The 115,343-nt window shown below is 61.1% G+C and carries 91 protein-coding genes (2 of these 91 running past the window's edge); 42 read left to right on the forward strand and 49 right to left on the reverse strand.

The genetic code is table 11. The features are described 5' to 3' along the window. A protein-coding gene (gene glnT, locus C0V73_RS04305; protein WP_102018723.1) for a type III glutamate--ammonia ligase crosses the window boundary here: on the forward strand, window positions 1-993 show its 3' portion. Its footprint begins 315 nt before the window's first position; the window shows 993 of its 1,308 coding nt (coding positions 316-1,308); its start codon lies off the left edge, out of view; its stop codon occupies window positions 991-993. 15 nt (window positions 994-1,008) lie between these two features. Here glnT and ugpC (C0V73_RS04310) read toward each other — a convergent pair whose 3' ends face one another. The 6 genes from ugpC (C0V73_RS04310) to C0V73_RS04335 all read right to left on the reverse strand — a co-directional run bounded on the left by ugpC (C0V73_RS04310) (window position 1,009) and on the right by C0V73_RS04335 (window position 7,201). Beyond that, window positions 1,009-2,088 (reverse strand): sn-glycerol-3-phosphate ABC transporter ATP-binding protein UgpC, encoded by a 1,080-nt coding sequence (gene ugpC, locus C0V73_RS04310; RefSeq protein WP_102018724.1) that lies wholly within the window; start codon window positions 2,086-2,088, stop codon window positions 1,009-1,011. Further along, the gene (locus C0V73_RS04315; protein ID WP_102018725.1) at window positions 2,085-2,912 is read right to left on the reverse strand and encodes a carbohydrate ABC transporter permease; all 828 of its coding nucleotides are present in this window, start codon (window positions 2,910-2,912) and stop codon (window positions 2,085-2,087) included. Before C0V73_RS04315 ends, ugpC (C0V73_RS04310) begins: the two co-directional genes overlap by 4 nt. After that, window positions 2,909-3,811: a sugar ABC transporter permease gene (locus C0V73_RS04320; protein ID WP_102018726.1), complete on the reverse strand. Its 903-nt coding sequence runs from the start codon at window positions 3,809-3,811 to the stop codon at window positions 2,909-2,911. Before C0V73_RS04320 ends, C0V73_RS04315 begins: the two co-directional genes overlap by 4 nt. Before the next feature lie 141 nt (window positions 3,812-3,952). Further along, window positions 3,953-5,188, reverse strand: coding sequence for a sugar ABC transporter substrate-binding protein (locus C0V73_RS04325; RefSeq protein ID WP_102018727.1), 1,236 nt, complete (start codon window positions 5,186-5,188; stop codon window positions 3,953-3,955). 62 nt (window positions 5,189-5,250) lie between these two features. Next, window positions 5,251-6,153: a sugar phosphate isomerase/epimerase gene (locus tag C0V73_RS04330; protein WP_102018728.1), complete on the reverse strand. Its 903-nt coding sequence runs from the start codon at window positions 6,151-6,153 to the stop codon at window positions 5,251-5,253. 4 nt (window positions 6,154-6,157) lie between these two features. Continuing rightward, window positions 6,158-7,201, reverse strand: a complete 1,044-nt coding sequence (locus C0V73_RS04335; protein ID WP_102018729.1) for a Gfo/Idh/MocA family oxidoreductase — start codon at window positions 7,199-7,201, stop codon at window positions 6,158-6,160. A gap of 136 nt (window positions 7,202-7,337) precedes the next feature. On the opposite strand from C0V73_RS04335, the gene C0V73_RS04340 reads away from it, so the two are divergent. Further along, window positions 7,338-8,354, forward strand: a complete 1,017-nt coding sequence (locus tag C0V73_RS04340) for a LacI family DNA-binding transcriptional regulator (RefSeq protein ID WP_102018730.1) — start codon at window positions 7,338-7,340, stop codon at window positions 8,352-8,354. A 21-nt stretch (window positions 8,355-8,375) separates the two neighbouring features. On the opposite strand, the gene C0V73_RS04345 is transcribed toward C0V73_RS04340, so the two are convergent. The 3 genes from C0V73_RS04345 to C0V73_RS04355 are packed head-to-tail and all read right to left on the reverse strand — an operon-like array spanning window position 8,376 to window position 11,203. Continuing rightward, a complete protein-coding gene (locus tag C0V73_RS04345; protein WP_102018731.1) occupies window positions 8,376-9,359 on the reverse strand; it encodes a PDR/VanB family oxidoreductase in 984 nt (327 codons plus the stop codon). A gap of 32 nt (window positions 9,360-9,391) precedes the next feature. Next, window positions 9,392-10,135 (reverse strand): GntR family transcriptional regulator, encoded by a 744-nt coding sequence (locus tag C0V73_RS04350; RefSeq protein ID WP_102018732.1) that lies wholly within the window; start codon window positions 10,133-10,135, stop codon window positions 9,392-9,394. A 6-nt stretch (window positions 10,136-10,141) separates the two neighbouring features. After that, entirely contained in the window at window positions 10,142-11,203 is a 1,062-nt protein-coding gene (locus C0V73_RS04355) for an aromatic ring-hydroxylating dioxygenase subunit alpha (RefSeq protein WP_102018733.1), read from the reverse strand. A gap of 242 nt (window positions 11,204-11,445) precedes the next feature. Here C0V73_RS04355 and C0V73_RS04360 point away from each other — a divergent pair, with 242 nt between their 5' ends. The 6 genes from C0V73_RS04360 to C0V73_RS04385 all read left to right on the forward strand — a co-directional run bounded on the left by C0V73_RS04360 (window position 11,446) and on the right by C0V73_RS04385 (window position 18,232). Continuing rightward, window positions 11,446-12,366, forward strand: a complete 921-nt coding sequence (locus C0V73_RS04360; protein WP_102018734.1) for a metalloregulator ArsR/SmtB family transcription factor — start codon at window positions 11,446-11,448, stop codon at window positions 12,364-12,366. A gap of 114 nt (window positions 12,367-12,480) precedes the next feature. Beyond that, window positions 12,481-13,989 carry an alpha-N-arabinofuranosidase gene (locus tag C0V73_RS04365; RefSeq protein ID WP_102018735.1) on the forward strand — a complete coding sequence of 503 codons (1,509 nt, stop codon included), beginning with the start codon at window positions 12,481-12,483 and terminating at the stop codon, window positions 13,987-13,989. Between the two features lie 27 nt (window positions 13,990-14,016). Beyond that, window positions 14,017-15,114 (forward strand): sn-glycerol-3-phosphate ABC transporter ATP-binding protein UgpC, encoded by a 1,098-nt coding sequence (ugpC, locus tag C0V73_RS04370; RefSeq protein ID WP_102018736.1) that lies wholly within the window; start codon window positions 14,017-14,019, stop codon window positions 15,112-15,114. A 1-nt stretch (window position 15,115) separates the two neighbouring features. Continuing rightward, complete coding sequence (locus tag C0V73_RS04375; RefSeq protein ID WP_102018737.1) at window positions 15,116-15,997, forward strand: sugar ABC transporter permease; 882 nt, start codon at window positions 15,116-15,118, stop codon at window positions 15,995-15,997. Then, window positions 15,994-16,845, forward strand: a complete 852-nt coding sequence (locus C0V73_RS04380; protein ID WP_102018738.1) for a carbohydrate ABC transporter permease — start codon at window positions 15,994-15,996, stop codon at window positions 16,843-16,845. The genes C0V73_RS04375 and C0V73_RS04380 overlap by 4 nt, the downstream gene beginning before the upstream one ends. Before the next feature lie 76 nt (window positions 16,846-16,921). Next, complete coding sequence (locus C0V73_RS04385) at window positions 16,922-18,232, forward strand: extracellular solute-binding protein (protein ID WP_102018739.1); 1,311 nt, start codon at window positions 16,922-16,924, stop codon at window positions 18,230-18,232. Window positions 18,233-18,349: 117 nt separating this feature from the next. On the opposite strand, the gene C0V73_RS04390 is transcribed toward C0V73_RS04385, so the two are convergent. Then, window positions 18,350-19,327 carry a LysR family transcriptional regulator gene (locus tag C0V73_RS04390; protein WP_102018740.1) on the reverse strand — a complete coding sequence of 326 codons (978 nt, stop codon included), beginning with the start codon at window positions 19,325-19,327 and terminating at the stop codon, window positions 18,350-18,352. Between the two features lie 186 nt (window positions 19,328-19,513). Here C0V73_RS04390 and C0V73_RS04395 point away from each other — a divergent pair, with 186 nt between their 5' ends. Genes C0V73_RS04395 through C0V73_RS04405 form a run of 3 tightly spaced genes read left to right on the forward strand, consistent with a single transcriptional unit; the run spans window position 19,514 to window position 22,448 of the window. Next, window positions 19,514-20,470 carry a VOC family protein gene (locus C0V73_RS04395; protein WP_102018741.1) on the forward strand — a complete coding sequence of 319 codons (957 nt, stop codon included), beginning with the start codon at window positions 19,514-19,516 and terminating at the stop codon, window positions 20,468-20,470. 13 nt (window positions 20,471-20,483) lie between these two features. Further along, the gene (locus C0V73_RS04400; protein WP_172450005.1) at window positions 20,484-21,146 is read left to right on the forward strand and encodes a phospholipase; all 663 of its coding nucleotides are present in this window, start codon (window positions 20,484-20,486) and stop codon (window positions 21,144-21,146) included. A 27-nt stretch (window positions 21,147-21,173) separates the two neighbouring features. After that, window positions 21,174-22,448 (forward strand): ABC transporter substrate-binding protein, encoded by a 1,275-nt coding sequence (locus tag C0V73_RS04405; protein ID WP_102018742.1) that lies wholly within the window; start codon window positions 21,174-21,176, stop codon window positions 22,446-22,448. Window positions 22,449-22,484: 36 nt separating this feature from the next. Here C0V73_RS04405 and C0V73_RS04410 read toward each other — a convergent pair whose 3' ends face one another. Further along, on the reverse strand, window positions 22,485-23,435 hold the full coding sequence (locus C0V73_RS04410) for a LysR family transcriptional regulator (RefSeq protein ID WP_102018743.1): 951 nt from the start codon (window positions 23,433-23,435) through the stop codon (window positions 22,485-22,487). Window positions 23,436-23,533: 98 nt separating this feature from the next. Here C0V73_RS04410 and C0V73_RS04415 point away from each other — a divergent pair, with 98 nt between their 5' ends. From C0V73_RS04415 to C0V73_RS04460, 10 genes are all read left to right on the forward strand, one after another. After that, entirely contained in the window at window positions 23,534-24,397 is an 864-nt protein-coding gene (locus C0V73_RS04415; protein ID WP_102018744.1) for a dioxygenase, read from the forward strand. After that, a complete protein-coding gene (locus C0V73_RS04420) occupies window positions 24,394-25,449 on the forward strand; it encodes a maleylacetate reductase (protein WP_102018745.1) in 1,056 nt (351 codons plus the stop codon). Before C0V73_RS04415 ends, C0V73_RS04420 begins: the two co-directional genes overlap by 4 nt. A gap of 61 nt (window positions 25,450-25,510) precedes the next feature. Further along, on the forward strand, window positions 25,511-26,791 hold the full coding sequence (locus tag C0V73_RS04425; RefSeq protein ID WP_102018746.1) for an ABC transporter substrate-binding protein: 1,281 nt from the start codon (window positions 25,511-25,513) through the stop codon (window positions 26,789-26,791). Window positions 26,792-26,859: 68 nt separating this feature from the next. Then, window positions 26,860-27,579, forward strand: coding sequence for an ABC transporter ATP-binding protein (locus C0V73_RS04430; protein ID WP_102018747.1), 720 nt, complete (start codon window positions 26,860-26,862; stop codon window positions 27,577-27,579). Between the two features lie 3 nt (window positions 27,580-27,582). Beyond that, a complete protein-coding gene (locus C0V73_RS04435; protein ID WP_102018748.1) occupies window positions 27,583-28,302 on the forward strand; it encodes an ABC transporter ATP-binding protein in 720 nt (239 codons plus the stop codon). Further along, window positions 28,289-29,152, forward strand: a complete 864-nt coding sequence (locus tag C0V73_RS04440) for a branched-chain amino acid ABC transporter permease (protein WP_102018749.1) — start codon at window positions 28,289-28,291, stop codon at window positions 29,150-29,152. The genes C0V73_RS04435 and C0V73_RS04440 overlap by 14 nt, the downstream gene beginning before the upstream one ends. A gap of 7 nt (window positions 29,153-29,159) precedes the next feature. Continuing rightward, window positions 29,160-30,275: a branched-chain amino acid ABC transporter permease gene (locus C0V73_RS04445; RefSeq protein WP_245407864.1), complete on the forward strand. Its 1,116-nt coding sequence runs from the start codon at window positions 29,160-29,162 to the stop codon at window positions 30,273-30,275. After that, window positions 30,268-32,022: an FAD-dependent monooxygenase gene (locus C0V73_RS04450; RefSeq protein WP_102018750.1), complete on the forward strand. Its 1,755-nt coding sequence runs from the start codon at window positions 30,268-30,270 to the stop codon at window positions 32,020-32,022. The genes C0V73_RS04445 and C0V73_RS04450 overlap by 8 nt, the downstream gene beginning before the upstream one ends. A 9-nt stretch (window positions 32,023-32,031) precedes the next feature. Then, window positions 32,032-32,910 carry an intradiol ring-cleavage dioxygenase gene (locus C0V73_RS04455; RefSeq protein ID WP_102018751.1) on the forward strand — a complete coding sequence of 293 codons (879 nt, stop codon included), beginning with the start codon at window positions 32,032-32,034 and terminating at the stop codon, window positions 32,908-32,910. 461 nt (window positions 32,911-33,371) lie between these two features. Then, a complete protein-coding gene (locus C0V73_RS04460) occupies window positions 33,372-34,028 on the forward strand; it encodes a response regulator transcription factor (RefSeq protein WP_102018752.1) in 657 nt (218 codons plus the stop codon). An 8-nt stretch (window positions 34,029-34,036) separates the two neighbouring features. On the opposite strand, the gene C0V73_RS04465 is transcribed toward C0V73_RS04460, so the two are convergent. Further along, complete coding sequence (locus tag C0V73_RS04465; protein WP_245407865.1) at window positions 34,037-35,386, reverse strand: histidine kinase; 1,350 nt, start codon at window positions 35,384-35,386, stop codon at window positions 34,037-34,039. 399 nt (window positions 35,387-35,785) lie between these two features. Here C0V73_RS04465 and C0V73_RS04470 point away from each other — a divergent pair, with 399 nt between their 5' ends. The 4 genes from C0V73_RS04470 to C0V73_RS04485 all read left to right on the forward strand — a co-directional run bounded on the left by C0V73_RS04470 (window position 35,786) and on the right by C0V73_RS04485 (window position 50,482). Further along, window positions 35,786-45,229 carry a peroxidase family protein gene (locus C0V73_RS04470; protein WP_102018754.1) on the forward strand — a complete coding sequence of 3,148 codons (9,444 nt, stop codon included), beginning with the start codon at window positions 35,786-35,788 and terminating at the stop codon, window positions 45,227-45,229. 65 nt (window positions 45,230-45,294) lie between these two features. Continuing rightward, window positions 45,295-47,016, forward strand: a complete 1,722-nt coding sequence (locus tag C0V73_RS04475) for a type I secretion system permease/ATPase (RefSeq protein ID WP_102018755.1) — start codon at window positions 45,295-45,297, stop codon at window positions 47,014-47,016. Between the two features lie 5 nt (window positions 47,017-47,021). Next, a complete protein-coding gene (locus C0V73_RS04480) occupies window positions 47,022-49,115 on the forward strand; it encodes a cadherin-like domain-containing protein (RefSeq protein ID WP_102018756.1) in 2,094 nt (697 codons plus the stop codon). A gap of 62 nt (window positions 49,116-49,177) precedes the next feature. Further along, complete coding sequence (locus tag C0V73_RS04485; protein WP_102018757.1) at window positions 49,178-50,482, forward strand: HlyD family type I secretion periplasmic adaptor subunit; 1,305 nt, start codon at window positions 49,178-49,180, stop codon at window positions 50,480-50,482. Between the two features lie 240 nt (window positions 50,483-50,722). Here the strand turns inward: C0V73_RS04485 and C0V73_RS04490 are convergent, their stop codons facing one another. The 4 genes from C0V73_RS04490 to C0V73_RS04505 all read right to left on the reverse strand — a co-directional run bounded on the left by C0V73_RS04490 (window position 50,723) and on the right by C0V73_RS04505 (window position 53,586). Continuing rightward, complete coding sequence (locus tag C0V73_RS04490; protein ID WP_102018758.1) at window positions 50,723-51,238, reverse strand: hypothetical protein; 516 nt, start codon at window positions 51,236-51,238, stop codon at window positions 50,723-50,725. Window positions 51,239-51,432: 194 nt separating this feature from the next. Continuing rightward, window positions 51,433-52,518 (reverse strand): PHB depolymerase family esterase, encoded by a 1,086-nt coding sequence (locus C0V73_RS04495; protein WP_102018759.1) that lies wholly within the window; start codon window positions 52,516-52,518, stop codon window positions 51,433-51,435. Between the two features lie 107 nt (window positions 52,519-52,625). Continuing rightward, window positions 52,626-53,237 (reverse strand): general stress protein, encoded by a 612-nt coding sequence (locus tag C0V73_RS04500; protein WP_102018760.1) that lies wholly within the window; start codon window positions 53,235-53,237, stop codon window positions 52,626-52,628. Window positions 53,238-53,268: 31 nt separating this feature from the next. Further along, window positions 53,269-53,586 (reverse strand): PepSY domain-containing protein, encoded by a 318-nt coding sequence (locus tag C0V73_RS04505; RefSeq protein WP_102018761.1) that lies wholly within the window; start codon window positions 53,584-53,586, stop codon window positions 53,269-53,271. A gap of 386 nt (window positions 53,587-53,972) precedes the next feature. Between C0V73_RS04505 and C0V73_RS04510 the strand changes: the two genes are divergently transcribed. Next, entirely contained in the window at window positions 53,973-55,025 is a 1,053-nt protein-coding gene (locus tag C0V73_RS04510) for a PAS domain-containing sensor histidine kinase (protein ID WP_102018762.1), read from the forward strand. A gap of 67 nt (window positions 55,026-55,092) precedes the next feature. Beyond that, entirely contained in the window at window positions 55,093-55,485 is a 393-nt protein-coding gene (locus C0V73_RS04515; protein WP_102018763.1) for a response regulator, read from the forward strand. 45 nt (window positions 55,486-55,530) lie between these two features. Here the strand turns inward: C0V73_RS04515 and catE are convergent, their stop codons facing one another. From catE to bcsA (C0V73_RS04545), 6 genes are all read right to left on the reverse strand, one after another. Continuing rightward, window positions 55,531-57,675, reverse strand: a complete 2,145-nt coding sequence (gene catE / locus C0V73_RS04520) for a catalase C (RefSeq protein ID WP_102018940.1) — start codon at window positions 57,673-57,675, stop codon at window positions 55,531-55,533. A gap of 98 nt (window positions 57,676-57,773) precedes the next feature. Beyond that, the gene (locus C0V73_RS04525) at window positions 57,774-58,277 is read right to left on the reverse strand and encodes a ferritin-like domain-containing protein (protein WP_102018764.1); all 504 of its coding nucleotides are present in this window, start codon (window positions 58,275-58,277) and stop codon (window positions 57,774-57,776) included. Between the two features lie 207 nt (window positions 58,278-58,484). Continuing rightward, the gene (locus tag C0V73_RS04530; RefSeq protein ID WP_102018765.1) at window positions 58,485-60,410 is read right to left on the reverse strand and encodes a hypothetical protein; all 1,926 of its coding nucleotides are present in this window, start codon (window positions 60,408-60,410) and stop codon (window positions 58,485-58,487) included. Next, window positions 60,389-61,477, reverse strand: a complete 1,089-nt coding sequence (locus tag C0V73_RS04535) for a glycosyl hydrolase family 8 (protein ID WP_172450007.1) — start codon at window positions 61,475-61,477, stop codon at window positions 60,389-60,391. Before C0V73_RS04535 ends, C0V73_RS04530 begins: the two co-directional genes overlap by 22 nt. Further along, window positions 61,474-63,792, reverse strand: coding sequence for a cellulose biosynthesis cyclic di-GMP-binding regulatory protein BcsB (locus C0V73_RS04540; protein WP_102018767.1), 2,319 nt, complete (start codon window positions 63,790-63,792; stop codon window positions 61,474-61,476). The genes C0V73_RS04535 and C0V73_RS04540 overlap by 4 nt, the downstream gene beginning before the upstream one ends. Continuing rightward, complete coding sequence (bcsA, locus tag C0V73_RS04545; protein WP_245407866.1) at window positions 63,789-66,020, reverse strand: UDP-forming cellulose synthase catalytic subunit; 2,232 nt, start codon at window positions 66,018-66,020, stop codon at window positions 63,789-63,791. The genes C0V73_RS04540 and bcsA (C0V73_RS04545) overlap by 4 nt, the downstream gene beginning before the upstream one ends. A gap of 470 nt (window positions 66,021-66,490) precedes the next feature. Between bcsA (C0V73_RS04545) and C0V73_RS04550 the strand changes: the two genes are divergently transcribed. After that, window positions 66,491-67,519, forward strand: a complete 1,029-nt coding sequence (locus tag C0V73_RS04550) for a helix-turn-helix domain-containing protein (RefSeq protein ID WP_143708302.1) — start codon at window positions 66,491-66,493, stop codon at window positions 67,517-67,519. Window positions 67,520-67,674: 155 nt separating this feature from the next. On the opposite strand, the gene C0V73_RS04555 is transcribed toward C0V73_RS04550, so the two are convergent. The 5 genes from C0V73_RS04555 to C0V73_RS04575 all read right to left on the reverse strand — a co-directional run bounded on the left by C0V73_RS04555 (window position 67,675) and on the right by C0V73_RS04575 (window position 73,082). Next, on the reverse strand, window positions 67,675-68,700 hold the full coding sequence (locus C0V73_RS04555; RefSeq protein WP_172450009.1) for a glycoside hydrolase family 5 protein: 1,026 nt from the start codon (window positions 68,698-68,700) through the stop codon (window positions 67,675-67,677). Window positions 68,701-68,934: 234 nt separating this feature from the next. Next, on the reverse strand, window positions 68,935-69,363 hold the full coding sequence (locus C0V73_RS04560; protein ID WP_102018770.1) for a heme-binding protein: 429 nt from the start codon (window positions 69,361-69,363) through the stop codon (window positions 68,935-68,937). Between the two features lie 77 nt (window positions 69,364-69,440). Continuing rightward, window positions 69,441-70,529: a substrate-binding domain-containing protein gene (locus tag C0V73_RS04565; protein ID WP_102018771.1), complete on the reverse strand. Its 1,089-nt coding sequence runs from the start codon at window positions 70,527-70,529 to the stop codon at window positions 69,441-69,443. A gap of 28 nt (window positions 70,530-70,557) precedes the next feature. Then, window positions 70,558-71,580 carry an ABC transporter permease gene (locus tag C0V73_RS04570; RefSeq protein ID WP_102018772.1) on the reverse strand — a complete coding sequence of 341 codons (1,023 nt, stop codon included), beginning with the start codon at window positions 71,578-71,580 and terminating at the stop codon, window positions 70,558-70,560. Window positions 71,581-71,588: 8 nt separating this feature from the next. Continuing rightward, complete coding sequence (locus C0V73_RS04575; RefSeq protein ID WP_102018773.1) at window positions 71,589-73,082, reverse strand: sugar ABC transporter ATP-binding protein; 1,494 nt, start codon at window positions 73,080-73,082, stop codon at window positions 71,589-71,591. A gap of 150 nt (window positions 73,083-73,232) precedes the next feature. On the opposite strand from C0V73_RS04575, the gene C0V73_RS04580 reads away from it, so the two are divergent. Then, complete coding sequence (locus C0V73_RS04580; RefSeq protein WP_102018774.1) at window positions 73,233-74,228, forward strand: LacI family DNA-binding transcriptional regulator; 996 nt, start codon at window positions 73,233-73,235, stop codon at window positions 74,226-74,228. Between the two features lie 15 nt (window positions 74,229-74,243). On the opposite strand, the gene C0V73_RS04585 is transcribed toward C0V73_RS04580, so the two are convergent. The 3 genes from C0V73_RS04585 to C0V73_RS04595 are packed head-to-tail and all read right to left on the reverse strand — an operon-like array spanning window position 74,244 to window position 77,148. Then, entirely contained in the window at window positions 74,244-75,134 is an 891-nt protein-coding gene (locus tag C0V73_RS04585) for an SMP-30/gluconolactonase/LRE family protein (protein ID WP_102018775.1), read from the reverse strand. Window positions 75,135-75,166: 32 nt separating this feature from the next. Further along, a complete protein-coding gene (locus tag C0V73_RS04590; protein ID WP_102018776.1) occupies window positions 75,167-76,201 on the reverse strand; it encodes an L-idonate 5-dehydrogenase in 1,035 nt (344 codons plus the stop codon). Continuing rightward, on the reverse strand, window positions 76,201-77,148 hold the full coding sequence (locus C0V73_RS04595; RefSeq protein ID WP_102018777.1) for a 2-hydroxyacid dehydrogenase: 948 nt from the start codon (window positions 77,146-77,148) through the stop codon (window positions 76,201-76,203). Before C0V73_RS04595 ends, C0V73_RS04590 begins: the two co-directional genes overlap by 1 nt. A gap of 97 nt (window positions 77,149-77,245) precedes the next feature. On the opposite strand from C0V73_RS04595, the gene C0V73_RS04600 reads away from it, so the two are divergent. Genes C0V73_RS04600 through C0V73_RS04620 form a run of 5 tightly spaced genes read left to right on the forward strand, consistent with a single transcriptional unit; the run spans window position 77,246 to window position 80,780 of the window. Continuing rightward, window positions 77,246-78,001 carry an SDR family oxidoreductase gene (locus C0V73_RS04600; RefSeq protein WP_102018778.1) on the forward strand — a complete coding sequence of 252 codons (756 nt, stop codon included), beginning with the start codon at window positions 77,246-77,248 and terminating at the stop codon, window positions 77,999-78,001. After that, the gene (locus C0V73_RS04605; RefSeq protein ID WP_102018779.1) at window positions 77,998-78,495 is read left to right on the forward strand and encodes a gluconokinase; all 498 of its coding nucleotides are present in this window, start codon (window positions 77,998-78,000) and stop codon (window positions 78,493-78,495) included. The genes C0V73_RS04600 and C0V73_RS04605 overlap by 4 nt, the downstream gene beginning before the upstream one ends. Next, a complete protein-coding gene (locus tag C0V73_RS04610; protein WP_102018780.1) occupies window positions 78,492-79,379 on the forward strand; it encodes an NAD(P)-dependent oxidoreductase in 888 nt (295 codons plus the stop codon). The genes C0V73_RS04605 and C0V73_RS04610 overlap by 4 nt, the downstream gene beginning before the upstream one ends. After that, window positions 79,376-79,711: a hypothetical protein gene (locus C0V73_RS04615; RefSeq protein ID WP_062284603.1), complete on the forward strand. Its 336-nt coding sequence runs from the start codon at window positions 79,376-79,378 to the stop codon at window positions 79,709-79,711. Before C0V73_RS04610 ends, C0V73_RS04615 begins: the two co-directional genes overlap by 4 nt. A 52-nt stretch (window positions 79,712-79,763) precedes the next feature. Further along, window positions 79,764-80,780: a LacI family DNA-binding transcriptional regulator gene (locus C0V73_RS04620; RefSeq protein WP_102018781.1), complete on the forward strand. Its 1,017-nt coding sequence runs from the start codon at window positions 79,764-79,766 to the stop codon at window positions 80,778-80,780. Window positions 80,781-80,837: 57 nt separating this feature from the next. On the opposite strand, the gene C0V73_RS04625 is transcribed toward C0V73_RS04620, so the two are convergent. The 3 genes from C0V73_RS04625 to C0V73_RS04635 are packed head-to-tail and all read right to left on the reverse strand — an operon-like array spanning window position 80,838 to window position 83,607. Then, on the reverse strand, window positions 80,838-81,812 hold the full coding sequence (locus tag C0V73_RS04625; RefSeq protein WP_102018782.1) for a DctP family TRAP transporter solute-binding subunit: 975 nt from the start codon (window positions 81,810-81,812) through the stop codon (window positions 80,838-80,840). 26 nt (window positions 81,813-81,838) lie between these two features. Beyond that, entirely contained in the window at window positions 81,839-83,119 is a 1,281-nt protein-coding gene (locus C0V73_RS04630) for a TRAP transporter large permease subunit (RefSeq protein WP_102018783.1), read from the reverse strand. Beyond that, on the reverse strand, window positions 83,116-83,607 hold the full coding sequence (locus C0V73_RS04635; RefSeq protein WP_102018784.1) for a TRAP transporter small permease: 492 nt from the start codon (window positions 83,605-83,607) through the stop codon (window positions 83,116-83,118). The genes C0V73_RS04630 and C0V73_RS04635 overlap by 4 nt, the downstream gene beginning before the upstream one ends. Here C0V73_RS04635 and C0V73_RS04640 point away from each other — a divergent pair. From C0V73_RS04640 to bcsN, 5 genes are all read left to right on the forward strand, one after another. Beyond that, window positions 83,606-84,733, forward strand: a complete 1,128-nt coding sequence (locus tag C0V73_RS04640) for a LacI family DNA-binding transcriptional regulator (protein ID WP_102018785.1) — start codon at window positions 83,606-83,608, stop codon at window positions 84,731-84,733. The two genes, C0V73_RS04635 and C0V73_RS04640, sit on opposite strands and share 2 nt — an antisense overlap. A 688-nt stretch (window positions 84,734-85,421) precedes the next feature. Continuing rightward, window positions 85,422-87,668, forward strand: coding sequence for a UDP-forming cellulose synthase catalytic subunit (bcsA, locus tag C0V73_RS04650; protein WP_280950978.1), 2,247 nt, complete (start codon window positions 85,422-85,424; stop codon window positions 87,666-87,668). Beyond that, on the forward strand, window positions 87,661-89,964 hold the full coding sequence (locus tag C0V73_RS04655) for a cellulose biosynthesis cyclic di-GMP-binding regulatory protein BcsB (RefSeq protein WP_102018788.1): 2,304 nt from the start codon (window positions 87,661-87,663) through the stop codon (window positions 89,962-89,964). The genes bcsA (C0V73_RS04650) and C0V73_RS04655 overlap by 8 nt, the downstream gene beginning before the upstream one ends. Continuing rightward, window positions 89,961-92,009 carry a hypothetical protein gene (locus C0V73_RS04660; protein WP_102018789.1) on the forward strand — a complete coding sequence of 683 codons (2,049 nt, stop codon included), beginning with the start codon at window positions 89,961-89,963 and terminating at the stop codon, window positions 92,007-92,009. The genes C0V73_RS04655 and C0V73_RS04660 overlap by 4 nt, the downstream gene beginning before the upstream one ends. Beyond that, window positions 92,006-92,782, forward strand: coding sequence for a cellulose biosynthesis protein BcsN (bcsN, locus tag C0V73_RS04665; RefSeq protein ID WP_102018790.1), 777 nt, complete (start codon window positions 92,006-92,008; stop codon window positions 92,780-92,782). The genes C0V73_RS04660 and bcsN overlap by 4 nt, the downstream gene beginning before the upstream one ends. 107 nt (window positions 92,783-92,889) lie before the next feature. Here the strand turns inward: bcsN and C0V73_RS04670 are convergent, their stop codons facing one another. Together C0V73_RS04670 and C0V73_RS04675 are read right to left on the reverse strand one after the other, a co-directional pair. Next, window positions 92,890-93,393, reverse strand: a complete 504-nt coding sequence (locus C0V73_RS04670) for an MgtC/SapB family protein (protein ID WP_102018791.1) — start codon at window positions 93,391-93,393, stop codon at window positions 92,890-92,892. Between the two features lie 132 nt (window positions 93,394-93,525). Next, window positions 93,526-94,989 (reverse strand): alanine/glycine:cation symporter family protein, encoded by a 1,464-nt coding sequence (locus C0V73_RS04675; RefSeq protein WP_102018792.1) that lies wholly within the window; start codon window positions 94,987-94,989, stop codon window positions 93,526-93,528. A gap of 307 nt (window positions 94,990-95,296) precedes the next feature. On the opposite strand from C0V73_RS04675, the gene C0V73_RS04680 reads away from it, so the two are divergent. The 3 genes from C0V73_RS04680 to C0V73_RS04690 all read left to right on the forward strand — a co-directional run bounded on the left by C0V73_RS04680 (window position 95,297) and on the right by C0V73_RS04690 (window position 99,311). Further along, on the forward strand, window positions 95,297-96,391 hold the full coding sequence (locus tag C0V73_RS04680; protein WP_102018942.1) for an ABC transporter ATP-binding protein: 1,095 nt from the start codon (window positions 95,297-95,299) through the stop codon (window positions 96,389-96,391). 249 nt (window positions 96,392-96,640) lie between these two features. Continuing rightward, window positions 96,641-97,618, forward strand: a complete 978-nt coding sequence (locus tag C0V73_RS04685; RefSeq protein WP_102018793.1) for an ABC transporter substrate-binding protein — start codon at window positions 96,641-96,643, stop codon at window positions 97,616-97,618. A 40-nt stretch (window positions 97,619-97,658) separates the two neighbouring features. Further along, complete coding sequence (locus C0V73_RS04690; protein ID WP_172450011.1) at window positions 97,659-99,311, forward strand: iron ABC transporter permease; 1,653 nt, start codon at window positions 97,659-97,661, stop codon at window positions 99,309-99,311. 34 nt (window positions 99,312-99,345) lie between these two features. Here C0V73_RS04690 and C0V73_RS04695 read toward each other — a convergent pair whose 3' ends face one another. From C0V73_RS04695 to C0V73_RS04760, 14 genes are all read right to left on the reverse strand, one after another. Further along, window positions 99,346-101,091 carry an ABC transporter ATP-binding protein gene (locus C0V73_RS04695; protein WP_102018795.1) on the reverse strand — a complete coding sequence of 582 codons (1,746 nt, stop codon included), beginning with the start codon at window positions 101,089-101,091 and terminating at the stop codon, window positions 99,346-99,348. Between the two features lie 73 nt (window positions 101,092-101,164). Continuing rightward, the gene (locus C0V73_RS04700) at window positions 101,165-101,965 is read right to left on the reverse strand and encodes an ABC transporter ATP-binding protein (protein ID WP_102018943.1); all 801 of its coding nucleotides are present in this window, start codon (window positions 101,963-101,965) and stop codon (window positions 101,165-101,167) included. A gap of 20 nt (window positions 101,966-101,985) precedes the next feature. Continuing rightward, entirely contained in the window at window positions 101,986-103,062 is a 1,077-nt protein-coding gene (locus C0V73_RS04705) for an iron chelate uptake ABC transporter family permease subunit (RefSeq protein ID WP_102018796.1), read from the reverse strand. Continuing rightward, window positions 103,059-104,066, reverse strand: a complete 1,008-nt coding sequence (locus C0V73_RS04710) for an iron chelate uptake ABC transporter family permease subunit (RefSeq protein WP_245407868.1) — start codon at window positions 104,064-104,066, stop codon at window positions 103,059-103,061. The genes C0V73_RS04705 and C0V73_RS04710 overlap by 4 nt, the downstream gene beginning before the upstream one ends. 41 nt (window positions 104,067-104,107) lie before the next feature. Then, window positions 104,108-104,950: a siderophore-interacting protein gene (locus C0V73_RS04715; RefSeq protein WP_102018798.1), complete on the reverse strand. Its 843-nt coding sequence runs from the start codon at window positions 104,948-104,950 to the stop codon at window positions 104,108-104,110. 2 nt (window positions 104,951-104,952) lie between these two features. After that, window positions 104,953-105,927, reverse strand: a complete 975-nt coding sequence (locus tag C0V73_RS04720) for an ABC transporter substrate-binding protein (RefSeq protein ID WP_102018799.1) — start codon at window positions 105,925-105,927, stop codon at window positions 104,953-104,955. A gap of 2 nt (window positions 105,928-105,929) precedes the next feature. Next, window positions 105,930-108,452, reverse strand: a complete 2,523-nt coding sequence (locus tag C0V73_RS04725; protein WP_102018800.1) for a TonB-dependent receptor — start codon at window positions 108,450-108,452, stop codon at window positions 105,930-105,932. 113 nt (window positions 108,453-108,565) lie between these two features. After that, the gene (locus C0V73_RS04730) at window positions 108,566-109,525 is read right to left on the reverse strand and encodes a FecR family protein (protein ID WP_172450014.1); all 960 of its coding nucleotides are present in this window, start codon (window positions 109,523-109,525) and stop codon (window positions 108,566-108,568) included. A gap of 188 nt (window positions 109,526-109,713) precedes the next feature. Further along, window positions 109,714-110,247 (reverse strand): RNA polymerase sigma factor, encoded by a 534-nt coding sequence (locus C0V73_RS04735; protein ID WP_172450017.1) that lies wholly within the window; start codon window positions 110,245-110,247, stop codon window positions 109,714-109,716. A 392-nt stretch (window positions 110,248-110,639) separates the two neighbouring features. Next, window positions 110,640-111,620 carry an ABC transporter ATP-binding protein gene (locus C0V73_RS04740; RefSeq protein WP_102018802.1) on the reverse strand — a complete coding sequence of 327 codons (981 nt, stop codon included), beginning with the start codon at window positions 111,618-111,620 and terminating at the stop codon, window positions 110,640-110,642. Between the two features lie 4 nt (window positions 111,621-111,624). Next, entirely contained in the window at window positions 111,625-112,449 is an 825-nt protein-coding gene (locus C0V73_RS04745; protein ID WP_102018803.1) for a carbohydrate ABC transporter permease, read from the reverse strand. Beyond that, window positions 112,446-113,309 (reverse strand): sugar ABC transporter permease, encoded by an 864-nt coding sequence (locus tag C0V73_RS04750; protein WP_102018804.1) that lies wholly within the window; start codon window positions 113,307-113,309, stop codon window positions 112,446-112,448. The genes C0V73_RS04745 and C0V73_RS04750 overlap by 4 nt, the downstream gene beginning before the upstream one ends. 65 nt (window positions 113,310-113,374) lie before the next feature. Then, window positions 113,375-114,649 carry an ABC transporter substrate-binding protein gene (locus C0V73_RS04755; protein WP_102018805.1) on the reverse strand — a complete coding sequence of 425 codons (1,275 nt, stop codon included), beginning with the start codon at window positions 114,647-114,649 and terminating at the stop codon, window positions 113,375-113,377. Between the two features lie 64 nt (window positions 114,650-114,713). After that, window positions 114,714-115,343, reverse strand: partial view of an alpha-L-rhamnosidase gene (locus C0V73_RS04760; RefSeq protein ID WP_102018945.1) — the 3' portion only. Its footprint extends 1,629 nt past the window's final position; the window shows 630 of its 2,259 coding nt (coding positions 1,630-2,259); the start codon falls outside the window, past its right edge — the gene reads right to left on this strand; it ends in the stop codon at window positions 114,714-114,716.

A 115,343-nucleotide genomic window follows, 5' to 3' on the forward strand; every position in this document is an offset into this window, starting at 1 on the left:
AAGCTGGTCGCAGAAGCTGCGGATATGGGGCTTCGCGTCAAGACCGGGGTCGAGGCAGAATTCTTCCTGATCTCGGCTGACGGCGACACAATCTCTGATCAGTACGATACCGCCGAGAAGCCATGCTACGACCAGCAGGCGCTGATGCGCCGCTACGACGTCATCGCTGAGATCTGCGACCACATGCTGGCGCTTGGCTGGAAGCCTTACCAGAACGACCATGAGGACGCGAACGGCCAGTTCGAGATGAACTGGGAATACGACGACGCCCTGAAGACAGCCGACAAGCATTCCTTCTTCAAGTTCATGGTCAAGTCAGTCGCCGAAAAGCATGGCCTTCGCGCCACCTTCATGCCGAAACCCTTCAAGGGCCTGACCGGCAATGGCTGCCATGCGCATATCTCGGTCTGGGATCGCGACGGCAAGGTCAACGCTTTCGCCGACAAGGACATGCCCTTCGGCCTCTCGGCCAAGGGGAAGACCTTCCTCGGCGGCATCATGAAACATGCATCCGCACTCGCCGCGATCACCAATCCGACGGTCAATTCCTACAAGCGCATCAACGCACCGCGCACTGTCTCCGGCGCCACCTGGGCGCCGAACACCGTCACCTGGACCGGCAATAACCGCACGCATATGGTCCGCGTCCCCGGTCCCGGACGCTTCGAACTCCGCCTGCCCGATGGCGCCGTGAACCCCTACCTTCTGCAGTCTATCATCATCGCGGCAGGGTTGAGCGGCCTGAAGAGCAATGCCGATCCCGGCCCGCATTACGATATCGACATGTACCGCGACGGCCACACAGTGAAGGATGCGCCCAGACTGCCGCTCAACCTTCTCGACGCGCTGCGCGCCTTGGAGCAGGATGACGTGCTGAAATCAGCGCTTGGGTCTGAATTCTCAGACGCCTATCTCAAGCTCAAGCATGACGAGTGGAACAGCTATTGCGGGCATTTCACCGCCTGGGAGCGGCAGACGACTCTGGACATCTGAAGGACCGCGCCAGCATCACGCCACGATCTCGATCCGCCTTTCGCTGTCTGCGTCGAACAGGTGCAGATGAGCCGGATCGAAGCCAAGCGACATCATGTCCCCATGCTTCAGTGACTGGCGCTCGGAGACCACGACGTTGATCTCCGGCTTGCTGGCGGAACTGATATAGGTCATCGAGCCCGTGCTCTCGACAATGCCGACAGGAAGCCGGAGCTGCGCCTCGGCATCGGGCACCAGCCGCAGATGTTCGGGTCTGAGGCCAACGGTCAGGTTCGAAGCCGTGGGAACGGGGCGATCGAGAGCGATCACCTGCGGCGTACCCAGATCGAGCACCAGCGACTTGCCGTCAGCACCCACCGTTGCCGGGATAAAGTTCATTGCCGGCGAGCCGATGAAGCCGGCGACGAATTTGTTGACCGGACGGTCATAGAGCTCCAGCGGTGCGCCCTGCTGCTCGATAACACCTTGCCGCATGACCACGACACGATCCGCCATGGTCATCGCCTCGATCTGGTCATGAGTGACATAGACGGAAGTCGCACCGAGCCGGTCATGCAGCGAGCGGATCTCCTTGCGCATATGCACACGAAGCGCAGCGTCGAGATTGGAGAGCGGTTCGTCGAACAGGAAGGCCTTGGGATGCCGAATGATCGCCCGGCTCATCGCAACCCGCTGGCGCTGGCCACCGGAGAGTTCGCGCGGATAACGATGCAGGAGATTGGACAAGCCCGTCGTTGCTGCAACTTCTTCCGCCGCCTTCTTCGCCTCTGCCTTCTTCACACCGCGAATGCGCAGCGAATAGGTGAGGTTTTCTTCCACCGTCATGTGCGGATAGAGCGCATAGGACTGGAAGACCATGGCAAGGTCACGCTTGCGCGGCGGGACGCCGTTCATTCGCTCGCCGGCGATCACCAGGTCACCGGCCGAAATGCTTTCGAGACCGGCAAGCGACCGCAGAAGCGTGGACTTGCCACAGCCGGACGGACCGACCAGGGCCACGAACGACCCCTTCTTGATCTTCAGGTCGATGTCGCGAAGCGCATGATAGGCACCGTAGTGTTTGTTGACGCCGGATAGTTCGATCTGATGGGTCATTTGAGAGCTCCAGACGTGAGCCCGGAGACGATCCGGCGCTGCAGAAGAACGAAGGCCGCGAGGATTGGCGTCACATAGATCGAGGCAAACGCCATGATGTTGTTCCACTCGTTGGTATTCGGCCCCATGAAGGAATTGAGCCCGACGCTGGCCGGCTGGAACTCGGCATCCTGAATGATCGACTTCGAATAGACGAACTCGCCAAAGGCCTGCATGAAGATCAGGATGGCCGCCACCAGGATGCCGTTGCGGGCAAGCGGCAGCACGATGTGAAAGAAAGCGCCGACCCGCGAATTGCCATCGACAAGGGCTGCCTCCTCAAGCTCGATCGGCACGCTCATGAAAGTGGCGCGCACCAGCACGACGAAGAACGGCATGCTTTTCGCCGCAATCGCGATGATGACGGCAAGCCGCGGATATTCCAGCATGCCGAATTGCGAGAAGCCAACGAAGATCGGCGTGATCATCAGCGAGGCTGGCAGAACCTGCAGCATAAGGATGAGGAAAAGCCCAACATCGATCCAGCCATTGCGATAACGGGCAAGCACATAGGCGCAGCCCGTGCCGAGCACCGTGATCAGCGCCACGGCGCCGAAGGCGATGATCAGCGAATTCCACATATAGCGGGCGAGGTTTCGGCTCTCCCAGACATACACGTAAGTGCCCCATTGCGGATCGCTCGGCCAAAAGCTCGGCGGCGTCGCAAACATCGCCGAACCGGTCTTCAGCGCCGTGACGTACATCCAGTAGAGCGGGAAAAGATAGATGGCTGCGAGCGCAATCGCGATCGTCAGCATCAGCCGGTTGCGCCAGGTCTCGGTCATCCTCGCACCTCCTGCCGGGTCGAGCGTACATAGACGACGGACGCCAGCATCACGAAGACGATCATGATGACGGAGATGGTCGCACCTCGGGCGAAATCATATTGTCGGAAGGACTGGTCCCAGGCCCAGTACTGCGCGACATTCGACGCATTGTTCGGCCCACCGGAGGTAATGGCGGCAAAGAGGTCGAACTGCTGCAGGGTGAAGATCAGACCGAGCGAGATGATCGCGCCGATCGTGGAGCGCATCATCGGCAGCGTAATCGTCCAGAAGCGCTGCCAGACATTGGCACCGTCGAGTTCAGCCGCCTCGTAAAGATCTTTTGGAATGCCGGAGAGACCGACCGAGAGCAGGATCATGTTGAAGGACGTCCCGAGCCAGATATTGGCGATGATCACGGCCCAGAGCGAATAATTCGGATCCGAGCGCCAGAAGATGTTCTCCGAGATGAAGCCCGTTTCCCGGAGGAAGAAGTTCAGGACCCCGAAATCGCCCGACAGCACCAGGTTCCAGATCGCACCGACGACAAGCCCTGGCATGACCCAGGAGACGAGGAAGAGCCCGCGCAGCCAGGAAGCGCCGGGAAAATTCGTCCAGAAGAATAGCGCGAGGGAAAACCCGATCAAAAACTGGCCGGCAATCGAGGCGCCAACAAAGATGGCGGTATTGATGAAGATCGGCCAGGTTTCCCGCTGGGCAAACAGCGAGACATAGTTCTTGAAGCCGACAAAGGGGCGAAAGAAGGTGCCCAGAGAGAACATATCGACTTCCTGGAAGCTCATCAGCACGTTGTAGAGCAGCGGCAGGCCAGACAGGACGAAGAGGAAGGCGAGCGGCAGTCCGACCAGGCCGATGTCGAAACCACGGCCATCAGTCAGGCTGGACAGGATCTTGCGCATGAGGGTCTCCGCATCGCGATGGAAATCTCCGGTCGGGCCGCCCCCGCGACTAGGGGAACGAGGACGGCCCTCCGGGAGGTTGACGAGGTAAGGCGATCCTCTTCCCACATGGGGCGTGGGCAGAGTATCCCTACCGATTGGTCAGCCGGTGACTGCAGCGATGGTTTCAGCTGCCTGATCAAGCGCTTCCTTCGGCGTCATCTGGCCGGTGAGAGCACTCTGGATGGCATCCTGGATCGCCTTGGAGATCTTCGGCCATTCCGGATGTGGACCACGGGCCTTGGCGAACTGCAGCTGCTCCTGGAAGACCTTCAGCGCTGCGTCCTTCCTTTCGTTGCCGGTTGCCGGCAGCGTGATGTCGGAGCGGGCCGGCAACTGGCCGTATTTCTCGAACATCACATTGTCCTGCGAGGCAAAGTATTCGAGGGCCTTGAAGGCTTCCTCGGGATGTTTGCTGTTCGAGAAGATCGCATAGTTGAAATCGCCCATGGCGGACGAGCGCTCGGCACCGGCTTCCGGCACCGGCAGAAGCGTCACACGCCAGTCGAACTTTGCTTCATCCGACATGCGGTTCAGCTCCCAGGGACCGGAGATCGCCATGGCTGCATTGCCGGAATTGAAGGTGCCGGTCGAATCCCACTGTCCGCGCGTCAGGCTGTCAGGCGAGGCGAGCTTCTCGTCCATGATCGTCTTCCAGGCTTCGAGTGCCTTCACCGCACCATCGGCATTGATCTTCTCGTAGCCACCGCCGCCCATCTGCGCCCAGGGCAGGAACTGGAATGTACCTTCTTCGCTGGCCTTGGCAGAGAAGGCGAGGCCGTAAACATTCTTCGCGGGATCTGTCAGCTTGCGCGCAGCATCGATGAGTTCTGCCCAGGTCTGCGGCGGCTTGTCGGGATCCAGCCCCTTCTCCTTGAACATGTCGGCATTGTAGTAGAGCGCAATCGTATTGGTCGCCTTCGGCACGCCGAACAGCTTGCCGTCCCAGGTGACGGAATTGAGCGGGCCCGGGAAATAGTTGGCCGGCTTGATGACCTCGGACTTGGCGATGCGGTCCGTCAGGTCGAGGAAGGCGCCGCGCGAGGCAAAGAGCGCATGCTCCGGATTGTCGACGGCGATAATGTCGGGCGCCTGACCGGTCGAATAGGCGCGCATCGCTTCGCTGACGACATCGTCGAACTGCACGAGACGATACTCGACCTTGATGCCCGGCTCCTTCTCGTCGAATTCGCGGGCCAGATTCCAGGCCGGCTGCTCTGGCTTGTCGAGGCTCCAGATGGTGATGGTGACCTCTTCCTGTGCATGGGCTGCCACAGCGAGCCCGGACACGGAGGCCAGCGCCAGCGCGCCGGCCATCAGGCAATTCTTGATAGACATGCTCTCCTCCTTAGGGTTTGACCTTGTCGTCTCGCCGGCTTCCTCCAAGCCGACGGGCAGTCTCATTGCGGATCGGTGACGAAATCCCCGCCCCGGCAATTCTTCAGATAGTTGAGGCCATGCACCTGGCCGGTCATTTCCAGCGCGTCGCGATAGACGGGATCGTGCCAGCCCTCGATATCGATCGAGCCGGACCAGCCCGCGAGCCGAAGCTCCGAGATGACATCGGTCCAGTTGGTATCGCCGAAGCCAGGCGTGCGCATGAAGACGAAGGGGTGTTTTCCGAAAACCCCATGCTCCCGGATCACGTCCCAGCGGATAGTCGCGTCCTTGCCATGCACGTGGAAAAACTTGTGCGCCCATTTGCGAATCTGCGGGATCGGGTCGATCAGATAGACCATCTGATGGCACGGTTCCCACTCAAGCCCCATGTGATCGTCCGGCGTCTCGTTGAAGATCAGCTCCCAGGCGTCAGGATTGTGGGCGATGTTCCAGTCACCGGTCTGCCAGTTGCCGTCCATGGCGCAGTTTTCGAAGGCGATCTTGACGCCCTTGTCCGCCGCCCGCTTGGCAAGCTCGCTCCAGATTTCGCGATAGCGCGGCAGGCTCTCCGTCAGTGGACGGTTACGAATGCGCCCCGTGAACCCAGCGACGCAGGTCGCGCCGAAATGATGCGCGTTGTCGATACAGTCCTTCCAGCCCTGAAGGGTCTGCATATCCATGTCGGTCTCTTCCAGCGGATTGCCGAACATGCCGAGTGTCGAGATGGTAATGTCGCGATCACCGATCGCCTCGACGCAACGCTTGCCGAGATCGGCGAGATTTTGACCGTTGGTGGTCTGCCAGAAGAAGGGCTCGAAGCTCTCGAAGCCCATATCGGCGATCTGTCCGATCCGCTCGGCCGCCTTGCCGCTGCTGGCGCTGACCATGGTGCCGATACGAATGGATTTTGCAGGATTGCTCACGGGCTCAATGTCCTTCGACTGAAATGCTGACGGGAAGTCCGGTTCGAGCGCTTTCGATTGCGCCGAACACCATGGACAGGCTCTTGATATTGTCGTCGCTCACAGTCTCGGGCTTCCGCCCGGACTTCACCGCGTCGATGAATTCGGCGAGCACGCTCCGATGTCCGTGCGTCTCGTCCTCGTCAGGCGCCAACGGCACGGGCAAGATTTGCTGACCGCGCAGCAGGCCCGGCTCATTGCCGGCGACCGTCGCCTCGAAAGTCTCCTCGCCGTCCCAGGTGATCATGCCCTTCGAGCCGACCAGCCTCCAGGCGCTCTCCCAACTGGTGCGACGCCCTTCGGCGCACCACGAGCCGCGATAGGTGAAGACGGCATCACCCGACAGCTTGAAAATGGCATTCGCCGACGCGCCATGGGCATACCAGGAGCCGGACGGATTGCTCTCGACGCAATAGACCGAAAGCGGCTGCTTGCCGGACACGAAGCGAGCGGCGTCAAAGGTATGGATCGCCATGTCGAGCAGCAGGACATTGTCCATGGCTTCACGAAACCCGCCGAAATGCGGGGCGATGAAGAAGTCGCAGTGGATGCCCGAGACGTCGCCGATCAGTCCGTCATCCACGGCGCGGCGCAAGCGCCGGATGCCCGCAATGAAGCGGCGGTTCTGGACGACGGCATGCACCCGTCCCGTTTCTGCCGAGAGCGTAAGCAATGCCTTCGCCTCATCCATGGAGGTGGCAAGCGGCTTTTCGGAGAGGACATGGCAGCCAAGCTTGAGCGCGGTCGAAACGACAGCGAAGCGCGCCGCAGGCACGACCACGTCGAACAGCATGTCGGCCTGCGTTGCCTCGATGACGGATCCGAGATCCGTATCGATCACCACGCTCTCGAGACCAAATTCGGCTGCAAGCGCTTTCGCCACCGAAAGATCGAGGTCGACGAGACCTACGATCTCGACATCGCGGCTGAGGTCAGAAGCAGACTGAAGCGCTCGGAGCCAGCCTTTGGCCATAGCTCCGCACCCGCACAAAACGGCCCTTGAAGTCACTGATATCCTCCCAAAGAATGAGCGGAACTCCTCTCCCGCACATCCCGTAAACGTTTACGACACTATGAACGAGGCGGCCCATGTGTCAATAGAGATTTCGTAAACGATTACGGCGTGCGTTTCAGCGGAGGGGTTGATGAAGGGCATCCGGCAACTGGCCGAACATCTCGACATATCGATCGGGACGGTGTCTCGCGCGCTGAACGGCAAGCCCGATGTCAACGAAGAGACGCGCAGGCGCGTGCTCGAAGCTGCTGAACAACTGGGCTATGTGGCAAACCAGGCGGGCCGCTCCCTGCGCAAGGGAGCAACCGGCATCATCGGCTTCATGATGCAGACGGGCCACGACATCACCGGCCAAGGGGACACCTTCTTCATGCGCGTCTTCGATGGCGTTCAGACCGTGCTCGCGCGCCATCAGCTTGACCTCGTCGCGCTGCTCTGTTCATCGGAAGAAGATCCGGACGCCTATCTGAAGCGCATCGTCGCCCGGGGCTTTGTCGACGGCATCATCCTGTCTGCGACGCGCTTCCAGGATCCTCGCTTCGAGCTTCTACACAAGACAAAGATCCCCTTTATCACACTCGGGCGAAGCCAGACCGATGTCGGCCAACCCTGGTACGATTTGGACTTCGAAGGCATGGCCGAGGATGCGCTGGAACGCCTGATCGCCAAGGGGCATCGTCGGATTGCGATCAGCAGGCCGCATGGCGACATCAACCTTGGCCACGTCTTCGAAAACCATTGCCGGGTGGTTCTTGCCCGGCACGGGCTCGAGCTCGATGCCGCCCATATCTATCGCTCTGGGCCAAACGAACCGGGCGGCTATCATGTCGCCCAGCAGGTGATGAAATCACGCGAACGTCCCTCCGCGATTATTCTGTTGAACGAGGCGACCGTGGTCGGCTTCTATCGCGGCTTGCAGGAGGTGGGCTTGAAGCCGGGCAAGGACATTGCCGTCATCGGCCAATACAGTCCCCAGGCGCAGTTTCTGAACCCGGTCCTCACCTGCTTCCGCCCGGATCTGAGGGCACTCGGCGTTGCCTTGGCAGAAAGCCTGCTGGCGACCATGCCGGATCTTGCCCAGCATTATCCCGAGGCCGTTCGCCGTCGGCTTTGGCCGATGACCCTTATCGAAGGGGAAAGCGGTTGAGGAGCGGCGCGGGCTGAACACTCAGGCCCGCAGCGCTTCCTGACGGTAACCCGTATCGATCGTGACCGTTCCGCCCACCGCGCGCGAAACGCAGGCGCACATCTTCTCGCCTTCATGCCGCTCTTCGGGGGAGAAGAACACATCGCGATGATCGATCGGCGTCGAGGCGTTTACGATGTTGACGGCGCAGAGACCGCATTCGCCACGACGACAGTCGTAGACCATGTCGATCCCCGCCTCCATCAGCGCATCCAGCATCGTCTGGTCGGCGCGGACATCGACGGTCCGGCCATATTGCGGCACAGTGACCGAGAACGGCTGCTCGGCAAACCGGCCGCTATCGCCGAAGACTTCGAAGCGCAAGCGGCTCATCGAGCGGCCGCTTTCCCGCCAGGTATTGCGCGCAGCCTCCAGAAGCCCATGAGGACCGCAGATATAGGCCTCGCCATCGACAGGCAGGGCGGCAAATTCGGCTTCGAGATCGAAGGCCTGCCCCTCATCCTGGACGAAGCTTGCGAGGCCCTCGCCCAGCAGGGACTGCAACTCCTCAGCAAAAGCCATCTGCGCCCGACTTTTGGCCCCATAGATCAGCCGCACGGACTGACCGCGCGCGACAAGCGCCTTCGCCATCCCGTAGATCGGCGTGATCCCGATGCCGCCGGCGATCAGCAGATAGCGCGACGCCCGCCAGGAGAGCTCGAAGCGGTTTTCCGGCTCTGTCATTTCCGTCTCGTCGCCGATGGCGAGGCTCCAGACAAAGGCCGAACCACCCCGGCTGTTCGGGTGCAGCTTGACGGCGATCTTCAGTGTGCCGGGAGCACTCGGCAGAACCGTATAGGTACGGATCGCCGGCTCACCACGGATGACGACCTTGATATTGGTGTGCGACCCGGGATCGAAGGCAGAGCGGAGACCCTCAACCGCAAAGGTCACGGCCCGGACATCCTCCGCCGGGTTTTCGATCGATATGACGCGCGCTGCACGCCATTCCAGCTTGGAACGCATGAAGTCCTCCCAGTCTATGTTTGGTGACCCGATCAGCCCGCCATGAGGGCGAGCGCCAGAACCTTCCGGCGCAGATCGGGCTGCTCCTCCAGCACGAAATCGAGATTTTGTCGCGCAAGCCGCGCATGTTCGCGTGCCAACGCTTCCGCCCGTGCGCCCTCGCGCAATTCGATCGCCGCAACGATCGCCTTATGCTGCGCCTGCGCGACGACCAGCGTGCGGTAAAAGGCCGGCGCATCCGCTTCCGTGTTCACGAACGCATTCGGACTGGCGAAAGGCAGGCTGGTCATGCGCTCGACCTCTCGCCGCAAGACCTCGCTTCCAGCCAGATCCCAAAGCAGCCGATGGAATTTGCCATTCAGCGTCTCGTAGCGCTCGAAATCCATGGCATGGGCTTCGGTCGCGAGCACCTCATCAAGCTGCGCGACAACCTCGCGAATGGCCTTCATCCGCGCAGGCGTCACGCCCCGCTCGGCAGCAAGCCGCGCAGCGGTGCCCTCAAGCACGCCACGTAACTCGATGGCGTCGATCACTTCCTGCCGGCTGAACGAACGCACGGCATAACCACCGGACGGGATGAGCGTCACCAGCCCCTCCTGCTCCAGCCGCTGTAACGCGGCGCGAAGCGGCGTGCGCGAAACGGACAGACGCTCCGCGAGCGCTACCTCCGACAACCGCTCGCCAGGCTCGATCTCACCCGTCAGGATGAGATCGCGAAGGCCGAGCAGCGCCTTTGCCGTTTGTTGTTTGGGAGCGCGGTCCGGATCAGCACTCATGCCACACTACTCCGCCGCCACCGCATGTGGCCCAGCCTGGGGCTTCAACTCGGCATCGATCATCCGATCGATCAACTTGCGCGCCCACATCGAGCCGGCATCGATGTTGAGGTTGTAGAACTGGTGATCGGGATTGGCCTCGATCGCCCGCTGCTGTGCCTCCAGCACCTCTTCATCCTCACGGAACACACCGGCGACCCCTTCGCGAAGCTCATGGGTGCGCGCCTGGTTGCCGAGGTCATAGTTGCGGGCAAAGGCCCAGAAATAGAGACAGGTCTTGTCCGTCGCCGGGGTTATCGTGTTCAGAACGTAGCCGTTTACACCCTTGGAGCGGTCACCCTGCTTGGCGCCGGTTCCAGCTTCGGCAACACCTACGTCAATTGTGACGGTGCAGGGCGCCTCGAAGCGGATGATCTGCCAGCGATCGACTTTGCCCGGGCGACCGAACTGCTTGCGCCAGAACGGCGGCGGGTCGATGTCTTCCATCCAGCGGGTGATATAGGCGAAGCGGTCTGAGTGGCTCGCCTCGAACGGCGCCTCGGCAACAGCGCGATTGCCGATCGAAGAGCCATGCACGAAGGTTTCGTGCGTCAGGTCCATCAGATTATCGACGACGAGGCGATAGTCACACTTCACCTCGATCAGCTTGCCATCGGCTGCCCAGTCGGGATCCTGATTCCAATGCATGTCGGGCACGAGCGCCGGATCAGCAAGCGCCGGATCGCCGGGCCAGATCCAGATGAAGCGGTGCTTCTCGGCAATCGGATAGGACTTCACGCAAGCCGACGGATTGATGGTGTCCTGGGATGGCATGTATACACAGCGGCCCGTCTCGTCATATTCGAGCCCGTGATAGCCACAGATCACATTGTCGCCTTCGAGGCGCCCGAGCGACAGCGGCACCAGTCTGTGCCAACAGGCATCGGCGAGTGCGACCGGCGTCCCATTCTCCTTGCGATACAGCACGACTGGCTTGTTGCAGATGGTCCGCGGCAGCAGCTGGCGCTTCAGCTCCACGTCATAGGCTGCAGCATACCAGGCATTCAGCGGAAAGGTGGGTTTGGACATGACAGCTCCTCCTCTATCGCGATCAGAGAGCCATACTGTATACAGGATGTCAATCATCTGCACGAAATACGCGAAATCGAGCGCCGGAGCCTGCCGCCATCTCACCGAATGTATACATGGCATTCAGCGCGCAGCGCCGTCGTCACCCGACCCCCTGAACGATCCGACACCTGAACTCAGCAGCGAAAGACTTGTCTTAATCAGAAAATCTGATACGTATTACCTATCCAGGGAGGACCGAATTGAGCAGCCGTTTTCTGATGATCACGCCGGAAGACGGCAAGGATGTCCTCAAGTGCCTGGCTGCGCCGGCGCGACTTGCGATCCTGGAACTGCTTCATGCTAGAGGCGCGCTCAACGTCAACGAAATCGCCGAAGTCCTGGAACTGCCACAGTCGACGACCTCCACCCATCTCAACCAGATGGAAGAGGCCGGCCTCATTCGCACCGAGGTCCAGAAGGCGCGCAAGGGAAGCCAGAAGATTTGCCACGCGGTGCATGACGAGATCGTGCTGACCTTTACCCGCCCCAACGAGGCAACGGACGAGGCGATCGAAGTCGCGATGCCGGTCGGCCTTTACAGCGGCTACGAGGTCTACGCCCCCTGCGGCATGTGCGGGCCGGACGCCATTATCGGCTACCTAGACAACCCCGACACTTTCCTCTCACCGGACCGCATGAAAGCCGGACTTCTCTGGTTTACCAGGGGCTACGTGGACTATCAGTTCCCCAACAACGCCAGGATTAAAGGCGCGCCGATCCGCGAACTGGAACTGCTCATGGAGCTCTCCTCCGAGGTCCCCGGCACCTCCGACAACTGGCCCTCGGACATCACCATTTCGATCAATGGCAAGGCGGTGGCGACCTGGACATCGCCCGGCGATTTCGGCGACCGGCGCGGCAAGTTCACGCCCGATTGGTGGAAGCTTCGGGGCAGCCAATATGGGGTGCTGAAAAGTTTCCGTGTCACGGAAGGCGGCACCTTCATCGACGGCATGCGGGTTTCCGATGCCACGCTTGAAGACCTGGAATTGCTCGACCACCGCTCGATCCGCGTCAGGATCGAGGTGCCGGAAAAGGCAGAACATCCCGGCGGAATCAACATCTTCGGCCGCGGCTTCGGCAACTATGACCAGGACATCGTCCTGCGCATCAAGACCTGAACGACCCTCGATTTTTCCCTGCATATTGCCGGATTGACCTCCGGACGATCCCGTGTATCATATCGCCAATTATGATAGATATCCGATAAACGGATATATACGGAGGAAATAAACATGCGGGCTGTCGGCACCGTTCACCGCGACTATAAAATCAGCACGATCGATCCGCGCCTCTATGGATCCTTCGTCGAGCATCTCGGCCGCGCGGTCTACACCGGCATCTATGAGCCCGATCACCCGACTGCCGACGCAAACGGCATGCGCCAGGACGTCATCGATCTCGTGCGCGAACTCGATGTTCCCGTCGTGCGCTATCCCGGCGGCAACTTCGTTTCGGCCTACAACTGGGAAGACGGCATCGGCCCGAAGGAAGACCGCCCGGTCCGCCTCGACCTCGCCTGGCACACCTCGGAATCCAACCAGGTAGGCATCCACGAATTCGCCGACTGGGCCAAGGCCGCCAACACGGAAATGATGCTGGCCGTGAACCTCGGCTCACGTGGTCTGGATGAAGCCCGCGCCTTCCTCGAATACGTCAATCATCCGGGCGGCAGCTACTGGTCGGATCTGCGCCGCAAGAACGGACGCGAAGAGCCCTGGGACGTCAAGCTCTGGTGCCTCGGCAACGAGATGGACGGTCCCTGGCAAATCGGCCAGAAGACCGCCGAGGAATATGGCCGGGTCGCCTTCGAGACCGCCAAGGCCATGCGCGCCTTCGACAAGTCGATCGAACTCGTCGTTTGCGGCTCCTCCTCTCCCAAGATGCCGACCTACCCGGCTTGGGAAGCGACCGTTCTCGACTACACCTATGACAGCGTCGATTACATCAGCCTGCACATGTATTTCGAGAACCACGCTGGCGACACCGCAGCCTATCTGGCGCAGAACGCCCGCCTGGACGACTACATCGAGACCATCGCATCCGTCATCCGCGTCACCAAGGCGAAGAAGCGCTCGAAGAAGGACGTCTATATCAGCTTCGACGAGTGGAACGTCTGGTACCATTCCAACGAAGCCGACCGGAAGGTTCTGGAAGGCCGTGATGGCTGGCCGCATGCGCCGGAACTCTTGGAAGACATCTACAATTTTGAGGACGTGCTGCAGGTCGGCTGCATCCTCAACACCTTCATCCGACGTGCCGATGTCGTGAAGGTCGGCTGCCTCGCGCAGCTCGTCAACGTCATCGCGCCGATCATGACCGTGCCCGGCGGCCCGGCCTGGCGCCAGACGACCTACTACCCTTACCTCTTCGCCTCGCGTTATGGCCGCGGCACCTCCTACCAGCTGCCGATCGACTGCCCTGGTTATTCGACCGAATTTGCAGACGCCGTTCCCTATCTCGACGTCTCTGCCGTCGAGAGTGACACCGACGGCGCGCTCACTCTCTTCATCGTCAACCGCCACGAGACTGACGCCATCGCTCTTGATGTCGCGCTCGAAGGCTTCGGCGATCGAAAGGTGATCATGGACAAAGTCCTCACCGGCCATGCGCTGAAGGATGTGAACGACCCGGACAAACAGACGGTTGCGCCGGTCGATGGCAGCGGAGTTGCCGTCGAGGGCGGTCGCCTCACGGCAGAGATCGCCCCGCTCAGCTACCGGATGATCCGGCTCGGCCAGTAACCCAATCGACGACGGGGAGGAGAAACCATGTCGGCTTCGATTGAAATTGACAACGTCACCAAGCGCTACGGCGCATTGACAGTACTCGAGGACATTTCACTGTCCATCGAGGCGGGGGAATTCGTGGTCTTCCTGGGGCCTTCGGGCTGCGGGAAGTCCACCCTGCTCCGTATGATCGCCGGTCTGGAGGATGTGACCTCCGGCACCATTTCGGTGAGCGGCAGCCGCGTAGACACATTGCCACCCGGCAAGCGTGGTGTCGCCATGGTCTTCCAGTCTTATGCGCTTTATCCGCATATGACGGTGAAACAGAACATGTCCTTCGGTCTCGAAAACATAGGGATGCGAAAGGACGAGATCGAGGCCCGCGTGCTTGCCGCCGCAGAAACGCTCGAGATCGGGCACCTGCTCGACCGCAAGCCGCAGAAGCTCTCCGGCGGACAGCGCCAGCGCGTGGCGATCGGTCGTGCCATCGTCAAGGAGCCCAAGGCTTTCCTGTTCGATGAACCGCTGTCGAACCTCGATGCGGCGCTACGTGGCCGCACACGCCTCGAACTGGCACAACTCCACCACCGTCTCGGCTCGACGATGATCTTCGTCACCCACGACCAGGTGGAGGCGATGACGTTGGCCGACCGGATCGTCATCATGAACGCGCGCAAGATCGAACAGATCGGCACGCCGATGGATGTCTATCAGCGGCCCGCCAGCAAATTCGTCGCGAGCTTTATCGGCTCACCGGCCATGAACTTCCTGCCCGTCACCGGCTGGATGCAGGGCAGCACCGGCCTGGCGGTAAGCACGGCTGGTCTGGGACCCGTCGAAACGGGCTTCCAAGTCCCCGCCGGCACGCCATCGGAAGGGGCGACGATCGGCATTCGCGCAGAAGACATCACGGTCCTCACCGATGGCGGCGCCGGTGTGCCGCTAACTGCAGAAGTCGTCGAGCGGCTCGGCGATCGCTCGCTCGTCTATGGCGTGCTCGATGATGGCAGCAAGTTCGTCGTGGAAGCCGACGGCCGCTCGCTGATCAAGGCCGGTGATCGGCTGATGCTCTCTCTCGACCCCAAGGCTTTTCATCTCTTCGGTGCCGACGGCCGTGCCTTCTTCAAGGAGGCGGACTGACATGGCCGAGAGTTATCGCCGCAGCCAGTGGAGCAATGGGCTCTTCATCCTGCCTTATCTGCTGGTCTTCATCGCCCTGCTCGTGTTTCCGCTGATCTGGGGCATGTGGCTGAGCCTGCACAAGGTCGACCTGTTCGGCCCCGGTCGCTTCGTCGGCCTGACCAACTACATCAGGGTCGCCGGTGATGCCGTATTCCTGCAGGCGCTTCGCAACACCATCCTGTTTGTGGTGGTAAGCGTGCCCACGCTGGTCGCCTTGGGCTTGTTCCTGGCGCTGGCGCTCAACCGCACGACACGCACCACGAGTTTCTTCCGCGGCCTGTTCTTTTCCTCGTCGGTGCTGTCGGTCACCATCGTCACCTTGATCTGGCGCTTCGTCTTCATTCCCAGTGACGGCCTCCTGTCCGTGCTCTTTGCGCAGGCAGGGATCGACCAGATCAACTTCATCTCGACCAAAGGCTGGTCACTCTTTGCCGTTGGCGTCGCGACCGTCTGGTGGTGCATCGGCCTGCCGATGATGCTCTTCCTTGCCGCCCTCCAGCAAGTGCCGCAGGACCTCTACGAAGCAGCGGCGCTCGACAATGCCAGCCGCTGGCGCGTGCTCACCCGCATCACCCTGCCCTCGATCGCCCGCACCATTATGCTGGTGACGATCATCCAGACTGTCTTCCAGTTCCAGCTCTTCGGCCAGGCGCAGCTGATGACCAATGGCGGCCCGAACGGATCCTCGCGTCCGCTCGTGATGTACATCTACGAAGTCGGCTTCGTCCGCTGGGACGTCGGCCGTGCGGCAGCCGCCTCGCAGTATCTCTTCCTCATCATCCTCGTCGCGGCCATGGCGCAATATGTCGTGTCCTCGCGCAAGACGGAGGACGGCGCATGAACCGGTCGAACGACACCTACAAGCCGGAAGTCCTGACCGCCAACCGCTCGCTGCTCTGGGGAGCCGCCCTCTTGTCCGTCGTCATGATGGCGCCGGTGGCCTGGCTGGTCGGCCTCTCGATCAAGAGCAACCAGGATTTGATGATCGGCACGGATTCGGTTTTCCGCGCGCCCTATACGATCGCGAACTACCTGAACATCTGGCACTCATCCCAGGTCTTTGGCTGGTTCTTCAACAGCCTCGTCGTCGCAACCGGCCAGACGCTGCTGGTGCTGATCCTGTCTTCCCTCGCAGGCTATGGCTTTGCGCGCCTCGAGTTTCCATTCCGCCGCACTCTGTTCATCATCGTGCTGTTCGGTCTCGCAGTACCCGAACAGGCGGTCATCATCGCCCGCCACCAGATGTTCAACTGGTTCGGTCTGCACAACACCTATCTCGGCCTGATGCTGCCGGGTCTATCGGGCGCCTTCGGGGTCTTCCTGATGACGCAGTTCTTTCGGGCAATCCCCAAGGAGATCGACGAAGCAGCGCTGCTCGACAACGCCTCACAATGGCGGATCTTCTGGAAGGTCATGCTGCCGCAGACACTGCCCGCCCAGGCGACCCTCGGCATTTTCACCTTCCTGCATGGCTGGAACGACTACTGGTGGCCGCTGATCTCGGCGACCCGGAAAGAAATGTACACGCTGACGGTCGGCCTTGCCTCGTCTCAGTCGAACTTTGCCCAGAGCGAGGGTCTGGGCTTTCTCGCCGCGCAGGCTGTGTTTGCCAGCGTACCCGCGCTCATCGTCTACGTGATCTTCCAGAAACACATCGTAACCGCCGTTTCTGGTGGCGCGGTGAAGTGAAGCCTACCCGGCCGGAGAGGAGCCGGCCGGCTTTGTTCAACAGGGCAATCAGCCCGACATAAGGGAGTGAGACATCATGAAACGCATTCTACTGACGACTGTCGCCATGATCGCGCTGAGCCAGGGCGCATCGGCACAAGAGCAGACGAAGATCGAGTTGCAGCGCTTCTTCGGCGCTTGCGAAGCGGAATATGGCAACGTCACGGATGTCTCAGCCGCGGTTGGCGAATGCGGCATCATCACCGCGCTCGTCAACAAGTTCGAAGCCGACAATCCGGATATCGACGTCAACGTGACCACGGTCGAATGGCCGGGTTATGACCAGCTGAACGCCCAGCTCGCCTCAGGTGCTGCACCCGACGTCGTCTCGATGCATTACTCCGCGATCTCGGACTACCAGAGCCGTGGCCTGATCGAGCCGATCGACGAAGTGCTCGCCGCTCAGGGCATCGCACCCGACAGCTTCACCGATGCAGGCCGCAACGGCGTGACCAAGGAAGGACAGCTCTTCGGCCTGCCCTTCGACAACTGGACCATGCTCTTCCACGTCAACCTGAACCTGATGAAGGAAGCCGGTCTGGTCAACGCGGATGGCACGCCGATCCTGCCGACCTCCGGCGAGGAGCTGATCGCGCAGGGCAAGCAGTTCACCGAAAAGACCGGCAAGCCCTACCTCATCCAGATCATGGCCAATGAGACGGCGTCCTACACGCGCATCCTCTACACGCTGCTGCAGCAGCAGAATGCCGATTTCTTCGCCGATCCGACATCGATCAAGCTGAACACGCCGGAAGCCAAGGCGGCGGTCGAACTGATGAAGGCAACGAAGGACGAAGGTATCTCGACGACCGGTCTCGACTACGCCGCAGCCGTTTCGGGCTTCGCCAATGGCGAGGGCGGCATTGCCGTCAACGGCACCTGGCTGATCGGCGATTATGTCGCCCAGTCCGAAAAGGAAGGCACGGCCCTGTCGAACGGCTACACGGTCTACCCGGTCCCGCAACTCTTCCCGGCGCAGGACAGCACCTATGCGGATGGCCACAGCTGGGTCATGCCGAAGAAGGACCGCACACCGGAACAGGTGGAAGCCATCGGCAAGCTCTTCAAGTTCCTGGCCGAGAACGACTTTCAGTGGGCCCGCACGGGTCACCTGCCGGCGGCCAAGGCTGTCTTCGACATGGCCGAGTTCAAGTCCCTGCCGCATCGCGACAACATCGCAGAAATCGCCCAGACCGGTCGCTCGCTGCCGGCTGAAGTCCAGCGTCAGTTCGCCATCCAGGACATCATCGGCGAGGAAGTCGGCGCGGCCGTCAATGGCGACAAGCCAGTCGACGAAGCGCTGACATCGGCAGAAAGCCGCATCAACGATCTGCTCGCCGACATCTGATCGGAGATAAAACTCCCCCAAGGCCTCCCTGGCCTGCCCTGCACACTCCGGTGTGTGGGGCCTTTTTGGTGCGACAGATAGATCGGAGGAACTCGTTTTACCGCACCTGCCCGACCTTCAGCGGTCCCGCTCCGGCAGAAACGGCCCCTGACCCCACATGATTGACTTCTCGTGTCGCTCGATGACCTTCTTCAGATCGGTAAATTCACGGACGATGTGGTCCTGAAACTTCCGGCGGGCCGGATTGGGAAAGGTCTTCCGCTTGGTGATGATGCCCAGCGTACGTTCGGGCTGCGGGATATCGACGGGCACGATCGAGATCTTGTTCTCGCCTTTGAAGGAGAAGACCACCGAATGCGGCAGGATCGCCAGCGCATCGGTCGACGCGATGTAGTTCACCACGGAAAGCAGCGATCCGCCGGAATAGCGGACGGACAGCTCGCTGATCCCGAGCGTGATCAGGATGTTGTGCAGGTCGAGTACCAGCGGCGAGCCCGGCAGCGGCGCGACCCAGGGATAGGCGAGAATATCCTCGATGCTCAGGCGTCGCTTGCGCAAGAGCGGGTGACCAACAGCACAGGTGAGGACATTGCGGCCCGGCAAGATCGGCTGGAACTCGAAGTCGGTCTTGAGATCCGTGCTGCCGATCGGCGTGATCGCCAAGTCGATCTGGCTGGAATCAAGCTCGGTGAGCAGATCCGGCAGATTGCCGTAGGATTGCTCGACCATGATGTCGCGCTCACGAAGCTGGAAGGAGGCGATCATCTGCGAGATCACCGCATCCATGAAGAAGGGAACGCCGCCCACCTTGATCCGCCCGGCAGTCCCCGACTGAAAACTTCTGACGATCTCGACCGCCTTGCGCGAGGCGCCGAGGATCGAGCGCCCCTGGATGGCAAGCTGCTGTCCCAGTGGCGTCAACTGCAGGGGCCGCTTGCCCGGAATGAACAGCGGCTCCCCCACCCGTCGCTCCAGCATCGAGAGGGTGCGTGATACCGCCGGCTGGGTCATGCCGAGCATGGCGGCACCTTCCGTCACGCCTCCGGTTTCGGCGACGGCAGCAAGCTGAACCAGATGGCGCTCATCTATCTTCATAGCAATATGCTATATGGGACATAAGCAATTTTATCAACAGATGGCCCGGGCACCTATATAGTCTGATCATTGGGAAGGATCCGGTCTGACGCGAAAAGAACGGGAGCGGCAATTCAAACCGCTGGAGGACCTGTTCGTCAGGAAGCGGCACATCCCCTGCATTTGAAAATCTGGAGGAGAAGAAGCATGTCGTTCATCTCGGGTTACCATCACCTCACGCTGAGCACCGACGGTGCTCAGGAGGACTATGACTTTTACACAAAGACACTTGGCCTGCATTCAATCAAGCGCACAGTTCTCTTCGACGGCACCATCCCGGTCTACCACCTCTACTACGGTGCAAAGAGCGGCGATCCTTCGACGATCGTCACCACCTTTCCCTTCAAGAAGCCCGGCATTTACGGCAAGCGCGGCACCAACCAGTCGAAGATCATCCAGCTTTCGATCCCGGTCGGCTCGGCCGACTTCTGGGTCAACAGCCTGAACGCACGCGGCATCCCCGCGACCAAGACCAGCCGCTTTGGCATCACCCGCGTGGCGCTCGCCCACCCTTGCGGCATCGATCACGAACTGGTCGAGAGCCCTGCAGACACGCGCCCACCGATTTCCAATCAAGCTCAGGGCATAAGCGAGGCACACGGCATCCGGGGCATTTATGGCGCCGCGATCGCCGTCTTCGACCGCACTTCGATGGACGACTTCCTGACGGTCGGCATGGGCATGAAGAAGGAAGCCGACAGCGACGAGGGGTTGATGTTCTCGGTGCCGAACAATGGTGGCCCGTCGAGCATGGTCGAGGTGCTGCACCAGCCGAGCGGACCGCAGGGCACCTGGACGCTTTCGGGTGGCACCATCCATCACCTCGCCCTCAACACGGTCAACGAAGAGAACCAGCTGAAGCTGAAGGCGCATATCGAAGGCCTCGGCTTCACCGACGTTTCCGACCAGAAGGATCGGAACTACTTCAAGTCCTGCTATGTCCGCTCGCCGGGCGGCGCGCTATTCGAGATCGCCTGGTCGGTCGAAGGCGGCTGGGCGTTGGACGAGCCAGCAGACGCCATCGGCACCACTCTGGTCTTCCCGCCATGGTTCGAGGATCGCCGCGAGGAGCTGATCGCTGGCCTCGAACCCGCGAACTTCTGATCCGGGGGCGATCATGGCCATTCATGGCGAACCGCTCACCGCAGGTGTCGCACCGGCGGAAGCCGATGTTCTTTGCGTGTTCATCCACGGGCGAACCCAGTCGCCCGAGGACATGATCGAGCAGGTCGTCGGCCGGCTGGCCGTTCCGGGCGTCGCCTATTGCCTTCCGCGAGCAACGGGCAACTCCTGGTATGCAGCGCGCGCCACGGACGCACTGACGGACCCGACACGCAACGAATTGACGGCATCACTCGACTATATCAACGGGCTGGCGGGGGCCCTGCGACAGGCGGGCGGCGCGCAAAAGCCCCTCCTCATCGGCGGCTTCAGCCAGGGCGCCTGCCTGTCGCTTGAATATGCCATGGCCTTCGGCCCCTGGAATGGGGCCATGGTCAATCTCACGGGCTGCCGTGTCGGGCAGGCGCGCGATGAGCGCCCGTCGCGCGATCTCGACGGAATGCCCGTCTACCTCACCGGATCCGATCAGGATCCGTGGATCCCGGTCTCGGCTTTCGCGGAAGCCTCGGAAGCGCTTGGGAGGGCGCGGGCGAGGCTTCGCTGCGAGCTGTTTCCGGGTCGGACACATCAGGCCTCCGACATGGAGGTCAAAGCGCTCGAAGCCATGCTTCGGGATCTTGCGGAGGGCAGCCGACCATTTCGCCGCGTCGCGGCCTAGGTCAGGACAACAAGGGAGGAGGACAGCATGATTACGCGCAGAAAACTGCTGAAGGCGGGCGCCGCGACCGGTCTCGCCTATGGGCTCGGCGGCCTCGCCGCGCCGGCAATTGCTCAAGGAGCAAAGATCAAGCTCGGCTATGTCAGCCCGCAGACCGGGCCGCTGGCAAGCTTCGGCGAGAGCGACGCCTACAACATCGCCTCGTTCCTCGCGACCGAGGCAGGCAAGAACTTCGAGATCATCGTCAAGGACAGCCAGTCCAACCCGAACCGGGCAGCGGACGTGGCGAAGGAACTCATCCTGTCGGACGAGATCAACCTGATGCTCGTCGCCTCGACCCCAGAAAACACCAATCCCGTGGCGACAACCTGCGAGGCAGAGGGCATTCCCTGCATTTCCACCAAGGCGCCCTGGCAGCCTTGGTTCATCGGCCAGCAGGGCAATCCCGGCGATCCTGAGAGCTGGAAACCGTTCGACTTCGCTTACCATTACTTCTGGGGCCTGGAAGACGTCATTGCCGTCTTCACCAACATGTGGGCCCAGCTTGATACCAACAAGAAGGTCGGCGGCCTCTTCCCCAACGATGCCGACGGCAACGCCTGGGGCGATCCGAATGTCGGCCTGAAGCCGGGCCTGGCCCAGGCCGGCTTCGAGCTCCTCGATCCGGGCCGCTACCAGAACCTCACAGATGACTTCACCGCACAGGTCAATGCCTTCAAGGACGGCCAGTGCGACATCATCACCGGCGTCGTCATTCCGCCTGACTTCACCACCTTCTGGAACCAGGCCAAGCAGCAGGGTTTCAATCCGAAGGCTGTCACCGTCGCCAAGGCGATCCTCTTCCCGCAATCGGTCGAGACCCTGGGCCCCGCAGGCCACAACCTCTCCTCGGAGGTCTGGTGGTCGGCGCAGCATCCCTTCAAGTCATCGCTGACGGGCCAGAGTGCCGGCGAACTCGCCGCCGACTTCACCGCCAAGACCGGTCGCCCCTGGACACAGCCCATCGGCTTCATCCACTCGCTTTTCGAGATGGCGACCGATGTGATGGGACGCGTCGACGACGTGACGGACCCCGAGGCGGTCGCTGCGGCCATCGCCGCCTCCAAGGTCGACACCATCGTCGGCCGCGTCGAGTGGAACGGCCAGGGCGTGCCGCCCTTTGCGGCGAAGAACGTCACCAAGACCCCGCTCGTCGGCGGCCAATGGCGGCGCAAGGACGAGGGCACCTTCGATCTCGTCATCGTCGACAACAAGACGGCACCGAACATTCCGACCGCCGGCAAGATGGAAGCCTTGGCCTGAGGACACGACAGAGGCGGGCCCGCTCGAGCGGGCCCGTCAGCTTCCCCAGACGACTGCCTCTTCATGGCGTTTGATCAGGTGGCGGAGGTTCTCGAAGCTCGACCGCACGAAGGATGAAAACTGCTCGACCGCCGGAGACCGCGGCGCATCGACGCGCCGGAGGATCGCAAGCGCACGCTCCGGATGCGGAATGTTGATCGGCAGGGCCGTGATCGTCTTTTCCTTGCGCTGCGCAAAGACAACGCTGTGCGGCATGACAGTCAACGCATCCGCCGCTTTCAGATAATTGACCACACTCGCAAGCGATCCGCCCGAGTAGCGGATGCGGATCTCGGTCGCGCCAAACGAGAGCAGCAGGGCTCTCAAGTCTGCCAGCAGCGGACTGCCGGGCGGCGGGGCCACCCAAGCATAATCGAGAAGATGGGCCGGCTGAAGGCGGCGTTTCAGGAGCAGCGGATGCGTGACCCGGCAGGCAATGACATTGCGGCCAGGCAGGATCTGCTGGAAGGCAAGCCCGGAGCCTTCGTCGAGAATATCGATGGGGCAGATGGCCAGATCGATCTGATCGGCCTTCAGCGCCGCGCGAAGATCCGGGAAATAGCCATAGGACTGGTCGATCCGCACATCCGGATGTGTCGCCTGAAACTCCGCACACATGCCGGCAATCAGGGAATCCATGAAGAAGGGACTACCGCCCACCCGGACGACGCCGCTTTTGCCGACGCGAAAGCTCTCCATGAGGTCGGAGGCCTTGCGGGAGGCGGCCAGCATCGCAAGGCCATGTTCGGCAAGCGCAATCCCAAGCGGGGTCGGCTGCAAGGGGCGCCGTCCCCGGATGAAGAGCGGTTCGCCGATCCTCTTTTCTAGCATCGACAGAGTGCGCGACACCGCCGGCTGCGCGAGGCCCAGGAGGGCCGCACCTTCGGTCACGCCGCCCGTTTTGACCACGGCAGCCAGCTGGATCAGATGTCGCTCGTCGAACTTCATAACGGATTGTTATATTGCCACCCAAACAAATCATCAATCCTGCATGCAAGCCCTGCTAGCTTCCTCCCGACCAGCAATGCGGATTTAGGAGGAGATGCATGTCGCGGGCCGCCGAACTCATCACCTTCGATGAAGCGACGTCATCAGAGGCGTTCACGAGCCGCTTCGGCGCGCCCGATGATGCAACCGCTCGCCTGCTCTCCGCCGTGGTCTGTCATGTGCATGAACTCATCAAGGAGTTCCGCCCTACCCAGGAGCAGTGGCGCAAGGTCCTCGACTTCCTGACCGAAGTCGGCCACGCTTCGGACGAACGCCGCCAGGAATGGGTGCTGTTTTCGGATCTCGTCGGCGCTTCGGCGCTTGTGGAAGAGATCAACTCGCGTCGCCCCGCTGGCGCCACGCCCAATACGATCCGCGGCCCCTTCTTCCGGACCGATACGCCGGAGCGCGCGCTCGGCAGCTCGATTTCCCTGGATGGCATTGGTGAGCCGCTTGAGGTCGAAGGCCGGGTCGAAGATCTGGATGGCCTGCCGATCCCGACTGCCGAGATCATCACCTGGCAGGCGAACGCCGAGGGCTATTATGAAAATCAGCAGCCGGATCTGCAGCCGGAATTCAACCTCAGAGGCCTGTTCCGCGCCGACCAGGATGGACGCTTCCACTACCGGACCGTCAGACCCGCAGGCTATGGCGTACCCGGTGACGGTCCGGTCGGACGGCTGCTCGCGCAGGCAGGTTACCCTCTGCATCGCCCCGCACATCTGCATTTCGTCCTGCGCGCGCCGGGCTTCGAGACGATTACCACGCATATCTATGACGACAGCGACCCGCGGCTCGGGGAGGACGCCTTGTTCGGCGTGCGTCCGGAACTCGTTCGACCCTTCGAAACCGATGGTCGCTCAGGCACAAAGGTCAGCGTCAAGTTCGTCATGATCCGTGCGCGACCGGGGAAGAGCAAATGAAGACCTTTACCTATATCGGGAGCCCGGCCCGTATCGTCTTTGGCTCCGGCCGCAGCGCGGACATTGCCGCACACGTGGAAGCACTCGGCTGCCACCGCGCACTGGTGCTTGCAACGCCGCATCAAAAGGCTGATGCCGAAGCTCTCTCCGAGAGGCTTGGCGCCGTGTCTGTCGGCGTATTTGCCGGCGCCGTGATGCACACGCCGGTCGATGTCACTGAAACCGCGCTCAAACTCGTCCAGGATAGCCGCGCCGACTGCGTCGTCTCGCTCGGCGGCGGTTCCACCACAGGCCTCGGCAAGGCGATTGCCTATCGCACCGATCTGCCACAGGTCGTCATCCCAACGACCTATGCTGGCTCCGAAGTCACCCCCATCCTCGGCCAGACCGAAAGCGGTCGAAAGACGACAGTCAGGAATGCCAGCATCCTGCCGGAAGTGGTGATTTACGATCCGGATCTGACCCTTGGTCTTCCCGTCGGCATGAGCGTCACGAGTGGCCTGAATGCCATGGCCCATGCAGTCGAGGGCCTCTACGCCCAAGATCGCAACCCGGTCTCGACGCTGATGGCGCTCGACGGATTGCGCGCCTTCAAGGACAGCCTTCCGGTTCTGGTGAAAAGCCCTGAAGACACCGATGCGCGGGCGGAAGCGCTCTATGGCGCCTGGCTCTGCGGCACGGTGCTCGGCACCGTCGGCATGGCGCTGCACCACAAGATCTGCCACACGCTGGGCGGCTCCTTCGACACGCCGCATGCAGAAACCCATGCGGTCATGCTGCCGCACACAGCTGCCTTCAATGCGGAGGCCGCCCGTGACGAACTCGCGGCAGCCGCCGAACTCTTCGGCGGCTCGATCGGCGGGCGACTCTGGGACTTTGCCAAGTCTATCAGCGCGCCGCTGTCACTCAAGGAATTCGGGCTCACTGAAGCTGATCTCGATCGCGCTGCCGATATCGCCACCGAAAACCCCTATTGGAACCCGCGTCCGATCGACCGGACGTCGATCCGCACACTTCTGCAAAAGGCCTGGGAGGGCGTAAGGCCCGACTGACCGAGACGACATCTCGCGCTTGGCGCACTCTTTGGGAGGAGAGACGATGATGGGAGGAAACATGTTCACGAGACGCAAATTCCTGCAGACGACGGCAGCCGGTGGCGCCGTGCTCGCAACCTCGGGCCTCGCGGCCCCTGCGATTGCGCAGTCGGCAGCCGTGAAGCTCGGCTATGTCAGCCCGCAGACCGGGCCACTCGCGGGCTTCGGTGAAGCCGACAAGTTCGTCATCGACAGCTTCCTCGCAACCACGAAGAAGATGGGGCTGAACTACGAGGTCATCGTCAAGGACAGCCAGTCCAACCCGAACCGCGCGGCCGAGGTCGCAAAGGAACTGATTGTCGACGACGAGATCAACCTGATGCTGGTTTCTTCGACGCCGGAAACCACCAATCCGGTTTCTACCACCTGCGAAGCCGAGCAGATCCCCTGCCTGTCGACGGTCGCGCCCTGGCAGCCCTGGTTCATCGGACAGCAGGGCAATCCAGGCGATCCGGCCAGCTGGAAGCCGTTCAACTATGCCTACCACTTCTTCTGGGGCCTAGAGGACATCATCGCGGTCTTCACCGGCATGTGGGGCCAGATCGAGACCAACAAGAAGGTGGCTGGCCTCTTCCCGAACGACGGCGACGGCAATGCCTGGGGCGACAAGGTCGTCGGCTTCCCGCCGGTGCTGGAGAAGCTCGGCTATGGCCTGACCGACACCGGCCGCTACCAGAACCTGACGGATGATTTCTCCGCCCAGATCAACGCCTTCAAGCAAGCCGAGACCGAGATCCTGACCGGCGTGATGATTCCGCCTGACCTCACCACCTTCTGGAACCAGGCCAAGCAGCAAGGCCTCAAACCCAAGATCGCCTCGATCGGCAAGGCGCTGCTCTTCCCCCAAACCGTGGAAGCCTTGGGTGATGCCGGCCACAACCTCTCGACCGAAGTCTGGTGGACGCCGTCTCATCCGTTCAAGTCCTCGCTGACAGGCGAGACCGCTGCCGATGTGGCAACTGCCTTCACAACAGCGACCGGTCGCCCCTGGACACAGCCGATCGGCTTTGCCCATGCGCTCTTCGAACTCGCAGTCGACGTGATGAAGCGCGCCGAAGACGTGACGGATGGCGATGCGGTGGCCAAGGCGATCGGCGAGACCAAGCTCGACACGCTGGTCGGCCCGATCGCCTGGAACAACGCCAACCTGCCGCCCTTCGCACAGAAAAACGTCGCCAAGACGCCGCTTGTCGGCGGCCAGTGGCGCCTCAAAACCGGCGGCGGTTACGACCTCGTTGTCGTCGAGAACGGCCAGGCACCGAACATCCCGCTCGGCGGCAAGATGGAAGCGCTCAGCTGAGCCCTGTGAAGCGTGTGGCTGCGGTGCCCCGATCGTCGGGGCACCGCAAGCCTGACGGAGGAGTGTCCATGCCGATCTTGGAACTGAATGGTGTGTCGAAGTCCTTCGGGGCCCTTGTGGTCGCCGAGGATATCTCCTTTTCCGTCGAAGCAGGCGAGGCGCTTGGCGTCATCGGACCGAACGGCGCCGGCAAGTCGACGTTGTTCAATCTGATCACCGGCAACCTCTCCGTCGCCAAAGGCACTGTTCATTTCGATGGTCGTGACGTGACGAATGTCCCGCCGATGCAACGCTGCTTTGCGGGCATGGGCCGCACCTTCCAGATCCCGCAGCCTTTCGAGCGGCTGACGGTCTATGAAAACCTGCTCGTGGCCGGTGCCTTCGGCAGCGAAAGCAGCGAAGCCGAGGTCTCCGATTTCTGTGCCGAGATCCTCGTCGAGACCGGCCTCATCTCCAAGGCGAACCGCCCGGCCGGCAGCCTCACCTTGCTTGAGCGCAAGCGGCTGGAGCTCGCCCGGGCTCTGGCCACCAAGCCCAAGCTTCTCCTGCTTGACGAAATCGCTGGTGGGCTGACCGAAGGCGAGTGCCGGCAGTTGGTCGCGACGATCAAGCGCGTCCACCAGCGCGGCATGGCGATCATCTGGATCGAGCACGTTCTGCATGCCTTGAACGCGGTGGCGGAAACGATCCTCGTCCTCAACTTCGGACGGATGATCGGTCATGGCGATCCGCAGACCATCATGAACTCGCGCGAGGTGCGCGAAATCTATTTAGGCATGGAGGTCTGACAGATGAGCCTCATCGAAACGAAGAACCTCACCGCCTTCTACGGCGATTTCCAGGCCCTGTTCGGCGTCGATCTCGTTCTCGATCCGGGCGAGACGATCGCGGTCATCGGTGCCAATGGTGCGGGCAAATCGACATTGATGCGCTCGATAGCAGGCGTGCTACGCAATGATCCAGCGGCCGTCCTGCATCGTGGCCAGCCGATCGGCTCGCTTGCATCACCCGATGTCATGGCCCGCGGCATCGCGCTCGTGCCCGAAGGGCGTAGGCTATTCCCCTCACTCACGGTCGAGGAAAATCTTCTCGTCGGTCGCCACGGCCGAAAGGTGAATGGTCCCTGGTCGCTCGAAACGATCTACGAACTTTTCCCGATCCTGAAAGAGCGGCGCCGCAACCCCTCGACGGCACTCTCCGGCGGACAGCAGCAGATGGTCGCGATCGGCCGGGCGCTGATGTCCAATCCGGAAGTGCTGCTCTGCGACGAGCTCAGCCTCGGCCTCGCCCCTGTCGTCATCAAGGACATCTACGCCGCCTTCCCGCGCATCCGGGAAACGGGTGCGGCGATCGTCATCGTCGAGCAGGACATCGCCCAGGCACTGAAGGTCGCGGACCGGGTCTATTGCATGATGGAGGGCAGGGTCACCCTCGAAGGGCGCCCGGCAGAGCTCGACCGTGCCGACATCCACGCGGCCTATTTCGGAGCGGAACCCCATGAACTGGCTTGATACCATTCTCCAGGGCATTCTGCTCGGCGGGCTCTACGCCCTCTTTGCGGCGGGCCTGTCGCTCGTCTTCGGCATCATGCGGCTCGTCAATCTCGCCCATGGCGACCTGATCGTCTTCTCGGCCTTCCTGATCCTGTTGCTGGTCTCCACGCTGGGGCTCAATCCCTTCGTGGCGGCACTGATCGCCGGCCCGTTGATGTTCGGGATCGGATACCTGCTGCAATATCACCTGCTGAACCGGACACTGGGCAAGGACATCCTACCGCCGCTGCTCGTCACCTTCGGATTGTCGATCGTCATCCAGAACGGCCTGCTCGAAGCCTTCACCGCCGACAGCCAGCGCATCCCCGCAGGCGCACTGGAGCAGGCATCGCTCTCGCTCGGCGGTATCAATGCCGGCGTCATGCCGCTCCTGACCTTCGCCTCTGCCATCCTGGTCATCGTCGGCCTCAACCAGCTGATCTACAAGACCGCCCTCGGACGTGCCTTCCGTGCCACCTCCGACGATGTCGTCACCGCAGGCCTGATGGGCATCCGCCCGAACCAGATCTTCGCCATCGCAACCGGCCTTGCCATGGTGATCGTCACCATCGCAGCGCTTTATCTTGGCACCCGCGCCAATTTCGACCCGACTGCCGGCCCGGCGCGTCTGATCTATGCTTTCGAAGCCGTCATCATCGGCGGCCTGGGCTCACTCTGGGGCACACTTGCAGGCGGCATCATTCTGGGCGTCGCACAAACGCTGGGAGCCGCGATCAACCCGGAATGGCAGATCCTCTCGGGCCATATCGCCTTCCTGCTCGTCCTGCTGTTCCGTCCGCGGGGTCTTTTCCCGCGCGCTGTCGATTGAGGTGACGATGAACGCCAACCGAGAAATCCTATCGAACGTCATGCGCCCTCGCCCCACCTGGCGGGTCGAAACCCGCACCCGCCTCTCCACGCTTTTTTCGATCGCAGCGATCCTCTTCGTGCTGCTTCTGGCAGCCGCCCCGTTCGTCGTCTCGCGCGGCGTGGTGCAGGACCTCTTCTTCATCCTCACTATGCTGGCGCTCGCCCAGAGCTGGAACCTGCTCGCTGGATACGCAGGCCTGATCTCTGTCGGCCAGCAGCTTTTCGTCGGCTTTGGCGCCTATGCGCTCTTCGGCTTCGTCATCCTTCTCGGTGTCGATCCGATCCTCGCCATCCCGCTCGCCGGCCTCTTCGCCGTCCTCGTCTCCATCCCGACGGCCTTTTTCGCCTTCCGCCTCTACGGCCCCTATTTCGCCATCGGCACCTGGGTCATCGCAGAGGTCGGCCGCCTGCTATTTGCTCAATGGAAGGCGCTTGGCGGTGGCACCGGCACATCGCTACCCCGTGATGCCACGCGCGAGATGTTCGGTGTCTCGTTCCTGGAAGACATGTTCGGCATGCGGGCTGCAGCTGCCGCCGATGCAGTCGCCTTCTGGCTGGCGCTGCTCGTGCTCGTGCTGACGATCTGGTTCGTCTACCGGCTGCTGCGCTCAAAGCAGGGCTTGGGCCTTGCCGCCGTGCGCGACAACGAGACGGCCGCCCGGGCGCTCGGGGTGGACGCCCAGAAGCTGAAGCTCGTGATCTACCTCTCCACCGCCTTCATCACCGGCGTCGTTGGCGCACTTATCTATCTGCAGAAGGCACGCATCTCACCCGACGCCGCCTTCTCGCTCACCGACTGGACGGCCTATGTGATCTTCATCGTCGTGATCGGCGGGATCGGCACCATCGAAGGGCCGATCCTCGGCGTGATCATCTTCTTCCTGATGCAGAATGCGCTCTCAAGCTACGGGTCCTGGTACCTGCTGCTGCTTGGCGCACTCGCCATCGTCACCATGCTTTTTGCGCCGCGCGGGATCTGGGGCCTGATCACCGACCGTACCGGCATCGAACTCTTTCCGGTCCGCCGCACCTTGAGGGGTGGATCGCTGGAACAAACGACAAAGGGAGGGCCAAATGGCTGACATTACAACCGACGTCCTGATCATCGGCACCGGGCCGGCCGGCTCGGCAACGGCCGCATTGCTCGCAAGCTACGGCCTCGAGCCCATGGTCATCAACCGCTACCGCTGGCTCGCCAACACGCCGCGCGCCCACATCACCAACCAGCGCACCATGGAGGTTCTGCGCGATCTCGGCCGCGACGTCGAGGACGAAGCCTACATGTTCGCGACCGAACAGGACCTGATGGGCCAGAACGTCTTCTGCACGGCGGTCGCCGGCGAAGAAATCGGCCGCATGCAGAGCTGGGGCAACCATCCGCTCTCGCGCGCCGAACATCTCCTCTCTTCGCCCGGCCGGATGAACGACCTGCCACAGACCTATATGGAGCCCCTGCTCTTCAAGACCGCCTGTTCGCGCGGTGCGCAGTCACGCATGTCGACGGAATATGTGAGCCATGTGCAGGATGCGGACGGCGTCACCACCACCTGCCGCGACCGGTTGACGGGCAAGGATATCACCATCCGGTCAAAGTTCCTGGTCGGGGCCGATGGCGGCAACTCCAAGGTTGCCGAACATGCCGGCCTCACCTTCGAAGGCAAGATGGGCGTCGCCGGTTCGATGAATATCCTCTTCGAGTGCGACCTCTCGCGCTACGTCGCCCACCGCCCCTCGGTGCTCTACTGGGTGCTGCAGCCGGGCGCCGATGTCGGCGGCATCGGCATGGGCCTCGTCCGCATGGTCCGCCCGTGGAACGAGTGGCTCATTGTCTGGGGTTACGACATCAACCAGCCGGCACCCGCCGTCGATGATGCCTTCGCCACCAAGGTCGTGCGCGATCTCGTCGGCGTCCAGGACCTGCAGCCGAAGATCAAGTCGGTCTCCACCTGGACCGTCAACAACATGTACGCAACCACGATGTCGAATGGCCGCGTCTTCTGCATGGGGGATGCCACCCACCGCCATCCGCCGTCGAATGGGCTCGGCTCGAACACCTCGATCCAGGATGCCTTCAACCTCGCCTGGAAGCTCGCCGCCGTCATCCGCGGCCAGGCCGGCATGGGCCTGCTCGACAGCTACCAGGCAGAACGCGCGCCCGTCGCCAAGCAGATCGTCACCCGCGCCAACAAGTCGATCGAGGAATTCGGCCCGATCTTCAAGGCGCTCGGCCTGCTCGATTCCGTCGACCCGGTGAAGATGCAGGAAAACATGGACGCCCGCTGCAACGACACGGCGGATGCGGAAAAACAGCGTGAGGCGATCCGCCAGGCGATTGCCCACAAGGTCTACGAGTTCGACGCGCACGGCGTGGAGATGAACCAGCGCTACAAGTCCGGCGCTGTCGTGACCGACGGCCAGCCGGAACCGGCTTTCGAAAAGGATGCCGAGCTGCATCACCAGCCGACTAGCTGGCCCGGCGCAAGGCTGCCCCATGCCTGGCTCTTCGGGCCAGAAGGCGAGAAGGTCTCAAGCCTCGACCTAACCGGCCATGGCGTCTTCACCGTTCTGACCGGCATCGGCGGCGATGGCTGGGTGGCCGCCGCAAAGTCCCTGTCGAAGGAATTCGGCCTGCCGATTACGGTCCACAAGATCGGCCCCCGCCAGACCTGGCAGGACTTCTCCGGCGACTGGGCCCGCGCCCGCGAAATCCGCGATTCCGGTGCACTCCTTGTTCGCCCGGACCATCACGTCGCTTGGCGCGCGGAAGCCGCCGTCAAGGACCCCGAAGGCGAGCTGCGGCGCGTCCTGAAAACCATTTTGGACCGGTGAGGAGCGATCATGGAAGCGCATGAAAAGGGCTACTTCACTGAGGAAACCTCCGTCGAGGTCGTCACAGGTCGCAATGCCAACGCCAAGGACGAGCGTCTCAAGCAGGTGATGGAGGTCATCACCCGCAAGCTGCATGAGGCGGTCAAGGAACTGGAGCCGACCCAGGACGAGTGGATGGAGGCGATCCTCTTCCTCACCCGCACCGGCCAGATGTGTAACGAGTGGCGGCAGGAATTCATCCTCCTGTCAGACGTGCTCGGCGTCTCGATGCTGGTCGATGCGGTCAACAACCGCAAACCCTCCGGCGCCTCGGAAAGCACGGTGCTCGGCCCCTTCCATGTGGCCGACGCCCCCGAACTGCCGATGGGCGCCAATATCTGCCTGGACTCGAAGGGCGAGGACATGGTGATCGAAGGCCGGATCCTCGACACCGAGGGCAAGCCGATCGCCAATGCCGTGATTGATGTGTGGCAGGCGAATGACGAGGGCTTCTACGATGTCCAGCAAAAGGGCATCCAGCCCGACTTCAACCTCCGCGGCATCTTCCGCACCGGCCCGGACGGGCACTACTGGTTTCGCGCGGTAAAGCCGAAATTCTACCCGATCCCCGACGACGGCCCGGTCGGCCAACTCCTCGGCAAGCTTGGTCGCCATCCCTATCGCCCGGCTCACCTGCACTACATCATCAAGGCAGACGGTTACGAGACGCTCGTCACCCACATCTTCGATCCCGATGATCCCTATATCCATTCGGACGCGGTCTTCGGTGTGAAGGAAAGCCTTCTGGCAGAATTTGTCCGCAGGAACGATCCGAGACGCGCCGCAGACTATGGCTTCACCGAGGAGTTCTGGGAGGTGAAGCACGACTTCGTGCTGGTTCGAACTTAGCCGTGGCTCTTTGCCGCTCGTGACTTGATGATCCCGCACGCACTTGCGGCGGGATCTATCCGTTTAAGGGTGACGAAAGAGCAATCCGTCCTTCCCAGGAGAATTGCGCCCGGCTGATCAGCGATAAAATCAACTCGCCGATTGTCGCAGTCTCACCCCTGCCCTTTTGCCGGACCGCGGCGCCGTGAGCTCTAAGGTGCTGCAGCAGCACCGGATAATGATGCGCCCTATTAAATCAAGATATTCTAAAATAACAGTCATAACACATCAGAAACGGTTGATGTTACCAACGAATTGACTAAGCAGCAGGAAACCTGCGCGAGGCTATTCACTTAGACTGCTTTAACGGGAAACCCCGACTATCACCAAAAATGAACACGGCAGTATTAACCGAAAATTAATCAAGCGCTTCCTGAAACATACCGCATATGCTAGAACTACTCCCTGAGAGGGTGGGAGTAATGCTTGTACGTGTCGCGTTTGTAGACGATCATCCGATTCTGTTGGAGGGATTGGTCAGCCTATACAGGACCAAGACCGATCTTGATGTCGTGGCGATGGGTCACACCACCGTCGACGCGCTGAATATTGTTGAAACCCACCATCCTGATGTCATCGTGATGGACCTGAGCATGCCGGGAGACTCCTTCGCGGCGATAGATGTCATGCTCGCCTCCTATCCTGACACGAAGGTCATCGTCTTCACGGCCTCAAGCGCCATCCAGCCGGCGGTAGAGCTTATCGAGGCAGGGATCAGCGGTTATGTCCTCAAGGGGGCATCGTCCTCGGATCTGCATCACGCGATCATCAGCGCCTATGGCGGCGAGACCTACATCACCCCCGGCTTTGCTACCAAGGTCATCGTGTCGATGAAGACGGCAGAGCTGCGGCGCAGGGCACAGCCGGCCGAGCGCCTCCATCATCGCGAAGAACAGATCGTCAGCGGACTGCTGAAGGGCCTGACGAACCGCGAAATCGGCGTCACCCTGAACATCAGCGAAAAAACCGTCAAACACTACATGACGTCACTGATGAGCAAGCTCAATGTCCGCAACCGCGTCGAACTCGTCATCGCGGTCAAGAACAGGACATCCCCACGCGATCGCATCGCAAGCTGATGATCTCGCTATTCGTTGCCGATCGGCAAACTTGCGATCGCAAATGACCCATTTCGGCGCGGGAAATACCGCATCCGCCCACCAAAACTGCGGATTCGCCGTTTCTGGCTGACCTTGCCCAGGCGCACCCTCTGCACTTCCCGTTTCGACGACAGAACCGGACGCTGGCCGATATCCACCACGGCGACAAAGAGCCGCCCGCGCTTGAAGCTGCAGCGGACCATGTGGGAATTGCTGCTGGCATGGCGATAGCTATTCATCAGCCCTTCCAGCACGAACCGGTAAAGACAGATCGACAGATCCGGAATGCGCAAGTCTATGCCGGCACTCCCAATCAAGGTCGTCTCCCGTCCGGTGATCTCGAGATAGCGCTTGGTCGCAAGCTGCAGAGCTTCATCGATCGTTGCGTGTTCGAGTTCAGGCAGCACGAGCCCGGCCGAGAGGTTGCGGACCTCGTCCAGAACATTGCCCACCAGATCCAGGATCTTGTTCAGGGCATCGCGCGTTGCCTGGGAAACATCGGAGCGCGGCGTGACCAGGTCGCTCAAACGCAGTTTCACCAGCGTAAGCAGTTGCACCGATCCATCATGCAGGTCCGCCCCGATCTGATCCAGTATGCGTTCATTGAGCTTGCCGGCCTCGACCCGGGCATTGTCGGCGAGCAAACGCAGGCGGTTGTTTTCGACGGAGAGTTCGATGGCGTTGCGAAGGCTTTCCCGCAGCGTGCGCCGCTGCTGTTCGATCAGCCGCGCGCCCTTTCTGACGACGAGATAAAGCAGCGACAACATCGGGACTGACAGCAGGAGCACCCCCGCCATTGAAGTGCTCCGGGTCTCGGCGATCTGGCGTTCGAGGACTTCGGACTCCTCGTAGATTTCGCCCGCCAGCAAGACCTCGCCGTCCGCGGATCTCACAAGCGGACCATAGATCTCCAGAAGAGACTGCGATGTTTCTTCGTCACTATACTGATGTTTGGCGACCGTCGTCCGCGACACCACGGTCTGGCCGGCAAGCGCCTGCTGGAGTTCTTCGAACATGCCGGGCTCTTCGGCAGATGTCCCCGGCGGATAGATCTGCCGGCCATCGGCCGTCCAGATCTTGATGTTGATGACCCGCTGCCCGGGCGGCCCCTGGCCGATCAGGTTGTTGATCTTGCCTTGAAACACATCATCAAACCGAAACTCGCCGTTCTCCGCGCGCTCGATCAGCGGGGCAACGAGGGCCTGCATCCTGACAGCGCCGGCAGCGCCTGCGGCATTGCGGGCCGCCTTTTCCACCTGAGCAGCCACAAAGAAACTGACACCAGCCATCAAACCGAAGACGATCAGCGACGCGGCAATCAGGAACTGCGCCGACAACGAAAGTGACCCCAGCCTGAGCCACACACGTTGCACCAATGACGGCACCGGTCTGGCGCTTTCGTCTTTCATCGAATTGGTGTGCATCAAACGAAGCCGAGTTCTGTCCAGACCTGCAGCATGCCATTCCCCCGACTTTGCGCAGACCTGCAGTATTGTTTCTGCAGTTTCCGCCACCCCTCTTTGCCCTATATTCATGCACGCTTATAAGCTTGTTGTCGACTACGCCTTTAGAAAGCTCAGACCAAGGTCTGAATCGGGATTGGACTTTGATCCTACAATAGGCGGGACCAAGTTCCCTTCCTGTTTTTGCCGCATGTGCCACGCTGCTTTCCTGACAAATCCCTGACAGCACGTCATGGGGATGAACATCGGAGGCGGGGGCACCCCTGTAGCGTTATGGTCCAGATCAATCAGCACGATCTCGAATTCATTCTTCGCCAGATCAAGATCGCAGAAGCGAACTCGGTCGCTCACTCGGGCAACGATGCGAAAGCCCTCACCAATATCTGGGTCGACGAGCTTGGCAACGTTGTGCCGGAAGGCACAGAAGGCGCGACACTCGCCATCAGCGCAGAGCATGTTCCCTACGGACTCAGGACCGTCGACGGCAGTTTCAACAATCTGGGTGCCGGCCGCGAGAACTGGGGTGCGGTGGATCAGCCGTTCCTCGATCTGCTCGGCGACGAATGGCGTGTGACCGATGGCGATACCTTCCAGATCCGGACCGGCCAGAACACGTTCACGACGATCGGTGGCGCCTATAACCCGACGGGTGCAGTTGCAGACGCCGATCCGCGACTGATTTCAAACCTGATCGTCGACCAGACACTCTCGAACCCTGCAGCGATCTACACCGCGCTGATGCAGGCCGGCTACACGGGCAATGTCCTGAGTGCAGTAACCTCGATCAAGACGCAGTTCGATGCAGCCATGCTCACCGCAAGGACCGCAAATGATGCCTTGCCGGCCGCCCAGCAAAAGACCGACGCGGTCCTCATCGCCAATGTGACCACGACGCTCGCGACGTCGCTTGAAAACACCTATGGCATCACCTTCAACGGCCCTTCGATCCTGATCGAAAACGTGGCTCCGGACGAAGGTCTCTCTGCTCCTTACAATTCATGGTTCACGCTGTTCGGCCAGTTCTTCGACCACGGTCTCGATCTCGTCCAGAAGGGCGGCAACGAGAAGATCTACATCCCGCTTGCTCCGGATGATCCGCTTTATGTGGAAGGCAGCCGTACCAACTACATGGTCCTGACGCGCTCGCCGCAGACGCCGCTCAACCTGACTACGCCGTTTGTTGACCAGAACCAGACCTATTCCTCGGTCGCGTCAAAGCAGTTGTTCCTCCGCGAATACAAGATGGTCGACGGCAAGCCCGTATCGACCGGTCATCTTCTGGAAGGCTCGAAGGGGATCGCCACCTGGGCGGAAGTCAAAGAGCAGGCCCGCGAAATGCTCGGCATCAACCTGACGGACGAGTTCGTCGGAACTGTGCCGCTGTTCCGGATGGATGCCTATGGTGAGTTTGTGCGCGGCCCGAATGGCCTACCGATGGTCGCAACCGGTACCGCAAACAACATCGTCTGGGTCGAAGGCAATCTGACAACCCCGATTAGCCTCGCAAATGCGGTTCTGACCAATCATGCCTTCCTGGATGATATCGCACACAACGCGGTACCCGGTCTGATCGATGACGATCGGAACCCGGCAACGCCAGACATCATGAAGACCGCCGACGAAGACGACGTGGCCAACAATGCAATCCCGCTGAACACTTCCGGTCAGGCGACAACCTATGACGACGAACTGCTCGATGCGCATTTCGTCACCGGTGACGGTCGCGGCAACGAAAACATCGGCCTGACCGCAGTCCACCACATCTTCCATTCCGAGCACAACCGCATCGTCGAGCAGGTCAAGGAGCAGGCGATTGCCGCCGCTCAGAGTGGCAACTTCGCTTTCCTGAACGAGTGGCTGGCCACCGATGTCGACGCACTACCGACAAACCTGTTGACCCTGAATTGGGATGGCGAACGTCTGTTTCAGGCGGCCCGTTTCACCACTGAAATGCAGTATCAGCACCTCGTCTTCGAGGAGTTCGCCCGCAAGATCCAGCCGGATGTCGACGCCTTCGTCTTCAACCCGTCGATGGACATCAACCCCGCGATCTTCGCCGAGTTCGCCCATGTGGTCTATCGTTTCGGCCATTCGATGCTGAACGAAACCGTCGACAGCGTCAGCGCAACGGGCGCCAAGACGTCGATGGACCTGTTCACGGCCTTCCTGAACCCGACGGCCTATGCGCCGGGCCAGATCACGGCGGATCAGGGCGCCGGTGCCGTCATTCGCGGCATGACCGGCCAGGTCGGCAACGAGATCGACGAATTCGTCACCGACGTTCTGCGCAACCACCTCGTCGGCATTCCGCTTGACCTTGCCGCCCTCAACATCGCGCGCGGCCGTGAATCCGGCATTCCAAGCCTCAACGCCGCCCGTGCACAGTTCAAGACGATCGCCAATGGCGACACACAGCTCGACCCGTACAAGAACTGGGTCGATTTCGGCATGAACCTCAAGAACCCGGCCTCGATCGTCAACTTCATCGCTGCCTATGGCACGCATTCCTCGTTGACGAGTCTCGTTGCGGTTCCGATCACACAGCAATTCCCTACAGGCTTCCGGGAGAAGACTGGCGAGGAAAAGCGCGACGCCGCGATGAAGCTCGTCTTTGGTGATTCAAGCCTCACGGGCGAAGCCAAAACCAACTTTGATGCAGACCGGATGGCTTTCCTCAACGGCACCGGCGCCTACACCAATCTCGGCGGCCTGAACGATGTCGATCTTTGGATCGGCGGCCTTGCCGAAAAGAAGATGGCCTTCGGCGGCATGCTCGGCTCGACCTTCTCCTTCGTCTTCGAGCTCCAGCTCGAAAACCTGCAGAACGGCGACCGCTTCTACTACCTGTCGCGTACGCAGGGCATGAACCTCCTCAACGAGCTGGAAGCCAACTCGTTCGCGGAAATGGTCATCCGCAACACCGACATCGGCCAGACCGGCTATGCCGTGCCGGGCGACATCTTCTCCGTGCCGGATCACGTTCTCTACGTTGACCGCGCCGAGCAGACGAGGTGGGGTTATACCGATCCTGTCGGCACAGATCCCTTCCAGAATGCTCTGGCACCCGTCGTTGAACGCGGCACCAACTCGATCAAGTACAATGGCAACGACCACGTGCTGATCCAGGGCACCAACGAGGCAGACACGATCATTTCCGGCGGCGGTGACGACACCGTCTGGGGCCGCGGCGGCAATGACCGGATCGAAGCCGGCTACGGCGTCGACAAGATTCACGGCGGTGAAGGCAACGACATCATCACCAATGCCGGGACCGACATCGGCGAAACAGACTTCCTCATGGGTGAGGAAGGTGACGACGTCGTTCATGGCGGCTCGGGTCTGGCACTCGTCTTCGGCAATCAGGGCTCTGACGTCCTGATCGCAGGCCCCGACGGCAAGGAAATGTTCGGCGGCGAAGGCGACGATTTCATGCTCGGCGGCGAAGGCGGCGACTTCCTGCTCGGCAATGAAGGCGACGACTGGATCGAAGGCGGCAACGGCTTCGATACGACAGCCGGCGACAATTCCGAACTCTTCTTCAACTCCACCATTCTTGGCCACGACGTCATGTTTGCGGGCGAGAACGAGCATGACTTCGACGCCGAGTCCGGCGACGACATCATGGTGCAGGGCGAAAGCGTCATGCGCAACGAAGGCATGTGGGGCTATGACTGGGCGATCTACAAGGGCAATACCGAAAACGCCGATGCAGATCTGACCAAGCCGATCTTCACCACCGACCAGCAGGACATCCTGCGCAACCGCTTCGACGCTGTCGAAGGTCTGTCAGGCTACAAGCAGAACGACGTACTGCTGGGCGACAATCGTGCGACGGCCTTCCCATCGACGCCGGATCCGGAGGCCGAGCCAGGTGCAAACCTTGCCGGTGCCGAAAACACCATGGTCAAGCACCACCTGAGCCAGGCCGGTATCGACCGTATTGCCGGCTTGCGGGAGCTCCTTGGCAACCTCGTCCAGAACACGACAGCTGTAGGTGAAGCGGCCCGCGAAGCCCAGATCGCCTTCGACGATGGCAATATCCTGCTTGGCGGCGGTGGCAGCGACCTGATCGAGGGTCGCGGCGGCGACGACGTCATCGACGGCGACTCCTGGCTTAATGTCCGTATCCGGATTAACACACCATCCGGCGTCTACACGGCGGATAGTCTGGCAGGCCCGGTCTATCTTCAGTCTCAGCTCGTCAATGGTGAGATTCCGGCCTCCGCCGCTGCTGCTTTTGGCGGCAAGGCCCTGTCCGACCTGCTTCTCGAGCGGACCATTACACCCGGCCAGATGGAAATCGTGCGCGAGATCGTTGATGGCGGTAGGACGGGCGATGTCGACATTGCCGTCTACTCGGATATCCGGGCGAATTACACGATCGAGCAAAATGCCGATGGTAGCTTCACGGTCACTCATGTTCAGGTCGATCCGACCGGAGCATTGGGGCTGGTCACCTCTGATGGCGTCGACCGGGTGAAGAACATCGAAGTGCTGCGGTTTGCGGACGGAGACCTTCGGATCCAGTCGCCGCGCATTGAGCTCAACGGCTTCGATACGGCACCGCAGGCCTATCGCGATACGTTTACGACGCCGCAGGGGCAACAGCCGAGCTACGCCAATAACAATGGTACGGCTGCGTGGTCCACGAGCTGGACGGAAGCCAGTGATCCGGCAGCGAACGCGGTTGCAACGGGCGCCATTCAGATCAACGGAGGCGCATTGCGCTTCGGTGAGAATGGGGGCGATGGCGCATCAATCAGCCGCGGCCTTAGTCTGACCGGCGCGACCTCTGCACAGCTGACATTCAACTTGTCCGACTCTAACATCGGAAACGGTGACTCTGAGCGGCTGCGGCTCGAATACTCTACGGACGGCGGCGAAACGTTTACGCTGCTGCGCGAGTTTAACGGGCAAACCTCGGGTCTGCAGACTGTGGCGCTCCCAGCGCCGTACGAGGCAAACGCCGTGATCCGTTTTACGACGACGGCGGCCAATGCCGGCGAATTCTTCTTCGTTGATGACGTCAACGTCTCGGTCACGCGTCCGGCCGCAGCCCCATCCGTTGATATCGCCACGACATTCACGGAAAATGCGCCAGCGATTTCCGTGGCTTCAGAGCCGAGGATTACTGACGACGGGGCAACGCTTGCCTCTGCTCGTATCGTTCTGACGAATGCGCGGCCTGGAGATCAGCTGAACGCGCAGGGCGTTCCAAATGGTATCAACGTCAACACCGCGAATGCCAACGGCACAATCACGGTAACGCTGACTGGCGTAGCGTCCATTGCAGCTTATCAAGCGGCAATCCAGGCCGTGACGTTTGCGAACAACTCCAACGCGCCGGATACAACACCGCGCGTGATCGAGGTGACCGTCAACGACGGGAACTTTAACAGTACGGTTGCCCGCAATACTGTGACGGTCGTGTCTGTGAACGACGCGCCGACTGCAGGAAACGATAACGTCATTACCAACATAGGTTCTGGCACAGTCTTCATTCCGCAGTGGACACTCCTGCGCAACGATGCGGATGCGGATGGTCCGTCACTGTCGATCAGCGCTGTCAACAGCGTCAACGGTCTCGCAGCATCGGTCTCTGCCGGTCAGGGGATTTCGATCAACAAGACAGTCAATGGAGGTACGTTGTCCTACACCGTGACTGACGGTGCGACACCGACCGCGGGGACGGCAAACGCAAGCATCAGCATTGCCACTGATACCACGGGTACAGTTGATGGTACCGGTGCCGCCAACATCCTGATAGGCAATGCGGCAGCCAGCACGTTCAACGGCGCGGGCGGCGATGACATCATTCTCGCCGGCGGTGGTGATGACGTGATCACGATCGGTGCGGGTGATGGCCGTGATTTCGTTGATGGCGGCGAAGGCGCTGATACCATTCGCCTCTCCGGTATCCCCATCCTTACGGACACGTTCCGCATCTATACCCGTGCCGCATACGAAGCGGCCGGTAACAGTCTGGCCAGCATCAATCCATCGACCGAGATTGTGATCGTCAGAAGTTCGTTCTTCGGTACTTCGATCATGGCAGAACTCGACAACGTCGAGGAAATCGTGATCAACGGTGGCACTGCGTCGCCTCCGGGCGGCCCGGTCGGGACCACGATCGGTGGTGACCAGGTCCAGGTCTTCGGCGACTTCACCCAGACCAGCCTCGCGCTCAACACAATCACGATCGAGGGCACCGGTGGCGATGACACCGTGGACATCTCACAGTTGAGCTCGGCGCACCGCATTGTCTTCCGCTCGAACGGCGGCAACGACACGATTGTCGGCACACTGCGTCCGCAGGATGTCGTGCTCGGTGCGGATGGCTCGGAACTGTCGACGTTTACCCGTACCGTCAATCCGGATGGCTCTGTCTCTTACGCCAAGGGTACCCAGACCATCACGATGGTCGCTGAAGGTGACGGCAACAATCCTGATCCAGTCACCGGCCCCACCGGAGCCTTCGAATACACGGCACGCGACATCCAGGGCATCACCAACCTGGTCAACGGCCTGCCAGCCTTTGCCGATGACGATGATACGCAAGGTGCCGTCGGCGTCCGCGATCTCTCCGGCAACGGCAACAACATCGACAACCCCGCCTTCGGCGCAGCGGATGAACCCTTCATTCGCCTGACCGAAGCGCGTTATGGGACCGGTGTCGAGCTGGACGCCCAAGGCAACATCATCAACCGGGCTCTCAATCCGATCTTCGACGGGCTCGATGCGCGGCAGATCTCCAATGTCATCGGTGCGCAGGAGGCTAACCTGCCGAAGGCCCCGAATGACGCCAACATCTTCTTCATGGCCTTTGGTCAGTACTTCGACCACGGTCTGGACTTCCTGCCGAAGGGCGGGGCCGGTAAGGTGATCATCGACGGTGCGGACATTCCCGGACCGACGGCTGCCAACTTCACGGATCTGACCCGCGGTTCGCTGGCCAATCCGCTCGAGACGGCGACCGACACACCGGAGCACCTGAACAAGACGTCGCCATTTGTCGACCAGAACCAGGTCTATGGCTCGAACGTAATCGTCGGCCAGTTCCTGCGCGAAAGCGATGGCAATGGCAGCGTAGGCTCGCACATCCTGATGGGTCCGGAAGATCCGTCGGCGCCTGGCTTCCATCTGATGTCGACCTTGCGCGAGCTGCTCGACCATCACCGGATGGCCGGAACCGTGTTCGAAGGACCCGGCCTCGGTGCCGGCCAGACCCTGCTCGAATACTATCCGACCCTTTGGACAGAGGCCGGTGGCTACAACATGACCGTCGTGCGGCAGCTTGCCGGGGACTTCATGGGCTCGAGCCATGCCCTGCTTCTCGACGCCAATCCGATCATCAGCCCGCTTGATCACTATATCGGTGGTGACGGCCGTGCGAACGAGAACTTCACGCTGACGTCGATGCACACCATCTGGGCCCGCAACCACAACTTCCATGTCGAGAAGTTGCAGGCCGCTGGCTTTGAAGGAACGCCGGAACAGCTCTTCCAGGCGGCCAAGATGGTCAACGAAGCCGAGTACCAGCGTGTCGTCTTCACGGAGTTCGCCGATGCACTCATCGGCGGCATCCAGGGGAATGGCAGCCATGGCTTCGAAGCCTATAACAACCAGGCGACTGCCAGCATCAGCCACGAGTTTGCCGCGGCCGTCTACCGCATCGGCCACTCGCTGATCGGTGACACGATCACGGTCAAGGGACCGGATGGCCAGAACGTCTCGGTCAACCTGTTCGACGCCTTCCTGAACCCGACCAATGATGTATTCTCGCCGTCGGAAATCGCCCAGCTGCAGGCCATGGGTTACGATCCTAAGCCCGGCTACGAGCAGCTCGGCACGGGGGCAATCTTGTCCGGCATCGTCGAGCAGCCGGCAGAAGATGTCGACTTCAACGTCGTCGATGCGGTTCGCAACGACCTCGTTCGCATCCGCGCCGACCTCTTCGCCTTCAACGTGGCGCGCGGTCGCGACGTAGGTCTCGGCACGCTCAACCAGGTCAAGGCCGATCTGCAGGCCTCAACCGATCCTTACATCAAGTTCGCAGTCGAATTCCTCGAAGCCAATGGTGGTTCGATGAACCCCTATTCTAGCTGGCAGGACTTCCAGCAGCGCAATGGTATTACTGACGTCGTCTTGGCGCAGTTCATGCAGGCCTATCCGGACCTCGTCCTGCAGGCCAACCAGATCGATGCGTTCAAGGCGATCAATGGCAACATTGTCACGGTTCGCCCAGATGGCACCGGTCTCGTGAAGGGTATCGATCGCGTCGATCTCTGGGTTGGAGGTCTCGCCGAGAAGCACTTCAATGGCGGCATGGCCGGCGACACCTTCTGGGTCGTTCTGCACGAGCAGTTCGATCGCCTGCAGGAAGCCGACCGCTTCTACTATCTGGAGCGTTTCGACAATTTCGACCTCTATGAAAACTTCATTGATGGCCAGGGCTTCTCGGACATTGTCGCCCGTAACACCGGGCTCACCGGCCTGCCGGAAGACATCTTCTCCTCCGACCTCGAAGACGGCGCAAATGGCGGCGGCGAGGGTGAAGGTGACGGGAACGGCAATGGTGATGGTGATGGCGATGGCGATGGTCAGACCGGTGGCGACGACGACAACGGCGGTGGAAATACCGGCGGTGACGACGGCGACGGCGAGGACGACGAAGACGATGGTGAAGACGACGGCGACGGTTCGTCGGATGGTGACGGTGAAGGCGAAGGCAGCGACGACGGCGATGGTGCCGGATCTGGTTCGGGCTCCGGTTCTGGCTCTGGCTCTGGCTCGGGATCCGGTACGGGTGGCGGAACGACACCAACCCCTGTCCCGGTCGCAGCGCTGACGCTGATCGGAACGGCGGCTGCGGACGCCCTTATGGGTGCAGCAGGCAACGACACGATCCTCGGCGGTGCAGGCACCGATATCCTTGTCGGACAGGCCGGCTCGGACATCCTGCGCGGCGAGGACGGTGACGACGTCGTAACCGGCGGTGACGGTGACGACTTCATCAATGCGGGTCTGGGCGACGACGAAGTGCATGCCGGAGAGGGCAAGGACATCGTCTTCGGCGGGGCTGGGTCTGACCAGATCTTTGCCGGTGCTGGCAATGATGTCGTCGAAGGCGGTGCCGGAGACGACCGTATCTGGGGTGGCGACGGCGACGATACCGTCATCGCCACGCTCAACGACGGCAATGACACCTACTACGGCGAAGCGGGCATCGATACGCTCGACTACGCCGCAAGCAGCGCAAACCTGACGGTCGATCTTGGCAATGGTTTCAACGATCGCGGATCGGTCGCGGGCGGCACAACGGGTTCCGACACCTTCTACGGTTTCGAGAACTTCGTCGGCGGTGCCGGCCACGACAAGATCACGGCCTCGACGGCGGTCAACATCATCGATGGCGGACTTGGTGACGACGTCTTCAAGTTCACCTCGGCAGCGTCTGCGAACGGCGACACGATCTTCGGCTTCCAGACCGGCGACCGGATCGACTTCACCGGCATGAATCCCAACGGGACGATGAAGCTGGAGGCGGGCCAGATGATCGATGCGATCGGCGACGTGACCATCACCCACGAGATCCGCGACGGCGAGGAGTTCACGGTCATCCGTGGCAACACGCAAGGGGACAATGCCGCGGACTTCGAACTCTCGCTGCATGGCCGTCACAACCTGACGATCAACGACTTCCTCGGCGTTTCCTGAGGACTGCATGAACAGACTGTCCGGCCCGGGCGGGGCCGGACAGGCAACTTTGAGTGGGGGAACTCATGAGCAAGCAGTCGAGCTACAAACTCTCAGGCATCGGCCTGGTGACCGGATTCGTCTTCGGTCTGTCGGGGATCATCAACATCCTGGCGCTGACTGGCGCCTTCTACATGCTGCAGATCTATGACCGGGCGCTGACCAGTGGCAGCATCCCGACCTTGATCTGGCTCTCGGTGATCGCGGTCGGGCTTTACCTGTTCCAGGGCCTGTTCGACATCCTGAGGTCGCAGATGCTGGTTCGCTTCGGGTCGAACGTCGACCGGCAGATCGCACCGCTCGTGCATCGGGTGGTGATCGATATGCCGCGCTTCGGCTATTCGTCGGCGGAAGCCTCCGAGCGCGGACGCGACGTCGATACCGTCCGCAGCTTCCTGTCGGGCGCGGGACCGGTAGCGCTGTTCGACCTTCCCTGGATCCCAGTCTATCTCGTCTTCGTCTGGCTGCTGCATCCGATGCTCGGCATGCTGACACTGGGTGGTGCGCTGTTCCTCGCCTGCCTGACGATCGCAGCCGAACTCCTGTCCCGCCGCCACGCCAAGGAGATGACGAGAGCTGCCATCCAGCGCAACAACATCTCGGACAACCATGTTCGCAACGGCGACATCCTCTATTCGATGGGCATGACGGATCGCGCGATCGACCGCTTCGAAAGCGCCAACCGCCGTCACCTCGACACGCAGACTGCGACCTCCGACATCGCCGGCACCTTTGCCGGCATCTCCAAGGTCTTGCGCATGATGCTGCAGTCGGCAACACTCGGTCTTGGCGCCTATCTCACCATCCAGGGCGAGATGTCGGCCGGCGCCATCATCGCCTCATCGATCGTCACGGGCCGTGCCCTTGCCCCGGTCGACCAGGCGATCGCCCAGTGGAAGGGCGTGATTTCCGCCCGCCGCTCCTGGTCGCGCATCAAGGATACGCTCGCTGTCCTCGATCGTCCCAGCACGCAGTTCGATCTTCCGACGCCGAGCGAAGGCCTCGTCGTCGAAGGCGTGACCACGGTCGCCCCGACCACGGGTACCGTGCTCCTCAGCGAGGTATCGTTCGAGCTGACAGCCGGTCAGGCACTCGCGCTGATCGGCCCGTCGGGTGGCGGCAAGACGACACTCGCCCGCTCGCTCCTCGGCATCTGGCCCCTGCTGCGCGGCTCGGTTCGCGTCGACGGCGCAGATCTCAAGCAGTGGCCGACCAGCTTCTTCACGCAGAATGTCGGCTATCTGCCACAGGAAGTGGCTCTCCTCGACGGGACGGTCGCCGATAATATCGCCCGCTTCGATCCGGACGCCGATTCAAAGATGATCTTCCGGGCGGCACGCGCTGCCGGCATTCATGACCTGATCGTGCGACTTCCCAATGGCTACCAGACGCAGATCGGGCCAAGCGGCCAGTCGCTCTCGGCCGGCCAGAGGCAGCGCGTCGCGCTGGCTCGTGCGCTTTACGGCGATCCCTTCCTAGTCGTTCTCGACGAGCCGAATTCGAACCTCGATGCCGAGGGCGAAGAGGCCCTGATGAAGGCGATCGTGAAGGTCCGCGAACGTGGCGGCATCGTCGTCATCGTGGCGCATCGTCCAAGCGTCCTGCAGGCGGTGGACATGGTGGGTGTCGTCCAGGCCGGCAAGCTCGTCTCGTTCGGGCCGAAGGAAGACATCATCAAGGTGCCTGCCAACACGTCCGAGAAGAAGTCCTTGCGCCCGGCCCGGACGCTATCAGTCGCAGCGGAGTGAGACACATGACCATGTCCACGATCGATCATGACGATAGCCTGAAGCTCGGTCATGGCGATGCGCAGGCGGCCAAGGCACCGGCCAAAAAGTTCGCGCTCGCCGAGATCCAGGATCGCACCCTTTGGTCGCCGGGCATCTTCGCCGTGCTCTCCATGGGGCTCGGCGCCTATCTCGGGCGGCTGCGTGACATGGTCAATCCGGCGCCCAATACGCAAGTGCCTGAGGACAAGAAGACGGTGGCCCTTAACGACGACACGGCCGCGCCGGTCGAGGACGACGCGGAGAGCGGCATCGACATTGCCGCCTTCTGGCAGGAGATCCAGCGGCGCTATGAAGACGTCGTGGAGCAGATCGAACAGCCACGCCGGCTCTATTCCTCGATCCGCTACAACGCCCAGGACTTCATGCTGGAGGGCGGCTATACCGACCGGCCCTTCCAGGGCGTGTCGATCGACGTCGCTGCCAACGGCTTCCGCTTCGTCTCTCCGACCGTCGCCCGGCCGCGGTTCAGTGATCTCACACTTCCAAAGGCCAACAATGATGCGTCTGGCGGACTGCCAGGTTCTGCAAGCCAAGGCAGTGGCAATGCCGGCGGAGGTACCGAGCCTCCTCCTGGGGGCGGCTCGACCGGCGGCAACAGTCAGCCGGTCAATCGCGCGCCGGTGTCGCGCGGCCCTGTCTATCTCGGGACGGGACTGGTCAATCTCTCGATGCTTCTAATGTGGGCCGACCTGGCTCGCGCAGGCATCGATCCCGACGGGGACAAGCTCACGATTTCCGCGATCCAGGCAACTTCTGGCGAGATCAGAAGCTATGGCAGCGACGCTTGGATCTATGTACCCGAGCGCGACAAACAGGGTCTGGTCACACTGAACTTCACGCTCAGCGACGGCAAAGCGACGATCCAAGGGCAGGCCTTCCTCGACATGCGTCCGCATCCGGAGACAGAGATCGAGGGAACCGATGCAGATGACGTGCTTCTCGGCACGCCGGCCAGGGACCTCATCTATGCCGGCCTCGGCAACGACATCGTCTATGGCCGCGAAGGCGATGACCTGATCCTCGGTGGTGCTGGCGATGACCTGCTGATTGGTGGCGACGGCCGCGACGTGATCCATGGCGGTGAAGGCAACGACCGCATCTTCGGCGGTGACGGCGATGACGTGCTCTTCGGCGAGGCCGGTAATGACATGCTCTTCGGCGAAGCCGGGCGCGATAGCCTGATCGGCGGGAATGGCGACGATGTCCTGTCTGGTGGCGACGGCGACGACCGGCTGTTCGGTGAACACGGCAACGACGTGCTCTCCGGCGATGCAGGCCAAGACGTGCTGGAAGGCGGTGCCGGTCACGATACGCTCGGCGGTGGCGCGGGTGAAGATGTCATGGTCGGCAATGATGGCGACGACATATTCGTAGCCGGCGTCCAGCCGGTGCTGGAGCTCAAGAGCCTTGCACGGATCGCAATCGAACTGCCGCTAGCCGATCCTGCGTCCGCGACGGCCGTCGTCGATGACGGCGACGACGTGATCCATGGCGGCGACGGCAGCGATACCTATGACGCCTCCTTCGCAAGGATGGCGGTCGATATCGATCTCGCGGCCGGCTCCGCAGACGGCGACGAGATCGGCAGCGACCGGCTGACCTCGATCGAAAATGCCGCCGGCGGGACCGGCAATGACATGATTGCTGCCAGTTCTTCCGTCAACATTCTCTATGGCAATGGCGGACACGATACCTTCGTCTTCGCTTCCGTCGCTTCGATCGCCAATGGCGGCATGGGCCATGACGAGATCCGCGATTTCAACGTTGGCGACAAGGTCGACCTGTCGAAGCTCGAAGGCGAACTCGGACGACTCTACTTCGAAGATGGCGGGAGCTCGCTCGAACTCGACGACCACGAGCACAAGACCCTGGTCAAACTCTACAAGAAGATGATCGACGACGACGATGCAGACCATCATGTCCTGCAGCTGATCACCGATATCGATGGTGACGAGGACTACGAGATCGTCATCATCAGCGCCCAGGACCTCGATGCCGACGACCTGATCCTGACGGCATTCCATCTGCCGGGTCAGGTCGAAGGGCTCGTTGCCTGATCTGAACACGGTAAACGAGCCCCTCTTCGGCTCACATTGTAACCTGCGTATGGGGAAACGACATGACACAGCGTCCAAACGATACCGACACGAATGTCTCGCTGGCCGGCAAGGGCCTGAGAGGGCGCATGCTTGCGGCAACGGCGCTGGGCCTTGCGCTCACCGTCGGGATCGGCGGATGGGCCGCGCAGGCGAAACTTGCCGGCGCCGTGATCTCGCAGGGCGAACTCGTCGTCACCGGCGAGACCAAGCAGGTCCAGCATGTCGATGGCGGCACGATTGTCGCGATCCCCGTGAAGATCGGCTCCTCCGTCAAGAAGGGCGAGGTCGTGTTGCGCCTGGATGACACCCAGATCAGCATCGAACTCGGCATCGTCCAGTCGCAAGTGGCCCAGCTGAAGGCAATGATGGCCCGCCTCGTGGCCGAGCGTGATGGGGCGGACGCCCTCTCCTTCGAGGGTCTCGATCTTGCGCCCGAGGTCACCCGCGAAGAGCGCAAGTTGTTCGACGAGAACCGCGACATGCGGGCAAACCAGAAACAGCAGATCGAGATGCAGATCTCCCAGCTGCGCAACCAGATCGACGGCCTCAAGGAGCAGGAAAAGGCGAACCTTTCCGAGAACGAACTGATCGCAGAAGAGCTCGCCATGCAGGAGGGTCTGGTACAGAAGGGGCTCGCCAAGGCGTCTGAACTGCGCGGCCTTCGCCGTCAGATGGTCCGGATCGAAGGCACCATCGGTGATCTCCTCGCCCGTGTCGCGGAGGCAGAAGGCCAGATCAGCGAGCTAAATGTCCGCCTGATGTCGGTCGACCAGACCAGCCGCACTGAGTTGCAAAAGGAGATCGTTTCGGTCGAGGCGCGGCTCACCGAACTCGAGCAGCGCGCGCTGCAGCTCACCCACCGGCTGGAACGCACCATCGTGAAGGCGCCGGAAAGCGGCACGGTCTACGACCTGCAGGCCCACACGATCGGCGGCGTCGTCGCGCCCGGACAGGTGATCATGGCGATCGTGCCCGACGACACCGAACTCGACGTGCATGTGAAGGTCGCACCGACCGATATCGACCGCATCTTCGTCGGCCAGACCGCCCGCATGCGCTTCACAGCCTTCAACCGCCAGACCACACCGGAAATCGTCGGCGCCGTCGACATCATCCCGGCCGCAACCGTCATCGACAAGGCGACAAACCTGCCCTTCTACAAGACCAGCGTCACCTTCTCTCCGGACGACCTCGGCGAACTCGCAACCAAGCTTACGCCCGGAATGCCGGTCGAGGTCTATATCGAAACCGAAGAACGAACCGTCATCTCGTTCCTTGCAAAACCATTCACCGATCAGATCACCAGAGCATTCCGAGAGGAGTGAAAGAGCGTCGGCTGTCGCCAGTGTGACTTTTGGTCGGCGGCTATGCCCGCGGCGCTTGGCTACGCGAGGCCTCCGAACGACGTGATCGATAAGCGGGGGTACGCGGCGTGAAGCGCGTCACGCACTATGACCGGCGTTTGTGAGCGGGGCGTGTTGACCACGCCCCGCCATTTAAGCCTTGCCGACGGGCAGCATGCGCCAGATAGGCGCATTCTCGGCCAGGAGTGAGATCAAAAGACCTCAGCTGCGACGCAGATCTATGCGGCTGGTCACGACTGATTTGCCCGTCTTGGGATCTGTATCGACCGTGGTGAGGCGCATGCCGGTATCGCCAACCTTTTCGATCGTCATTTGCGCGCGGCGGTCGCCATTGACCTCTTTGGCCCAGGTGATGCCAAGGTTGATCGTGTCGCCGGCGCGCTGTCCGCCCAGACCTGCTGTGCCGGTGCCAGCACCGACATAGGAGCCGGCATATTGCGATCCAGTGGCCTTTAGGTCGGCACTGATGACCCGCGAGAAGATTGCAAGGCTCGTGCATTTACCGTCCAGAGACAGCGACTGCGGCGTGGTATCCGACGTGAACTGGCAGGTGACGTTGAGCGTCGGGGAATTTGCCCGAACCTTGACCGTGCCTTTGCCGTTCCAGCTTCCGGCCATCGACTTCAAGAAGGCGCTTTCGTCGGCATAGGCAAAGCTTCCAGACGCGAAGACGAGCACCGTAGCGGCCGCCATCGACCAGGCAGAAAATCTCATCATGGACTTGTCTTTCAATCGCGGACGACCGGCGTATGACGCGGGCAGATCTCGCATGAAGTTATGTTAGCCAACCTGCAGGGGGCCAATAGGTTCCGGGAACATAGTGATTAAGGCCGCGGGGGCTTTCACGAGGTTGCGAATCCAATCGGGCCTTGCGTAGGGTCTCGATAGCCAGTCACGCGCAGCGCGTGACCTCATCTCATAAGGCCTGCGGCCCGCAAGGCACTCTCGATGACCTCCTGAATACTGTCAGGCTTCAAAGCTTCGCTCTGCTGCGGAGCAACGCGCGCGATATCGGGCTCGACCGCCGTTTCTCGTCGCTCGAAGGAGGGTGTGAGCCCCCAGGCACGTGCGATATGCACGGTTGATGAAATGCCGGCGTCGAGCATATGTGCGGCAGGTCGACCATATCCGGACGCCCCATCGACGGGCGTTCCGTGGCCCATTCCGACGATCCGGTAGTGCTCGATGGCATCGCGGCCGGATGCATCTTGCCAGGTTTCGAGCAGATGGCCGCCGTCAAGAAGCTGAGCCTCACCCGATCCAGCATCCGCGCCGTGGACACCGCGCCACTGATCGATGATCGCACGGGAGTTTGCATCGGAGACCGTGTTGTCGGTCGTCCCATGCCAGACAGAGATCGTTGGCCAGGGCCCCTGGTGGGCGGAGGCGTTCCTCAGCTTGGCATCGAGTGTCGTCGACGATGGAATTCCGTGCCCGCGCATGCGGTCGAATGCTTCAGGCACCGAGGAGGCAACGCCAAAGGGAAGGCCAGCGATGATCGCACCGCCGGTGAAGACCTCCGGGTAGGAAGCGAGAAGCGCATTGGCCATGGCTCCACCTGCCGACAAGCCGGTGACGAACACACGACGGGGATCGACACCGTGGAGCTCGATCATGCTGGAAATCATCGCGCGGATCGAAAGGGTCTCGCCGCTGTCGCGGGTGACGTCATCGCTCTGAAACCAGTTGAAACAGAGATTGGCGTTGTTTTGGCGCGATTGCTCAGGGAAGAGCACCGCAAATCCATAGTCATCGGCAAGTTGCGACCAGCCGGAGCCGTGATCATAGGCGGCGGCGGTCTGTGTGCAGCCATGCAAAACGACCACGAGGGCGGGAGGAGAAGTCGAATTCTCCGGGCACTGATACCAGCCCGTCAACTGGCCAGGGTTTTGCGCAGCAGCGTCCAGTTTGGTGAGCTTGTTTGGCTGACCAGTGGCGCCAGGCGCCTGCGCTCGGGCGCGAGCGAGCCGCTCGATGGTATCGGAAATGCTTCGCATGGGGTGACCTTCTGGGGTTCCGGAAAGCCAACCGACATCCCTGTTGATAGATGATGTGCCTCAAAAACGTTGAGGACCGGCGTGAGCCGGTCCTCAATTATCATGCTTTAGAGAGTGCGAACCCGATAGCGCTCGCGCTCCTGCTCGACTTCGGCTGGGCCGTAAGGATCAGCGGAATGATCGAACTTCGTCCAACCCTGCTCCGAATAGGCCTGGCGGCGCGCCATCGGATCGACGCGGTTGGACTGCTTGAGGATCATGTCAGCTTCGGTTTCCATGCCGTCATCCACACGAGCGGTGACCAGCGTGCCGCCGCGGCGAACGCCTTCAGCATAGACATGGGCCTCATCTTCGGAGACGCCGGAATCCGTCAGTGCGCCGATGAGACCACCAGCCGCGCCACCGGCAACCGCACCGGCAATGGCGCCAGCAGCGGTGGCGGCAAGCCAGCCGGCTGCAACAACCGGGCCGACGCCGGGAATGGCCATGATGCCGAGGCCAGTCAGGAGACCGCCTGCGCCACCGACCACAGCGCCGATGCCAGCACCGGTGCCAGCGCCTTCTGCGGCACCGTTGTCGTTATCTTCGTGCTTGTGGCGGTTGTCGGCATTGTTGGAAACGATGCTGATGTCGTCAGACGGGACGCCACGCGCTTCCAGTGCGCTCACGGCTGCGCTTGCATCATTGTAGTTGTCAAAAAGTCCGGTAACGGTTTTCATGGGAATGACCTTTCTCTGCGTTTCCGCAAAATTATTTGGAGACGACGTTGCCCTGGTAATCCATGGCCACCGGCATGGACTTGCCGTCCTTCATCGCCGTGGCCTGCCAGACGCCCTGGTCGTCGAGCTTGAGGTCGGCAATGCCGGTGAAGCCGGCTGCTTCGATGCGCTCACGCGCCTGTTCTTCGGTGAAGGAATTTGCGCCCTCGACAGGGGCTGCAGCGTCAGGTGTTTCCGGGGTCGCTACGGCTGGCGTGTCGCCGTCCGTCGCAGGAACAGTGGTGGTCTGGGCATAGGCAGACACTGCCGAGGCGCACACGAGCGCCGCCGCGAAAATCATCTTTTTCATGGGTTTTCCTCTTTGCAGACCTGGTTGCTAGGTCTCGGAGCAAGAACACGACGGCGTGATTAAAGTTCCGCAATTAGCTCGCTTTGCTGGCCAATCGTTTTCAGCTGCAACTTTTCGCGGGCAGTGCTCTGCCTCTTGGATCGTCCACGCAGGACAAACGCCCCCGACTTTGAGACTTACAGCGACACGATTTCATCATCTGCTTGATAATCATCAAGATTGAGTCGCTGCAGGGCTCATTTTTGCGAATACCGCAGACAAATGATGCAAGGCCCAGGCAACTGGTGTGCTACGGTGATGATGTCGGAATTGGCTTTGTCGATTTTTAGACACTCCTGCCGAGTCATGACTTGCGCCGTGAGTCTTCGGCCCTTGAGGGCCCGCCTATGCCACAAACACCGACCGTGCATTTCGAAGCGGCAAGCACACTTGCCGTAGTCATGTCCTCCCACGAACCGCTGTTGTTCCTGTCCGACGACCTCAGGATCATCGCGGCGAGCACATCCTTCTGCCGCGCGTTCGAGATCGACCCCGCATCGGTCGCCGGCAGGCAACTCGCCGAACTCGGACAGGGAGAGTGGGCAATGCCCAGGCTGCAATCGCTGTTGATGGCAACCGCGTCCGGCAGTGCGCAGATCGACGCCTATGAGATCGACCTGAAGCGACCGAACCAGAAAACGCGGCAATTGGTCGTCAATGCGCGAACCCTCGACGACGGCGACCTCGAACACATTCGGCTGCTTGTCGCCATAACCGACGTCACCGACATGCGCGCCGAGGCCCGGCTGAAGGATGACCTCGTGCGCGACAAGGCCATCCTCTTGCAGGAGGTCCAGCACAGGGTGGCCAACAGCCTGCAGATCATTGCCAGTGTCCTGATGCAGAGTGCTCGCCGCGTTCAGTCGGAAGAGGCGCGTGGCCATCTCCATGACGCCCGCCATCGCATCATGTCGATCGCCGCGCTGCAGAGGCAGCTCTCCACCTCGGCAGGCGGCAGCGTCGAGCTGCGTGCCTATTTTACACAGCTCTGCCAGAGTCTCGGCGCATCCATGATCGCGGATCCCGAGCGGCTGTCGATCAAGGTGACTGTGGACGACAGTAGCGTCCCTGCTGACATCTCCATCAGTCTGGGTCTGATCGTCACCGAACTCGTGATCAATGCTCTCAAGCATGCATTCACCGACGAGCGTAGCGGCACGATCGAGATCGACTACCAATCCTCGGACAAGGATTGGACGCTATCGATCTCCGACAACGGGATTGGCATGTCGATCGGGAACGATGCGCCCAGGGCGGGGTTAGGGACTGGCATCGTGGAAGCGCTCGGCAAAAACCTCGAAGGCGAGATCACGCTGAGCGACGCTGACCCTGGCACGGTGGTGACGATCAGCCATCGGGAAACGCCAGGACTCCGAACCGATTTTTCGCCGGCTGCCTAGGCCAGGATTGGTCTCTGAAGCGCCAAGGGCTGCCATGTGGCAGCCAAACTCATGATGCGAGTGAACAATGAAGAACGGCAAACCGGTCGTCCTAGTCGTGGAAGACAGTGCAATAATACGAATGAGTGCAATCGATCTCGTCCTCTCGGCGGGTTATGAAGCGCTCGAAGCTGGTGACGCAGACGAGGCGATCCGCATTCTGGAAGCACGGGATGACATCGATCTGGTGTTCACCGATGTCCAGATGCCAGGCACGATGGACGGCATCAAGCTGTCCCACTACATCCGCGATCGATGGCCGCCCGTGAAGCTGATCGTCGCATCCGGTGCAGCCATCGTCGAAGAAAGCATGCTGCCGGCCGGAAGCCGCTTCTTCCCCAAGCCCTATGACGACTTGACCATCACCGAGGCGATGGAACGCCTGCTTGCCAGCGAGAACCCGAAGGCCACCTCGCTCTGAAGCCAAAGGCGTGAACTGGCCCCCATCGACTGGGGGCCAGACGCGTTATTTGGGTGCCGAAGCCTTACCCAGTTTCACGGACGGTTCCCGGCCCCAGACACGGAGCTTGGCAAGCGATGTCACGAACTCGTCCAGCCCTTCGTCGCCAGGCAAGGCGATCACCCCCTCATCGAGAGCCTCTGCAATACCCGCCTTTTCCAGAAGCGGCATGGCCGACTGATCGTAGCCAATATACTTGCAGTGCTGGAAGGCATCCGCCACGAAATCCCGGGCGGTTGCTTCCTTGACGAGATCGTCCATGGCCTCTGCCGATGTCAGCAGCGCGACGGCATCGAACAGAACCGACGGCCCGCCGTCGATCATGTGTTGGACCTCGATCCAGCTCCCGTCCGACGCCTTGACGCCGCCGACCTTCGGCGCAATCAGCTCGAAGACAGCTTTTTCCTTGGTAATCGCCGCCGTCAGATCTTTCAGCAGTTTCGCATCGACGCCATCCGTGACGAGGATGCCAAGCTTACGCCCTTCGAAGCGTTTCGGCCCGCGTTCCACGATGCTGAGCGAGGGGGCAGGCTCCAGATCTTGACGCGTCGGCATCGCGGCATCTGCCTCCTTTGGCATCGACTGGAAGCCGAGCTTCTGCGCCACGGTGTTCGCCAGCGTCTCATCGATGTTGAGGAGATGGGAGACCATGCGCTCGCGGATCACGGCGGTTTCCACCTTGCTCAGCTCGAAGGTCAGGGCAGCCGCGATGTGGCGCTGCTCCGGGGCCGTTTGGCTAATGTAGAACTGCCGGGCCTGGCTATAGTGGTCGGCAAAGCTTTCAGGACGGAGACGCGCCTTGGTGCCCTGCTCTTCTGACGGAAAATGGCGATAGCCACGCGTCGGCGATTCCCGCGGGCCTTCACCGAAGGAGTTCGGCTGGTAGTTCGCCCTTCCGACCGGATTACGCATCGCCATGTGACCATCCTGCTGGAAGGTCGCAAAGGGACATTTGGGCGCATTGATCGGCAGATGGGTGAAGTTCGGCCCGCCCAGACGCTTCAACTGCGTATCGAGATAGGAGAAATTGCGGCCCTGCAGCAGCGGATCATTGCTGAAGTCGATACCCGGTGGCACGTTCTGTGTCATGAAGGCGACTTGTTCAGTCTCCGCAAAGAAGTTGTCGGGCATGCGGTCGAGGACGAGCCTGCCGATAGCGACAGGGGCCAGGATCTCCTCGGGGATGATCTTCGTCGGGTCGAGCACGTCGAAGTCGAAGCTGTCAGCGAATTCCTGATCGAACAGCTGAACCTGCAATTCCCATTCCGGGAAATTACCGGACTGGATGGATTGCCAGAGATCGCGGCGATGGAAGTCGGGATCCGCGCCATTGATCTTGACGGCCTCGTTCCATGCGACCGACTGGAGACCCAGCTTCGGCTTCCAGTGGAATTTGACGAAGGTGGATTCGTCCTTGTCGTTGACAAAGCGGAACGTGTGGACGCCGAAACCTTCCATGAAGCGGAAGGAGCGCGGGATCGTCCGATCAGACATGATCCACATGACCATATTCATGCTCTCAGGCGTCAGGCTGATGAAGTCCCAAAAGGTGTCATGGGCAGTCTGCGCCTGCGGGAAGGCCCGATCAGGCTCCTGCTTGGCGGCATGGATCAGATCCGGGAACTTGATGGCATCCTGGATGAAGAAGACCGGGATGTTGTTGCCGACGAGATCCCAGTTGCCCTCTTGGGTATAGAGCTTAACCGCGAAGCCGCGGACATCGCGGGCAAGGTCGGCGGAGCCCTTGTTGCCGGCGACCGTCGAGAAGCGAACGAAGGCTTCGGTCCTTTCGCCCGGGCGCTGGAAGAGGTCGGCCTTGGTATACTTGGCGAGCGATTCATAAGTCTCGAAATAGCCGTGCGCGCCATAGCCGCGGGCATGGACCACGCGCTCGGGAATGCGCTCGTGGTCGAAGTGAAACATCTTCTCGCGGAAATGAAAGTCGTCCACCACAAGCGGACCACGCGGCCCGACACGCAGTGAATTCTGATCGTCGGAGACAGGGCCGCCCTGGGCCGTCGTCAGAAGGGGCGCGTCGCCCTCGGCGATCTGATGCAATTCGCCCCCTTCGCCGCGCTGCATCGTCTGGTCATGGATCTTGGCAGTCGAAGTTTTGGGCGAAACGGACCCACGGGTTGGTGTCTTGGCCATGGAGAACTCCTGGAGCATGCGCTCTGATGGTGGGGAGGAACGTGCTTGAAAAGCAAAAGACCGCCACAATCGGGCGGTCTCGCAGGGGTTGAGGCAGCTTAGCTGGCCTTCTTCATGCCCTTGGTGTTTGCCGAGGCCTCGCCGAGTGCCGTGAGCTTCTGGTCGGTTGCAATCTCTTCCTGGAGATTGGCATCCAGCAACGGGATGGCATCCTTCAGACCGAGCTGCTTCGCCCAGGACTTGAGAGTGCCGTAACGGGCGATTTCATAATGCTCGACGGCCTGTGCAGATGAGATGAGACCCGCGTCAAGGGCGGCTGTGCCCTTGTAGTCTTCCATGATCTCTTCGCCTTCGGCGAGGATGCCCTGGATGGCTTCGCAGGTCTTGCCGCGAGGCGACTTGCCGAGCAGTTCAAACACCTGTTCCAGACGTTCGATTTGGCCCTGGGTTTCCTCGCGGTGCTGCAGGAAGCCAGCTTTGCCCTCTTCCGACTGCGCTGCACGCGCCATCTTCGGAAGAGCCTTCAGGATCTGCTTCTCGGCAAAATAGATGTCCTTGAGCGTATCAAGGAACAGGTCGGACAACGTCTTTTCGGTAGCCATTGGGGAATCCATTCAAATTTGGTGAAGTATCAGGTGTCCAACCGCCCAATGCTTCAATGGTTCCCGCATGACCTTAGCCCAGTTCAAACGCTCGCGACCCTAGGTCGTGCTCACCGATCTAACTCGGGCGAGGTTAGGCTTCTGCTACTGTGCCGGAGGCCGATCCCCCCACTGACCAAAACAGTGGGGGGATCACACGCCAAACTCTCACTCGATCTCGACGCGCCCCTTCTTTTCGTCTTTGTCCTTCTTCTTCTGCAGAAGCCAGGTCAGCAGATCCTGTTTTTTCTTCGGAGTTTCCTTCGTCTTTTTCACGATGACTTTGGGGCGATAGACCTTGATGTCATCGAGGGCGGCAAATTTCTCGCCATACTCCTTCTTGATCGATGCGACCCGGCCCCAGCTCTTCGCGCGCGACGCAAGCACCGCAAGGCCAACGACACCGCCTTCCGTGGGCTCCCATTCAACCGATTGCTCGAAGAGGCGCGATGCTTCCTTGGTCTCCTTGTTGTCCAGCCGGTACCAGCCGAGTGCCTGGGCGCCGAGGGCGGACTTCAGTTCGAAAACATACGCCTCGAAGGTTTGGAGTTCGTCCTCAGCCGGCGACAAGGGCGCCTCCTGATTGGTGAGACCGGCCGCGACCAGTTCAATGTAGATCTTCTTCAGCTCAGGGGTCTGCGCTGCGTATTGGCGGGCAATCTGCAGCGCTTCGTCGCGGTGCTCCATGTTGCGAAGAGTCAGGATAACGCCCTCGACGCTCTTCAGGCTGGTCGTCATGCGCGTAGCGCTGACGAACCAGTGGTAAGACGCCTCCCAGCTCTGCTGACCGTAGTAGAACCAGCCAAACAGTTCCGCATCGACAGCGGAGAACGAGCGTTGCACGTAGTCGCTGAAGCGCTGCAACTCATCCATCGTCAGCGCGCTTGCAGGTCCCTGACCTTGCGCGACCATGCCCATCTTTCGCCGAACCAGATCGAAGGACACATTGTCGAATTCGCCCGTGCCGTCCGGGAGGATGTTGCCGAGTGCCACCAGAGACCGGGTTCCAGCCTCCGGAAGCAGGAGGCTCGCCTTCTGGACCGTTGACAGGCGTTCGTTCGGGTCTTCGCAGGTCGTGACGATGTATTTGTAGAGATCGAAAGCCCGGGCAAAGTCCCTGGACTGCGCAAGAGCCTCGGCCGTGATCCACATGGTGTTCATCTCGGCGCAGACCATCAGCTGCGGCGAGCCCTCGGCCAGTGTTACGACCTGGCCCCAGTTACGCTGAGCATGCGAGCGCTCCATCAACTTGCGGGTTTCGCCGAGAGCCAGCTTGTCGAGCAGTTCCTGGCTCGGCTTCCAGTTCGGGTTTTCACTCTGCAGCTTGGCAATTTCGGTGCGAACACGCACGTAGTCTCCGCTGCCGAAAATGTCCCAGAGCGGCTGTTCGGAGATGTTCGTCGGGGCATCGAAGAGATCCTCCGGCGCATCCCAGTCGGGATAAAGCGTCTTCAGGCGCCGCAACTCGGCACCAAGACGCTTCAGGTCGCGCGTCTGCGCATAATAGCGTAGCGCGGTTTCATCGACTTCCGACAGGGTGGAGGCCTTCGGTTCTTCGGTCTGCTGGCTGAGTTTGGCGATCTGCATCTCGACGCTGTCACGGGTAGCGACGGGTGCCGGGCTTGCCGTGGGCTGCAGTGTGCTGGCTGCGGCAGGCTGCTCAGCCGGCCTCCGCGCGGACGTGGTCGTGGTCGGACCGAAGGGGTTCTCCCCGGGGGCCACGTCCCGGATGACCGGGGCGGCCGGTTGAGGCGCAACGGCCATGACCGGGCTCACGGCCTCCGGCATGGGCGCGGGCAGGACGACCTGCGCCGGTGCCGGCATGCTTGGCACGACAGCCTGCGGCACAGCCGCGGTTGCCGGGACGACCGGCGGAAGTGTGGGCGCGACGGCGGTTGCCGAGAAGGGCGCGAAGTTCGGCATGGCAGGCTGCACGGTGGCCGGAGCCGAGACATTCGTCATCTGGGCTCCACCTGGGATCACGACACCCATCGCGGGGTAATTGTTCACGCCGTCACCTGTCGCCTGGCTGATCGGAACGATGATGCAGGCGCCGAGGAGGAGAGCTTTCTTCAGGGGAAGTCGGTCAAACATGTGGGGTACCTTTCAGCGATCGCCATGAGGCTCAGCACATGGAGAGTGGCGGGGTAATAGTCTTGGGAGCTGAAGTCAGAGAGAAGAGCGACGTCGGGACGCCTGCCCAGACTGCATTCGACGAGTGCCGCAACCGCCTGATAGCCGGGGTCGGGCATGGGAGCGATCCGCGTCGCCGTCGCAAGTTCGACGACGGACATCGATGCTGTCCCGAACTGTTTCCAATGCGATGCGAAGATCTCGAGAATGTCGGGATAGTCCCGGGAATACCAGGCGAGATAAAGCGGAACACGAATGGCGTCATAACCGAATTGCGATGGGTATCCGCTCGCCGGTCGGGGCATGTCGCCGGAAAGGGACAGCCAGTCCGAGGGAAGCCGGGCAGGTCCGAAGCGCGCGTCGCGAAGCAGTGTCACTCCGCTGTCCATCAAGGCCTTTGACGGAAAGCGGGTCGACAGACGACCGAGGTCAACAATGGCCGGGAAGATCCAGTAGGCCATGTTCACGACGGGCCCGTCCGCTTGCTCATTCGGACCGAAACCGTGGACACCCGGCAGGAGGACCAGGCCGTGATCCGTCTTGATGGTTGCGCGCTCGACGATGGCGTCAGAGATTCGTCTGGCCTCACGCTGAAGTTCCGGTTCGTCCCAGCGCTGACCGGCACGCATCAGAGCCCAGGCGATCAAGAGGTCGCCGTCGGTCGCATTGTTGCGGTCGGTGATCGGCGGCGTCTGGGTTGGATCCCATCGCCAGGCTGCAAGCCCATCGTCCCTGACGAAAAGATTGCCCTTCGTCCAGGCCCAGATCCGATCGAAGCTGTCGCGGTCATCAGCCGCTTCCGCCATCAGCATGCCATAACCCTGGCTTTCGCTGTGGCTGATGCCGCCTGCCCTGTTATCGACCACCCGTCCTTCGTCGGTAACGAAGTTATGGCGGTAGACCAGCCATGCGCCGGCCGTGATGTCGGCCGCGACATTGTCCTCCTGCTGTGACAGTGTCGCCGTCGTGGCGCCCGCGATCAGGGCGCCACTCAGCAGAGATGTCAGGATGAGAAGACGGGTCCTCACGATTTGCGTCCCTGCCTCAGCACCACGAAGGTTGCCGCACCGAGAAGGATCGCCACCACGATCTGGGCGATGGTGAACTCCCGGGCATTGTTCGAGAACCAGCCCGCCACGATGAGACGGCCATTCTGCAAGCTAAGTGGCTTGGTTTCATACAGGCGCTCATGGCCGGCCATCTTGCGCTCGACCAGAGTGCCGTCGCGTTTCAGGGCGTTCACGGACCCTGCGAGACGACCCCAGACATCGGTCTGAGCAAGGCTGCGCATACCCTCGTCGAGGATGGCAGGATCACGAACGGCCACGACCGTCCATGCATCCCGTTCGTTGACCAGGCGTTGGGCCACCAGCATGTCGGCCTCGCCGCTCACCTGATAGACGCCATCGGCGGACAGGACATTAGGGTCATCAACCAGTCCCAATTGCGCAGCCTGGATGCGGACGCGCACCGTAAGGCTCTCATAGAGGTTATGGACGCCCTCCCGCAGACGCGCGACGACCGATGTCGGACGTTCGCCCTGTGCCGGCGCAGCCGACCCATCGACCGAGAGGGCCGGAGCGGCCTCTTCGACCGGGGCGCCCGGCTGTTGGATCTGGTTCGCGTCCAGAGACAGGGCCATATCGCTGGCGACAGGATTGAGGTCGATGCCGAGATCGGATCTCAGTTGTCCGGAGAAGCCCGAGAAGGTCCCGAAGGCCAGAAGAGGACCCTGACGGTCCAGCGGCCAGCCGGAGCTCACCGAAACCGGGCTTACTTCGCGAGAGGCATAGGCCATCTTTGCCAGGAAGCTGGCAGCGGCTCCAAGCATGGTTTCATCCATGCCTTCGACATACAAAGGCGTAGCGCGACCGTTGCCGAACCCGGCCTTGCCAGCCGAGACGACCGCGAGATCGGGCGCGTGACCAATCTGGGCAAAGGCCGGAATGTTCAGCGTGCTGTCACCCTTGATGAAGAAGCGCGCCGTGGAATTGCCAAGCGTTGCCGGATCACAGACTGCATCGGACGCCGTGGATAATTCCGCCTCGAACTCGATGACATTGTAGCCGGGTCTCAGCTTGTCGAGCGGGATCGGGAGCACCTGACCGTCGATGCGGCCGGAGCGCGCTTCGCCCAGCCGGATATTGGCAACGGTCTCACCATTTGCCCGCACGACCATCTGCGATGTCGGCGAGAGGCCGGCTGCGTATTCGGCGTTTAGCTTCAGGTTCGCCGCGCCATAGTCTCCGGGGTAAAAGTCAGCCGGCAGGCTGAACGAGATCGATTGCTCGAAATGACGACCGGCGAAGGGGCGCGAGACGAAGCCCAGTTCGGCAAGCGAGTTTGAACTGCCGGATTCCAGCAGGCGACCTCGGCGGTTGCCAAGCGCACGCCTGCCCTGTGGTGAGCCATCGGTGACTTCGGTCTGCGCGCGCAGGGTGAAGTCGCGGATCGTGGTTGCCAGTTCATCCGCCGAGCGTGCCGCAACGACCATTCGGCTTCTGCCGCTCGAAGGATCGATGTCGAACTGAACGCCGGACTGCTCCGGTGTCACGCCGATAAGGTCGCGGACGGTGCCGAAAGTGCCGACCACCAGGTCGATCCCGGGACCGGATCCGATCTCATTGCCGACAGTCACGACAGGGCGATCGAAATGACCGAGGATCGACAGGGCCTGGACGACCGAGAAAGTGCGGTCGACGTCCTCGCCTGCGGCTCCGCGCGGGATCAGTCCATTGATCGCGGCATGACCGTTGACATCACGGCTATAGGCCAGGAGCGTCGAGACGTCGCTCGGATCGTCCTTGGCATTGCGGGTGAAAACGAAACCGGTCAGGGCCGGGTCGATCTGGGTCCAGAGTTCATATGTCGCCTCGACGGTGCAATCGACGCGATGCGACTGGTCGAGCAGAATGGTCACGGCATTGTAACCCGGCTGGAGCAGGCCTTTCGGCAGTTCCAACTCGACCTGATGCGCATCGCCGGACTTCAGATTGACGGCGCCAATGTCCCGGTCGTTGACGAAGATGCGCATGGCAGAGCGTTCAGGCGCCACCGAGATCGCCGTCTGCATCGTCAGGATGAGCTTCGCCGATCCCGTCATTTCCGAGGGAAGAACGACGAAGGGATATTCCCGGTTCGCGGCTTCTCCGGGGAAGAACAGGTCGCGCTTGTCTGCAATGAGACGACGGATCTGGTTCTCTTCCTGGAAATATTCCTTGGTCTCGGTCTGGGCTTTCGCCTGCGGCGCGAGGACGAAACCGGTCGAGGTAGCGGCGGCCGATGGCGAGGCTGCGAGAAGCAGGCCTGCGGCAGCGAGCAAGGAGAGGTGCTGTCTGATCATTCTCCGGCCTCCCTGTGGCGGACCGGGGCAGCAGCCAGTGCCGCGCCGGCAAGGGGTTTCAGTCTTTGCGGCTCAGCCTTGTCATCCGGCTTGCCGCCAAGGGCGACGCCGATTGCTGCGAGTGGGCAGGTGAACGCCCAGCGCAGGATGCGCAGGCTGCCAGCAATGATGCTTTTCGGCCGCTGACGGAGCGCACGCTGTTCACGGACCACCGACATGTCGTGCATCAGCAGTTCTGCGATGATCGGGAAGTGGTGTGGCTCTGCATCGAAGCGCAGCGCAATCGCGCCATCTTCATCAGGAGAGCCACCGACGATGCTGACCGGAAGCGATGTCACGAGAAGGTTGGAGGACACACTCAGCAGCTGAAGCCGGCCATACTCGCCCTTTCGGAGCATGCGGGACGAACCCTGCGCGGGGATCAGCTTGGCACCTCTGGCCGAGGCTTCGGTGACGGCGCCCCGCAGGACGGTTTCACCGAATTGCAGTTCGACGGTGGTGCGAAGCGGCAGTTCGACGCCGGCAAGGTCCTGGCTGCGTTCGGTGACGACGCCGAGGGCGCAGCCAGCGATCATCAGGTTCATCCAGTTCCAGGCACCGACGATCAGGAGAAGGCTCGAGATCTCGGGTTCGGTGTTGTAGCGGTATGCTGCAACGAACAGAGTGAAGCAGAGTATGCCGAAGATGATGAAGTAAGGCAGCGAGAGCTCCGAGAGCCGGTCCTGCTTCAGCGAGACACCCTTGTCGGTCACCTTGAAAGTCGGGCTCTTGGGCTTGAGCAGCACGCTGACGATGGCCTGGAACAGATAGACCGACTGCACATATTCGTAGAGCTCGGAGATCCAAGGCCAGCGTACGCTGCCATAGAGATAGGTGCGCACCATCTCGCCGACGATCAGATACATGACCGTGTAGGCGAAGAAGTCCTCGAACGACGCCACGAAGATCTTCATGTCGAACAGGATGAAGAGCAGCGGAGCCACGAAGAAGACCGAGCGAACGAAGGGGAAGAACCAGAAGAGCGAGCTGGAGATGTAGCTGAGGCGCTGCGGCAGCGAGAGGCCGCGCTTGAACAGCGGGTTCTTCAGCATCAGGATCTGGACCATGCCCTGGCACCAGCGCGAACGCTGACCGACGAAGCTGGCAAAGGTTTCCGGCTGGAGGCCGGAGATCAGCGGCTTGTCGATGTAAAGGCTGTTCCAGCCGCGGGCATGGAGCTCGAGCGCCGTTTCGCAGTCCTCGGTGATCGTGATCCCAGAGAAGCCGCCGACCTCTTCGAGCGCCTCACGCCGCAGGACGGCCGCCGAGCCGCAGAAGAAGGAGGCGTTCCAACGGTCCAGACCCTTCTGGATCTTGCCATAAAACATCTCGTTTTCCGACGGCATGCGGCCGAAGGTCCCGAGGTTGCGCTCGATCGGATCCGGATTCGAGAAGAAGTGGGGGGTCTGCACGAGGAAGAGACGTTCGTCTTCCGAGAAGTAGCCGACGGTTTCGCGCAGGAAGTTGCGCTCCGGCGCATGGTCGGCGTCGAACACCACGACGAGATCCGCCTGAGTGCGCCAGAGGGCGGCGTTCAGGTTGCCGGCCTTGGCGTGCACGTTCTCCGCGCGGGTCATGTAGACAGCGCCGAGATCGCTGCAGAGGTCCTTGAGGATCGCTGCGCGCTCCCTGGCCTTGGCCGCCGACACCGGGTCATCGCTGTTACGCTTCTGGTCGGTACCGCCGTCATCCAGCAGATAGACGGTAAATTTGTCCGATGGATAATCCATGGCCTTGGCCGCCGCGACCGTCAGCGCCAGGATCTCCCTGTCTTCGTTGTATGTCGGGATAAACACGTCGACGGTCGGGCTCTCATCCTCGTCGAGTTCCGGAGCCCGTGGGCGCTCGATGGGATCGGCAACGACGAAGAGGCTGATGCCGAGCATCAGGATGCAATACATCTCGGCCGCATAGAGGATGATGCCGGGGATGAAGGAATACAGATCCTCAAGCGGCGGGAGCGTGCTCGTCGTGCGCCAATAGGCATATTGCAGGATCACGACACTCGCCAAGGCAAGGAAGACGTGGCGCCAGAAGCCATCGAGCTTCAGGAGCATGATGACCGCCAGGATCGAGATGACGATGACCGAAAGGTTGAAACGGGCGGAATGCCCGACGGGCTGCGCGATCAGCAGGAACATCGCCACAACGATGGCCAGCCAGGCAGCATAGCGAATGATATCTCGCACGATTTTGGACTCCTCATGAGTTCGATCGTCGATTGCCTATCGGGTACCCCTGAGTATAGGCGCACATGCTCATGCATCTTGGGATTGCACGAAAGGTACGGCACCAGACAGGTCGGGGGACACCTGAAGTTAATCTCTGTTTAACCTTAGGAGCGGCTCGATGAGAATGTGAAGTGCTCCATTCCGCTCTGGCGGTGGGTTGTCCGAATCCTGTCGGAGAATGTCGAGATAGTTGCGCTGCAACATAAAATTTTAGTCAAAATGGCCAAATAAATACCCAAAAAAGGATGGGATTTTTATTTTGTATTGTCCTATTAGCTGTAAAAAATTCGATTAGTATTGCGTCCTACTGATTACTATCGAGACTATCGAACATTGCAGATGTAATGTTTTCTCCATACCCGATTCTGAGACACTATGACTGTTTTATGAACATGAGATGCTCGTTTTTTATGCATAACTAAGCTTGGTTGCTCAATTTCCTTTACCAGGATCTGCAGAATCTGAGGTTGGTTCGAATGACACGCGTTATCATGATTGTGCTACGCAGCAATTGCGGAATGTTGGAAATTGCTTCTGTCGTAGAGAGCTTCCGCTATGCCAGCGAGCTGTCCGGAAACCGCTCCTACGCTCTGACAACATGTGCCGCAGGCTATCAGACGCTCCAGCCGGATGAACAATGGATCCACCTGAGTGCTGTACACAACTTGGCGAACACACCACCGGAGGTTGATACACTCATCGTGCCGGATGGATCTCCTGTCACGCTTCAGGATCATGATCTCCGCATCATCGAATTCCTTACAAAGAGCACGCCCAAGGTGCGGCGGCTCGCCACCTTCGGCAATGGAGTGTTGTTTGCAGCCGCGGCCGGAATGACGCGTGGGCATACGGTTGTCGCCAGTGGCGACGTCCAGCAGCGGCTCGCCACCCTTTGCTCACAGACGATCGTCGAACCGCATTCCGACCTGCACAAGAGCGGCAAGATCTGGAGCGCGCGAGGCGCAACCGCCGGGCTGGCGCTTGCACTTGCCCTGATCGAGGAAGATCTGGGGCGCGATATCGCGAAAGAAGTCGCCCGTCGCTTTGGCTCCCGCCTCGCGGACGCGGATATGCGCTACGGAGCAAGCGCGAGACGCCTACCCAGCCTCGACACCGGAAGTCCCATCGAACGCCTGCAGGAATGGGTCACGGCCAACCCGTCCGCGGATCTCAGTGTCGGCAAGCTCGCAGACATGGTCGCAATGAGCGAGAAAACCCTCTCGCGCGCATTCAAGCAGAAGACCGGACAGACGATCGGCGAATTCGTGTTGTCGGTCAGGCTGCGCTATGCCTGTGAAATGCTGGTGGCCGGGGAGCGAAAGATAAAGGACATCGCCCGTCTGGCCGGGCTCGGAAGTCAGACGAACATGCGTCAGCTGTTCATCAATCGCTATGGGCGACCGCCGTCGCAATATCGCCAGACCAACGTCGAGCGGGCGATGTTGGAAGAGATCTGAGCCGGAGGAACCCGGTGTTTACCGACGGCGTGAGGTCAGAGACAGATGTTGCATGAGCCTGTGCTCTGGTGAGGCGCTGCGAGAAACTGGGGCAACTGCAGTCGCTAAACCACAACTGGCCGCCTGTCGTTGACCGCGACCAGGGCGTTATAGCTTCATCGATCCAGAAAGCTGCACTGACCGCTCGGCATCGGTCTCGCCAGCGCCGCGACGAGCCCGGCCATCTGAGGCCGATCCACGCCATCGACCGGCTGGATGTTGAGTGCCTCTTCCTTTGGCCACCAGTCGCCGCCTGCCCAATAGGCCCAGCCAATAAACACATCCCGATTGGCATCAACGGCGTCCGTCATGGCGGCAGCCGCCGCAATGCAGGATGGTTCTCGTGTGACGCCGAACTCGCCGAGAAACCCTTTTGCTCCGGTGCTTCGCAACCAGTTGGCAACTTCGCCGACGGACGCGATCGCCTCTTGGGCGCGTAGACAGCTGTCCTTCTTTCCGGAGAAGTCCTCATCGAAATACTGGTGGAACTCATAGACAAAATGGTTGGCGGGGTCTCGCACACCCGCCATCACAGAGGCGTTCGAGCCACCATACCAGTCTGCACCCCAGCTGTGTGCACCGGTCCAGGCGGTGCCGGGTACCATTACGAGATTGCGGTTCGAGATGGTGCGTATACCGGCAATCGCCTCGTTCGCGACGGAGAGCCAGCTGACTGCGGAGATATCATAAGGTTCGTTCATCAGCGCAAAGATGACACCGGGATCCTGTCCGAACTCCTGCGCGAGCCGCCGCCACAGATCTGTGAAAGCCCCCGGCGGAACATCGGGTGAACCGATCAGCTGACCTTGATAACGGGCATAGTTGTGCGGATCGAGGATGACGACGATATCCTTGTTCCGCATGGACACCACCATATCCTTCAGCCGCGTCAGCTCATCCGCAGAAAAGTCGCCGAAAAGCGCCGGCTGAAGACGCTCCCAAAGGAAAGGAAGCCGGACGGTGTTGAAACCCTTTGCAGCGAAATAATCGACCGTTTCGCCAGATGGATAGATGTAATCTTTCCCGAATTCCCCAGGCAGTGTGCCGAACTCGGCTCCCGCAAGGTTTACGCCCCGAAGGCAACTTCCCTCTGCTGCGGAAACACTCTCAACCGCCTGCCCAGTCAGCAACAGTGCAACCATGGCCGTCCGCCATAAACATTTCATCTCGACCACGCCCCTCCTGGCACCCCCTGCTACATTGCTGTCTCAGGCGGGCCGGACCCTAGAACGCATTGGAAAAGGCTTCAAGCCATCGACAATTCACATCGTCACTGAGGAGCCGGTATCGGAGTTTAAGGAGAACCTGAATGTGCTGTTGGGCAGGGCGAAGGCGGAGAAGCGGCATTGCATTTGGCCCTCGATCGCGAAGCCAAATCACGGCGTGTTTGCATCAGCACCGATAGCTTTGAGCGCTGCACGTGCCACATCCTCGTCCTGATCGCCACTTCCGGACCCGACGCCAATACCGCCGACGAGTACCCCGCCAAAGCGGATGGGTAGACCACCCTTCAGTCCTGTCACCTCGCCCTGGGTCGCACCCGAAATCAGAAGACGTGCCTGTTCTGGAATGGCCGTCGAAGGCGCATTGATGGAGGCAGCGGTCCGAGCTTTGGCAAGAGCACTCTTCAAGGAAAGAAAGCGCGCCCCCTTCATCCGAAAGGAGCCGAGCACGACGCCGCTCTGGTCGACGACAACGATGCATTGCGGCTGGCCCATCGCCGAGGCCGTATCGATCGACGCCTGTAGCATGGCAAGCACCCCCTTGTCCGTCAGTTGCGCCGAAGGCTCAAAGAAGCTGCTCATGGGCTCATTCCCTATCTCATTGTGAAGTAATCGCGGCCGACGCGGAGGAGTTTGCACCGGCCGCGAAGGAGCAAGTCTTATTTGCCCCAGATCTTAGCATACTGGTCGCGATAACCATTGCCCGGATCGAAAATGTTCTTGTCACCACCGTCGGAGCTGATGTTCGCCTTGGTGACGACATGCAGCGGCGAGGTGTAGCCCGACCATTCGACCTTGCTCACGGCGCGGTTCAGTTCGTCGATCAACTGCCAACCCTGCAGGTTGAGGGGCTCCGCGACCGTCACCGCCTGATACTGACCGGAACGGATGCGCTGATAAGCGGACTCGGACCCGTCGCCGGCAGCAACAGCCTTCGGCGCACCGTCACCGGGGATGCCGGCAGCAGCCAGGCTCGGCCCCATGAAGTCGAAGTAGATGTCGTTGATCGCAAGGGCATGCGTCCAGCTTGCACCATACTTCTGCAGAAGCGAGGTCGTCAGCGTCGGCATGCGGTTGGAGGTGTCGGCGATCGGGGTGTCGACATATTCGAGGACGGTACCGCCAAGCTTCTCGATCGTCTCCTTGATCTTGTCAGCCTTGGCAATCGCGATTGCATAGGTCGAGTCCGTGAAGATCACGACGCCCGGCTTGCCACCGGCATCCGCGAAGGCCCATTTGCCGGCAGCGGCCGAGACTTCCATCGCATCGGTCGAGACATTGGCGAAGAGGCAATTGGCCGGATCAGGGCCGATGACCGGGCCAGCATGCCAGCTCACCATCGGGATCCCTGCATCGCAGGCCTGCTTCAGGGCTGCCTGCTGCTCGACGGCATCGAAGCCATTGATGATGATACCATCGGGCTTCAGCGCAAGCGTCTGCCCAAAGGCGCCGGCGCGGCTCTGCACGGAACCAGCGCCATCAAGAACGGTAACCTCCCAACCGATCTTGGCGGCAGCTTCCTGGATGCCGTTGGTGACGCCGAGAATACCGCCATTCTTCATGTCGGCGGCAAGCACGACGATCTTCTTCGCCGCCGCTGCGGTCGGGCCGCTCGTCGGACCATCCCAGGTGGTCTTTTCACCGGCATATTTCTGGACTTCTGCCATCGCGTCCGAAATCGCGTCGGCATGGGCAGGCATGGCGGCCGTCAGCGCCAGGATCGATACGGCTAGGGCTCTCTTCAGCATGGTTTCCTCCCAAAGTAGCTGAATGGACTTATTTGGACTTCGCGCCTTTCTTTCTTTGCGCGTAACCGGCGATCCCGATGGCGATCAGCAAGGTCGTGCCGTTGAACAGAGGCTCGACCCAGAAGCTGCCGCCGAATTGCTGGATGCCGGAAATACCGACGGCGAGGATCATCACGCCGACGATGGTACCCCAGACATTGACGCGTCCGGGTTTGATGGTGGTGGAGCCGAGGAAGGCGCCGACTAGCGCCGGCAGCAGGAATTCCAGACCGACCGAGGCCTGACCGATGCGCAGCTTCGAGGCGAGCAACACGCCGGCAAGCGCAGTCATCAGACCCGATGTAACGAAGGCACCGATGACGAACTTCCGCGTCGGGATACCGTTGAGTTCGGCCGCCCGCTGATTGGCGCCGATCGCATAGAGATACCGGCCGATCGGGGTGTATTCGAGCGCGACCCAGAGCACGACCGTGATGACAAGCACGTAGATCGCGGTGATCGGCAGTCCGAAAACGAAGGTGCCGTTGATCGCATAGAACGCATCTGGAAGCGCGCCGACCATCTGGCGACCGCCGGTATGCCAGAGCGCGAGGGCGTACAGGATCGTGCCGGTGCCAAGGGTTGCGATGAAGCTGTCGATGCGGGCGACCTCAACAAGGAGACCATTGAGCGCGCCGATCACGACACCGAGCACCAGCACGATGGCAACGGCCACCGGCCAGGGGAAGCCGTAGAGCGTCTGCAGGCTGATCGCCAGAATATGCCAGAGCACGATGCCGTAGCCGACCGTCAGATCGATACGGCCGGCGACCATTGGGATCATCGCCGCCAGCGACAGAAGCGCGATGATCGCCTTGTCGGACAGGATGGCCCTGACATTCAGCATGGTCGGGAATGTGGTCGGCAGCAGGATCGAGAACAGCAGAATCAGGCCGAACATCAGGATGACGAGCCCATAGGTCGGCGCGAGGCGCACGATCTTGCGACCGGGCGACAGACCCCGCAATTCGTCCTTTGTGGGTTCGACGGCGTTGGATTGGATACCGGGCATGGCGGTCCTCAGGCGGCTTCACCGGCCGATGCGGCCTGGATCAGGGATTCGGTTGAAAGTTCGACGCCACTCAGCTCGGCCACGGGCAGGCCGCGACTGAAGACGATGGCGCGATGGCAGATATTGGCAGTCTCTTCGAAATCGGTGGACACCACGAGGACGCCCATGCCGCTTGCGAGAGCCTGGTAGAGAAGGTGATAGATCTCGGCCTTGGCACCAACGTCGACGCCGGCAGTCGGATCTTCCGCAATCAGCAGCCGGCGGCCGGAATCGAGCCAACGACCAACAACGACCTTCTGCTGGTTGCCGCCCGAGAGCGCCTCGATGGCAAGCGTTGGGTCATTGGGGGACAAGCCCACGCGACGGCCGAGTTCATGAGCGAGTTCATCCTCTGCCTTCGGCGACAGCAGGCTCAGCAGACGGCGCCCCGTGGCCGACGGATTGAGAAACGCGTTTTCGCGGATGGAGAGTCCGGGCGCAACACTTTCGGCGACCCGATCGCGTGCCACAAGACCGATGCCCGACCGCATTGCGGCTCCGGCGTCTTTCAAGTCCGGCGTGACGCCATTCAGCGCAATCTTGCCGGCATGCGGGATGAGACCAAAGAGGGCTCGGCCGACATCCTCGTGACCGGCCCCACGAAGACCCGCAAGACCGAGCAACTCGCCGCGCTTGATCTCGAAGCTGACAGGGCCGACAGCACCCGTTGCGAGACCTGAAACTTTCAGGATCGCCGGTCCCTCGAGAATGGCAGGCCGGGCAATTTCGCGCGCCTTCCGACCCACGATCAGACCGACCAACTCCTCTGGCGTCGTGTGTTCGATTGCGCGCATACCGACCATCTGACCGTCGCGCAGGACGGCAACCCGATCGGCGATACGGAAAATCTCATCCAGCCGGTGGCTGACATAGATCATGCCGACGCCACGCGCCTTCAGCGGGCGAAGCGCTGCAAACAGGCGCTCGACTTCGTCGGCGGGCAAACTGGCGGTTGGCTCGTCCAGCACGAGATAGTCGCAATCGGCGGCCAGCGCCCGGGCAATGGCGACCAGAGATTTTTGCGTGCGGGTGAGACTGGAAACCCGCGCGGTCGCCGAAAAATCGGCTTCGACGAGCGACAGCGCCTTGTCGGCCAGAGCCTCGGTCGCGGACCAGTCGATCCGACGGCCCTTCTTCACATAGCCAAGCGACAGGGCAATGTTTTCGGCAACACTCATCCACTCGATTAGACCGAGGTCCTGATGGATGAAGGCGACCTTCTGGCCGCCGGCCTTGCCGGCCTCATGGGCGTAAGGAATGCCATCGATGAAGACGCCGCCCTCGTCGGGGCGGTGGATGCCGCCGAGGACCTTGATAAGCGTCGATTTGCCGGCTCCGTTCTCGCCGAGCAGGGCGACGATTTCGCCACGCTCGACCTTCAGTGAAACACCTTTGAGGGCTTGCGTGCCACCAAAGGACTTCACGATTCGATCGAAAAGCAGGCCGTCTGCGGACGGTTGCATACTATGTCTCCTCCCATGCCGGATCCAGATCTTGCGTCAGGTTTACCGGTAACGTAACTAACGTACTTGCATCATTTGCCGAGTCAAGAAAAAAGTTATCGATAACATGCAGCATGTTCACTGCCTCGTCCCGTCGAGGCAAAGCCCCCTATGAAGGCCAATCTCGAAGACATCGCCCGTGCCGCTGGCGTATCGAAAATGACGGTCAGCCGCGTCCTGCGCGACGGGTCCGGCTTCTCCGACCAGACGCGCCGTAAGGTCATGGAGATCGCCGCACAACTGGGCTATGTCCCGAACCGGCTGGCCGCCGCCTTCGGCTCGGATCAGGCAGAAACGCTGGTCGGCATGTGTGTCCCGCGCCTGACATCGGGCCTGTTCGGCCATGTGCTGGATGGCGTCGACCGGGCGCTTGGACGTCTCGGCTATCAGCTGATCATCGGCGCCAACGATCATTCGATGATCGAGGAAGAAGCCTGGATCCGGCAGGTGGTCAGCTGGCGTCCGGCAGGCCTCATTCTCTCAGGTCGCCACCACACACAGGGCACGATTGAGCTGCTCAGGAGTGCGGCCGTCCCGGTCGTCGAAATCTGGGATCTGACCACGAGCCCGATAGACATGGCCGTCGGCTTTTCCCATGCCGACTGCGGTGCCGAAATGGCCCGGCATCTTCTTGCGCGCGGCCGCCGCAAGGCCGGCTATGTCGGCGCACTCGCCCGCTCTGATGTGATGGGGCAGGCTCGTTTCGAAGGGTTCCGCGACGCGCTCGCCCGTGCCGGACATCCGCTCGTCGATGCCGAGATGCTCCACGATGCGCCGGGCTTCTACGCGGGCTATTATGGCCTCGAGACCCTGCTCAGCCGCAAGAACGACTTCGATGTCGTCTATTTCCACAATGACGAGATGGCGATCGGCGGTCTTGCCTTCTGTCAGTCCCGCGGCTTGAGCGTGCCCGAGGATATCGGCATCGCCGGATGGGGCGGGATGGAGGCGGCGTCCATCCTGCAGAAGCGCTTGACCACCACCGTCGTGCCGACGACCAGTATCGGCAAGGCAGCCGCCGAAGCCCTGGTTGCCAAATTGAAGGGCGAGCCCGCGCAGACCGTCACCTTTGTTCCGACACGCCTTGTGCCAGGCGAAACCGCCTGAATTGCCAAGCCGGGTTCAAGGAGCTTGGATGCCGCGCCGGTTGAGCACCACCGAGTAGACACTCGTGGTCGCCGTGATGAACAGCCGGTGCTTCGAATGACCGCCAAAGCAGAGGTTCGACACCATTTCCGGCACCAGGATCTTGCCCATCAGATGCCCATCCGGCGCGATGCAATGCACGCCATCGGCTGCGGAGGACCACAGGTTTCCGTCCGTATCAACCCGCATGCCGTCAGCGCAGCCGGGCGTGATCACGTGGAAGATACGCCCATTCACCGGCCGCCCATCGACTATGTCGAGCACCCGGATGTGCTGCGGATCGGCGGAAAACATCCGCCCTGTATCAGCGACATAGAGGCGACTGCCATCAGGGCTGAAAGCGAGACCGTTCGGCCCCTGCATGTCGGTGATCACAGCATCGATCCCGCCATCCGGAGACACCCGATACACCGTGCAGGGCAGTTCCTGCTCCGCCTTTGCGCCCTCGTAATCCGTCATGATCCCGTAATGCGGATCACTGAACCAGATCGCACCGTCGGGAGCGACAATCACATCGTTCGGACTATTGAGACGCTTGCCTTGATAACTGTCGGCGATGACCGTGATCGACCCGTCCCATTCAGTCCGCGTCACCCGGCGCGTTCCATGCTCGCAGCTGACGAGACGGCCCTGCCGGTCCCGGGTGTGGCCATTCGCATAGTTCGAAGGTTGACGATAGGTGGTCACGCCATCCTCGCTCCAGCGGACGATGCGGTTGTTGGGAATGTCGGAAAACAGCAGGCAGCCGGCATCGCCGAACCATACCGGCCCTTCCGTCCAGTCAAACCCGGTCGCGAGCCGTTTTACCGGCGCATTGCCAAGCACATAGGTGGCAAAGACCGGATCGATGACTTCGAAAAACGACATGCTTGAGGCTCCTCCCAAAACCGTAGTGCCATTCAGGCTGAAAACGCGATCTGCGCTTTCATTGCCTGACTTCGGTCCGAAGCGAGTAGAAAACCCTTCTCTGCTTCGGCCAGCGACACCGTATGCGTGATCAGCGGCTTTACGTCGATCAGCCCCTTGCGCATCAATTCGACCCCGATGGCAAATTCCTGATGGAAGCGGAAGGAACCGCGCAGTTCCAGTTCCTTGGCCGTGATCGCCATCATGGGCAGCGTCATATCGCCGCCCAGACCGAGCTGCAGGATGATGCCCCGAGGCCTGAGCGCCGGAATGGCGCCGGCCAATGCTGCGGCAACACCCGTGCATTCGTAGAGCACATCGAAAGTCCCCTTGTCGCCGGCATAGGCAGCCAGCGCGTCCGGCTCCTTCGCCGTGTTGATCACCCTGTCAGCACCGACCTTTGCGGCCAGCGCCAGCGTGAAATCGGAGAGATCGGTGGCAACGATCTCGGCTGCCCCGGCCCGGCGGGCCGACAAGATCGATAGAACGCCGATCGGTCCACAGCCGGTGACCAGCACACGCTTGCCGAACAGGCTGCCCGCCCGCGTCGTGGCATGCAGGGTTACCGCCAGTGGTTCGGCCATCGCCGCCTCGCCGGCAGACAGACCCGTCGCATCGACGCATTGATAGGCTTCCGCCACCAGGCTTTCGCGGAAAGCCCCCTGAATATGCGGGAATGGCATGGCACTGCCGTAGAAGCGCATGTTGAGGCACTGGTTCTGCAGTCCCTCGCCGCAGTAGCGGCACTGGCCGCAGGGCCGAGAGGGCGAAACGGCCACAAGCTGCCCGATCTCGAAGCCGGAGACACCAGGCCCGATCGCCTCGACACGGGCCGAGACCTCATGGCCAAGGATCATGGGTTCCTTCAGTCGCACCGCGCCGAAGCCGCCGTGATTGTAATAGTGCAGGTCCGACCCGCAGATCCCGCCGGTCGCAAGGCTTAGTCGCAGCTGGCCGGCTTGCGGCTCTTCCACCGGGCGGTCTTCGATCCGCAGATCACGGGCGGCATGAATGACGATGGCTTTCATCAGAGCACCGGAGTGAGGAGGGCTTCACCGGCGAAATGCGCGGTGAGATTGTCACGGACGAGCTTGCCCATCGCCTTGCGGGTCTCGATGGTGCCACTGGCATGATGCGGCTGCAGGAGCACGTTCGGCAGGGTCAGAAATCGCGGATTGAGATTGGGCTCACCTTCGAAGACATCGAGGGCTGCCGAACCAAGCTTGCCCGTCTCAAGCGCTTCCAGCAGGGCTTCCTCATCGATGTTGGAGGCGCGGCTGATATTGATCAGCATGCCCTCGGGGCCCAGAGCCTCGATCACCTTGGCACCGACGATATGCCGGGTCGCAGCGGAAGCAGCCAGCGTGACAAAGAGGAAGTCCGAACGCTGGGCGAGCACCACGGGATCGGCGATGAATTCCCAATCCTTGGCGAAATCCTTGGCCGAGACATCGCTGTAGGCGATCTCCATATCGAAGCCGGCAAGGCGTTTGGCGACCTCGAAACCGATCCGCCCGAGGCCAAGCACGCCTGCTTTGCGGCCCCAGACACGACGCTTCAACGGATAGAGACCCTTGGCAGCCCAGGACCCGTCCTTCACCCAGGTTTCAGCACCAATCATCCCGCGTGACTGGACCAGCATCATGGCGACCCCGAGATCGGCCACATCGTTCGTCAGCACGTCGGGCGTGTTGGTGACCCGGATGCCGCGCTCCCGGCAGGCGCCAAGATCAACCGCATCGAAGCCGACGCCATAGACCGCGATTACTTCGAGATTGGGGCAGGCCGCGATGACAGAAGCATTCGCTCCGAGCTCGCCACGAGTGGCGATACCCCGGATTTTCAGCCCGACGTCAGCAAGGAAGGCAGCCTTGTCGGCGGCCTCGAAGTAGCGATGCATATGGAAGCTCTGCTCCAGTGGCACCTGATCCCAGTCCGGATAAGGGCCCATCTGCAGGATGTCGGGCTTGGTCATGATGTCTCTCCCCAGGGATGCTTGACTTTCGATTGTTATCGATAACATATACAAATCATCTGACGCTTGTCGAGAGCGAAACTGAAGGGAGTAAAGCGTGGCACTGAACCTGTTCGACCTGAAGGGCAAGCGCGCCCTGATCACGGGATCCTCGCAAGGGATCGGCTTTGCGCTGGCAGAGGGTCTGAAGGCCGCCGGCGCTGAGATCGTCCTCAACGGTCGAGACGCGACGAAACTCAAGGATGCGGCCGCACGGATCGAGGGTGCCGACCAGCTCGCCTTCGACGCGACCGACCACAATGCCGTACGCGCGGCCGTCGACGCCTACGAGGCCTCTGGCAAGGCAATCGACATCCTTGTCAACAATGCCGGCATGCAGCATCGCGCGCCGCTCGAAGATTTCCCCGCAGACGCCTTCGAACGCCTGTTGCAGACCAACATCGCCAGCGTCTTCCATGTCGGCCAGGCGGTGGCCCGCCACATGATCACCCGTGGTCGCGGCAAGATCATCAATATCGCCAGCGTGCAGACTGCCCTCGCCCGCCCCTCGATTGCCCCCTACACAGCGACCAAGGGCGCGGTCGGCAACCTCACCAAGGGCATGGCCACCGACTGGGCCATGCACGGCCTTAACTGCAACGCGATTGCGCCGGGCTATTTCGACACCCCGCTCAATGCAGCCCTGGTTGCCGATCCGACCTTCTCCGCATGGCTCGAAAAAAGAACGCCGGCAGGCCGCTGGGGGAAAGTCGAAGAGCTTCAGGGCGCCTGCATCTTCCTCGCTTCCGATGCATCAAGCTTCGTCAACGGACATATTCTCTATGTCGACGGCGGGATCACGGCATCGCTATGAGCGTGCGTCTGGTCATCATGGGCGTGGCGGGCTGCGGCAAGTCGACCGTCGGCGCCGCTTTGTCCGAACAGCTTAAGATTCCCTACCAGGACGGCGACGACCTCCACAGCGCCGCGGCGGTCGAGAAGATGCGGGCGGGCATACCGCTTGATGATGACGATCGCTGGCCTTGGCTCGATCGGATTGCCGATGCACTCAAGAGCGACGCGCCGCTGATCATCGGATGCTCGGCACTGCGCCGCACCTACCGAGACCGCATCCGCGCAGGAACTGGCGGCCCAGTGACATTCGTTCACCTCGCAGGAGACCGGGATCTCATCGCATCCCGCATGGCCTCCCGCTCCGGCCACTACATGCCCCTGTCACTGCTCGACAGCCAGTTCGCGACCCTGGAGAGGCCGGGGTCGGACGAGGCCATCGAAGTGACAATCGACCAACCGATGGACGCCATCGTCGGACAGGTCCTGTCCCATCTTGGAGGAAACCCACAATGACAGACAAGATCGCCCTGATTGGGGCCGGCGCCATGGGCGGCGCCATCGGCGCCCGCCTCACGGAGACCGGAACGGATCTCATCGTCTACGATCGCGACCCGGAGAAGATCGCAGTTCTTGTTGCCAAGGGTGCCGCTGCGGCTTCGTCGGCAGCGGATGCGGCAAGCCAGGCGAAGGCCGTGATCCTTTCACTCAATTCCGCCGCCATCGTTCGCGCCGCAGTCTTTGGGCCTGAGGGTGTGGCGGAGGGCGCCAAGCCCGGCACGCTGATCATCGACATGTCCTCGATCGATCCGGAGACGACCAAGGCGCTTGCGACCGAGGGCGCGGCCCGTGGCTTGCGCTGGGTGGACAGCCCGCTGTCTGGCGGCATTCCGAAGGCCGCGATCGGCCAGCTAACCCTGATGCAGGGCGGTGCACAGACCGATGTGCAGGAAACGCAAAACATCCTGTCAAAGCTTGCCGGCAACCAGACCCATATGGGTGGCCCGGGTGCGGGGCAGACCACCAAGATGATAAACCAGGTGCTTTGCGGTCTCGGTTTCCTAGCTGTCGCAGAGGCAACCGCCCTCGCCGAAGCAGCAGGCGTCGATGTCGAGAAGATCCCGCAGGCGCTCAAGGGTGGCCGCGCCGACAGCGCGCTGCTGCAGGAATACATGCCGCGCTTTGCCAGCAGGGATTATCGCCGCACCGGCCGGATCGACAACATGGTCAAGGATCTGAACGCCGCCCAGGACCTAGCAAGGCTGAGCAACACCTCGATGCCGCTCACGGCAATCTGCGCTGAGGTCCACCGCATGCTGACGGCAGCCGGCCTCGGCGGCGAGGACCAGGCCGCACTGATGGAATATTTCAAGGGACCCAACAAGGAGATTGCCCCATGATCACCCGATACGCACTTTTCGATGGCAAGATCCATGAAGGACAGACCGAGGCTTTCCGCGCCGCTGTCCTCGCCGAAATCCTGCCAAAGTGGCGCCAGTTCCCCGGCGCCCTCTCCGTCCGCGTCACGTTTGCCGAAAGCCGCGATGAGGGCGCACCGGAATATCCGATGATTCTCGCCATCAGCTATCCTGATCTACCGAGCGTGGACGCAGCGCTTGCTAGCCCCGTTCGCACCGAGGCGAGAGCAGCGACCGAGTCCGTCCTGGCGCGCTTTTTCACTGGCTCGATCCATCATCACGTCACAACGGCGCATGAATACGCGCCCCTGTGAGCTAACCCTGCAGACACTGGATTTTCGCCAGAGATAACGATAACAAAATGGTATGAGCACGCCCCGCAAAGCACCGACCATGGCCGACGTCGCCCGCCTTGCGGGCGTCTCACCCATGACGGTGAGCCGGGCGTTCAAGCGCGACGCCTCCGTAAGCGATGCGACGCGCAGCGCCATCCTCGAAGCCGCCGATACGCTCGGATACGTCTTCGACAGCACCGCCTCGAACCTGCGCTCGCAGCGCACGGATTTCGTTGCCGTGACGATCCCCTCGATCAACAACGCCAACTTCGCCGATACCGTGCGCGGCCTGTCGGAGGGGCTCAAGGAGCGCGGCCTGCAGATCCTGCTCGGCTATACGGATTATGACATCCAGGAAGAAGAGCGGCTGGTCGAACAACTGCTGCGCCGCCGCCCGGAAGCGATTGTCGTGACGGGCGGGCGTCACACCCCACGGACGCGGCGTCTGCTGGAAAATGCAGGCATACCTGTCATCGAGACGTGGGATCTGCCAGACAATCCCGTCGGCCATGTCGTCGGCTTCTCCAACGCGGCAGCGGTTCGTTCCATGGTCGACCACTTCGTGTCAGTGGGGATCACCCGAATTGCCTTCATCGGCGGCGATGCCGATCGCGACACCCGTGGCACGGATCGCCGGGCCGGCTTCATCGCGGCCATGCAGGCACACGGTCTGGATCCCGATCGACTGATCGCGGCCGGCACACCGCCCATTTCCATGAGAGAAGGCGCAGACGCCATGGGGCGGCTGCTCGACACGCTGCCGGATACACAGGCCGTCATCTGCGTGTCTGACCTGTCAGCCTTTGGCGCCCTGACGGAATGCCAGAGGCGCAGTGTGAATGTCCCCGGTCAGATCGCTGTCGCCGGCTTCGGCGACTACGAGATCGCCGGGATCTGCGTACCGTCGCTCACCACGATAAACCCGCTGCCCCATGAGATCGGCAAACGCGCGGCCGAGCTCATCCTTGATGTTCTCGATGGCACGCAGGCAGGCCCCGCGACCATTGCTCTTGAACCCATCTTGATGCGTCGCCAATCGAGCCCGTAATGGCATGAAAAAAGGGCGCTGATTATGCGCCCTTTCTCTTCGTCAGTTTTCAGTCTGTTACTTCTGGGAGGCCAGCACTGCATTGACGACCGCGTCGCCATTTGCCGCAGTATAGCCATCCCAGACCGGCTTGACGGCGGCCTGGAAGGCAGCGGCATCCACGTCCGTGTTAACCTCCATGCCGGCAGCCTTCAGCTCGGCGATCATCGAAGCCTCTTTTTCCTGTGCCAGCTTGCGCTGCATGGTGATGGCTTCGGCGGCCACGTCGAGGATCACCTTCTGCTCATCGGCGGTCAGGCCGTTGAACTTGGCGTCGTTAATAGCGAGCGCCAGCGCCGAATAGGCATGCTGCGTCATGCTGAGATACTTCTGCACTTCATTGAACTTGAAGGACAGGACGATGCCGATCGGATGATCCTGGGCATCGACCACACCCGTCTCAAGCGCCGTGTAGAGTTCGGCGACCGGCAACTGCGTCGGATTGGCGCCGAGTGCCGCGAACATGTCGTTCAGGGCCTTGGAATTGTTGACGCGCATGTTGAGCCCGGAGACATCAGCAGGCACGCGGATCGGACCACGATTGTTGGTCATGTTGCGGTAGCCGTTTTCCGGATAGCCCAGCATCTTCAGACCATGCTGGGTAAACTGAGCGGATACACCCTGCCCGACCTCACCGTCGAGGACCTTGTAGGCAAGTTCCCGGTTGGGGAACATGAAGGGCAGTTCAAAGGCACCGGCATCCGGCACCAGCCCGGTCAGGTTGTTGAGGCCCGTCATCACGATATCGATGATCCCGGAACGGGCTCCGTCGATCATCGCCTGATCGTTGCCGAGCTGCCCCTGGGGGAAGATGGTGACCTTGACCGAGCCGTTCGTGCGCGCTTCGACCTGCTCCTTGAAGAACACGGAGAGTGTCTGTTGCAGATCCGTATCGGGGGCGGCATGGGCGAGTTTCAGCTCTGTTTCGGCATGAGCCGAAACGCCGGTGAAGGCGATTGCGGTTGCCAGTCCAAGCACTTTCAAGATTTTCATGTCAGGCTCCTCCCTGTTGTGAAGTCTCACCCGCCAAGGAATTTGGCGGGTATGGTGATGAGTTGCGGAAAGATGATGAAAAGGCCGAGCAGCGCGGCATAGGCGAAGAGAAACGGCATCACGCCGCGCACAGCCACGCTCATCGGAACGCGTCCGACCCCGCAGATGACGTTGAGAACGGTGCCCACCGGAGGCGTCAGAAGGCCGATCGAGCAGTTGAGGATGAACATCAGCCCGAAATAGACCGGATCGATACCCGCCATCTTCACCACCGGCATGAACAGCGGCACCAGGATCAGAACGGTCGGAGACAGGTCCATGACCATGCCGACGGCCAGCACAATCAGCATGATGACGAACATCAGCAGCCGTGGGCTGTCGATGAGGGGCTGGAGCATTTCTGCCAGCTGTTGCGGCAGTTGGGCGACGGTGATCAGCCAGGCTGCGACCATGGCTGCACCGACGAGGAACATCACCATGGCCGTCGAACGACCAGCCGTGACCAGCACTTCAAGCAGGATCTTCCAGGTCAGGGCGCGATAGACGACCGTGGACACGATGATCGCATAGACTGCGGCCACCACGGCAGCTTCCGTCGGCGTGAAGGCACCGGAGCGAATGCCGCCGATGATGATCACCGGCAAGAGCAGCGCCCAGATACCATCCTTCAGGGCTGCCAGTCTTTCCTTGCCACTCGCCTTTGGAAGGGTATCGATCTGTTCGTTGCGCATGATGTAGGACCAGACGACCATGAGCGTCACGCCCATCATCAGGCCCGGCGCAATGCCGGCCATGAACAGTTTGGCAATCGAGATATTGCCGGCAACACCGATCAGGATCAGCGGCAGAGACGGAGGAATGATCGGCGCGATGATGCCGCCAGAGGCGAGCAGGCCGAGGCTTCGACCTTCCGGATAACCGGCCTTGCGCATCATGGGATAAAGGATCGCCACCAGGGCTGCCGCATCGGCAACGGCTGATCCGGATAGTCCGGCCAGAACGATCGCCGTCAGAATGGCAACGTAACCGAGGCCACCGCGCTTGTGCCCGACAAGCGTCATCGCGAGCCGGACGATGCGCTCCGAAAGGCCACCCTTGGACATGACTTCGCCGGCCACGAGGAAGAATGGGATGGCGAGCAGCGGAAAGCTGTCCACGCCATTGATGAGCCCTTGCGCCAGGATATCGGGGCTGAACGTGCCCAGATGCAGCATGAGCGCCATGGCAGAAAGCAGGAGAGCAAAGGCGACGGGAAGCCCAGCAAGGATCGCGACGAACAGAACGCCGAGGAACAGGATAAGAGTCATTCCTTGGTGTCCTCCGGAATGCGAGCATCTACGCTCATCGGATCGATGAAGCGGACGATGGCGATCGAGGCCATCAAAACAGACGAGACGACGCCCGCGAGATAAAAGAGACCGGACGGCAGCCCCGTCAGAGGCGACAGGTTATTCCAGTTCGCCATGGTCTGGTTAAGCGCGCCGATGAACAGCATGCCGACAGCAACCATGACCACGACCCAACAAAGCCGGCGAAGGATGGGAACGGCCCTCGGCATCATCGCTTCGGAAAATTCGGCCACGGCGAGATGCTCACCACGGCGCAAGACGACGGCAGCACCCAGCATGACGATCCAGACGAACCACAATCGGGCCAACTCGACCGACTGTCGTATGCCCGACGAAAAGCCGTAGCGCAGAACCACATTCGCAAAGACAAGAGCGATCATGGCTGCCAGAATGACCGCCATAAGGATGTCGATCATCGACCATATCGCCTGAAACAGACGTCGCATGAGATCCTCCTCCCCGAAGACTCGTTGCGTCAAACCCGACAATGGGTTATCGTTAACCCAAATTGGTATCGATAACATTGCTATGAGTCAAGTCCCGCATTTCCCCCGCACGATCACGATCGCCGACGTGGCCAAGGCCGCCGGCGTCAGCAGCATGACAGTCTCGAAAGTCTTGCGCGGCACAGGCAGAATCGCGCCCGACACGCGGGCTCGCGTGACGCAAATCGCCGAGGAACTGGGCTATGTCCCCAATCGGCTGGCAGGAGCTCTCTCTTCACAAACGAGCTCGCTGATCGGCATCGTCATCCCCTCCATCGGCGACCAGGTCTATGCCGGCGTGCTAGCGGGAATAAACGAGGTTTTGAACGGCCAGGGCTACACGGCCTTCATCGGTGAAAGCTTCTTCGATCCGGAGAACGAGCTTCGCATCGCGCACATGATGCTGACGATGAAACCGGCGGCGTTGATCCTAACGGGAGGGTTGGCGCGCGACGACCGCACGACGCGGCTTCTGCGACAGTCCGGCGTCCGGGCAATACATTTGTGGGATGGGGACCATCCGGATCTTGATGCCACCGTTGGCCTCTCACATCTGAGAGCGGGTCGGTTGGCAGCCGAGATATTCCTCGAGGCCGGCCTCACCCGCTGCGCCTATGTCGGATCTCAAATGACCCGAGATCTGTGTGCGGCTTTGCGGCTGGACGGGTACTCACGGGCACTGACTGAAAAGGGTGCGACCATGCAGCTATGGACGGATCTGACCCTGCCACGCACGGCGGAAACGGGGTACATCCTGACCAAAAGGCTCATCGAGCAGGCGGAAATCCCGCAAGCCATTCACTATCTCAACGATGCCATGGCAATTGGCGGCCTACGCTTCCTGCTCGAAGCGGCAATTGCCGTCCCCGAGACAATCTCTGTCAATGGTTTCAACGGTACCGCACTGACCCACTCCCTAGCGACACGCTTGACAACCATAGAGGTGCCACTTCTGGAGATGGGCCGCAGGGCAGCGACTGCCGCTCTGAGGACTGCGCAGCCTGGCTCCGAGGAGGCCGTCGACCTGATCGATATTGGTCTCACCATTGGCAACACCGTCCTCGATAGAGCCCTCCCAGGTTCCTGAACTCGTAGAGATGGGCAAAGCTCGCCGTCTTAGGCCTTCCGTGAACGTTCCAAAGCGGTCCACCTGATTGCCGACAACATGGATCTTGCCATCCGCGTTGGATGGCTCGCCGATTCAAGCCTGCAGGCGCAACAGATCGGCTCTTTTCGGCAATTCCTGGTCAGATCACCTCAACTCGCGGAGCGGCTAGCCCAAGTGCGAGACCCGACAGAATTCCCGGCTCTGCCATTTGTGGCCAACAGCGCACTGCCCGAACGCTGGGAGTGAGCCCGTTCTGAAGCAATGTGGCGATTTGGGTCAGTCTAGCGTTTGGTGAGTCGGGATAAGCACGCCCGCTACGCATCGTCAGGCCAGGAATAGGCCGCTCCCTCACCAAGCGCTCCTGAATGACACGGTTTTACGCCCCTTCATGCGCAACTTCACGAGATGGTAACCATGTCGATTAGATCAGGCTTAGGAACTCGATCATTGGCATATGCCGAATAAACGAAGTTCGCTGACTAAAAATGTGTTTTATTACCGACACTTAAGTAAACCTGAAAATCAGCGACGACCGGTTTCAGGCCCTCTGTCCCTCTTCATCTCTTAGCAATTTGCTAAGAAATCACCCCCTATTTTCAGGGCATTCCTATTGGGGGATCACCGCAGATGAAGCTGCGGGTGGGTGAAAAATGGGGTTCTGCACATGATGTGCGCTGCGTTGCCTGCAATCATTGCGGGCCTTTTTGGTGTGTTTCTGCTGTGGCTGCCGATCAGCCTCCAGGCGCAACTGGTGCTCAGCCTGGCCGTTCTGGCCCTGATGCTCCTGTTCATGATGCGTCCGCAGAACAAGACATTCCGCCTGATGACATTCGTGTTCTCTGCCGTACTCGCCCTGCGCTACGCGTTCTGGCGTACGACCGAGACGCTTCCGAACGTCAACGAGCCCTGGAACTTCATCCCGGGCATCATCCTCTATGCGGCGGAAATGTATTGCCTGATCATGCTGGCAATCAATTTCTTCATCGTCGCGGATCCGCTTAAGCGCAAGCCGGCGCCGCAGCTGGCCGATGACGACAAGCCGACCGTCGACGTCTTCGTCCCGTCCTACAACGAGTCGGCCGACCTCCTGGCGCTGACGCTGGCCGCTGCCAAGTCGATGAACTATCCGGCCGACAAGCTGACGGTCTATCTGCTCGACGATGGCGGCACCGATGCCAAATGCAGCCAGTCCGATCCACGCGCCGCGATCGCTGCCCGTCGTCGCCGTGAAGAATTGCAGGCGCTTTCTGCAGCGCTCGGCGTCCGCTATCACGCCCGTGCTGAAAACAGCCATGCCAAGGCCGGCAATCTGAACGCGGGCCTCTCTATCTCGAAAAGCGAACTGGTCGTCGTCTTCGATGCCGACCATGCGCCTGTCCGCGAATTCCTCAACGAGACGGTTGGCCACTTCAAGGACGACGAGAAGCTTTTCCTCGTTCAGACCCCGCACTATTTCCTCAATCCGGACCCAGTGGAGAAGAACCTCCAGACCTTCGGCAAGATGCCGTCGGAAAACGAGATGTTCTATTCCGTCGTTCAACGCGGCCTCGACAAGTGGAATGCATCCTTCTTCTGCGGTTCTGCTGCCGTTCTGCGCCGCAAGGCTCTCAAGGAAACCGGCGGCTTCTCGGGTCAGTCGATTACCGAAGACTGCGAAAGCGCGCTGGCGCTTCATTGCCGCGGCTGGCACAGCCTCTACGTCGACAAGCCGCTGATCGCCGGCCTCCAGCCGGAAACGCTCGTTTCCTTCATCGGTCAGCGCGTTCGCTGGGCCCAGGGCATGCTGCAGATCCTGACGCTGAACCGCCCCTTCCTGCAGCGAGGCCTCTCGACGGCACAGCGCATCTGCTACGCCGGCACCAACCTGTTCTGGCTCTTCCCGCTGACGCGGCTGACCTTCATGTTCTCGCCGCTCCTCTACATCTTCTTCTCGCTGCAGATCTTCGAAGCCAACATCACCGAATTTATCTGCTACTCGGTGACCTATCTCATCTCGTCCTTCGCCATGCAGAGCTACCTCTTCGGTCGCGTGCGCTGGCCGTGGGTCTCGGAGCTCTATGAATATGTGCAGTCGGTGATGCTCTTCGGCGCGATCCTGAGCGTCGTTAAGAACCCGCGCAAGCCGACCTTCAACGTCACGTCGAAGGGCCAGACGCTGGATGAGAGCAAGCTCTCGCCGCTCGCGCGCCCCTACTTCCTGATCTTCTTCCTGCTCTTCGCCGCCACCTGCTACGCGATCTGGCGCTACACGACGGAAGCCATGCCCTCCGAACTGCTGCTGATCGTCGCCGGCTGGAACATCATCAACATGGGTATTGCCGGCGCCGCCCTCGGCTCCGTCTCGGAACGGCGCGAACGTCGCCGCAACCAGCGCCTCAGCGTTCGGCGTCACGCGATCCTGCATGCCGGCGGCACAAGCCATGCCGTCATCATCGCGGATGTCTCGAGTGGTGGTCTGGCTCTGCAGTTCATCGACGGACAGCCGGTAAACGGCCTGGAGAAGGGCGAAGAGGCCATCATCGAGATCCGCCGCCACGGCCGTGGCATGCGTGTCCCGCTCGTCTGCCGCAGCATGCTGCGCCGACAGGAGGAGACGAGCTTCGGCTTTGCCTTTGCCGAGCGCACGCCCGAAACCTTCATCGCGATTGCCGAGATGATGTATTGCGAACAGCAGCCGCTGCAGGATCGCTGGAACCGCGTTCAGAAGCACAAGGGTTTCTTCACCGGAACCTTCCGCTTTGCCCTCTGGACGATCACCGAGACATTGCGTGGCATCACCTACGCCTTGCGTCTGGTCCGCGAAACGACGGAAATCTCGCATCCCGATGCGCCGCTGATCATCAAGCCTGTAAGCAGCGCGTCGGACCCCGGCGCGACCTATCCGGCAGCCGTGAGAGGACCGGCCTATGCGTAACTTGGACATCCTGCGCCCACTCTCTGCGGCAGCCATCCTCATCTGCCTGTCGGCAAACGCCTCCCGCGCTGGCGACTTCGTGCCCGCAGACCTTGGCACGGCAAGCGTGCAAAGCACGAGTCAGTCCAGCTCGCAACCCAACTTGGATGTTCCGCGCCAGATGATCGCCTTTCGGCAGACGGCAACAGCCATGCGTCTCGAAGGCGAAGACGCAGCGAAAGAACTCACCTTCTATCTCTCGGCGGATCAGGTGACGACGGCCGGCATCCTGAGACTGAGCTACACCAATGCCGTCTCGGTCATGCCCGATGACGCAGTGCTCGATGTCGAATTGAACGGCAAACCTCTTGCAGCTTTCCCGATCCGCTCACCCAATGGACCGGCCACCCATGACATTCCGGTCTCTGCCAAAGATCTGACCGTTGGCTGGAACCAGGTTCGTCTGCGGGCGAAACAGCACCACCGCATCGACTGCAGCGTTCAGGCGACCTACGAATTGTGGACGCAGGTCGATCCGCTGGTCAGCGGCTTCCTGACCAGCGCACGTCCGAAGGACGGCGATCTCGCAAGTCTTCTTTCGGTTGGCCGAAATGGCGAGGGTGCCACGGAAATCCGCGTGATTGCCGGAAACGATGCGCCTCAAACGACACTTCGTGACAGCCTGTCCATCGTGCAGACCCTGGCAGTCGTGCTCGGCCGTGAGGATTTGAGCGTCACTGTTGGCGACGTCGGTGGCAGCGGACCCGGCATCGATCTCTATCTCGGCGACCCCTCGAACACGAAGCTGCCGCAGCCCGCCCGCGACGCGCTCACTACTGCGCCGCGTGGCCTTTTCGTCAGTCAGGGCGAAAACGGTCGCCACATTGTCACCATGCGCGGTTCGAACAAGAGCGAACTTCAGTCGCTTCTACTTTCCGCCGTCAACGGCCCCCTGCTTCCGCTCATCCGCGCAAACAAGCTCGCCATGACCGAGACGCGGATTGATGGCGAGAGCCCGGGCACACACCCGCTCTCGAGCGTCGGTTACCAGACGACCCCTTTCGCCGGTCGTCTGTTTCAGACGAGCTTCGATGTCGTGATGCCCGCTGATTTTTATCCGGGCGACTATGCGACGGTCGATCTCAATTTGAATGCCGCCACCGCGCCGGGGCTCGCACCTGGAACGCAGTTGCTGGTCCGGGTCAATGAACGGGCCGTGGCAAGCCTGGTGCTCTACGATCCCGAGGGCGCGACGCTGAAGGACAAGCCGCTGGAACTTCCGCTGCGTGCCTTCCATCCCGGCGTGAACCATGTTCGCGTCCTGGCCGAAGTGCCGCTCGCCTCGGATCTCACCTGCGATCCGGCCGCGCGCGATGAAGCGCGGTCTCGTTTCCTGCTGCTCGAAGAAACCACGGTGACGATACCGCCCCTGGCCCGCGCCGGTCGTCTTCCCGACCTTGCAGCCTTTGCCGGCACTTCCTTCCCCCTCAAGGGCTCTGCTGCCTTCGATCTCTATGTCGATACGGCGACACCCGCACGGCTGGGCTCGGCACTGACCCTTCTGACCCGGCTCGCCATGTCGGCAGGTCATCCGCTGCCGGCCGAACTCAAGATCGGCCGCCCGGACCCGCGCCAGACGACAAATGCCCTCATTGTCGGCGCCGGCGGTGAGCCGCTGGAGCTTGCCGCCCTTGCCGGCCAAAAGGGCGATCGCCTGCAGCCGTCGGCGACCGATGATCTGATCACGGCTTCGGTGACGGCAGGCGACCAGTTGTCGGACTCGCAGGCTCTTCTCGACGCTTTCCAGGTCGAAACGCGCCTCGAGCACGACCAGCTGTCCTTGAAGAGCCGCGCCTCGGACTGGGTTGCCCGGGTCTCGACAACCGTCAACCGCTGGCTGGCCTACAAGGACATCGGTCGTGAGGACGTCAAGATCGATCCGCGCGACCGCCTGATCAGCGTACGGCAGGTGGCCTCCGCGGAAAGCGCCGCAGTCTGGACCTATGTCAACGCGGCTGATGAAACCATGCTTCAGCAGGGCGTTGCAGAGCTCACGAAGCCGGCAACCTGGACGGCCCTAGAAGGGGGCGAAGCGGTGATCCGCCGCTCGGACCTCGAACTCGTGAACCGCTATCCCGAAAGCTACAGCTTCTTTCCGATCACCGACACGAGCCCCGCCAATCTCAGACGCCTCGCGGCGGCCTGGCTCTCTGACAATTTCATCATCTATGTCGGCCTTGTGCTCGCACTGATGGGCGGCTTCGGCTGGTGGGTTGGTTATGTCGTGCCGCGCAAGGGCGTGAGGACAGTCGAATGAAGAAGACGATCAAGACACGGCTCTCGGCCGGCACCATCCTCGCAACACTGCTCGTCACCCTGCCCGCTGGTGCAACGTCGCTTCTGATCCCGCAAGCGACCACCGCCATGGCAGAGCCTTCCAACGGCACAGAAACCGGCGAAGCGAACGCCCAGAAGACGCCGGCGCCGGACACGGTCGATCTTGCCGCACTCTATTACTATGCTCGTAATGGCGAGGCAGAACGCGTCGACGCCGAGACCCGTCGCCTGGAACTGAAATTCCCGGGCTTCATGCCCCCGGCGGACCTCTATGCTCCGGATGCCGGCGACCACGTCGATGAGACCACGCTCTGGCAACTTTACGAGCGCGACGACTATGCCGGCATCGAGCAGGAGATCAGCCGGATCGCCGCAAGCCATCCGGGCTGGGAGCCATCGGAGGATTTCCGCAGCAAACTCGATCGGCGCAAGTTAAGATTTGCCATGACGCAGGCAAACGAGGCGAAGGACTTCGTGACCGTCATTCGCCTCGGCGCAAAGCTCGACCCTGCCCAGGAAGCCGAGATCGATCTCCTCTGGATGATGCTCGACGCGTACAGGGCAAACGACATGCAGGAGGGGCTGACGGCGGTCTATCGCGGCATCCTCTTCCGGGCACCGGAAAAGGCGTTTTCAGATGAGCTTGTTCTCACAACCCTGCAAAAGGCGATGGAGGACATTCCGGCAGCCGATTTGCGCGAGGCGATGCGTGTGCTCTCTGCGGATCCCGAACTCGCCCTCGCGATGCGATCGCTCAGCCTCGATCTCATGCGCCGCGAAGTGGGAGACTTCGCCTCCGGCATTGCGGGCGCACCGCAACCAGGTCCAGAGGTGATCGCAGCCGTCAGGACGGCTGCCGAGAGCAAGAACGCACCTGAAGACCTCGCCCTGATGGGCTGGTACATGCTGAAGACCGAGCAGCCGGACCAGGCAGAAAACTTCTTCCAGCGCATGCTGCAGAACAAGGCGACGCCGGAAGCCGTCCGCGGCAAGGCGCTCAGTCTCGCCCACCAGTCGAGGGGCGAGGAAGCCTATGCCTTTATCACCGCGCACCTCGACGTCCTTGCCGCGGAGGACACTTTCCTCCTCGATCAGCTGTCCTTCCCTTTCAAGGGCGAGGGCAAGACCGACGTCGATGAGCGGGTCGTAACCCGTTATTCGGAGGCGATCCAGAAGACGGAATCCCCCGATCACGCCCGCCTCATCGGCTGGTATGCCTATAATTCACGCCAGTTCGAGCCGGCGCGCGCCTGGTTCGCAAAGGCCTTCGAATGGAAGGCCGAGGCAGACAGCCTGAAGGGGCTGGCGCTCACCCTGACGAGGTTGGGCGAGAAGAAGGCCCTGGCAGACCTGCGCGCAAAGCATGGCGAAGCCTATCAGTCGGTATTCGCCGAGTTGAAATCGGCAGCCGAACCGCGCCAGCGAACCGGAAAATCGGTCTCGGCCCCCGCAAGCGTCCAGGCAGGCTATCTGTCACGGCTGCAAAAGAAGGACTACGGCGGCTGCGTTTCCGAACTGCGGCGGCTTGAAGCCAGCAGCGCCTTGCGCCCCGATGCCCAGGTCGCCAAAGGCTGGTGCCTTCTCGGCCTCAACCATCTCGCCGAGGCGCGCCAGGCCTTTACAGCCGGCCTTACAGGCGGTGGCGGCAAGGCGGACGACGCTGCCTACGGCCTTGGCCTCACCCTGCTCCGCGCCAATCTGACCGATGACACGGAAGCCCTGCTGATGCAGCATGGTCTGACGCCGCTGCGCGACCGCGAACTGCGCGCCGAAATTCTCTGGCAGCGGGCCCGCGCCGCCTTCGATCGCAAGCAGTACCGCATCACACTCGAAGCGCTGAACGCCCGCCTGCAGATCATGCCGGAGCCCGTCGGCGTCAGCCAGATGCGCGCCTGGAGCCATTATCACCTCGGGAATCTCGCCCAGTCGCGCGCGATCTTCGCCCAGCTCAATCAGGTCATGGCAGACCCGGCAAACACCAGAGGCATCGCAGCCATCAACGAACGCATGGGGATCAACCAGTGAAGCCAAACATCCTTGCGATCCTCGCGCTGCTTGGCCTGCACGGCTGCAATACCGTCGAAGATCCCTTCCTCGATGGCATGACCGGCAACATGCCCGTCGCGACGGGCAACCGCGAACTGCCCATTCATCTCGCCTGGGCTTCCCTGACCGGGCTAGGCGAGATGCCGATCGGTCTTCGCCAAACATCCACGGATGGCGTGACCCGGCAAACTCTGGTCTGGGCGAACACGACCACGCTTCCCGGCGAGAACGCGCTGACGATATCGACCGCAGCCGCCTCAAGATCCATGCTCCGAAAAGGGCCTGGCCGTGCCGAGATCACCCGAACCTTGCGAAGCGAGTTCCCGGGTGTCGCGATGACCATCGATCCGGTGATCCGCCAAAACGCCTACGGCGCCTATGGCGCAGCGACCGGCAAGCTGGACGACAAGGGCGGCTGTGTCTACGCCTGGCAGATCATCAAGCGTGACGTTGACCTCGGTCGCAATCAACCGGCAGAGGTCAGCCTCCGATACTGCCATTCGTCGCTCGGACCGGAAGTGCTCGCAGATCTCCTCACCGGCCTGTCGCTGAAAGGCCCGACGACAGCCGCCCCGGCCGCAGCCATCGCCTATGGCTATCCCAGTCCGGCGACCACTAAGGGGGTGGTCATCCAAACGGCGCCGGTCGATCGTGAAACGGCGGAGGTCTCGCCAGCGGCTACAGCATTTGTAGCCGGAGATAGCAAGCAAGATTTCAAAGATCGCACGAACGTAAGAATACCCATGCCGTAGTAGGAACCTGAGAGTTATCTCATACAAGCGCCAAATGCTGCGCCGCAACACAGCCGTGTGTAAAGCGCATAGGCTGCAAGTCACCCGTCGCGACGCCGGATTTGGCGCTATTCCGTCTTGCTAGCCGCCTGTGGGCAGTCCTCAACTTGCTTCGGCAAAAGGAAAGGAACCGCCGCAAGGATCAAAAAGACGACGAGTGTCGACAGGACTGCCGTTGCTTCCAGACCAAGTCCTGCGATGACACCAATCCCCGCTGTCGCCCAGATATTGGCGGCAGTGGTCAAGCCTTCGACCTGCCGCTGCGCGGACCGGACCATGATCGCGCCAGCACCGAGAAAGCCGATACCTTGAACGACGCCCTGCAAGACACGTGAAAGGTCGCCGATCTGCATGCCAGCCTGTTGCGGACCGATCACGAAGAGCGCAGCACCAACTGCGACAAGCATATGTGTCCTGAAGCCGGCACTTCGCCCCTTGCGTTCACGCTCATAGCCTAGAATGCCGCCGAGCACCGCTGCAATCGCAAGCCGAACCGTGATGCGAACAATGGTGGACGCATCCGGCAGGTCGGAAAACTCACTGGCGAGTGTCGCTGAGATTTCGTCTAACATATGTCTGTCCCTGGTGTAGCGGCAAACCTTGCAGGTAACGCTCGATCACGACCATCCCATCAGACCAGGCGGGCCGGTCGAGCGCACTGTTGCCCATTTCGGCCCCCTTGAGGCTGCGAACGCGGTGCTCCCTCAGATCGTGCCCACTTGGCTATCCCTGGATGGCGAGAGGTTTTGCGCATGAGGCCAGGCGGCGTGATCCAGATCGAGGTCTGGAAAGGCTGCAGGCTGAAACACCGGTCGGGCAACGCCTGATCGCAGCTGGAAGCGAAAATCATCGAGAATACGCAGAGCGACCGGGAACAACATGATGATCGCCATCAGATTGACGACTGCCAACACGCCCATCAACGGGTCGGAGAAGAAAAAGACCGCTGTCGCGCCGGGCGCTATCGCCCCCAGAAATACGACTAGCACGATAGCCAGTCGCAATGCGTGCAGTGCGCCCGGACGTGACGTCATCACTTTGAGGGCCGTTTCACCAAGATAGTAATTGTAGATGATCGAACTGAAGGCAAAGAGCAGGATTGCGAAAGTCAGAAAATACTGTGACCAGCCACCAACCTGACTGACCAAGGACTGCTGGGTGAGAACTACCCCGTCAATACCTTCGACACCCGGCTGATAGACGGGGCTTAGAAGGATTATGAAGGCGGTGCAGGAGCAGATGATGATCGTGTCAACAAAAACCGAAAACGACTGGGTAATGCCCTGACTGACAGGATGGCGAACATCCGCAGTCGCTGCGACATTTGGGGCCGAACCAAGCCCTGCCTCGTTGGAAAACAGACCGCGTCGAAGCCCCTGGGCCAAAGCCGCGCCGAAGCCGCCGCTGACCGCTTCCTCCAGCCCAAAAGCGTTGGCAACGATCGACCAGATGACATCAGGTAGTGCGGTGATGTTCGAGACGATCACGAGCAGAGCAAGACCGATGTAGATGAAAGCCATGATCGGTATGATGACGTCGGCGACCTTGGCGATCCGTCTGATGCCGCCATAGACGATAAAACCAGTGATGATCGCAAGCCCGATACCGCTCCACAGCCGATCAACGCCAAGGCTGTCATTCACGGCGCCAGCAAACGTATTGCCTTGGAAGGCGTTGAAGCCGAACGCGAAAGCAAGCATCAGGCAGACGGCATAAATGATGGCAAGCCATCGGTGTTTGGCACCCAGGCCATGAGTGATATAGCTCGCCGGCCCGCCTCGATAGGTTCCATCGCCGTTAGAGCGCTTGTAGAGCTGTGCGAGGGTCGACTCCACGAGGCTCGTAGCCATACCAATCAGTGCGATCGCCCACATCCAGAATACAGCGCCTGGACCTCCGAGCGTGATTGCGACCGCCACCCCGGCAATATTGCCGCCACCGACGCGCCCGCCGACGGAAACCAAAAGGGCCTCACGGGCGCTGATCGCGTTTGGATCTCCGCTCTGGTTTTTCGAGGACAGCACGCGGAACATCCTCGTAAAAAACTCGAACTGGACGAAACCGCTCATAACCGTGATGAACACGCCAAAGACGACCAGGATTGGGATTAGTGCCCATCCCCAGGTCAAATCCTCGATCAGTCCAAAAAAGCTGGTGATGAAATTCATAAGCCGCCCCCTCTTTGCAGATGCGGAGATCGGCTTGGCGCGCTCCGCAACTCAGTCACTATGCCCCCCAATCCTCGACAAGGCAGATCTGCCACTTACCGCAAAGTCCGGATTTCGATGGCAGGCAGTTGTCTGGATCAAACGGCTCCATAATCCACTTGAAAGATCGACAGTCGGAATTGTTCCATTTCGCCCTGAGAGTTCGTGAGCGGGAAGCAGGTACCGACGGGTCTGATCAAGGCAGATGGCGTCATCTCTGCGTCATCCGCCTATGGCACGGGACAATCATGGTCTTGGAGAACAGAACTTGCCCCGATTGACCCTCAGAGCCGTTTCCAAACGCTTCGACAACTTCCAGGCGCTCGACACCGTTTCGCTGGACATCCCCGATGGTGCCTTTCTCGCTCTGCTCGGACCATCCGGTTGCGGAAAGACGACGCTCCTGCGGCTGATCGCCGGGCTCGAAGTTCCGGATCAGGGGGATGTCCTTTTGGATGAACAGGTGGTCGCCGGCAAAACTGCCTTTGTGCCACCGGAGAAGCGCCGGGTCGGCATGGTATTCCAATCCTATGCGCTGTGGCCCACGATGAGCGTGCGCGGCAATATCGAATTTGGCCTGAAGATCTCAAAGCTTACAGCAAGAGAGCGCGCAGCGCGGATCGACGAGGTCCTCGAGGTCGTCGGCCTGCGTGGACTTGGCGACCGGCGCCCCCATGAACTGTCCGGCGGGCAAAGACAGAGGGTGGCGCTTGCCCGCTCACTCGCCACACGGCCAAAGCTCATCTTGCTCGACGAGCCGCTCGCCAATCTTGACGCCCATTTGCGCGAGGCCATGCTTGCAGAATTCCGCCGCATTCACAGCATCACCGGCGCAACCTTCGTGCTTGTCACGCATGACCAAGACGAAGCCATGGCGGTCGCAACCCATGTCGCCGTCATAGACAGGGGCCGGCTGCAGCAGGTCGGCACGCCGGAGGCGCTCTATCGCCAGCCTGCCTCGCCGATGGTCGCGCGGTTCATCGGGCGGGGAAGGACATTGCCAGTCCGTGTGGTGAAATCTGAAAGCGGCCGGACCCGGGTCATGCTCGGCCAGCAGCTCCTCGATATGCCGGGCCACGCCCCTGTCGGCCATGGCTGGCTCTGTTTCCATGCCTCGGATCTGCAGCGCGTTGGTGAGGGCGGGCACCTCAAAACCGAGCTCGTCGGGCAAGTATTCCAGAACGGCGCCTTTCTCAGCCATTGCATGCCCACCGAGATCGACGGTGATGTCGTCAGCCTACCACTCACTGAGCGACTTTCGCCCGGCACGCCGATCGAGCTTGCCTTGCGGGGCGGCTGGGTCATCGCAGACGGGCACGCGTCCGCCGGCGCCACCGTGACCCGCCGGGCCGAGACGGCCTGAGGCCATCCGACCAAACGCGCCACTTGGCTAGCCAGCTGTCCAGCCACTTACCTGCACCCCTTTCAGCAGCTGCCTGCAGGGGGCAAGCGGATATGGCGTCACGCTGTCACGGGAAGATCATCGAACCGTTGTGCTGCCGTCATCTGCCTGCGCTAGGCGAAACTCCTCGCCCGTCGGCTCTGACGGGTGTTCCCCCATCGTCCGGGTCGGACCGCCTTCGCTGCGCCCTGCCCTTTCAACGAGGTTCCCATGTTCATCCGTACACTCCTCGCCACCACCGTCCTTGCCGGTCTCGCCTTTACCGCACAGGCCGAGGACACGATCACCGTCTACACCTCGCAGCCGCAGGATCAGATGACCCAGGTGATCGAGGCCTTCAACGCCGACCATCCGGAGATCAAGGTCGAGCTGTTCCGCTCCGGCACGACCGAAGTCATGGCCAAGCTGCAGGCCGAGTATACTGCCGGCAACAGCCCGGCCGACGTGATCCTGATCGCTGACACAGTCGCGATGACTCAGCTTAAGAACGACGATCGCCTGCTCGCGTTCACCGAGGCCCCGGTCGAGGGCATTGACGCAGCCTTCATCGACGCCGACAAGACCTTCTTCGGCACCAAGGTCATCACCACCGGCATTGTCTACAATACCGATCTGGTAAAGACCGCGCCGACCAGCTGGAACGACCTCCTTGCAACCGACGCGGCCAAAAGCCTGATCATGCCAAGCCCGCTCTATTCCGGCGCTGCCGTCATCCATGTGGGCACGATGACCCAGCAGCCAGATTTTGGCTGGGCCTATTACGAAAAGCTGACTGAAGCCGGTGCGGTCGCAGGCCAGGGCAATGGCACGGTCATCGAAGCCGTCGCGCGTGGTGAGAAGGCTTATGGCATCATCATCGAATACATGGCGCTCAACGCCAAAAAGAAGGGATCGCCCGTCGACTTCGTCTTCCCGAAGGAAGGCGTAAGCTCGATTACCCAACCGGTCGCGGTGCTCAAGGGCTCGGATTCGGTCGAAGCGGCCAAGACCTTCGTTGCCTGGCAGCTCTCCAAGGCCGCCCAGGCACAGGCAACCGCGCAGGGCTATTTCCCGATCCTGCCGGGCGTTGCCCAACCGGAAGGCTATCCGGCGCTGACCACGCTGAAGATCTTGCCGGCCGACAGCAGCGCCATGCTCAAGGCCGACACAGAAAACAAGGAAAAGTTTGCCGAGCTCTTCGGCGGCTAATTGCATCATGCGCAAGCCGGGTTCATCGGGAGGCGAGCATGTGCTCGTCTCCCTTCTCGTTCTTTATGTCGCCGTAACGACACTGTGGCCGCTTGCCCGGCTGTTTGCCAGCGCCTTCCAGGCCGGCGAAGATGGTGCGCCACTCGGACTGATAGTGTCCACGCTTTCCAGTCGTTCAACGCTTCGAGCACTCGCCGGCACACTGCAGACCGCGCTGCTATCGGTAATCATCTCGACGCTTCTCGGCGTCTTGCTTGCATTTGCAGTCAGCCTGCTGAAGCTTCGGACGCGGGCAGCGCTGACCTTTCTGATACTCATGCCGCTGATCGTACCGTCGCAAACCATGGCGCTCGCCTGGATTGAACTTTTCGGGGCGCAGTCACCGATCCTCAAACCACTGGGGTTGGCACCGGCACCGGGTTCGACAAATCCGCTATATTCGATCGGTGGCATCGCGCTCGTCATGGGCATCGAACACATGCCGCTGGTCTTCCTCGCCGTCCGTGCCGCGCTGCGGGCGCTGCCGGCCGACCTCGTTGAGGCGGCCCGTATCCTCGGCATTCCTCCAGGCAGGATCGGACGCGGGATCGTGCTGCCGATCGTCATGCCATCCGTTCTGGCAGGCAGCCTGATCGCCTTCACTGCCGCGATCGGCAATTTCGGCGTGCCCGCGCTGCTGGGTATTCCCGGCCGTATCTCGGTTCTGACGACACTGATCTATCAGCGGCTGAACGGCTTTGGACCGGCTGCCGCCGGACAGGTCGCGACGCTAGCGCTGCTTCTGGCCTTGATCGCAGCGCTTGCCATCCTGGCGCGCAATCTGGTGACGACCCGCATTGCCGTACCACTGGCCTCAGGCGCTCCCTTCGTGCTCCGGCGGGCAGCACCCGCTACCGAGATCCTTCTCTGGCTGGTCGTTCTGATCCTGTCGCTGGTGCCGCTGGCAGCGCTGACGATGACAGCACTCCTGCCGGCCATCGGGGTTGCCTTCGGAGCCGAGACAGTGAGCCTCGATCAGTTCCGCGCCGTGATCGATAACCAGACCGTACGCCGGGCCTTCGTCAATTCACTGCTGCTTGCGAGCGCAACGGCGGGGATCTGCGTGCTGGTTGCGGTCCCCCTCGCCTTTCTGTCCGTGCGCAGGCGAAATATCGCGCTGCGGCTTCTCGACATCGCCATCGAGGCGCCCTGGGTGGCTCCCGGCACAGTCGTGGCGCTCGGTATGATCCTCGCCTTTCTGAAGCCCCTACCGCTGGTCGGCGTCTCGATCTATGGAACCATGGCGATCCTTATCATCGCCTATCTTTCGCGGTTCCTGCCGCTGGTGCTCCGCCCGGTGGCCGCCGCCGCGCAATCGGCCGATCCCTCGCTGGACGAGGCAGCGCGTGTGGCCGGCGCCGGGCTCGTCCGACGGATCCTGTCGATCTTCCTGCCCGGTATGCTGCCGGCGGCGACAGCTGGAGCGATTCTGGTGGTGATGACCGCCCTGAATGAACTGACACTTTCGGCCCTGCTTTGGTCGTCCGGCAACGAGACGATCGGGGTCATGATCTTTGCCCTGCAGTACGAGGGCAATTCCACCGCTGCGGCAGCTGTGGCTGTCCTATCAACAATGCTGGTACTGCTGTTGGCGATCATCACCACACTGGCAAGCCGAAGATTGCCATCGGGAACACTGCCTTGGGTGGACTGAATTCTCCCGGAACCCACTCCCGTGGCAGGCTCATTTAGCTAAGGGCAGTCAGACCATACGCATCCTGCGTATTGTGAAGCCTTCGGTAGTGGCCGTTTTTGCGGGCGATCAGCTCCGCATGGCGTCCCTGCTCCGCGATCCGCCCCTCCTCGATCACGACGATGCGATCGGCATGGGCAATGGTCGCAAGGCGGTGAGCGATGATCAGCGTCGTGCGCCCTAGTGCAAGCTCCGCCAGCGACTCCTGGATCGCGCGCTCCGTCTCCGTGTCGAGCGCGGAGGTGGCCTCATCCAAGATAAGAATCGGCGGGTTCTTAAGGAAGATTCGGGCGATGGCCAACCGCTGCTTCTGGCCACCGGAGAGCTTGACACCGCGCTCTCCGATGACGGTGTCGAAACCCGCCGGAAGTGCCGCAATCACGTCGTCCAACCTTGCGCGCCGCGCCGCCTCCTCGATCTCACTTTCCGTGGCACCCAAGCGGCCATAGGCGATGTTGTCGCGAATAGTGCCGGCAAACAGAAACACGTCCTGAGCGACAATACCGATATGAGAGCGCAGCGACTTCAGCGTCATGTCCCTGATATCGATGCCATCGATCGCAATTGCCCCAGCCGTCACCTCGTAAAAGCGAGGCAGAAGCGAGCAGATCGTCGTTTTGCCAGCCCCCGAGGGGCCGACAAAAGCGACGGTCTCGCCGGCCTTGATAGAAAGGTTCAACCCATCGAATACCGGCTTTTGCGAGCCGTAGCCGAAACCCACATCGCGGTATTCGATATCCCCCTTCAGCTGCGCGACGGCTTTTGCGTCATCCCGATCGGCAATATCGGGCCTGGTATCGAGGAACTGGCAATAGCGCTGGAACCCGGCGAGACCCTTCGGATAGGTCTCGATGATTGAGTTGATCTTCTCGATCGGGCGGAAGAACACATTGACCAGCAGCAGGAAGCCGACGAAGCCCCCAGCACTCAGCTCCCCCCGCACCACGAACCAGGCGCCGGCCAGCATCACCACCACCTGCACGAAACGCATCGACAGGTAGGAGAGCGACATGGAGGCCGCCATCACCTTGTAGGCCTCAAGCTTCGTGGCGAGATAATTGCCGTTGTTCTCAGCAAACAGCGCCCGCTCGTGGTCCTCATTGGCAAAGGCCTGCACGACGCGGATACCGCCGACGTTCTCCTCGATGCGGGCGTTAAACTCTCCCACCCGGCCATACAGCGCATGCCAGGTTGCCGTCATGCGCTGGCCGTAGACGGTCGTCAGGACCGCAGTGACCGGCACGATGATTGCAGTAATCAGCGCCAGCGGCACATGCACCCACAGCATCAGGGCAAGCGCCCCGATCAGCGTCATGATGGCGATGAACAGATCTTCGGGACCATGATGGGCCATCTCGCCAATCTCTTCCAGATCCTTGGTCAAACGTGCCACCAGATGGCCGGTCCTCTGGTTGTCGAAGAAGCCAAAGGACAGCTTTTGCAGATGGTCGAAGGCCTTGCGGCGCATCTCGGTCTCAATCTTGATACCGAGCATATGCCCCCAATAGGTCACGATGACCTGAAGACCGGCATTGACCAGATAGATGAGGAACAGACCGAGAGAGGCAAGCGCAATCATGCCGAGCTGATTGGTCGGCAGCAGCCGGTCGATGAACAGCGTGACTGCAATGGGAAAGGCCAGTTCCATCAGCCCCGCCGCCACCGCGCTGGAGAAATCCAGCATGAACAGGCCGCGATGCGGACGGTAATAGACGGCAAAACGCTTGATGAGATCAGTCACGGTCCCGTTTCCTTCATTGTCGTCCGCTCATCGGCCATGACGAACCAGCGGCCTTGAGCCGGCACTGTTGGCGTCAACCAGGACGAGCATGTCTTTGCCGCCCTTTTGGCACGATCAACGGTGTATTGGAAACAGGATCAGCCATGATGACACAAGGCAGGCCGAACACCGCATCGACAAGGTCTTCGGTAACGATGGCCGAGGGTTTGCCTTCGGCGAGGATCCTGCCGTCCTTCATCGCGATCAGATGCGTGCCATAGCGGCAGGCCTGGTTTAGGTCATGCAATACGGCGACGATCGTACGGCCGCCCGCGTTCAGATCGGCGAGCAGATCCATCAGCTCGATCTGGTGGGCAATATCGAGGAAGGTGGTGGGTTCGTCGAGCAGCAGGAGCGGCGTTTGCTGCGCCAGCACCATGGCGATCCACACCCGCTGGCGCTGGCCACCGGACAGCTCGTCCACGAGCCGAGCGGAGAGATCCATGATCCGGGTCGCCTCCATCGCCGAAACGACCGCTTCCTCATCTGCCTTCGACCACTGCCGCAGGAAGGACTGGTGCGGATAGCGCCCGCGCGCCACCAGATCCGCGACCGTAATGCCGCCAGGCGCAATCGAGCTTTGTGGCAAGAGGCCGAGGCGACGCGCAACCTTCTTTGCCGGTATATCGGCAATGCTGCGTCCGTCGAGGATCACCTGTCCAGCAGATGGCATGAGCAGCCGCGACAGAGCTCTGAGCAGAGTGGACTTGCCGCAAGCATTCGGCCCGACGATAACGGTGAAGGCGCCGTCCGGAATTGAGACCGACAGGTCCGTCGAGATCGTGCGGGCGTCGTAGCGCAGCGTCACTGTGTCGGCATGCAGCCTGCCGCCCATCGGATCGGGATTTGCGGTGGTCATTTGCGACCCTCGCGCATGAGAAGAAAGAGAAAATAGAGCCCGCCGATGCTCACCGTCATCACGCCGACGGGAAGCTGCACGGCAAAGGCATGCTGGGCAACCCAGTCAGCAGCAAGCAGCAGCAACGCGCCCGTCAGTGCTGATGCCATCAGCGTGACGCCGGCGGAGCGGGTGATGCGCCTTGCGATCTGCGGTGCGCACAGCGCAATGAAGGCGATCGGGCCCGCAGATGCCGTGACGATGGCCGTCAGCGCCACGCCGCAGAGCATCAGGAGGCCGCGGGTGCGGCCCGCATCGATGCCTGAGGCGCGGGCCACGTCCTCGCCCAGTTCCAGCTGGCGCATGGGGCGCGACAGCAGAAGCGTAAGCGGAAATAGCACGCCAAGCACCAGCGCCACCGGCACAAGCTGCTCGACGCCAAGCCCGTTCAGCGAGCCCGCCCCCCAGATGGCGGCAGCCATCGCCACCTGAAGATCGGCCTCGCGGATCATCCAGGCATTGAAGGCCGACAGCATGGCGGCAACGCCGATGCCGACAATGATCAGGCGGAAGCCCTCAATGCCCTGCCGCCAGGCGAGCAGACAGACGGCGATGGCCGTCAGCACCCCGCCCGCCAGCGCGCCAAGCGCCGTTTGGTAGGCGCCGCCGGACAAGATGAGGATCACAATGAGCGCGCCGGTATAGGAGCCTGCGGAAAAGCCGATGATATCGGGGCTTCCCAGCGGATTGCGCGTCAGGCTCTGGAATATCGCACCGCTTGTGCCGAGTGCCGCCCCCAGCAGCACGGCGAGCGTCACGCGCGGCAGACGCCATTCCACCACGATCATGCGCATCATGTCCTCACCACGCCCGGCGAGGGCCGCCAGCACCTGCGGCAGGGAGATGGGATATTTGCCGCTGAGCAGCGACAGGGCGGCCAGCGAGGCCATCAGCAAGAGCAGCACCAGTGCCAGGAGGAACGCACGGCCATCGAGCCGGAACGACAGGCGGTCACCCGCAAGACGAACGGCGAGGAAAGTGCGACCGAAGTCGAGTTTTGCGGACTGAGGAGAGCGAGAGGATGGCACCGTCATAGCCCGCTCGCTTGTCTGCGCCGCGCCAGCAGGATCAGCACCGGCGCGCCGAGAAAGGCGGTGACGATGCCCGCCTCCAGTTCACCCGGATAGAGCACCAGCCGTCCGGCAATGTCCGCCGCGAGCAGCAGGACCGGAGCGCAAATCATCGTCATGGGCATGATGGAACGCTGGTCCGGCCCGATAAACCAGCGCACCGCATGCGGCACCATCAGCCCGACAAAGCCGATCGGGCCGCAGGCGGCCGTGCCGGCTCCGGCGAGAAGCGTGACGGCAATGAGCGTCAGAACCCTGGTGCGAACAAGACTGCTCCCGAGCGACCGGGCAAGATCATCCCCCAGCGCCACGGCGTTGAGGGAAGGAGCACACACCATTGCGATGAGAAGACCGATGCCGATGAAGGGCGCAACCGCTGAAACCACCGCCATATCGCGTCCGGCCACCGAACCGATCGCCCACTGGCGAAGGGCATCGAAGGCCTGCGGGCTCAAAAGCGTGATCGACGATCCGATACCGCCGAGCAAGGCCGATAGCGCCACCCCCGCCAAGACGAGGCGTACTGGTGCCGCGCCATCACGGCTCGTTGCGCCCAAGCTATAGACGGCGAGCGTGACGATAATGGCGCCGAGAAAGGCGAACCACAGCAGAGCATGGATCGACTGGAAGCCGAACAGGCCAACGGCGAGCGTAACGCAGAATGCCGAGCCAGCATTAACGCCCAGAGTTCCCGGATCGGCGAGCGGATTGCGCGTCGCCGCCTGGATCAGCGCCCCCGACACACCAAAAGCTGCGCCCCCCATGAGCGCCAGCAGCGTGCGCGGCAGGCGGTAATCAACAATCACGATATGATCGATCGAATTCCCGTCAAAAGCAGACAGGGCGACAAGCGCAGTCGAGAGCGGGACAGGTCGAACCCCGAGCAAAAGGCTGGTGATAGACAGGGTCATCAGAAGGCCAAGACCGACGAGCACCACGGCCATCCGCGCCGCATGCCCAGACCTCACGGCTCGCACTTTCTCACCGGCCTTGATGGAAACAACCACGCTCACACCCGGGCCTGCCCTTCGATCCAGTAGCCGACAGCATCAATGCGGTGCTTGTCGAAACCGAGCGCATCACGGAAATGCTTGCGGCACTCGGCTGCTGCCTTGGCCTCGCCGGCAATATAGATATAGCCAGGCCCTTCCGGCAGCGCGGTAATCTCGCGTGCGATGCGCGGGAGTTCCGTATAGCCCGGCCGCTCCGGGCGCAGTCCATGGCAGCCGTGCCAGGTCACCTCCACATCGGCCAGTGTCCGGATCATCTCTCCGATCTCCTGACGATCGGCATCGGAAGGGATCTCCACATGCACCACCGCCCGGAACCCTTCAGGCAGCTCCTCCAGCACACGGCCGACTGCAGGCAAGCCGGTGATATCCGTCAGCATCAACAGCCACCGGCTGCCTTTCGGCAGCCAGAACCGCCCTTCCGGATTGCAGATGCCGACGATATCCCCCACCTCGGCCTTGATCGCCCAGCTGGCGGCCACGCCGCCCTCATGCACCACCATGTCGAGCACCATCTCTGAGGTCCGGGCATTCCAGCGGCGCACCGTATAGGGCCGGTTCGGCGCATAATGCGCCCCCTCCGGCATCTCCCACCGACCGTTCTCCTTAAGCACCGGCAGCACCACCGGAGTTGCGGCATCCGCCGGCACGGCCAGACGCACCCACTCATCCGGATGTCCGCTGGCTAGTAACCGTTCGCCACCATCGAGCTTCAAAACCACCCGGATCATCGACGGCGTCAGGTGCCCGATCGAGACCACCGAGGCCAGGAAATTGTCCTCCACATAGGCCTCGTGGTCGTGATCCTCGACGCCTGAAAGAGCCTGCGCGTTGGCGTGCATTGTCAGTTTACCTCTCCCTTTACGGCGGCTTCCATACGGCGAAGGATTCTGGGGAATGCATAGGGGATAGCCAGAACGTTCGGCCACGAAGCCGCCCAGATCTCCGCGGGATCATCGAGCCCGACATATCGACCTTCGCGGACAGCTGAGAACATCTGGAACAGCCGCTGCCCTTCCAGAGCGGCACGGGCTCCGGGCTCGTACCACATGACAAGCAGATCGCCAGCAACGCTCTCCAGATCTTCGAGACTGGCATCAGCCGAGACTCGCTCGCCAGATGCCGCAGCCAGGCGCTGAACACCCGGGGACGGCTGCATGCCGATCCCGATCATCCAATCGACGCGCGTCTCGCCGGGGAGATAAACCACGATCCGGCTGCTGCCGACGAAGTAAGAACCGAACGTGAAGCTCCTGCCCTTGAGACCGGGATAGACATCGCCATAGCTGCCCAAAAGGCGCTCGGTCTCCACAACGAGCTGCCTCGCCTTCTCGTCCAGGCCCAGAACCGCACCTGCGATTTCCGTCTGTTCCTTCCAGCCCGCCCTATAGGGACCGGAGCGGTAGGCAATCGTCGGCGCAATCCGGCTCAACCTGCCATAGGACTCGGCATCGATCTGCGAAAAAACGCCGACAATCGCACCAGGCTCAAGGCGCGCGATCTCTTCGAAATCGATGATGCTGCCATCGAGAAGCACCGGCTTCATCGCGCCAAAGCGCTGTTCGCACCAGGGGGTCATGCCGCTTGCAAACATCCCGGAATAAACGATGGCGCTCGGCCTGTACCCGAGTGCAAGAAAGGCGGCCTCGTCGCCATATCCCATCGTGACCAGTCGTCGCGGCGCCGAGCGCAGTTCGGTGCGCCCGAAGGCGTGATGAATACGCCGCGGATAGGTGCCGGTAGTCGCGCACGCGAACGACGACGGCAAGAACATTGCCGCCGCAGCCATCGTCAAGGCGCGTCGCGTGACCAGTCGCACGATCAGAACTTGAACTTGGTCGAAACGCTGAAGCTGCGCGGCTCGCCGTAATAGCCGGTATCGAAGTTGCCGAGCCCGGCGTAATACTTCTCGTTTAAGAGGTTCTTGACGTTGAACGTGATGTCCACCTTTTCGTTCAGCTTGTACTTCGCCATCAGATCGATCAGGAACACGTTCTTCTGAGAGATATCCTCATAGACATTCGCTGGGCTCCAGACATAGCCATAGATCTTGTCTTGCCAGCGCACACCGCCACCGATGGTCAGCTTGTCCCATTCGCCTGAGAGCGTGTAGGTCGTGTAGAGCTTGACGACATTCTCCGGGGCCGTTGTCTGGATGAAGGAATAGACCCTATCTCCATCGGCCTTGCGAGCGTGGGAATAGGTGTAGCTCGCATAGACATTCCAGTCCGTCGTGATCTCGCCGGATGCTTCAAGTTCGAAGCCCTTCGTCGTGACGCCATCGGCCGCCGTGTAGTAGTCTTCCCCCGTATTGGGATCAGTTCCCGCACGCTCCGCAACGTTATCCTGCTTGATCATGAAGACAGCAGCACTTGTATTCATCCTGCCGTCAAACAGTTCGGCCTTTACGCCGGCTTCGTAGCTATGGCCTTCCTCCGGATCGAGATAGGCGCCGTTTACGTCCTGATTTCCTTGCGGTTTGAATATCCCGGTATAGCTCGCATAGACCGACCAGTCCTGGTTCAGGTCGTAAACCACACCGAGATAAGGGGTGACTTTGCCATTCGCCGAATATTGGCTGGCGCCACTCCAGGTGGCCGTAGCATTGTCGTAATTCCCTTGGTCATCGTAGCCATACCAACTGAAACGGCTGCCCAGGATGAAAGACAGATCATCCGTCGGCCGAAGTCGTGTCGCGGCATAGGCACCGTACTGAGTGAGGCTGTTTTCGTATCGGCCCGTCAGTTTAAAATCGGGTTCGTCGGTGTTGCCATCCCAGGTGAAGAAATTGGGAACCGCTGAATCGTAATTGATACCGCCATATTCGTAGAGCGGCCCTTTGGTTGTCTTGTGCGATGCTGTCGCACCGAACATCAGATCGTGCTCGCGGCCGAACAGCTCGACGGGACCGGAAAGCTTGGCATCGAGCGTATCCTGGACCAGCCGACCGGAATACTTGCCGACATACTGGTAGACCCCTGCGCCGGTCACCGGATCAGGATAGCCGCTGCCTGCGGATGCCAGAACGCTGTCATGCCCATTGCGACGATGATTGTAGGTGACGTCGGTCTTCCAGCCATTGTCGAACTCATGATCGAGCGTGACGAAGAAGTTGTTCGTGAAGGTGTCACGGCGGCTCCAGTCCGCCGCCGGATTGGTCGACACGTCAAAGTCTGTGCGGCTGCCGTCGCTGAAAAACATGGGAAGACCCGTCCAGCTCGAGCCGCGCGGCCTGTTTTGCTGATAGTCGGCACCAAGCGACAAGGTTGTGTTGTCGGTGATATCAGCTTCCAGAATGCCATAGAGATTGAAGGACCTCTTCTCGTAGTGGTCGAGATAGGATTCTGCATCCTCGAACGAGCCGACCAGGCGACCGCGCAAGGAGCCATCGAGATTGAGAGGCCCCGATACATCGGCCTCCGTCCTGTAGGCATTCCAGGAGCCGGCCGTTCCGGTGATGGAAGCCTGGAAGGTGTCGGTCGGCCGCTTACGCACAAGGTTGACGGCAGCACCGGGGCTGCCTGCGCCCTGCAAAAGGCCATTTGCCCCCTTCACGATCTCAACCCGGTCATAGATCGCCGTATCAGGATTGGTGAGACCGTAGTCGTAGACGCCCTCATTCTGGATCACCACACCGTCATACTGGAACTCGCCCACGGTAAAACCGCGTGCGAGATATTCGGTACGATCGCTGTCGTACTTCTGGATAGACATGCCGCTTGAAGTTTCCAGAACATCCTGCAGGGAACTACTGGCCTGATCCTCCATGCGCTGGCGGGTGACCACGGTGACAGACTGCGGGGTCTCCCGGATGGAAAGCGGAAGCCCCGTCGCCGTGTTCATCTGACCCGTGGTATACGACCCGGATCCTTCCGTGGTGCCACCGCCCTGCCCCTGAACCGTAATCGTCTCCAGCACGGTCGATCCGTCGACTGCGGCGCCGGCTGCATCTGCCGCCTGCGGAGCGACAAGAGCGGCTGAGCCCGGCCCGCTGATCCGCACCGTGACGCCGGTACCCTCCACCATCTGCTGCAAAGCCGCCGCTGGCGTCATGCTGCCGGAAACGGCGGTTGAGGTCTTGCCGGCGGCAAGCGACGAAGAATAGCTGATCTGCCAGCCGCTCTGGCGGATGAAGACGTTGATGGCGGCAGACAGCGGTTGGGCGGGGATCTGGAAGCTGACGGTTTCCGTGGCGCCGGGGATAGTCCGCGCCTGCGCAAAAGCTGCGACAGGTACAAAGCCGACCATACAGGCGAGCATACTGGATGCGAGAAGCACTCGCGTCCTCCGGCGGCGACGCTCGCCGATCATGATCTCAACGCTGGAATTTTTGCCGCGTGTCATACTCGTCCTACCCTCATTCAAAACATGGGGTTGGCCGCGCGCCAGGCGTTTTCCAACCCTTCTGTCAGCAAGGACGCAGCAGGGTTTCAAAACCGGCAAAAAAAGTTGACGCTCTATTGAAGGATTATAAGCCCGCCCGGAACGCGGTAGAAACCGAGGCCCGCCGCATCGGCAAGGGTCTGAACCGCACCTTCGACATCATCGAGGCGATAATTGCCGGTGACCTTCATCTGGTTCACCCGCTCATCCGCCACGAAGATGGCTCCTCGATGATAGCGGCGTAGTTCTTCGAGAACATCTCCGAGAGCCGCGTTCTCAAAGATGATCCGGCCTTCGCGCCAGGCGAGCGTCGCGGATGGGTCTGCCGCATGAACGGGAGACACCGCGGACGCGGTAACGCTAACCGTTTCGCCGGGAGCAAGCACGGTTTTGTCCCGCCCATCGCACAGACAGAGAACCTGCACGCGCCCCCGCTCCAGCACGACCTCATCTTCACCATCTATGGTCCTGACGGCGAATGCGGTGCCCAGTACTTCGACCTCGCCATATTGGCCGCTGACGGTAAAGGGATGGGCAGGATCGTGCACGACATCGAAGAAGGCTTCGCCGCGCAGCAGGCGAATGTGACGCCTGCCCGCATCGAAATCGAGCGCGACGGCCGTGTCGGTATTCAGCAGCATCGTCGAGCCATCCGGCAAGGGAACCCGCGTCTGGGATCCGGTCGCTGTGACGTAATCTGCCTGGAGTGCAACCGTTAGCGACGGGTATTGCCAGATCCCGGTGGCAAGGAGAACCGAAGCAGCCAGTGCTGAGGCCCGCAGCGGCCAGCGGCGGCTCCTCGTCCGCATCAGCTCGGACCGGTCGACAGGCAGCGCTTTCACCGCATCGTGAAACGGTTTCTCATTCCACAGGATCTCCAGCCCACGAAATTCTTCCTCATGTCGAGGATCCCTCGACAGCCAAGCAAGAAATTCGGCGCGTGTCGCTGCATCCTGCTTGCCGTCACGCAGCCGCACGAACCAGTCCAGAGCCTGATCCGCCACAGGATCGGCATGGATGAAGTCGCCGGCCATTCGGTCCCGGTCCTGCGCGTCCTGATGTCCCACTTAGCCGATCCCATCGAAGCGTGTTTGCGAGTTCCTGATACCTTGACGCATGAGCACGTCAAACCCAGCAAAATTCGTTGCGGGAATGGATAGCAGGGCTACCTTCAGGAGAGCATCTTCGATCGAGACGACTGCAATAAGCGGCTTCGTATTCATCATTTCCCGTCCAGACGCGCGATGGCATCCCGGCAATGAGCCATTGCGAGCTTCAAATCGTTGAAGACGGTCCGTTCAGAGACGCCGAGATGCTCCGCGATGCGAATATTCGACCACTCCTCAATCCGGCTGAGCACCAGCACGGCTTGTGCGCGCTTCGGCAAGGTAGCAAGCGCCTGTTGAAACACGCCGAATGTCTGCTTCTCGATCAAAGCCTGCTCAATCGAGGGGATGTCAGCCGAGATGGCCGCAAGAAAGGTCTCCTCCAAGCCCTCCAGCTCCGCTCCTGCACGCGTCTTTCGGCGCCGCAGATGATCGAGCGCGAGATTGCGAGCCGTCTGGTGGAGAAAGCCCTCCAGATGCTCGACCCGTCCACCTTCAACCGCCTTGCGAGCACGCAGATAGGTTTCCTGCGCGAGGTCTTCCGCTGTCTGGGGATCGCGCACGATGCGCATGACGGTCCACAAGAGGGAGCGGCGGTGGGCGGCAAAAATCGCGTTCAGAAAGGCAGGCAAGAGCACCGCCTCATGCATGTCCACCGTGTCGTATTAGAGACACTGAGATCATCTGCAGAATGGAATACCTGTCGCCAATCGGAAACGCGTGCTGGCATTTGGCACTCAATATCTATTCCAGCTCGGGGCCGATCGTTTAAGGAAAACACAGACAGGAGCACCAAGAGGTCCATCCCATCGTCGCAATCTTAATCCGCATCCAATGCAACATAAAACTTGAGTCGTCAACACATGTTATTGGTCGCAGAGATGGAGCTCGTTAAGTGCCAAGCTTGGCGAGCTAGTAAAAATTCGACCGCTAACACAAACACAAAAACCGCCCCATTTGTTGGAGGCGGTTGAAGGTTTGTTTTGGATGTTTTGTTGGTTGCGGGGCCTGTTTGCACAGAGACTTGCATAAACACTGACATCTACGCGAACCTATGTTCCTTGCCGCTCATCGGGGACGCATAGACCACTTCCCCAGAAGCGATTTCGAAGTCGCCCGGCACACGGGCAACGATCTGCTTCATCGACGGGTGGTCGAGATAGACGACTGTGTCTGCACCCAGCCGTTCGATGTGGCGGACCTGACCCTGCCATTTGCCTTCGCTCTTTGACAACGCAAGATGCTCGGGGCGGATGCCGTAGGTGGTGCAACCTTCTGCGGCGGCCACCTCGCCATCGTAGAGGTTCATTTTGGGCGATCCGATGAAACCGGCGACGAAGGGACTGACAGGATTGTTATAGAGGTCCATCGGGGAGCCAACCTGCTCGATGCGTCCAGCATTCAGGACGACGATCTTGTCGGCCATGGTCATCGCCTCGACTTGGTCGTGGGTGACGTAGATCATGGTGGCGCCGAGTTTGGCATGCAGGTCGGTCAGTTCCATGCGCATCTGTGAGCGAAGCGCTGCATCGAGGTTGGAAAGAGGCTCGTCGAACAGGAAAACCTTGGGATTGCGGATGATCGCACGCCCGATCGCAACGCGCTGGCGCTGCCCGCCCGACAGAGCCTTCGGCTTGCGATCGAGTAGATGGGTGAGCTGCAGGCTTTCCGCCGTCTTATCGACCTTATCAGCGATCTCGGTCTTCGGACGGCCAGCGAGCGACAGACCGAAGCCGATGTTCTCCCGCACCGTCAAATGCGGATAGAGCGCATAGGACTGGAAGACCATGGCGATCCCGCGCTTCGACGGTTCGGCGTGGGTTACGTCCTCACCGTCGATGACGATCTGGCCCGAACTCGAGGTCTCCAGCCCCGCAATCATCCGGAGCAGCGTGGACTTGCCGCAGCCGGAAGGGCCGACAAAGACGCAGAACTCGCCCGTCTCCACCGTCAGATCGATGCCCTTGATGACCTCCAGGCTGCCGAAGCTCTTGCGGATGTCCTTGAGAACGACACTGGTCATGCGACTATCCTTTGACGGCACCGGCGGTCATGCCGGCCACGATCTGTCGGTTGAAGAAGATGTAGACGATAAGCGGTGGGATGGTGACCAGCAGGATGTTCATGAACAGCAGGTTGAACTGGGTCTGGAACTGGCCCTGGAAGTTATAGAGCGTGAGCTGCACCGTCACGTTTTCCCGACCGGGGAGGTAATAGAGCGGGTTGGTGAAGTCGTTGAAGATGGTGATCGACTGCACGACGATGACGGTCACCGTGACAGGCTTCAGCAGCGGCAGGATCACACGGAAGAAGATCTGCAAGGGCGTTGCCCCGTCGATCAGCGCCGCCTCATCGAGGTCGCGGGGGATCGTCGCGATGAAGCTTCGGAACAGCAGCACCGAGAAGGCGAGGCCATAGGCGACCTGGATGAAGATCATGCCGGTGATCGTCTTGAAGAGACCGATCGACTGCAGCACCCAGATTGTCGGCACCACTGCCGGTGGGATCATCAGACCGGCGAGCACGAAACCATAGATCACCTTGTTCCAGCGCGAGGGACGGCGCTGCAGGACATAGCCCACCATGGCGCCAAACAGCACGAGCAGTGTCACCGCAAAGACCGTGATGACGGTCGAATTGAAGTAAGCGAGCAGCAGCAGATAGTTGCGCGTCTCCAGCACTTGCAGGAAATTCTCCCACAATTGCCATTCGACAGGCCAGGTGAATGTCAGCCGCGAGGCGTCCTGACGGGTTTTCGCTGCCGTCAGGAAAATGAAGACGAAGGGCAGGATGAATATGATGGACGCAAGGGCGAGCGAGACGATCCCCGTGGAAAGCTGACGACGGGTCATAGATCCACCTCCCGACGATTGAACCATGCTGTGAGCGGCAGGATGATCAGCGCAATCAACAGGAAGAGAATGACGTTACCCGCCGTTGAGAGACCATAGAAGCCGGCCTGGTATTGCTTATAGATGACGCTTGCGAGCACATCCGAGGAAAAGCCCGGACCGCCCCGGGTCATGGCCCAGATCAGGTCGAAGCTGCGAAGGCCGCCGATGAGAGACAGCGTCACGACGGTGACCGTTGCCGGGCGCACCAGGGGCACCGTGACGCGAAAGAACATCTGTGTGCGGGTGGCGCCGTCGATCCGCGCAGCCTCGTAGTAGTCTTGGCTGATCGTTGCGAGACCAGCAATATAGATCAAGGTTGCTAGGCCAACACCCTTCCAGAGATCGACCAGGATGACCGAATAGAGCGCCAGCGAAGGATCGGTCAGCCACCCGGGACCGGGAAGCCCGAGAGCATTCAACGCCACATTGATCATGCCATTCGTCGGATGCATGAGCACCGCGAAGGTGATGCCAATTCCGATGGTCGACACGAGGACGGGAAAGAAGACGACGGTTCTCAGAAACCCCTGAGCCCATATTCCCGATGTCAAAAGCACGGCGAGCAGCAAACCGAGGACGGACTTGGTGGCCGACGTTGCAACCGCATAAATCAGCGTGTTGACCGTGCCCTGGATCAGGAAAGGCTCACGCAGGAATTGCCGGTAGTTCTCCAAGCCGATGAACTCAGCCGAGAATAGGTCCCAGCGTGTCAGGCTGAACCAGAAGGACGCGAATGTCGGCGCCAGGAACAGCACCGAAAACACGACGGCAGCCGGCAGCACGAACCAATAGGGATAGGGGGATTTCTGCGTGACCATGTCTCTTCTCCGATGCAGACCCCGCCCGGACCTGGGAGACCGGACGGGGTTCGACTGGCGGGAGGTTACCAGTTCGGCAGGCCGAGTTGCTTGGCCTGCTTTTCGACATCCTGGTCATAAAGAGCAACTGCTTCGGCAGCCGGTCGGATGCCGGACCCGACTTCTACCGTAATCTGCTCGAGTGCCGGGCCTTTGACCGGAGACAGGAATTCGAGCGCAGGCGCAGTGCCACCCTCAGCTTCGAAGTAGGGCAACATGTCCTTGACGGCCTGCGGCACGTCTGCGGGAAGCTGGCAGTCCTTGATCAGATAGGGACCCGAAGGAACAGCCTTCGCCATCAATTCGCAGGCTTCCTTGGAGGCAACCCAATCGAGGAATTGTTTGGCTTCTTCGCCATTCTCGGCACTGGACGGACTGTAAAGCGCAGATGGCATCCAGACCGTCAGGCCATTCTTTGCGGCATCATCGCCCGGCTGCGCGAAGAAACCCAGATCAGCCAAGTTGTCAGGATAGTTTTGTGCGACGTTGCCGATACCGAAGGTCAGCATCGGATAATGAGCCGCCTCCCCCGTTGCCACCATACGCATGCCGTCATCGAACTTGGCAGCTCCGAAATCGGCGTTGAACAGTCCGGCCTTGCCGGTCTGCTCAAGGCGTTCGAAACCCTTGGCAGCCGCGGGTGTCGTTGCGAATTTTGCCTTGTTGTCGGTAAAGTCCTTGGCAAAACTCGGGGCTGCCGCGTTGACGTTGTAGTAGTCGGCCAGCACGAAGAGCTGGGACGTCCAGGTGTCGCCATAGGTCTGGGCGATGCCGACTTTACCGGCCGCCTTGACCTTCTCGCTGTTGGCGATGAAATCGGCCCAGGTCTTTGGCACTTCCAGCCCGAGTTCTGCGTAGATCTTTCTGTTGTAGAAGATGCCACCGCCCATGGCAGGGCCGAAGGGAACGCCGCGAACGCTGCCATCCGCCGCGCTGACGACCGGCTTGAAGTTCTCGGAGATATTGCCGGCATTCGGCAGACCGGAGAGATCAGCGAGCGTATTCTCCGGCTTCAGCGCCTGAAAGAGCGAACCGGTGTTGTACTGGAAGATGTCGGCCATCTCGCCGGTTGCCAGTCGCGTCTTGACGATGTTGTCCCCCTCAGCCCCCCCTGCGCGGTTCTCGATGTCGAAACTGATGTCAGGTCGCTTCTCGCTGTAGGCCTTGGTCAAAACATCCAGAAAACTAATTGTTTCAGGATTGGTATCTGCCAGGATGGTGAGCGTTACGTCGGCATGGGCGGCACTCGCCAGAAGACTGGCAAGCGATGCGGCCAGGATTGTTCTTGCAGTCATTCTCATGGTCGTTTCCTCCTCTATTGACCACTTGATCATTCACTGGCTGCGGGCAGCGCCCGCGGCCATATCAGATGCTGAACGTGATGATGTGCTCGCCCGCCGTGAGACTTATATCCATCTGGCTTTCGACGGACTGTCCATTGACCGAGACGTTGCTGCGGATGCTCGATGCCTTCAACGATGCTGAGAGACCTTGCGGAAGTACGACGCGATAGGTCACCTGATCCCCCACCAGGCTCCACTCGGCTTCGATCCTCCCTTGCCTCACATCGTGCCAGGCTTTGACGGGCGACAGCGCGGGCAAAATAGCCGGGTCCAGCTCCAGGTTTGAAAAACCCGCACCTTCAGCCGTCAGCTTCAGGCCAGCCACATCCTCGAACAACCACTGGCAGACGGCGCCATAGGCATAATGGTTGTAGCTGTTCATATCCGGATCGTAGATCGAGCCGTCCTCGGCCACCGCGTCCCAGCGCTCCCAGATGGAGGTCGCGCCACGCTCGACCTGATAGAGCCAGCCCGGCACCTTGCGATTGAGAAAAACCTTTTCCGCAAGATCGAGCATGCCGAGTTCAGTGAGCGCTGGCAGCAACGCGGGCGTGCCGATAAACCCTGTACCGATGACGCCATCGGTTTCCTCGACCACGCGGCGGAAATAGGCCTTGCCCGCCTCCTTGTAGTCATCGGGAACGAGACCATG

The sequence above is a fragment of the Rhizobium sp. TH135 genome, assembly GCF_002855515.1.
Taxonomy (GTDB): Bacteria; Pseudomonadota; Alphaproteobacteria; order Rhizobiales; family Rhizobiaceae; genus Allorhizobium.

Bases quoted from the DNA above. Each gene is read 5' to 3' on its own strand.
- ugpC (WP_102018724.1), bottom strand. From the start codon at position 2,088: ATGACCCATCAGATCGAACTATCCGGCGTCAACAAACACTACGGTGCC.
- C0V73_RS04315 (WP_102018725.1), bottom strand. From the start codon at position 2,912: ATGACCGAGACCTGGCGCAACCGGCTGATGCTGACGATCGCGATTGCG.
- C0V73_RS04320 (WP_102018726.1), bottom strand. From the start codon at position 3,811: ATGCGCAAGATCCTGTCCAGCCTGACTGATGGCCGTGGTTTCGACATC.
- C0V73_RS04325 (WP_102018727.1), bottom strand. From the start codon at position 5,188: ATGTCTATCAAGAATTGCCTGATGGCCGGCGCGCTGGCGCTGGCCTCC.
- C0V73_RS04340 (WP_102018730.1), top strand. From the start codon at position 7,338: ATGAAGGGCATCCGGCAACTGGCCGAACATCTCGACATATCGATCGGG.
- C0V73_RS04345 (WP_102018731.1), bottom strand. From the start codon at position 9,359: ATGCGTTCCAAGCTGGAATGGCGTGCAGCGCGCGTCATATCGATCGAA.
- C0V73_RS04350 (WP_102018732.1), bottom strand. From the start codon at position 10,135: ATGAGTGCTGATCCGGACCGCGCTCCCAAACAACAAACGGCAAAGGCG.
- C0V73_RS04355 (WP_102018733.1), bottom strand. From the start codon at position 11,203: ATGTCCAAACCCACCTTTCCGCTGAATGCCTGGTATGCTGCAGCCTAT.
- C0V73_RS04365 (WP_102018735.1), top strand. From the start codon at position 12,481: ATGCGGGCTGTCGGCACCGTTCACCGCGACTATAAAATCAGCACGATC.
- ugpC (WP_102018736.1), top strand. From the start codon at position 14,017: ATGTCGGCTTCGATTGAAATTGACAACGTCACCAAGCGCTACGGCGCA.
- C0V73_RS04375 (WP_102018737.1), top strand. From the start codon at position 15,116: ATGGCCGAGAGTTATCGCCGCAGCCAGTGGAGCAATGGGCTCTTCATC.
- C0V73_RS04380 (WP_102018738.1), top strand. From the start codon at position 15,994: ATGAACCGGTCGAACGACACCTACAAGCCGGAAGTCCTGACCGCCAAC.
- C0V73_RS04385 (WP_102018739.1), top strand. From the start codon at position 16,922: ATGAAACGCATTCTACTGACGACTGTCGCCATGATCGCGCTGAGCCAG.
- C0V73_RS04390 (WP_102018740.1), bottom strand. From the start codon at position 19,327: ATGAAGATAGATGAGCGCCATCTGGTTCAGCTTGCTGCCGTCGCCGAA.
- C0V73_RS04395 (WP_102018741.1), top strand. From the start codon at position 19,514: ATGTCGTTCATCTCGGGTTACCATCACCTCACGCTGAGCACCGACGGT.
- C0V73_RS04400 (WP_172450005.1), top strand. From the start codon at position 20,484: ATGGCCATTCATGGCGAACCGCTCACCGCAGGTGTCGCACCGGCGGAA.
- C0V73_RS04405 (WP_102018742.1), top strand. From the start codon at position 21,174: ATGATTACGCGCAGAAAACTGCTGAAGGCGGGCGCCGCGACCGGTCTC.
- C0V73_RS04410 (WP_102018743.1), bottom strand. From the start codon at position 23,435: ATGAAGTTCGACGAGCGACATCTGATCCAGCTGGCTGCCGTGGTCAAA.
- C0V73_RS04415 (WP_102018744.1), top strand. From the start codon at position 23,534: ATGTCGCGGGCCGCCGAACTCATCACCTTCGATGAAGCGACGTCATCA.
- C0V73_RS04420 (WP_102018745.1), top strand. From the start codon at position 24,394: ATGAAGACCTTTACCTATATCGGGAGCCCGGCCCGTATCGTCTTTGGC.
- C0V73_RS04425 (WP_102018746.1), top strand. From the start codon at position 25,511: ATGTTCACGAGACGCAAATTCCTGCAGACGACGGCAGCCGGTGGCGCC.
- C0V73_RS04430 (WP_102018747.1), top strand. From the start codon at position 26,860: ATGCCGATCTTGGAACTGAATGGTGTGTCGAAGTCCTTCGGGGCCCTT.
- C0V73_RS04435 (WP_102018748.1), top strand. From the start codon at position 27,583: ATGAGCCTCATCGAAACGAAGAACCTCACCGCCTTCTACGGCGATTTC.
- C0V73_RS04440 (WP_102018749.1), top strand. From the start codon at position 28,289: ATGAACTGGCTTGATACCATTCTCCAGGGCATTCTGCTCGGCGGGCTC.
- C0V73_RS04445 (WP_245407864.1), top strand. From the start codon at position 29,160: ATGAACGCCAACCGAGAAATCCTATCGAACGTCATGCGCCCTCGCCCC.
- C0V73_RS04450 (WP_102018750.1), top strand. From the start codon at position 30,268: ATGGCTGACATTACAACCGACGTCCTGATCATCGGCACCGGGCCGGCC.
- C0V73_RS04455 (WP_102018751.1), top strand. From the start codon at position 32,032: ATGGAAGCGCATGAAAAGGGCTACTTCACTGAGGAAACCTCCGTCGAG.
- C0V73_RS04460 (WP_102018752.1), top strand. From the start codon at position 33,372: ATGCTTGTACGTGTCGCGTTTGTAGACGATCATCCGATTCTGTTGGAG.
- C0V73_RS04470 (WP_102018754.1), top strand. From the start codon at position 35,786: ATGGTCCAGATCAATCAGCACGATCTCGAATTCATTCTTCGCCAGATC.
- C0V73_RS04475 (WP_102018755.1), top strand. From the start codon at position 45,295: ATGAGCAAGCAGTCGAGCTACAAACTCTCAGGCATCGGCCTGGTGACC.
- C0V73_RS04480 (WP_102018756.1), top strand. From the start codon at position 47,022: ATGACCATGTCCACGATCGATCATGACGATAGCCTGAAGCTCGGTCAT.
- C0V73_RS04485 (WP_102018757.1), top strand. From the start codon at position 49,178: ATGACACAGCGTCCAAACGATACCGACACGAATGTCTCGCTGGCCGGC.
- C0V73_RS04490 (WP_102018758.1), bottom strand. From the start codon at position 51,238: ATGATGAGATTTTCTGCCTGGTCGATGGCGGCCGCTACGGTGCTCGTC.
- C0V73_RS04495 (WP_102018759.1), bottom strand. From the start codon at position 52,518: ATGCGAAGCATTTCCGATACCATCGAGCGGCTCGCTCGCGCCCGAGCG.
- C0V73_RS04500 (WP_102018760.1), bottom strand. From the start codon at position 53,237: ATGAAAACCGTTACCGGACTTTTTGACAACTACAATGATGCAAGCGCA.
- C0V73_RS04505 (WP_102018761.1), bottom strand. From the start codon at position 53,586: ATGAAAAAGATGATTTTCGCGGCGGCGCTCGTGTGCGCCTCGGCAGTG.
- C0V73_RS04510 (WP_102018762.1), top strand. From the start codon at position 53,973: ATGCCACAAACACCGACCGTGCATTTCGAAGCGGCAAGCACACTTGCC.
- C0V73_RS04515 (WP_102018763.1), top strand. From the start codon at position 55,093: ATGAAGAACGGCAAACCGGTCGTCCTAGTCGTGGAAGACAGTGCAATA.
- catE (WP_102018940.1), bottom strand. From the start codon at position 57,675: ATGGCCAAGACACCAACCCGTGGGTCCGTTTCGCCCAAAACTTCGACT.
- C0V73_RS04525 (WP_102018764.1), bottom strand. From the start codon at position 58,277: ATGGCTACCGAAAAGACGTTGTCCGACCTGTTCCTTGATACGCTCAAG.
- C0V73_RS04530 (WP_102018765.1), bottom strand. From the start codon at position 60,410: ATGTTTGACCGACTTCCCCTGAAGAAAGCTCTCCTCCTCGGCGCCTGC.
- C0V73_RS04540 (WP_102018767.1), bottom strand. From the start codon at position 63,792: ATGATCAGACAGCACCTCTCCTTGCTCGCTGCCGCAGGCCTGCTTCTC.
- C0V73_RS04555 (WP_172450009.1), bottom strand. From the start codon at position 68,700: ATGGTTGCACTGTTGCTGACTGGGCAGGCGGTTGAGAGTGTTTCCGCA.
- C0V73_RS04560 (WP_102018770.1), bottom strand. From the start codon at position 69,363: ATGAGCAGCTTCTTTGAGCCTTCGGCGCAACTGACGGACAAGGGGGTG.
- C0V73_RS04565 (WP_102018771.1), bottom strand. From the start codon at position 70,529: ATGCTGAAGAGAGCCCTAGCCGTATCGATCCTGGCGCTGACGGCCGCC.
- C0V73_RS04570 (WP_102018772.1), bottom strand. From the start codon at position 71,580: ATGCCCGGTATCCAATCCAACGCCGTCGAACCCACAAAGGACGAATTG.
- C0V73_RS04575 (WP_102018773.1), bottom strand. From the start codon at position 73,082: ATGCAACCGTCCGCAGACGGCCTGCTTTTCGATCGAATCGTGAAGTCC.
- C0V73_RS04580 (WP_102018774.1), top strand. From the start codon at position 73,233: ATGAAGGCCAATCTCGAAGACATCGCCCGTGCCGCTGGCGTATCGAAA.
- C0V73_RS04585 (WP_102018775.1), bottom strand. From the start codon at position 75,134: ATGTCGTTTTTCGAAGTCATCGATCCGGTCTTTGCCACCTATGTGCTT.
- C0V73_RS04590 (WP_102018776.1), bottom strand. From the start codon at position 76,201: ATGAAAGCCATCGTCATTCATGCCGCCCGTGATCTGCGGATCGAAGAC.
- C0V73_RS04595 (WP_102018777.1), bottom strand. From the start codon at position 77,148: ATGACCAAGCCCGACATCCTGCAGATGGGCCCTTATCCGGACTGGGAT.
- C0V73_RS04605 (WP_102018779.1), top strand. From the start codon at position 77,998: ATGAGCGTGCGTCTGGTCATCATGGGCGTGGCGGGCTGCGGCAAGTCG.
- C0V73_RS04610 (WP_102018780.1), top strand. From the start codon at position 78,492: ATGACAGACAAGATCGCCCTGATTGGGGCCGGCGCCATGGGCGGCGCC.
- C0V73_RS04615 (WP_062284603.1), top strand. From the start codon at position 79,376: ATGATCACCCGATACGCACTTTTCGATGGCAAGATCCATGAAGGACAG.
- C0V73_RS04620 (WP_102018781.1), top strand. From the start codon at position 79,764: ATGAGCACGCCCCGCAAAGCACCGACCATGGCCGACGTCGCCCGCCTT.
- C0V73_RS04625 (WP_102018782.1), bottom strand. From the start codon at position 81,812: ATGAAAATCTTGAAAGTGCTTGGACTGGCAACCGCAATCGCCTTCACC.
- C0V73_RS04630 (WP_102018783.1), bottom strand. From the start codon at position 83,119: ATGACTCTTATCCTGTTCCTCGGCGTTCTGTTCGTCGCGATCCTTGCT.
- C0V73_RS04640 (WP_102018785.1), top strand. From the start codon at position 83,606: ATGAGATCCTCCTCCCCGAAGACTCGTTGCGTCAAACCCGACAATGGG.
- C0V73_RS04635 (WP_102018784.1), bottom strand. From the start codon at position 83,607: ATGCGACGTCTGTTTCAGGCGATATGGTCGATGATCGACATCCTTATG.
- bcsA (WP_280950978.1), top strand. From the start codon at position 85,422: ATGTGCGCTGCGTTGCCTGCAATCATTGCGGGCCTTTTTGGTGTGTTT.
- C0V73_RS04655 (WP_102018788.1), top strand. From the start codon at position 87,661: ATGCGTAACTTGGACATCCTGCGCCCACTCTCTGCGGCAGCCATCCTC.
- C0V73_RS04660 (WP_102018789.1), top strand. From the start codon at position 89,961: ATGAAGAAGACGATCAAGACACGGCTCTCGGCCGGCACCATCCTCGCA.
- C0V73_RS04670 (WP_102018791.1), bottom strand. From the start codon at position 93,393: ATGTTAGACGAAATCTCAGCGACACTCGCCAGTGAGTTTTCCGACCTG.
- C0V73_RS04675 (WP_102018792.1), bottom strand. From the start codon at position 94,989: ATGAATTTCATCACCAGCTTTTTTGGACTGATCGAGGATTTGACCTGG.
- C0V73_RS04685 (WP_102018793.1), top strand. From the start codon at position 96,641: ATGTTCATCCGTACACTCCTCGCCACCACCGTCCTTGCCGGTCTCGCC.
- C0V73_RS04700 (WP_102018943.1), bottom strand. From the start codon at position 101,965: ATGGGCGGCAGGCTGCATGCCGACACAGTGACGCTGCGCTACGACGCC.
- C0V73_RS04705 (WP_102018796.1), bottom strand. From the start codon at position 103,062: ATGACGGTGCCATCCTCTCGCTCTCCTCAGTCCGCAAAACTCGACTTC.
- C0V73_RS04715 (WP_102018798.1), bottom strand. From the start codon at position 104,950: ATGCACGCCAACGCGCAGGCTCTTTCAGGCGTCGAGGATCACGACCAC.
- C0V73_RS04725 (WP_102018800.1), bottom strand. From the start codon at position 108,452: ATGACACGCGGCAAAAATTCCAGCGTTGAGATCATGATCGGCGAGCGT.
- C0V73_RS04730 (WP_172450014.1), bottom strand. From the start codon at position 109,525: ATGGCCGGCGACTTCATCCATGCCGATCCTGTGGCGGATCAGGCTCTG.
- C0V73_RS04735 (WP_172450017.1), bottom strand. From the start codon at position 110,247: ATGCATGAGGCGGTGCTCTTGCCTGCCTTTCTGAACGCGATTTTTGCC.
- C0V73_RS04740 (WP_102018802.1), bottom strand. From the start codon at position 111,620: ATGACCAGTGTCGTTCTCAAGGACATCCGCAAGAGCTTCGGCAGCCTG.
- C0V73_RS04745 (WP_102018803.1), bottom strand. From the start codon at position 112,449: ATGACCCGTCGTCAGCTTTCCACGGGGATCGTCTCGCTCGCCCTTGCG.
- C0V73_RS04750 (WP_102018804.1), bottom strand. From the start codon at position 113,309: ATGGTCACGCAGAAATCCCCCTATCCCTATTGGTTCGTGCTGCCGGCT.
- C0V73_RS04755 (WP_102018805.1), bottom strand. From the start codon at position 114,649: ATGAGAATGACTGCAAGAACAATCCTGGCCGCATCGCTTGCCAGTCTT.